Source organism: Achromobacter sp. JCM 18799 (assembly GCF_055395645.1).
Window position 1 is genome coordinate 5,991,529 of the sequence record NZ_AP043866.1, and the last position, 112,404, is coordinate 6,103,932.

General features: G+C 53.2%; 117 protein-coding genes, 1 pseudogene and 1 other annotated feature (2 of these 119 cut by a window edge). Of the genes and pseudogenes, 73 read left to right on the forward strand and 45 right to left on the reverse strand.

The window, feature by feature from the left end; translation table 11 throughout:
• Positions 1-930, reverse strand: partial view of a vWA domain-containing protein gene (locus ACZ5YA_RS28355; RefSeq protein ID WP_059373788.1) — the 5' portion only. It extends 243 nt beyond the left edge of the window; only the first 930 of its 1,173 coding nucleotides appear in the window; the start codon lies at positions 928-930; the stop codon falls past the left edge of the window.
• A gap of 41 nt (positions 931-971) precedes the next feature.
• Positions 972-1,853, reverse strand: coding sequence for an AAA family ATPase (locus tag ACZ5YA_RS28360; RefSeq protein WP_059373789.1), 882 nt, complete (start codon positions 1,851-1,853; stop codon positions 972-974).
• A 176-nt stretch (positions 1,854-2,029) separates the two neighbouring features.
• On the opposite strand from ACZ5YA_RS28360, the gene ACZ5YA_RS28365 reads away from it, so the two are divergent.
• Entirely contained in the window at positions 2,030-2,383 is a 354-nt protein-coding gene (locus ACZ5YA_RS28365) for a c-type cytochrome (RefSeq protein ID WP_013391872.1), read from the forward strand.
• Between the two features lie 12 nt (positions 2,384-2,395).
• Positions 2,396-2,758 (forward strand): c-type cytochrome, encoded by a 363-nt coding sequence (locus tag ACZ5YA_RS28370; protein WP_054450058.1) that lies wholly within the window; start codon positions 2,396-2,398, stop codon positions 2,756-2,758.
• A 150-nt stretch (positions 2,759-2,908) separates the two neighbouring features.
• Here ACZ5YA_RS28370 and ACZ5YA_RS28375 read toward each other — a convergent pair whose 3' ends face one another.
• Entirely contained in the window at positions 2,909-3,334 is a 426-nt protein-coding gene (locus ACZ5YA_RS28375; RefSeq protein WP_042796603.1) for a DUF1841 family protein, read from the reverse strand.
• Positions 3,335-3,537: 203 nt separating this feature from the next.
• Between ACZ5YA_RS28375 and icd the strand changes: the two genes are divergently transcribed.
• Both icd and ACZ5YA_RS28385 read left to right on the forward strand, forming a co-directional pair.
• Complete coding sequence (gene icd / locus ACZ5YA_RS28380; protein WP_054450062.1) at positions 3,538-4,794, forward strand: NADP-dependent isocitrate dehydrogenase; 1,257 nt, start codon at positions 3,538-3,540, stop codon at positions 4,792-4,794.
• Between the two features lie 211 nt (positions 4,795-5,005).
• Positions 5,006-6,547, forward strand: coding sequence for a methyl-accepting chemotaxis protein (locus ACZ5YA_RS28385; protein WP_464091500.1), 1,542 nt, complete (start codon positions 5,006-5,008; stop codon positions 6,545-6,547).
• On the opposite strand, the gene ACZ5YA_RS28390 is transcribed toward ACZ5YA_RS28385, so the two are convergent.
• The 9 genes from ACZ5YA_RS28390 to kdpF all read right to left on the reverse strand — a co-directional run bounded on the left by ACZ5YA_RS28390 (position 6,525) and on the right by kdpF (position 17,025).
• Positions 6,525-7,424, reverse strand: a complete 900-nt coding sequence (locus ACZ5YA_RS28390) for a 4-hydroxy-tetrahydrodipicolinate synthase family protein (protein ID WP_059373791.1) — start codon at positions 7,422-7,424, stop codon at positions 6,525-6,527. The genes ACZ5YA_RS28385 and ACZ5YA_RS28390 overlap by 23 nt on opposite strands.
• A 3-nt stretch (positions 7,425-7,427) precedes the next feature.
• Complete coding sequence (locus tag ACZ5YA_RS28395) at positions 7,428-7,751, reverse strand: hypothetical protein (RefSeq protein ID WP_251877679.1); 324 nt, start codon at positions 7,749-7,751, stop codon at positions 7,428-7,430.
• A 145-nt stretch (positions 7,752-7,896) separates the two neighbouring features.
• On the reverse strand, positions 7,897-8,673 hold the full coding sequence (locus ACZ5YA_RS28400) for a TorF family putative porin (RefSeq protein ID WP_118932858.1): 777 nt from the start codon (positions 8,671-8,673) through the stop codon (positions 7,897-7,899).
• 116 nt (positions 8,674-8,789) lie between these two features.
• Complete coding sequence (gene kdpE, locus ACZ5YA_RS28405; RefSeq protein ID WP_059373794.1) at positions 8,790-9,482, reverse strand: two-component system response regulator KdpE; 693 nt, start codon at positions 9,480-9,482, stop codon at positions 8,790-8,792.
• Positions 9,483-9,494: 12 nt separating this feature from the next.
• Positions 9,495-12,281, reverse strand: a complete 2,787-nt coding sequence (locus ACZ5YA_RS28410; RefSeq protein WP_059373795.1) for a sensor histidine kinase — start codon at positions 12,279-12,281, stop codon at positions 9,495-9,497.
• A gap of 51 nt (positions 12,282-12,332) precedes the next feature.
• Positions 12,333-12,941 (reverse strand): potassium-transporting ATPase subunit KdpC, encoded by a 609-nt coding sequence (kdpC, locus tag ACZ5YA_RS28415; RefSeq protein ID WP_059373796.1) that lies wholly within the window; start codon positions 12,939-12,941, stop codon positions 12,333-12,335.
• Positions 12,942-12,965: 24 nt separating this feature from the next.
• The gene (gene kdpB / locus ACZ5YA_RS28420) at positions 12,966-15,125 is read right to left on the reverse strand and encodes a potassium-transporting ATPase subunit KdpB (protein ID WP_464091501.1); all 2,160 of its coding nucleotides are present in this window, start codon (positions 15,123-15,125) and stop codon (positions 12,966-12,968) included.
• 8 nt (positions 15,126-15,133) lie between these two features.
• On the reverse strand, positions 15,134-16,936 hold the full coding sequence (gene kdpA / locus ACZ5YA_RS28425) for a potassium-transporting ATPase subunit KdpA (RefSeq protein WP_118931694.1): 1,803 nt from the start codon (positions 16,934-16,936) through the stop codon (positions 15,134-15,136).
• Positions 16,936-17,025, reverse strand: coding sequence for a K(+)-transporting ATPase subunit F (kdpF, locus tag ACZ5YA_RS28430; RefSeq protein WP_013391886.1), 90 nt, complete (start codon positions 17,023-17,025; stop codon positions 16,936-16,938). The genes kdpA and kdpF overlap by 1 nt, the downstream gene beginning before the upstream one ends.
• Before the next feature lie 731 nt (positions 17,026-17,756).
• Between kdpF and ACZ5YA_RS28435 the strand changes: the two genes are divergently transcribed.
• Both ACZ5YA_RS28435 and ACZ5YA_RS28440 read left to right on the forward strand, forming a co-directional pair.
• The gene (locus tag ACZ5YA_RS28435) at positions 17,757-18,035 is read left to right on the forward strand and encodes a DUF4212 domain-containing protein (RefSeq protein WP_059373799.1); all 279 of its coding nucleotides are present in this window, start codon (positions 17,757-17,759) and stop codon (positions 18,033-18,035) included.
• On the forward strand, positions 18,035-20,125 hold the full coding sequence (locus ACZ5YA_RS28440; protein ID WP_059373800.1) for a sodium:solute symporter family protein: 2,091 nt from the start codon (positions 18,035-18,037) through the stop codon (positions 20,123-20,125). The genes ACZ5YA_RS28435 and ACZ5YA_RS28440 overlap by 1 nt, the downstream gene beginning before the upstream one ends.
• On the opposite strand, the gene ACZ5YA_RS28445 is transcribed toward ACZ5YA_RS28440, so the two are convergent.
• From ACZ5YA_RS28445 to trxB, 5 genes are read right to left on the reverse strand one after another with little or no spacing between them, the layout of a single operon-like run.
• Positions 20,122-21,264: a hypothetical protein gene (locus ACZ5YA_RS28445; RefSeq protein WP_464091502.1), complete on the reverse strand. Its 1,143-nt coding sequence runs from the start codon at positions 21,262-21,264 to the stop codon at positions 20,122-20,124. The genes ACZ5YA_RS28440 and ACZ5YA_RS28445 overlap by 4 nt on opposite strands.
• On the reverse strand, positions 21,251-21,898 hold the full coding sequence (locus ACZ5YA_RS28450; RefSeq protein WP_280015008.1) for a hypothetical protein: 648 nt from the start codon (positions 21,896-21,898) through the stop codon (positions 21,251-21,253). The genes ACZ5YA_RS28445 and ACZ5YA_RS28450 overlap by 14 nt, the downstream gene beginning before the upstream one ends.
• On the reverse strand, positions 21,895-22,224 hold the full coding sequence (locus ACZ5YA_RS28455) for a DMT family transporter (RefSeq protein ID WP_054450090.1): 330 nt from the start codon (positions 22,222-22,224) through the stop codon (positions 21,895-21,897). Before ACZ5YA_RS28455 ends, ACZ5YA_RS28450 begins: the two co-directional genes overlap by 4 nt.
• On the reverse strand, positions 22,221-22,889 hold the full coding sequence (locus tag ACZ5YA_RS28460; RefSeq protein WP_464091503.1) for a Smr/MutS family protein: 669 nt from the start codon (positions 22,887-22,889) through the stop codon (positions 22,221-22,223). The genes ACZ5YA_RS28455 and ACZ5YA_RS28460 overlap by 4 nt, the downstream gene beginning before the upstream one ends.
• Positions 22,876-23,835: a thioredoxin-disulfide reductase gene (gene trxB, locus ACZ5YA_RS28465; RefSeq protein ID WP_059373804.1), complete on the reverse strand. Its 960-nt coding sequence runs from the start codon at positions 23,833-23,835 to the stop codon at positions 22,876-22,878. Before trxB ends, ACZ5YA_RS28460 begins: the two co-directional genes overlap by 14 nt.
• 42 nt (positions 23,836-23,877) lie before the next feature.
• Between trxB and ACZ5YA_RS28470 the strand changes: the two genes are divergently transcribed.
• Positions 23,878-26,262, forward strand: a complete 2,385-nt coding sequence (locus ACZ5YA_RS28470) for a DNA translocase FtsK (RefSeq protein WP_118931698.1) — start codon at positions 23,878-23,880, stop codon at positions 26,260-26,262.
• The gene (gene lolA, locus ACZ5YA_RS28475) at positions 26,262-26,885 is read left to right on the forward strand and encodes an outer membrane lipoprotein chaperone LolA (protein ID WP_059373806.1); all 624 of its coding nucleotides are present in this window, start codon (positions 26,262-26,264) and stop codon (positions 26,883-26,885) included. Before ACZ5YA_RS28470 ends, lolA begins: the two co-directional genes overlap by 1 nt.
• A 46-nt stretch (positions 26,886-26,931) precedes the next feature.
• On the opposite strand, the gene ACZ5YA_RS28480 is transcribed toward lolA, so the two are convergent.
• The 9 genes from ACZ5YA_RS28480 to ACZ5YA_RS28520 form a co-directional block, all read right to left on the reverse strand.
• Positions 26,932-27,345: a RidA family protein gene (locus tag ACZ5YA_RS28480; RefSeq protein ID WP_118931699.1), complete on the reverse strand. Its 414-nt coding sequence runs from the start codon at positions 27,343-27,345 to the stop codon at positions 26,932-26,934.
• 53 nt (positions 27,346-27,398) lie between these two features.
• Positions 27,399-28,853, reverse strand: a complete 1,455-nt coding sequence (locus tag ACZ5YA_RS28485) for an N-acyl-D-amino-acid deacylase family protein (RefSeq protein WP_118931700.1) — start codon at positions 28,851-28,853, stop codon at positions 27,399-27,401.
• 13 nt (positions 28,854-28,866) lie between these two features.
• Positions 28,867-29,739, reverse strand: coding sequence for a MurR/RpiR family transcriptional regulator (locus tag ACZ5YA_RS28490; RefSeq protein ID WP_054450103.1), 873 nt, complete (start codon positions 29,737-29,739; stop codon positions 28,867-28,869).
• Positions 29,740-29,775: 36 nt separating this feature from the next.
• A complete protein-coding gene (locus ACZ5YA_RS28495; RefSeq protein ID WP_059373809.1) occupies positions 29,776-30,777 on the reverse strand; it encodes an ABC transporter ATP-binding protein in 1,002 nt (333 codons plus the stop codon).
• Positions 30,774-31,781, reverse strand: coding sequence for an ABC transporter ATP-binding protein (locus tag ACZ5YA_RS28500; protein WP_059373810.1), 1,008 nt, complete (start codon positions 31,779-31,781; stop codon positions 30,774-30,776). Before ACZ5YA_RS28500 ends, ACZ5YA_RS28495 begins: the two co-directional genes overlap by 4 nt.
• A 2-nt stretch (positions 31,782-31,783) precedes the next feature.
• Positions 31,784-32,653 carry an ABC transporter permease gene (locus ACZ5YA_RS28505; RefSeq protein ID WP_059373811.1) on the reverse strand — a complete coding sequence of 290 codons (870 nt, stop codon included), beginning with the start codon at positions 32,651-32,653 and terminating at the stop codon, positions 31,784-31,786.
• A gap of 120 nt (positions 32,654-32,773) precedes the next feature.
• Complete coding sequence (locus ACZ5YA_RS28510; protein ID WP_059373812.1) at positions 32,774-33,715, reverse strand: ABC transporter permease; 942 nt, start codon at positions 33,713-33,715, stop codon at positions 32,774-32,776.
• 140 nt (positions 33,716-33,855) lie between these two features.
• Positions 33,856-35,412: an ABC transporter substrate-binding protein gene (locus ACZ5YA_RS28515; RefSeq protein ID WP_059373813.1), complete on the reverse strand. Its 1,557-nt coding sequence runs from the start codon at positions 35,410-35,412 to the stop codon at positions 33,856-33,858.
• 118 nt (positions 35,413-35,530) lie between these two features.
• Positions 35,531-36,802, reverse strand: coding sequence for an amino acid deaminase (locus ACZ5YA_RS28520; protein WP_251877662.1), 1,272 nt, complete (start codon positions 36,800-36,802; stop codon positions 35,531-35,533).
• Positions 36,803-36,953: 151 nt separating this feature from the next.
• On the opposite strand from ACZ5YA_RS28520, the gene ACZ5YA_RS28525 reads away from it, so the two are divergent.
• Together ACZ5YA_RS28525 and ACZ5YA_RS28530 are read left to right on the forward strand one after the other, a co-directional pair.
• Positions 36,954-37,745, forward strand: coding sequence for a deaminated glutathione amidase (locus tag ACZ5YA_RS28525; RefSeq protein ID WP_082400636.1), 792 nt, complete (start codon positions 36,954-36,956; stop codon positions 37,743-37,745).
• Between the two features lie 80 nt (positions 37,746-37,825).
• Positions 37,826-38,194: pseudogene (locus tag ACZ5YA_RS28530) on the forward strand (AAA family ATPase); the annotation flags it as partial.
• A 127-nt stretch (positions 38,195-38,321) separates the two neighbouring features.
• On the opposite strand, the gene ACZ5YA_RS28535 reads toward ACZ5YA_RS28530, so the two are convergent.
• From ACZ5YA_RS28535 to ACZ5YA_RS28550, 4 genes are read right to left on the reverse strand one after another with little or no spacing between them, the layout of a single operon-like run.
• Positions 38,322-38,780 carry a hypothetical protein gene (locus tag ACZ5YA_RS28535; protein ID WP_464091504.1) on the reverse strand — a complete coding sequence of 153 codons (459 nt, stop codon included), beginning with the start codon at positions 38,778-38,780 and terminating at the stop codon, positions 38,322-38,324.
• 24 nt (positions 38,781-38,804) lie between these two features.
• Positions 38,805-39,974: a GIY-YIG nuclease family protein gene (locus ACZ5YA_RS28540; RefSeq protein ID WP_464091505.1), complete on the reverse strand. Its 1,170-nt coding sequence runs from the start codon at positions 39,972-39,974 to the stop codon at positions 38,805-38,807.
• Positions 39,975-39,976: 2 nt separating this feature from the next.
• Entirely contained in the window at positions 39,977-41,920 is a 1,944-nt protein-coding gene (locus ACZ5YA_RS28545; RefSeq protein ID WP_464091506.1) for a DEAD/DEAH box helicase, read from the reverse strand.
• A complete protein-coding gene (locus ACZ5YA_RS28550) occupies positions 41,913-44,576 on the reverse strand; it encodes a class I SAM-dependent DNA methyltransferase (RefSeq protein ID WP_464091507.1) in 2,664 nt (887 codons plus the stop codon). Before ACZ5YA_RS28550 ends, ACZ5YA_RS28545 begins: the two co-directional genes overlap by 8 nt.
• A 391-nt stretch (positions 44,577-44,967) precedes the next feature.
• On the opposite strand from ACZ5YA_RS28550, the gene ACZ5YA_RS28555 reads away from it, so the two are divergent.
• The 14 genes from ACZ5YA_RS28555 (at position 44,968) to ACZ5YA_RS28620 (ending at position 54,541) form a co-directional block, all read left to right on the forward strand.
• Entirely contained in the window at positions 44,968-46,272 is a 1,305-nt protein-coding gene (locus tag ACZ5YA_RS28555) for a replication-associated recombination protein A (RefSeq protein WP_464091508.1), read from the forward strand.
• Positions 46,273-46,402: 130 nt separating this feature from the next.
• Entirely contained in the window at positions 46,403-47,191 is a 789-nt protein-coding gene (locus ACZ5YA_RS28560) for a hypothetical protein (RefSeq protein WP_464091509.1), read from the forward strand.
• Positions 47,192-47,497: 306 nt separating this feature from the next.
• Positions 47,498-48,118 (forward strand): hypothetical protein, encoded by a 621-nt coding sequence (locus tag ACZ5YA_RS28565; RefSeq protein ID WP_464091510.1) that lies wholly within the window; start codon positions 47,498-47,500, stop codon positions 48,116-48,118.
• Between the two features lie 66 nt (positions 48,119-48,184).
• Positions 48,185-48,457 (forward strand): hypothetical protein, encoded by a 273-nt coding sequence (locus ACZ5YA_RS28570; protein ID WP_464091511.1) that lies wholly within the window; start codon positions 48,185-48,187, stop codon positions 48,455-48,457.
• A gap of 117 nt (positions 48,458-48,574) precedes the next feature.
• Entirely contained in the window at positions 48,575-48,847 is a 273-nt protein-coding gene (locus ACZ5YA_RS28575; RefSeq protein WP_464091512.1) for a helix-turn-helix domain-containing protein, read from the forward strand.
• Positions 48,848-48,937: 90 nt separating this feature from the next.
• A complete protein-coding gene (locus ACZ5YA_RS28580) occupies positions 48,938-49,810 on the forward strand; it encodes a hypothetical protein (RefSeq protein ID WP_464091513.1) in 873 nt (290 codons plus the stop codon).
• A gap of 290 nt (positions 49,811-50,100) precedes the next feature.
• Complete coding sequence (locus tag ACZ5YA_RS28585; RefSeq protein WP_456136017.1) at positions 50,101-50,346, forward strand: hypothetical protein; 246 nt, start codon at positions 50,101-50,103, stop codon at positions 50,344-50,346.
• 29 nt (positions 50,347-50,375) lie between these two features.
• Complete coding sequence (locus tag ACZ5YA_RS28590; protein WP_287955843.1) at positions 50,376-50,534, forward strand: hypothetical protein; 159 nt, start codon at positions 50,376-50,378, stop codon at positions 50,532-50,534.
• Positions 50,535-50,592: 58 nt separating this feature from the next.
• Positions 50,593-51,174: a hypothetical protein gene (locus ACZ5YA_RS28595; protein ID WP_464091514.1), complete on the forward strand. Its 582-nt coding sequence runs from the start codon at positions 50,593-50,595 to the stop codon at positions 51,172-51,174.
• A gap of 95 nt (positions 51,175-51,269) precedes the next feature.
• Positions 51,270-51,695 (forward strand): hypothetical protein, encoded by a 426-nt coding sequence (locus ACZ5YA_RS28600; RefSeq protein WP_464091515.1) that lies wholly within the window; start codon positions 51,270-51,272, stop codon positions 51,693-51,695.
• Between the two features lie 98 nt (positions 51,696-51,793).
• Positions 51,794-52,153 (forward strand): hypothetical protein, encoded by a 360-nt coding sequence (locus ACZ5YA_RS28605; protein WP_464091516.1) that lies wholly within the window; start codon positions 51,794-51,796, stop codon positions 52,151-52,153.
• A gap of 8 nt (positions 52,154-52,161) precedes the next feature.
• Positions 52,162-52,539 carry a hypothetical protein gene (locus ACZ5YA_RS28610; protein WP_464091517.1) on the forward strand — a complete coding sequence of 126 codons (378 nt, stop codon included), beginning with the start codon at positions 52,162-52,164 and terminating at the stop codon, positions 52,537-52,539.
• A gap of 36 nt (positions 52,540-52,575) precedes the next feature.
• Positions 52,576-53,526 carry a pilin gene (locus ACZ5YA_RS28615; protein ID WP_082402891.1) on the forward strand — a complete coding sequence of 317 codons (951 nt, stop codon included), beginning with the start codon at positions 52,576-52,578 and terminating at the stop codon, positions 53,524-53,526.
• A gap of 169 nt (positions 53,527-53,695) precedes the next feature.
• Positions 53,696-54,541, forward strand: a complete 846-nt coding sequence (locus ACZ5YA_RS28620) for a pilin (RefSeq protein WP_464091518.1) — start codon at positions 53,696-53,698, stop codon at positions 54,539-54,541.
• Between the two features lie 99 nt (positions 54,542-54,640).
• On the opposite strand, the gene ACZ5YA_RS28625 is transcribed toward ACZ5YA_RS28620, so the two are convergent.
• Positions 54,641-55,321, reverse strand: a complete 681-nt coding sequence (locus ACZ5YA_RS28625; RefSeq protein WP_464091519.1) for a hypothetical protein — start codon at positions 55,319-55,321, stop codon at positions 54,641-54,643.
• Between the two features lie 178 nt (positions 55,322-55,499).
• Between ACZ5YA_RS28625 and ACZ5YA_RS28630 the strand changes: the two genes are divergently transcribed.
• The 4 genes from ACZ5YA_RS28630 (at position 55,500) to ACZ5YA_RS28645 (ending at position 58,181) form a co-directional block, all read left to right on the forward strand.
• A complete protein-coding gene (locus ACZ5YA_RS28630; RefSeq protein ID WP_464091520.1) occupies positions 55,500-56,027 on the forward strand; it encodes a hypothetical protein in 528 nt (175 codons plus the stop codon).
• 10 nt (positions 56,028-56,037) lie between these two features.
• Positions 56,038-56,439, forward strand: a complete 402-nt coding sequence (locus ACZ5YA_RS28635; protein WP_464091521.1) for a hypothetical protein — start codon at positions 56,038-56,040, stop codon at positions 56,437-56,439.
• 101 nt (positions 56,440-56,540) lie between these two features.
• Positions 56,541-57,440: a hypothetical protein gene (locus ACZ5YA_RS28640; RefSeq protein ID WP_464091522.1), complete on the forward strand. Its 900-nt coding sequence runs from the start codon at positions 56,541-56,543 to the stop codon at positions 57,438-57,440.
• A 69-nt stretch (positions 57,441-57,509) separates the two neighbouring features.
• Positions 57,510-58,181, forward strand: a complete 672-nt coding sequence (locus tag ACZ5YA_RS28645; protein ID WP_464091523.1) for a hypothetical protein — start codon at positions 57,510-57,512, stop codon at positions 58,179-58,181.
• Between the two features lie 73 nt (positions 58,182-58,254).
• Here the strand turns inward: ACZ5YA_RS28645 and ACZ5YA_RS28650 are convergent, their stop codons facing one another.
• Entirely contained in the window at positions 58,255-58,719 is a 465-nt protein-coding gene (locus ACZ5YA_RS28650; RefSeq protein WP_464091524.1) for a replication/maintenance protein RepL, read from the reverse strand.
• A 1,192-nt stretch (positions 58,720-59,911) separates the two neighbouring features.
• On the opposite strand from ACZ5YA_RS28650, the gene ACZ5YA_RS28655 reads away from it, so the two are divergent.
• The 10 genes from ACZ5YA_RS28655 to ACZ5YA_RS28700 all read left to right on the forward strand — a co-directional run bounded on the left by ACZ5YA_RS28655 (position 59,912) and on the right by ACZ5YA_RS28700 (position 67,455).
• Positions 59,912-61,750, forward strand: coding sequence for an AAA family ATPase (locus tag ACZ5YA_RS28655; protein ID WP_464091525.1), 1,839 nt, complete (start codon positions 59,912-59,914; stop codon positions 61,748-61,750).
• A gap of 115 nt (positions 61,751-61,865) precedes the next feature.
• Positions 61,866-62,534, forward strand: coding sequence for an ankyrin repeat domain-containing protein (locus tag ACZ5YA_RS28660; RefSeq protein ID WP_456136026.1), 669 nt, complete (start codon positions 61,866-61,868; stop codon positions 62,532-62,534).
• A 108-nt stretch (positions 62,535-62,642) separates the two neighbouring features.
• Positions 62,643-62,849 (forward strand): hypothetical protein, encoded by a 207-nt coding sequence (locus ACZ5YA_RS28665; protein WP_131728778.1) that lies wholly within the window; start codon positions 62,643-62,645, stop codon positions 62,847-62,849.
• 58 nt (positions 62,850-62,907) lie between these two features.
• Positions 62,908-63,195, forward strand: a complete 288-nt coding sequence (locus ACZ5YA_RS28670) for a hypothetical protein (protein WP_456136027.1) — start codon at positions 62,908-62,910, stop codon at positions 63,193-63,195.
• Between the two features lie 83 nt (positions 63,196-63,278).
• Positions 63,279-64,211 carry a helix-turn-helix domain-containing protein gene (locus ACZ5YA_RS28675; RefSeq protein WP_464091526.1) on the forward strand — a complete coding sequence of 311 codons (933 nt, stop codon included), beginning with the start codon at positions 63,279-63,281 and terminating at the stop codon, positions 64,209-64,211.
• A 158-nt stretch (positions 64,212-64,369) separates the two neighbouring features.
• Entirely contained in the window at positions 64,370-64,651 is a 282-nt protein-coding gene (locus ACZ5YA_RS28680; protein ID WP_043223638.1) for a type II toxin-antitoxin system Phd/YefM family antitoxin, read from the forward strand.
• Positions 64,648-64,974, forward strand: a complete 327-nt coding sequence (locus ACZ5YA_RS28685; RefSeq protein ID WP_464091527.1) for a type II toxin-antitoxin system RelE/ParE family toxin — start codon at positions 64,648-64,650, stop codon at positions 64,972-64,974. The genes ACZ5YA_RS28680 and ACZ5YA_RS28685 overlap by 4 nt, the downstream gene beginning before the upstream one ends.
• Before the next feature lie 13 nt (positions 64,975-64,987).
• A complete protein-coding gene (locus tag ACZ5YA_RS28690; protein ID WP_155272701.1) occupies positions 64,988-65,344 on the forward strand; it encodes a hypothetical protein in 357 nt (118 codons plus the stop codon).
• A gap of 70 nt (positions 65,345-65,414) precedes the next feature.
• On the forward strand, positions 65,415-66,233 hold the full coding sequence (locus ACZ5YA_RS28695; protein ID WP_464091528.1) for an AbiJ-NTD4 domain-containing protein: 819 nt from the start codon (positions 65,415-65,417) through the stop codon (positions 66,231-66,233).
• Positions 66,234-66,240: 7 nt separating this feature from the next.
• Positions 66,241-67,455: a HEPN/Toprim-associated domain-containing protein gene (locus tag ACZ5YA_RS28700; RefSeq protein ID WP_464091529.1), complete on the forward strand. Its 1,215-nt coding sequence runs from the start codon at positions 66,241-66,243 to the stop codon at positions 67,453-67,455.
• A 47-nt stretch (positions 67,456-67,502) separates the two neighbouring features.
• Here the strand turns inward: ACZ5YA_RS28700 and ACZ5YA_RS28705 are convergent, their stop codons facing one another.
• From ACZ5YA_RS28705 to ACZ5YA_RS28715, 3 genes are all read right to left on the reverse strand, one after another.
• The gene (locus ACZ5YA_RS28705; RefSeq protein ID WP_464091530.1) at positions 67,503-67,823 is read right to left on the reverse strand and encodes a hypothetical protein; all 321 of its coding nucleotides are present in this window, start codon (positions 67,821-67,823) and stop codon (positions 67,503-67,505) included.
• An 86-nt stretch (positions 67,824-67,909) separates the two neighbouring features.
• Positions 67,910-68,980, reverse strand: a complete 1,071-nt coding sequence (locus tag ACZ5YA_RS28710) for a PIN domain-containing protein (RefSeq protein WP_043223646.1) — start codon at positions 68,978-68,980, stop codon at positions 67,910-67,912.
• A gap of 4 nt (positions 68,981-68,984) precedes the next feature.
• Complete coding sequence (locus ACZ5YA_RS28715; RefSeq protein WP_464091531.1) at positions 68,985-69,803, reverse strand: GIY-YIG nuclease family protein; 819 nt, start codon at positions 69,801-69,803, stop codon at positions 68,985-68,987.
• A 138-nt stretch (positions 69,804-69,941) separates the two neighbouring features.
• On the opposite strand from ACZ5YA_RS28715, the gene ACZ5YA_RS28720 reads away from it, so the two are divergent.
• From ACZ5YA_RS28720 to ACZ5YA_RS28735, 4 genes are all read left to right on the forward strand, one after another.
• Positions 69,942-70,106, forward strand: a complete 165-nt coding sequence (locus ACZ5YA_RS28720; protein WP_165601354.1) for a hypothetical protein — start codon at positions 69,942-69,944, stop codon at positions 70,104-70,106.
• A 164-nt stretch (positions 70,107-70,270) separates the two neighbouring features.
• Positions 70,271-70,633, forward strand: a complete 363-nt coding sequence (locus ACZ5YA_RS28725) for a hypothetical protein (protein ID WP_131728774.1) — start codon at positions 70,271-70,273, stop codon at positions 70,631-70,633.
• On the forward strand, positions 70,620-70,892 hold the full coding sequence (locus ACZ5YA_RS28730; protein ID WP_464091532.1) for a hypothetical protein: 273 nt from the start codon (positions 70,620-70,622) through the stop codon (positions 70,890-70,892). Before ACZ5YA_RS28725 ends, ACZ5YA_RS28730 begins: the two co-directional genes overlap by 14 nt.
• 88 nt (positions 70,893-70,980) lie before the next feature.
• Positions 70,981-71,370, forward strand: a complete 390-nt coding sequence (locus tag ACZ5YA_RS28735; protein WP_464091533.1) for a hypothetical protein — start codon at positions 70,981-70,983, stop codon at positions 71,368-71,370.
• Positions 71,371-71,448: 78 nt separating this feature from the next.
• Here the strand turns inward: ACZ5YA_RS28735 and ACZ5YA_RS28740 are convergent, their stop codons facing one another.
• Positions 71,449-71,622 carry a hypothetical protein gene (locus ACZ5YA_RS28740; protein ID WP_165601353.1) on the reverse strand — a complete coding sequence of 58 codons (174 nt, stop codon included), beginning with the start codon at positions 71,620-71,622 and terminating at the stop codon, positions 71,449-71,451.
• Entirely contained in the window at positions 71,619-72,119 is a 501-nt protein-coding gene (locus ACZ5YA_RS28745; RefSeq protein ID WP_464091534.1) for a hypothetical protein, read from the reverse strand. The genes ACZ5YA_RS28740 and ACZ5YA_RS28745 overlap by 4 nt, the downstream gene beginning before the upstream one ends.
• Positions 72,120-72,307: 188 nt before the next feature.
• On the opposite strand from ACZ5YA_RS28745, the gene ACZ5YA_RS28750 reads away from it, so the two are divergent.
• Together ACZ5YA_RS28750 and ACZ5YA_RS28755 are read left to right on the forward strand one after the other, a co-directional pair.
• A complete protein-coding gene (locus ACZ5YA_RS28750) occupies positions 72,308-72,859 on the forward strand; it encodes a type 4 pilus major pilin (protein WP_464091535.1) in 552 nt (183 codons plus the stop codon).
• 42 nt (positions 72,860-72,901) lie between these two features.
• Positions 72,902-74,572, forward strand: coding sequence for a hypothetical protein (locus ACZ5YA_RS28755; protein ID WP_464091536.1), 1,671 nt, complete (start codon positions 72,902-72,904; stop codon positions 74,570-74,572).
• A 55-nt stretch (positions 74,573-74,627) separates the two neighbouring features.
• Here the strand turns inward: ACZ5YA_RS28755 and ACZ5YA_RS28760 are convergent, their stop codons facing one another.
• From ACZ5YA_RS28760 to ACZ5YA_RS28770, 3 genes are read right to left on the reverse strand one after another with little or no spacing between them, the layout of a single operon-like run.
• Positions 74,628-75,074 (reverse strand): DUF1934 domain-containing protein, encoded by a 447-nt coding sequence (locus tag ACZ5YA_RS28760; protein ID WP_043223652.1) that lies wholly within the window; start codon positions 75,072-75,074, stop codon positions 74,628-74,630.
• Between the two features lies 1 nt (position 75,075).
• On the reverse strand, positions 75,076-75,804 hold the full coding sequence (locus tag ACZ5YA_RS28765; RefSeq protein ID WP_043223654.1) for an endonuclease NucS domain-containing protein: 729 nt from the start codon (positions 75,802-75,804) through the stop codon (positions 75,076-75,078).
• 55 nt (positions 75,805-75,859) lie between these two features.
• Entirely contained in the window at positions 75,860-76,249 is a 390-nt protein-coding gene (locus ACZ5YA_RS28770) for a hypothetical protein (protein ID WP_464091537.1), read from the reverse strand.
• 109 nt (positions 76,250-76,358) lie between these two features.
• Here ACZ5YA_RS28770 and ACZ5YA_RS28775 point away from each other — a divergent pair, with 109 nt between their 5' ends.
• Together ACZ5YA_RS28775 and ACZ5YA_RS28780 are read left to right on the forward strand one after the other, a co-directional pair.
• Complete coding sequence (locus ACZ5YA_RS28775; RefSeq protein ID WP_464091538.1) at positions 76,359-77,006, forward strand: hypothetical protein; 648 nt, start codon at positions 76,359-76,361, stop codon at positions 77,004-77,006.
• Positions 77,007-77,101: 95 nt separating this feature from the next.
• The gene (locus ACZ5YA_RS28780; RefSeq protein WP_464091539.1) at positions 77,102-77,593 is read left to right on the forward strand and encodes an ankyrin repeat domain-containing protein; all 492 of its coding nucleotides are present in this window, start codon (positions 77,102-77,104) and stop codon (positions 77,591-77,593) included.
• Positions 77,594-77,757: 164 nt separating this feature from the next.
• On the opposite strand, the gene ACZ5YA_RS28785 is transcribed toward ACZ5YA_RS28780, so the two are convergent.
• On the reverse strand, positions 77,758-78,027 hold the full coding sequence (locus tag ACZ5YA_RS28785) for a hypothetical protein (RefSeq protein WP_464091540.1): 270 nt from the start codon (positions 78,025-78,027) through the stop codon (positions 77,758-77,760).
• A gap of 209 nt (positions 78,028-78,236) precedes the next feature.
• Here ACZ5YA_RS28785 and ACZ5YA_RS28790 point away from each other — a divergent pair, with 209 nt between their 5' ends.
• The 3 genes from ACZ5YA_RS28790 (at position 78,237) to ACZ5YA_RS28800 (ending at position 80,890) form a co-directional block, all read left to right on the forward strand.
• Positions 78,237-79,064, forward strand: a complete 828-nt coding sequence (locus ACZ5YA_RS28790; protein WP_464091541.1) for a hypothetical protein — start codon at positions 78,237-78,239, stop codon at positions 79,062-79,064.
• Positions 79,065-79,396: 332 nt separating this feature from the next.
• Positions 79,397-80,221, forward strand: a complete 825-nt coding sequence (locus ACZ5YA_RS28795; RefSeq protein ID WP_464091542.1) for a hypothetical protein — start codon at positions 79,397-79,399, stop codon at positions 80,219-80,221.
• A gap of 135 nt (positions 80,222-80,356) precedes the next feature.
• Positions 80,357-80,890, forward strand: coding sequence for a hypothetical protein (locus tag ACZ5YA_RS28800; protein ID WP_464091543.1), 534 nt, complete (start codon positions 80,357-80,359; stop codon positions 80,888-80,890).
• Positions 80,891-81,020: 130 nt separating this feature from the next.
• Here the strand turns inward: ACZ5YA_RS28800 and ACZ5YA_RS28805 are convergent, their stop codons facing one another.
• The gene (locus ACZ5YA_RS28805; protein ID WP_464091544.1) at positions 81,021-81,482 is read right to left on the reverse strand and encodes a hypothetical protein; all 462 of its coding nucleotides are present in this window, start codon (positions 81,480-81,482) and stop codon (positions 81,021-81,023) included.
• A gap of 61 nt (positions 81,483-81,543) precedes the next feature.
• Complete coding sequence (locus tag ACZ5YA_RS28810) at positions 81,544-82,248, reverse strand: hypothetical protein (protein WP_464091545.1); 705 nt, start codon at positions 82,246-82,248, stop codon at positions 81,544-81,546.
• A gap of 143 nt (positions 82,249-82,391) precedes the next feature.
• Here ACZ5YA_RS28810 and ACZ5YA_RS28815 point away from each other — a divergent pair.
• The 11 genes from ACZ5YA_RS28815 to ACZ5YA_RS28865 all read left to right on the forward strand — a co-directional run bounded on the left by ACZ5YA_RS28815 (position 82,392) and on the right by ACZ5YA_RS28865 (position 95,085).
• A protein-coding gene (locus ACZ5YA_RS28815) for an IS3 family transposase (protein WP_123786977.1) occupies positions 82,392-83,641 on the forward strand; the annotation gives its coding sequence in 2 pieces (ribosomal slippage) (positions 82,392-82,686 and positions 82,686-83,641; 1,251 coding nt in all).
• Positions 82,685-82,801: a sequence feature (AL1L pseudoknot), on the forward strand. It overlaps the preceding gene by 117 nt.
• A 309-nt stretch (positions 83,642-83,950) precedes the next feature.
• Positions 83,951-84,268, forward strand: a complete 318-nt coding sequence (locus tag ACZ5YA_RS28820) for a hypothetical protein (RefSeq protein WP_464091546.1) — start codon at positions 83,951-83,953, stop codon at positions 84,266-84,268.
• Between the two features lies 1 nt (position 84,269).
• Positions 84,270-87,689: a MobF family relaxase gene (gene mobF / locus ACZ5YA_RS28825; RefSeq protein ID WP_464091547.1), complete on the forward strand. Its 3,420-nt coding sequence runs from the start codon at positions 84,270-84,272 to the stop codon at positions 87,687-87,689.
• A 60-nt stretch (positions 87,690-87,749) separates the two neighbouring features.
• Positions 87,750-88,241 carry an ankyrin repeat domain-containing protein gene (locus tag ACZ5YA_RS28830; RefSeq protein ID WP_464091548.1) on the forward strand — a complete coding sequence of 164 codons (492 nt, stop codon included), beginning with the start codon at positions 87,750-87,752 and terminating at the stop codon, positions 88,239-88,241.
• Between the two features lie 283 nt (positions 88,242-88,524).
• Entirely contained in the window at positions 88,525-88,899 is a 375-nt protein-coding gene (locus ACZ5YA_RS28835; RefSeq protein ID WP_313657905.1) for a hypothetical protein, read from the forward strand.
• On the forward strand, positions 88,896-89,411 hold the full coding sequence (locus tag ACZ5YA_RS28840; protein ID WP_464091549.1) for a hypothetical protein: 516 nt from the start codon (positions 88,896-88,898) through the stop codon (positions 89,409-89,411). The genes ACZ5YA_RS28835 and ACZ5YA_RS28840 overlap by 4 nt, the downstream gene beginning before the upstream one ends.
• Positions 89,412-89,554: 143 nt before the next feature.
• Positions 89,555-89,776 (forward strand): hypothetical protein, encoded by a 222-nt coding sequence (locus tag ACZ5YA_RS28845; protein ID WP_464091550.1) that lies wholly within the window; start codon positions 89,555-89,557, stop codon positions 89,774-89,776.
• A 34-nt stretch (positions 89,777-89,810) separates the two neighbouring features.
• Positions 89,811-90,860, forward strand: coding sequence for a type IV secretion system DNA-binding domain-containing protein (locus tag ACZ5YA_RS28850; protein WP_464091551.1), 1,050 nt, complete (start codon positions 89,811-89,813; stop codon positions 90,858-90,860).
• Positions 90,861-90,913: 53 nt separating this feature from the next.
• A complete protein-coding gene (locus ACZ5YA_RS28855) occupies positions 90,914-91,993 on the forward strand; it encodes an IS630 family transposase (protein WP_005801445.1) in 1,080 nt (359 codons plus the stop codon).
• 40 nt (positions 91,994-92,033) lie between these two features.
• Positions 92,034-93,314 carry a type IV secretion system DNA-binding domain-containing protein gene (locus ACZ5YA_RS28860; protein ID WP_464092876.1) on the forward strand — a complete coding sequence of 427 codons (1,281 nt, stop codon included), beginning with the start codon at positions 92,034-92,036 and terminating at the stop codon, positions 93,312-93,314.
• A 73-nt stretch (positions 93,315-93,387) separates the two neighbouring features.
• Complete coding sequence (locus ACZ5YA_RS28865; RefSeq protein WP_464091552.1) at positions 93,388-95,085, forward strand: hypothetical protein; 1,698 nt, start codon at positions 93,388-93,390, stop codon at positions 95,083-95,085.
• A 27-nt stretch (positions 95,086-95,112) separates the two neighbouring features.
• On the opposite strand, the gene ACZ5YA_RS28870 is transcribed toward ACZ5YA_RS28865, so the two are convergent.
• On the reverse strand, positions 95,113-95,994 hold the full coding sequence (locus tag ACZ5YA_RS28870) for a hypothetical protein (protein WP_464091553.1): 882 nt from the start codon (positions 95,992-95,994) through the stop codon (positions 95,113-95,115).
• 131 nt (positions 95,995-96,125) lie between these two features.
• Here ACZ5YA_RS28870 and ACZ5YA_RS28875 point away from each other — a divergent pair, with 131 nt between their 5' ends.
• The 13 genes from ACZ5YA_RS28875 to ACZ5YA_RS28935 all read left to right on the forward strand — a co-directional run bounded on the left by ACZ5YA_RS28875 (position 96,126) and on the right by ACZ5YA_RS28935 (position 111,900).
• Positions 96,126-96,986 (forward strand): hypothetical protein, encoded by an 861-nt coding sequence (locus ACZ5YA_RS28875; protein ID WP_464091554.1) that lies wholly within the window; start codon positions 96,126-96,128, stop codon positions 96,984-96,986.
• Positions 96,986-100,426, forward strand: a complete 3,441-nt coding sequence (locus tag ACZ5YA_RS28880) for a TraM recognition domain-containing protein (protein WP_464091555.1) — start codon at positions 96,986-96,988, stop codon at positions 100,424-100,426. The genes ACZ5YA_RS28875 and ACZ5YA_RS28880 overlap by 1 nt, the downstream gene beginning before the upstream one ends.
• A gap of 111 nt (positions 100,427-100,537) precedes the next feature.
• Positions 100,538-103,258, forward strand: coding sequence for a DotA/TraY family protein (locus ACZ5YA_RS28885; RefSeq protein WP_464091556.1), 2,721 nt, complete (start codon positions 100,538-100,540; stop codon positions 103,256-103,258).
• A gap of 77 nt (positions 103,259-103,335) precedes the next feature.
• Positions 103,336-103,581, forward strand: coding sequence for a hypothetical protein (locus ACZ5YA_RS28890; RefSeq protein WP_054441465.1), 246 nt, complete (start codon positions 103,336-103,338; stop codon positions 103,579-103,581).
• A 148-nt stretch (positions 103,582-103,729) separates the two neighbouring features.
• On the forward strand, positions 103,730-104,131 hold the full coding sequence (locus ACZ5YA_RS28895; protein ID WP_464091557.1) for a hypothetical protein: 402 nt from the start codon (positions 103,730-103,732) through the stop codon (positions 104,129-104,131).
• 36 nt (positions 104,132-104,167) lie between these two features.
• Entirely contained in the window at positions 104,168-104,599 is a 432-nt protein-coding gene (locus tag ACZ5YA_RS28900; RefSeq protein WP_464091558.1) for a hypothetical protein, read from the forward strand.
• Positions 104,600-104,642: 43 nt separating this feature from the next.
• Positions 104,643-106,280, forward strand: coding sequence for a hypothetical protein (locus ACZ5YA_RS28905; RefSeq protein ID WP_464091559.1), 1,638 nt, complete (start codon positions 104,643-104,645; stop codon positions 106,278-106,280).
• A gap of 336 nt (positions 106,281-106,616) precedes the next feature.
• Positions 106,617-107,312, forward strand: a complete 696-nt coding sequence (locus ACZ5YA_RS28910) for an ankyrin repeat domain-containing protein (RefSeq protein WP_464091560.1) — start codon at positions 106,617-106,619, stop codon at positions 107,310-107,312.
• A gap of 123 nt (positions 107,313-107,435) precedes the next feature.
• A complete protein-coding gene (locus ACZ5YA_RS28915; RefSeq protein ID WP_464091561.1) occupies positions 107,436-108,158 on the forward strand; it encodes an ankyrin repeat domain-containing protein in 723 nt (240 codons plus the stop codon).
• Between the two features lie 120 nt (positions 108,159-108,278).
• On the forward strand, positions 108,279-108,908 hold the full coding sequence (locus ACZ5YA_RS28920; protein ID WP_464091562.1) for an ankyrin repeat domain-containing protein: 630 nt from the start codon (positions 108,279-108,281) through the stop codon (positions 108,906-108,908).
• A gap of 8 nt (positions 108,909-108,916) precedes the next feature.
• Positions 108,917-110,272 carry a hypothetical protein gene (locus ACZ5YA_RS28925; protein ID WP_464091563.1) on the forward strand — a complete coding sequence of 452 codons (1,356 nt, stop codon included), beginning with the start codon at positions 108,917-108,919 and terminating at the stop codon, positions 110,270-110,272.
• An 80-nt stretch (positions 110,273-110,352) separates the two neighbouring features.
• Positions 110,353-111,108, forward strand: a complete 756-nt coding sequence (locus ACZ5YA_RS28930) for a hypothetical protein (protein ID WP_464091564.1) — start codon at positions 110,353-110,355, stop codon at positions 111,106-111,108.
• Between the two features lie 129 nt (positions 111,109-111,237).
• Positions 111,238-111,900 carry an ankyrin repeat domain-containing protein gene (locus tag ACZ5YA_RS28935; RefSeq protein ID WP_464091565.1) on the forward strand — a complete coding sequence of 221 codons (663 nt, stop codon included), beginning with the start codon at positions 111,238-111,240 and terminating at the stop codon, positions 111,898-111,900.
• Between the two features lie 46 nt (positions 111,901-111,946).
• Here the strand turns inward: ACZ5YA_RS28935 and ACZ5YA_RS28940 are convergent, their stop codons facing one another.
• Positions 111,947-112,404 carry the 3' end of a zincin-like metallopeptidase domain-containing protein gene (locus ACZ5YA_RS28940; RefSeq protein WP_464091566.1) on the reverse strand. Its footprint extends 676 nt past the window's final position, so the window shows 458 of its 1,134 coding nt (coding positions 677-1,134); its start codon lies beyond the right edge, outside the window; the stop codon is at positions 111,947-111,949.

Genomic DNA, 112,404 nt, shown 5'->3' on the forward strand with positions numbered 1-112,404 from the left:
GGTGGCGTCGCCGACGATGATCAGGCGCCAATCCGGGTTGTACTTGCGCAGCACGTCCCAGGTGTCGAAGCGTTCATTCTGGCGCCGGCGGTTGCTTTGCCACAGGCTTTCGTACGGGCAGTTGTGGAAGTAGTAAACCTCCAGGTTGCGGAACTCGCTGCGCGCCGCCGAGAACAGTTCTTCGACGCGTCCGATGTGGTCGTCCATGCTGCCGCCCACGTCCAGCAGCATCAGCACCTTCACGGTGTTGTGGCGTTCGGGGACCATGCGCAGGTCCAGGTGCCCGGCATTGCGCGCGGTGCTGGCGATGGTGTCGTCCAGGTCCAGTTCCATCTCGGCGCCTTGCCTTGCGAAGCGCCGCAGGCGGCGCAGCGCCACCTTGAAGTTGCGCGTGCCCAGCTCGACCTGATCGTCGTAGTCCTTGAACTGGCGCATGTCCCAGACCTTGACCGCGCTGCGGTTGCCGGCCGAGTCGCCGCCCACGCGTATGCCCTCGGGGTGGTAGCCGCCATTGCCGAAGGGCGAGGTGCCGCCGGTGCCGATCCATTTGCTGCCGCCGGCATGGCGTTCCTTCTGTTCCTCCAGGCGCTCCTTGAAGAGCTCCATCAGCTTGTCCCAGCCGTGCTTTTCGATCGCGGCTTTTTCTTCCGGGCTCAGGCTTTTTTCGAACTGCTTGATGAGCCAGTCCAGCGGAATTTCCTTGCCTGGGGGCAGGGCGGCCGCGATGCCCTTGTAGTAGGCGCCGAAAGCCTTGTCGTAGCGGTCGTAGAGCGCCTCGTCCTTGACCAGCGTGGCGCGCGCCAGGAAGTAGAACTGGTCCAGCGTGGGCGCCATGAGATCCTGGCGCAAGGCGTCCACCAGGGTCAGGTATTCCTTGACCGAGACGGGCAGCTTGTGCGCCCGGAGATGGTAGAAGAAGTCGATCAGCATTTGCGGCTGCCGGTAGTTGCTGGCGGAACGTTGCTGGCGGATCAGCGGCGCTGGCCGCCGCGCGTCATGGCTGCCAGGCGTTCCAGCAGGTGCACGTCCTGTTCGTTCTTGAGCAGCGCGCCGGCCATCAGCGGCACGGCCGTGGCCGTGTGCGCGTCGATCTCGGCGGCGGTCGAGCCTTCGGCCAGCAGCAGGCGCAGCCAATCCAGCAGTTCGGATGTGGACGGCTTTTTCTTCAGGCCCGGCGCGTCGCGCAGCGAGAAGAAAGTATCCAGCGCCGCGCGCAGCACGTCCTGCTTCAGGTGCGGATAGTGCACGGCCACGATGTCGCGCATGGTCTCGCGGTCGGGGAAGCGGATGTAGTGGAAGAAGCAGCGGCGCAGGAAAGCGTCGGGCAGGTCCTTTTCGTTGTTGGACGTGATGATGACCAGCGGACGATGCCGCGCCGAGATGGTCTCGCGCGTTTCGTACACGTGGAATTCCATGCGGTCCAGTTCGCGCAGCAGGTCGTTGGGGAATTCGATGTCGGCCTTGTCGATCTCGTCGATCAGCAGGACCACCGGCTCGGCCGACTGGAAGGCCTGCCACAGCGTGCCTTGCACGATGTAGTTGCGGATGTCGCGGACCTTTTCGTCGCCCAGCTGCGAGTCGCGCAGGCGCGACACCGCGTCGTATTCATACAGGCCCTGGTGGGCCTTGGTGGTGGACTTGATGTGCCACTGCAGCAGCGGCCGCCCCAGCGCGCGCGCCACTTCCTCGGCCAGCATGGTCTTGCCGGTGCCGGGTTCGCCCTTGATCAGCAGCGGACGCTGCAAGGTGAGGGCGGCATTGACGGCGAGTTTCAGGTCATCGGTGGCGACATAGTTGTCGGTCCCGTCGAAGCGGTCTGGCGAGGCGGAAGTAGCGGACTGGGCTGCGGACATGGTCTGATGGCTTCTGAGATTTGACGGTGATCAATACCATGGTAAAGGTATTAATCCTGAGCAATTATCGTACAATCAGGCGGTTTTGCTTTGGGTTCGACCCGCAACGTGTTTGCCGAGGGCCTTTTCGTGTGAGCAGGCCCTAGTCCTTAGCCATACCAAGAAGAGCCATTCCAATGAAGTTGCGAACCTCTCTGAAGTACACGGTATCCGTGTTGGCCGCGATGGCATCCTGTGCGATCGCCGGCCAGTCTGTTGCTGCAGACGCAGCAGTGGTCGGTAATGTCCAGAACGCCCGCGACAAGGTTTCCATGTGCATCGGTTGCCACGGCATCGAAGGCTACAAGGCAACGTTTCCCGAGCTGTACCACGTGCCGATGATCGCTGGGCAGAACGCCAAGTACATCGAAACCGCCCTCAACGAGTACAAGAAAGGCGCGCGCAGCCATCCCACGATGGACGCCATTGCCGGCAGCCTGTCCGACCAGGACATCGCCGATCTGGCCGCGTACTACTCGAATCTCAAGTAAGGGGGCAAACACATGAATCGCTACATGCTTGCCCTTGCGGGCGCGACCCTGGCCATGACGGGCGTTGCCGCCCAGGCGCAGGACCTGGCGGCCGGCAAGGCCGTCTTCGACAAATTCAACTGCGCTTCCTGCCACGGCGCCGACGCCAAGACGGCCGTGGATCCGGCCTATCCGACGCTGGCCGGCCAGCACGCGGACTACCTGGTCCACGCCCTGAAGGCCTACAAGCGCGGCGCCTCCGGCAGCGCGGCCACGGCCAACGTGCGCAAGAACCCCATCATGGGCGCGTTCGCGACCCAGCTGTCCGACCAGGACATCTCCAATGTGGCGGCCTGGCTGTCGGCGCAGCCGAGCGACCTGGGCGTGCGCAGGTAAGCCGGCCGGAACCGTTCCGCAAACAAGAAAGCCCTCAGTCGAGGGCTTTTCTTTTTCCGCCGGGCCGTCCCAAGGAAAAAAAGCCCCCTCGGGGGGCAGCAAGCCGAAGGCGCAGCGTGGGGGCTTTTCTTTTGGACGCGGGGGCGGCGCTCAGCGGCTGGCGCGTTGGCGGATCAGGTCGATGTAGGTGTCGCTGTCCAGCGGGGTGCCCAGGCGCTGCGCTTCCCAGACGACCTGGCCCAGGCATTCCATGATTTCATGCGCGGCCTGGTGCGCGTCGCTGCGCGCCACCAGCTGCTGGTAGGCCTGCCGGATTCCCGGCGGATGGTCGATGGACAGTTGCTCTGCAATGGCCAGATGCATGGACAGGTGCAGAAAGGGATTGGTGCGGCCCTTTTCCACCGAGTATTCAGCCGTCATGGCCTCGGGGTTTTCGAGGTCGCCGTGGTACTCGGGATGTTCGATGATCCAGTCCAGCGCGATGGCCTCGAGCGGCGTCAGCACTTCGGAGGCGCGATGCTTGCGCCAGGTTTCGATAAAGAATTCGCGGACTTGGTCGCGTGAGGGATTGAACATCTGAAGGGGCTGAAAAGCGGGCTGGTGATGCATTATTTTACCGCCGCGTGCGGGCCGTCAGGCCTGCTGGCCTCTTTGCGATATAGAATTGGTTGCTATCGGCCATCCAGTGCGTGGTTCCTGAGGGCGATCTTCCCCGCTGGAACGGACGCTTCCCGATGCCGGCGCGTGCAGAAAAACCACTCGGAGCAAATGGAGCATTCATGTCCTACCAACATATCAAGGTTCCCGCTGGCGGCCAGAAGATCACGGTCAACGCCGATTTCTCGCTGAATGTGCCCGATCAGCCCATCGTCCCCTACATCGAAGGCGACGGCACGGGCGCTGACATCACCCCGGTGATGATCAAGGTCGTCGACGCGGCGGTGCAGAAGGCCTATGGCGGCAAGCGCAAGATCCACTGGATGGAAGTCTATGCCGGCGAAAAGGCCACCAAGGTCTACGGCCCGGACGTGTGGCTGCCTGACGAGACCCTGGACGTCGTCAAGGATTACGTGGTGTCCATCAAGGGCCCGCTGACCACGCCGGTGGGCGGCGGCATCCGTTCGCTGAACGTGGCCCTGCGCCAACAGCTGGACCTGTACGTCTGCTTGCGTCCGGTGGCGTACTTCAAGGGCGTGCCTTCGCCGGTGCGCGAACCCGAAAAGACCAACATGGTGATCTTCCGCGAGAACTCGGAAGACATCTACGCCGGCATCGAATACATGGCCGAAAGCGAACAGGCCAAGGAGCTGATCCAGTTCCTGCAGACCAAGCTCGGCGTGAAGAAGATCCGCTTCCCGAACACTTCGTCCATCGGCATCAAGCCGGTGTCGCGCGAAGGCACCGAGCGCCTGGTGCGCAAGGCCGCGCAGTACGTCATCGACAATGACCGTACGTCGCTGACCCTGGTGCACAAGGGCAACATCATGAAGTTCACGGAAGGCGGCTTCCGCGACTGGGGTTACGCGTTGCTGCAGAAGGAATTCGGCGCCACCCTCATCGACGGCGGCCCGTGGTGCAAGTTCAAGAACCCGAAGACGGGCCGCGAAGTCATCGTCAAGGACGTGATCGCTGACGCCTTCCTGCAGCAGATCCTGCTGCGTCCGGCCGAATACGACGTGATCGCCACCCTGAACCTGAACGGCGACTACATCTCGGACGCGCTGGCCGCGCAAGTGGGCGGCATCGGCATCGCCCCGGGCGCCAACCTGTCTGATTCGGTCGCCATGTTCGAAGCCACCCACGGCACCGCGCCCAAGTACGCGGGCAAGGACTACGTGAACCCCGGTTCCGAAATCCTGTCGGCCGAAATGATGCTGCGCCACATGGGCTGGACCGAAGCCGCGGACCTGATCATCTCCAGCATGGAAAAATCCATCCTGTCCAAGAAGGTCACGTACGACTTCGCGCGCCTGCTCGAAGGCGCGACCCAGGTGTCGTGCTCGGGCTTCGGCCAGGTGATGATCGAAAACATGTAATCGACAGCGCGGCTCAAAAGCCGCCACGACGAAAGAACGCAAGGCAAGCGCGCCTTGCGTTTTTTTTATGGGCCTTGCGTTAGATCAAGCGCCCCGCGCAGTCTTGGTGAAAACCCTGGTGCTGTCCCTTATTCTGACGGAACACATACATAAACCGTCACATTCTGCCTTGATTGGTTTCATTGGCCGGGTGAAGAAGGATGAGAGGACTATGAAGAATTCCAGCTTGCGCAGGGAACTGCTGTGGTTTGTGTTCGCAGTCGGCGCCGCCGTGCTGGCTTTGGGCTCCTGGGACGCCTGGGAGCGGCGCGCCGAGATGGTGGCCGAGCGCAAGACCGAGCTGCGCCACGTCCTCGATCTGGCCTCCAGCATCGTGCGCAACGGCAAGCAAAGCGTAGGCGAGGGCATGCCCCTGGACGAGGCCAAGCGCAATGTGGCGCGCCGGCTGGCGCAGCTGCGCTATGGCGAGGACGGCTACGTGGGCGCCTTCGGCGACGGCTACGACCTGCTGGTGCACCCCGATCCCAAGCTGGTCGGCACCAACGTCCGGGCCGTCAAGGACAGCGCCGGGCAGCCGATCTTCGAAAACCTCTATGCCCAGGGCAAGGCCGGCGGCGGCTATACGCGCTACCAGTTCCCGCGGCCGGGAACGGATCAGGCGCTGCCCAAGATCAGCTACGCCGCCTATGACGCCGATTGGGGCTGGTTGTTGTTCACGGGCTTGTACGTGGATGACGTCGACCAGGCGTTCCACGCCACCTTATGGCGCCAGGGCGGCGTGACGCTCGGCCTTCTGGTGGTGCTATTGGCGGCGGCGCTGCGCTTTTTCCGCAGGCACATCCTGAGTCCGCTGGACCAGGCGGTGGCGGTGTGCGAGCGCGTGGCCAACGGCGACCTGTCGGGCAGCGTGCCGCGCAATCAGCGCGGCGAGATCGGCCGCCTGTTCGACGCCTTGGCGCGGATGCAGCAACGCCTGGACGGGGCGGTGCGCAGCATCGTGCATTCCACGGCATCCATTGCCGCGGCCTCGCGGCAGATCGCGGCGGGCAGCATGGACCTGTCGGACCGCACCGAGAAGCAGGCCGCCGCGCTGGAGCAGACGGCCGCCAGCGTGGAGCAGATCACCGCGACCGCGCAGCAGAGCGCGCAACACGTGCGCGAGGTCAGCGCGCTGGCCGGCCAGGCAGCGCAACTGGCCCGGCAGGGCAGCGATGAAACGCAGCATGCCATCGACGCCATGCGCGAGATTTCGCATAGCTCGCAGCGCATCGACGAGATCATCCGGCTGATCGACGAGATCGCGTTCCAGACCAACATCCTGGCGCTGAACGCCGCAGTGGAAGCGGCGCGGGCCGGAGAACAGGGCCGGGGCTTTGCCGTAGTGGCGGGCGAGGTGCGCGCGCTGGCTCAGCGCTCGGCCACCGCCGCCAAGGAGATCAAGACGCTGATCGAAGCGTCGGCGGATTCGGTGGCACGTGGCAGCCAGCGCGTCGAGCAGGCCAGCGCGACGATGGGCAACGTGCTGGAATCGGCCGCCACCAGTGCGCCGCTGATGGGGGAGATCGCCACGGCCTCGGCCGAGCAGAGCGTGGGCATCGAACAGATCAACCAGGCCGTGACGCATCTGGACGGCGTGACGCAGCAGAACGCCGCGCTGGTGGAAGAGTTCGCCGCGTCGGCTGGCGCTCTGCGCGATCAGGCGGGCGAGCTGGCGAACGCGGTGTCCGTCTTCAAGCTGTCTGCAGCCGGCTAGGCGAGCCCTGCACCACGCTCATGGCCCGCTGCAGGCGCTGCCCGAGTTCACGGCTGGCGCTGGTCATGGGCATGCGCAACTCGTCGGTGATCAGGCCCTGCATCGAGAGGGCGCGCTTGATCGGCGCGGGATTGGGTTCGGCAAACAGCAGGCGGATCAGGCCGCGCAAGGGCTCAAAGAGTTCGCGCGCGGCCTCCGCGTGACCGTCGCGGGCCAATTGCATGACCTCGACATAGCGCTCGGGATAGATATGCGCGGCGGCGGGGATGGCGCCGAGGCCGCCGGCCAGGAAGTGGTCCAGCAGGGCCAGGTCCTCGCCGCATAGCGGGGTCAGCGTGCCGCGCCGGTTCAACGCCGCCAGCACCGCGGGATTGCATTCCTTGACAGCGCTGAAGTTGGGCAGCGCGGCCAGCGCCTCCATGGTTTCGACCGTCATGGTCACGCCAGTGCGCTTGGGGATGTTGTACAGGATGATGGGCCGCTGCGTGGCCCAGGCGATCTGGCGGTAGTGCCACAGTATGCCGGCCTGCGACGGGCCCAGGTAGTAGGGCGGCGGCACCAGGTAGCCGGCCGGCTGGTACTTGTCCAGGCGCCGGATCGCCGTCGCGACGCCGCGCGTGTCCACGCCGCCGGCGCCGAACACCAGCGGCAGCGCGTGCGGGTCGCTCGATACGGCTTCTATCATGTCGATCTTCTCCGGCACGCTCAGCAGATTGCCTTCGCCCGTGGAACCGAACAGCACCAGGCCCGCGATCCCGGCGTTGCGGTAGTAGCGGGCCAGCGCCTGTGCGGCGTCCAGGTCCACATAGCCGCCGCGCATCGGCGTGACCATGGGCAGCCAGATGCCTTCAAATGCGGTCTTGCGTGGCGCGTCCATGGCTTACTGCCCCATCATCGCGTACGCGGGAAGCACCGGGCCGAACTCGGCGCGGGGCAGGCCCGACATCACCGCGTGCATCAGCGCATCCAGTTGTTCGCGTTCGCATTGCAGTTGCAGCACGCTTTGCGCATGGGCATGGTCCACCGACAGCATGTAGACGCCGATGCGCTCGCCCAACGCGCGGTGCAGCGCCAGGCGCACGTTCAGCGCGTCCATCGTGTCTATCCTGATGGTCAGCGCGACCCGTTCGTTGCGGGCGTGCGTAGGCTGCGCGGGCAGGAAGTCGGGCATGGGGGCGTGGCAGGCTTGCAGTCGGGGGATCATGACGGGTAGCGGGGCCGGAGGCGCCGCTTGCGGCGTTCCGGGGATCCGGTTGGTTGATGACGGTTCCACTATAGGAAGCGCGCCGTAAATCCTGCCGATAAAAGCGGACGCGGCGCGTAAAAAACGCGTCAACGCCCGGGCGCTCTCAGAACGTCTTGGTCAGCGACAGCAGGCCCGTCGCGCGGCCCATGTCGCGGCCGCGCGTATTGGTGTAGACGGCGCGGTCGGCGTTGGTGTCCAGGTAGGCCAGCGACACCGACAGGCCTTGGCCGAAGTCCTTCGTCAGCCCCAGCTTCCAGTCCGTGTAGTTGCCGTTGTCGACGTTGCGCACCAGTTGCCGGCCCACGTGCGCGTTCACGGTCAGCCCCCAGACGCCGGTGTCGAAGTTGCCGGACAGGTCGAAGTATTGGCTGTGCTTGCTGTCGGCGAAGCCGAACAGGTTGGTCAGAGAAATGGAGTACTTGAACATCAGCGGCCCGTAGCCGATGCCGGCGTACAGCTCGGTGGTGTCCGGGCTGGTGTAGCCGGAGGGGTAGTCGCCAGGGTAGTAGTACTGCAGGACGCCCAGGTCGACGGGCACGTCCTGCGCGAGATTGCCCTTGTAGCCGCCGTAGAAGTCCATTTCGACGGGCGCGGACACCTCGCTATTGCTGTCGTTGAGCCAGCTGATGCTGGAGTTCCAGTTGCCCAGGTAAAAGCCGCTGGAGTGGGCCAGGTCGAATCCGCCCTGGATGGCGGGCTTGTTATTGCTTTGCATCAGGCCGCGGTAACGGTACTGGCTGGCCAGGGTGAGGTTGGCCGTCAGCGTGAAATCGGAAGCGGCGGGCGCTGCGTCGGCGGGCGCATCGGCGGCCAGCGCGTTGCCGGCTTGCGCGGCGGTCAGGGTCAGCAGCGCGAGCGCGGCCAAGGTGCGGCGGGGCATGAGGGGCTCCTAATGTTGGATCGGACCGCAACAATAGGAGGAACGGCATAAAGGCCGAGACAAGACTTGCGGGCTGCGCATAAACGCGGCGTCAATGCGCGCCCGCTACGCGCGCTTCAGCCGGCGAAGCGATAGCCCACGCCGATCTCGGTCAGCAGGTAGACGGGCTGGGCCGGGTCCGCTTCCAGCTTCTGGCGCAGGTGGCCCATGTAGATGCGCAGGTAGTGGTTGCTTTCCACGTGCGACGGTCCCCACACCTCGCGCAGCAGTTCGCGGTGCGTCATGACCTTGCCGCGATGCGCCAGCAGCGCCGCCAGCAGCCGGTATTCCATCGCGGTCAGGTGCACGTGTTGGCCGCCGCGTTCCACCACGCGCTTGGCGAAATCCACGCGCACGTCGCCGAAACTGATCTCGGAAGCATTGCCCGCGCCGCCCCTGGCGTGCCGCCGCAGCAGTACGCGCAGGCGCGCCAGCAATTCGCTGACGCCGAAAGGCTTGGTCAGGTAGTCGTCCGCGCCGGCGTCCAGCGCGGCGACTTTGTCGGCTTCGGCGCTGCGCGCGGACAGCACCAGCACCGGCACCTCGGTCCAGCCGCGCAGCTCGCGGATCAGGGTCATGCCGTCTTCGTCGGGCAGGCCCAGGTCCAGCACCACCGCGTCGGGCTGCCGGGTGCCGGCTTCGATCAGGCCGCGTTTGACGGTTTCGGCTTCGTGCACGACGCAGCCCTCGCTTTCCAGGGCCTGGCGCACGAAGCGCCGGATGTTGGCGTCGTCTTCAATGATCAGGACGGTAGGCTGGTAGTCGAACATGCGTTGCGGCGTTCAAGGGGTTTCGGATTGGATCGGGGGTGGCGCGCCCAGGGGCAGCGTGAAGACGAACTGGGCGCCGGATTCCTGGCCCGGCGCGTGTTCGACCCAGATTTTCCCATGGTGCGCGGCGATGATGGCCTCGCATACGGCCAGGCCCAGGCCGACGCCTGGCGTGGCGGACTCGCGGTCGCCGCGCGTGAATTTTTCGAAGATGCGGCGCTCCGCGCCCGGCGGCACGCCCGGGCCGTTGTCGCTGACTGCCACGCGCAGTTCGCCCTCGTGTACGTCCGCGTGCAGGCGCAGGGTGCTGCCGGCAGGCGTGTACTTGGCCGCGTTCTCCAGCAGATTGCACAGCACGCGCTCGATCAGCACGCCGTCGCATTCCACCAGCGGCAGCTGCGACAGGCTGTCCACGGTGACGCGGTGCGCGGCCAGCGGTTCGCGCATGGCGGCAAGCGAGGCGCCGACCAGCTCCTCGATGGATTGCCATTCCAGCCGCAGCGGCGTGTCGCGGTTCTGCAGCCGCGCCATGTCCAGCAGATTGACCACCAGCGCGTGCATGCGCTGGGCCTGGTCACGCATGGCGCGGACGGTGTCGTGGATGTCGGGCGGCAGCGTCGCCTGCTGGCGCATCAGCGTGTCCGTCATGCCGACCAGGCTGGTCAGCGGCGTGCGCAGATCGTGCGAGACGGCCGCCAGCAGCGAGTTGCGCAGCTTCTCGGATTCCATGCTGACCAGCGCCTGCTGCGCCACTTCCACGTAGTGCAGGCGTTCCAGCGCGATGGCGATCAGGGTGGCGTAGGCCTCGATCTGGCGGCGCGAGTCGGGATTCAGGAACAGGCTGCGGCGCGGGGCGGCCAGCGCCAGCACGCCGCGGGTGCGCATCGGCGCCTTCAGGGGCAGGTACAGCAGTTCGCTGTTGGACAGGGTGGAGGTGCCTGCGCCGGCGGGTTGTCCGTGGTCGTAGACCCATTGGGCCAGCGCGGATTCCAGCGGCGGCATGTCGTCCGCCGCGGGGGACGCCAGCTTCAGGCGGTCGTCCATGCCCAGGATGTACAGCGCGCAGCGCGAGCCGAAGGTGGCATGCACGAAGGCGCTGGCCAGGGTGACGATCTGCTCGGGCAGCAGCGCGGACGACAGTTCGCGCGCGAACTCGTAGAGGCTGCGGGCATCGGCCTCGCGCTTGACCGAGGCCTGCGCCTGCAAGCGCAGGCCGGCCGTCAGCTGGCCGATCAGCAGGCCCACCGACAGCAGCACGCCGAACGTCAGCAGGTACTGCACGTCCGATACGGCGAAGGACGCCAGCGGCTGCACGAAGAAGAAATCGAACAGCCCTACGCTGATGACCGAGGCCAGCGCCGCCGGTCCGCGCCCGTGACGCAGCGCCACGGCCACCACCGCCAGCAGGAACAGCATGACGATATTGGTCTGGTGCAGCGCCGGGAAGGCCAGCATGGACAGCGCGGTGGCGGCGGCGCAATAGCACAGCGCCCAGGCATAGCCCGCCAGCGGCCGGGCATTGCGCTCGTCGGCGGCCTGGCGCGTCCGCCGGCCCAGTGTGAGCGGGTCGCGTCCCGGCGCGGACGCGGCCGGCAGCGGCGGCGCGCCCAGGCGGATGATGTCGATTTCGGGGCAGCCCGCGGCCAGCATGTCGGCAAAGCTGTGGCGCCGCCATAGCCAGCCCGGCGAGATGGCCGCGGTCAACACGGCGGACAGCGACAGTCGCAGGCGCTGCAGGCCGCTGGCGCGGGTGCGGCCGATGATGGCCTTGGTGATGTTGTGGCGGCGCACGTAGCGCACCACGGCGTCGACCATGTCGCCGCCGGCCAGGGTTTCGCTGCGCGCGCCGAGTGAATCCGCCAGGGCCAGGCTGCGCTGGATGCGTTCCTGTTCGGCCTGGGGCGGCGGGGCCGCGCGCGGCGTGTCGATGGTGACCACGTGCAGATCGCATTCCAGCTGCTGGCTCAGGCGGTGCGCGCTGCGGATGACGTACTCGGCGTCCACGTCCGGACCGATGCAGGCGACCACCGCTTCGCGCGTACGCCACACGGGTTCGATGGCGCGGTCGCGGCGATAGGCCTGGACGTCGTCGTCGACGTGGTCGGCGGTGCGGCGCAGCGCCAGCTCGCGCAGCGCGATCAGGTTGCCCTTGCGAAAGAAATTGCGGCTGGCGTGGCGGGCCTGTTCCGGCAGATAGACCTTGCCTTCCTTCAGTCGGCGCAGCAGCTCGTCGGCCGACAGGTCCACCAGAATGACTTCATCGGCCGCGTCGAAGACCTCGTCGGGCACGGTCTCCCAGACGCGCACGCCGGTGATGCTGCCCACCGCTTCGTTCAGGCTGTCCAGATGCTGTACGTTCAGCGTGGTCCAGACGTCGATGCCGGCAGTCAGCAGTTCGTGGATGTCCTGCCAGCGCTTGGCATGGCGTGAACCTGGCGCGTTCGAGTGCGCCAGCTCGTCCACCAGTACCAGGTCGGGATGGCGGGCCAGCGTGCCGTCCAGGTCGAATTCCTTCAGCACGTGGCCGCGGTACGGCACGTCCTTGAGCGGCAGGACAGGCAGGCCTTCCAGCAGCGTGGCGGTTTCGCGCCGGCCGTGGGTCTCGACGATGCCGGCCAGCACGTCGGCGCCCTGGGCGGCCTGCGCGCGCGCCGCCACCAGCATGGCGTAGGTCTTGCCCACGCCGGCCGATGATCCGAAGTAGACGCGCAGCTTGCCGCGCACCGCCTGGCGCGCGGCGTCGTCCAGGGTCTTCAAGAGCGCGTCGGGGTCGGGACGCTCGCCAGCGATATCAGCCATGAACGCGCAGTAGGTGTGAGGGAACGGCTGGCAATACTATACGCCGCGGCATCAGCGCGCCGGACGCAATTGGTCCAGCGCCAGGTTCAGCGTCAGCACGTTGACCGCAGGGTCGCCCAGCACGCCCAGCCAGGGCTTTTCGGTATGGGCCTGGATCAGGGCATCGACCTGCGCTTGCGGCAGGCCGCGAGCGCGCGCCACGCGCGCTGCCTGGTAAGCCGCCGCGGCCGGGCTGATGTGCGGATCCAGGCCGCTGCCGGACGCGGTGACCAGGTCCACCGGCACCGGGACCGGGTTGTCCGGGTCGGCCGCCTTCAGGGCGGCGATGCGGGCCTGGATGGCATCGGCCAGCGCGGGATTGCGCGGTCCCAGGTTCGAGCCGCCGGAGCCGGCGCCGTTGTACGGCATGGGCGCGGTGGCCGACGGGCGGCCCCAGAAGTAGCCGGGCGAACTGAACGACTGGCCGATCAGCTCCGAGCCTACGACCTGGTCGCCTTGCTTGATCAGCGAGCCGGCTGCTTCGTGCGGAAAGACGGCTGCGGCGATGCCCGTGGTCAGGAAGGGATAGGCCAGGCCGGTCACCAGCGATAGCGCGGCGAAGACGACCAGCGCGGGGCGCAGGATGCCGCCTTGGCGCGGCAGGGTGGCGGAATTTTTCATGATGGGTTCCTTGCAGTTTGAGGCTCAGGCCCAGCCCAGGGCGGCCAGCACCATGTCGACCAGCTTGATGCCGGCAAACGGCACCAGCAGGCCGCCCAGGCCATAGATGAGCAGATTGCGGCGCAACAGCACGGCGGCGCCCAGCGCGCGATAGCGCACGCCCTTGAGCGCCAGCGGGATCAGCACCACGATGATCAGCGCATTGAAGATCACGGCCGACAGAATGGCCGAGGCCGGCGTGGCCAGGCCCATGATGTTCAGCACGTTCAATTGCGGATAGACGGTGGCGAAGGCGGCCGGAATGATGGCGAAATACTTGGCGACGTCGTTGGCCACGCTGAAGGTCGTCAGCGCGCCGCGGGTCATCAGCATCTGCTTGCCGATCTCGACGATCTCGATGAGCTTGGTGGGGTTGGAATCCAGGTCCACCATGTTGCCCGCCTCCTTGGCGGCCTGGGTGCCCGAATTCATCGCCACCGCGACGTCGGCCTGCGCCAGCGCGGGCGCATCGTTGGTGCCGTCGCCCGTCATCGCCACCAGCCGGCCTTCCGCCTGGTAGGCGCGGATCAGCTTGAGCTTGGCTTCGGGCGTGGCTTCGGCCAGGAAGTCGTCCACGCCGGCCTCGGCGGCGATGGACGCGGCCGTGAGCTTGTTGTCGCCGGTGATCATTACGGTCTTGATGCCCATGCGGCGCAATTCCGCGAAGCGCGACTGAATGTCGGGCTTGACGATGTCCTTCAGCTCGACCACGCCCAGCGCGCGGTTGCCGTCGCTGACCATCAGCGGCGTGCTGCCGCGGCGCGCCACGTCTTCGGCCAGGCGCAGCGCCTGCTCCGGCACCGTCGAGTCCTGCTCGGCCAGCCACGCCTGCACGGCGTCGACCGCGCCCTTGCGGATCATGCGGCCGTTCAGGTTCACGCCGCTCATGCGCGACTGCGCGGTGAAGGGCACGAATTCGGCGTGCGGGGTGGGGGCGGCGGGCGCGTGGATGGACTTGTCGGCCAGCGCCACGATGCTGCGTCCTTCCGGCGTTTCATCGGCCAGCGAGGCCAGGCGCGCGGCCTCGGCCAGTTCGCGCGGGGACACGCCGGGGGCAGGCAGAAAGGTCGAGGCCTGGCGGTTGCCGAAAGTGATGGTGCCGGTCTTGTCCAGCAGCAGCACGTCCACGTCGCCGGCGGCTTCGACGGCGCGGCCGGACGTCGCGATGACGTTGGCGCCCATCATGCGGCTCATGCCGGCCACGCCGATGGCCGACAGCAGGCCGCCGATGGTGGTGGGGATCAGGCAGACCAGCAGCGCGACCAGCACCGTGACTGTCACGACCGAACCGCCGCCGGCGGCGCTGACCGCATAGATCGAGAACGGCATCAGGGTCACGACCACCAGCAGGAAGACCACGGTCAGGCCCACCAGCAGGATGGTAAGGGCCAGCTCGTTGGGCGTCTTCTGGCGCTTGGCGCCTTCGACCATGGTGATCATGCGGTCCAGGAAGCTCTCGCCGGGATCGGCGGCGATGCGCACGAAGATCCAGTCCGACAGCACGCGGGTGCCGCCGGTAACGGACGAGAAGTCGCCGCCGGATTCGCGGATCACGGGCGCGGATTCGCCGGTGATGGCGCTTTCGTCCACAGATGCCACGCCGGCGATGACCTGGCCGTCGCCAGGGATGATGTCCCCCGCTTCGACCAGCACCACGTCGCCCCGGCGCAGCAGGCCCGAGGGTTGGCTGACGGCCTGGCTGCGCCAGGCGCCGGGTTGCGCCGTGCTGGCGTCGGCATCGCGAAAGCCCTTCAGGAGCCGGGCGTCGATGGTGGTGCGCAGGCCGCGCAGGGTGGCCGCCTGCTGCTTGCCGCGGCCTTCGGCCAGGGCTTCGGCGAAGTTCGCGAACAGCACGGTGAACCACAGCCACACGGCGATCGCCAGGATGAAGCCGGCGGGCGCTTCGGCCTGGCCGCGCAGGGCCATGACCCACAGCACCGTGGTCAGGATGCTGCCGACGTAGACGACGAACATCACGGGGTTCTTCAGCTGCGCGGCAGGCGAGAGCTTGCGCAGGCTGTCCAGCACCGCAGGGCCGACCAGGGCGCGCGACCACATGCCGAACTGGCGTTCATGCGCGGCGTGCGATGCGGCGCGGGCGGCACCGCCTCCGGCGCCGGTAGTAGAGGTTTCAATCTTGGCCATTTTCATTCCTAGCCTTTCACTTGCAGATGTTCTGCGACAGGACCCAATGCCAGCGCGGGCACATACGTCAAAGCGCCCACCAGCAGTACCGCGCCGATCAGCAGCACCACGAACAGCGGGCCGGTGGTGGGCATGCTGCCGGGGCCGGCGGGCAGGCGGCGCTTGGCGGCCAGCGAGCCGGCCATCGCCAGGATGGCGACGATGATGGCGAAGCGGCCAAACCACATGGCGATGCCCAGCAGCACGTTGTAGAAGGGCGTGTTGGCGGACAGCCCGGCGAAGGCGCTGCCGTTGTTGTTGGCGGCCGACGTCAGGCCATAGAGGATTTCGGAGAAACCGTGGATGCCTGGATTGAGCACACCAGCCTGGCCGGCCGGCACCGAGACCGCCAGCGCCGTGCCGACCAGCACCAGCAGCGGGGTCGCCAGGATGACGATGGAGACCATCTTCATGTCATAGGCTTCGATCTTCTTGCCCAGGTATTCCGGGGTGCGGCCTATCATCAGCCCGGCAATGAAGACGCCCAGGATGGCAAAGGCCAGCATGCCGTACAGGCCCGAACCCACGCCGCCGAAGACCACCTCGCCCAATTGCATCAACAGCATCGGCGTCAGGCCGCCCATGGCGTTGAGCGAATCGTGCATGCCGTTGACCGCGCCGCAGGACGCTGCCGTGGTGACGGTGGCGAACAGCGAGGTGGCGGCGATGCCGAAGCGGGTTTCCTTGCCTTCCATGTTGCCGCCCGGCGAGAACGCGCTGAGCGCGCTGTCGGCGCCGGCCTGGGCCGCCATGGGATTGGGCTGCTGTTCGAAGTAGGCGGCGGACAGGGCGAACACCGCGAACAGCACGGTCATGGCCGCCAGGATTGCGATGCCCTGGCGCCGGCTGCCCACCATCTCGCCGAACGAAAAGCACAGCGCGGCGGGAATCGCCAGGATGGCCAGCATCTCCAGGAAGTTGGCCAGCGGCGTGGGGTTCTCAAACGGATGCGCGGAGTTGGCGTTGAAGAAGCCGCCGCCGTTGGTGCCCAGCAGCTTGATCGATTCCTGCGAAGCGACCGGACCCATCGCCAGGGTCTGGGTCTTGCTGACGGCGGGATCGGTCACTGCCTGTCCCTGGGCGTCCAGCACGGGCTGGCCCTGCGCGTCTACGCGAGGCTGGTCGTAGTGCACGGCTTCGACCGTCTGGACTTCCTGGTAGGGGCTGAAATTCTGGATCACGCCCTGGCTGACGAGCGCCAGCGCCAGGACCAGGGACAGCGGCAGCAGCACGTACAGCGTGCTGCGCACCATGTCGGTCCAGAAGTTGCCCACGGTGGCCGAGCAATGGCGCGACAGGCCGCGGATCAGCGCGAACAGCACGGCGATGCCGGTGGCGGCCGAGACGAAGTTCTGCACCGTCAGCGCCAGCATCTGCGTCAGGTAGCTCATCGTCGATTCGCCGCCATAGCCTTGCCAGTTGGTATTGGCCACGAAGCTGATGGCGGTGTTCAGGGCCGAGTCCGGCGACACCGCACCCATGCCGGCAGGATTGAGCGGCAGCACGCCCTGCAGGCGCTGCAGGGCGTAGACGGCCGCGATGCCGATGATGTTGAAGGTCAGCACCGCCACGGCGTAGCGCTTCCAGCCCATCTCGGCCTGCGGGTCTATGCCCGCCAGCCGGTAGATGCCGCGCTCGATGGGGCGGCCCCAGGCGGTCAGCCGGGACTGCCCGTTTTCCATGGCGATACGGATGTAGCGCCCGAGCAGGGGCGCGATCGCGAGCAGGACTGCCAGGTATACGACCAGCAATCCGACGAATTCGGCGGTCATCAGAATTTCTCCGGTTTGAACAGCGCGACCAGCAGGTACACGAACAACAGGGCGGCCGTCAGGCCGCTCAGCCAATAGAGCCAGTTCATAGCTGCTCTCCCGCAGACAAGGTTTCGCAGAACCGCAGCAGGGCGAAGGTCAGCCCCGCCATGACGGCAAAGATGGCGATATACAAGGCATCCACGTTTTTCCTCCCGGGAGCGGCGCTCCCTTCGAACGACGGGCCTGCACGGCAAATAGGGATGCGCGCCGGGCAGGCGTAGTGACCAATCAGGACACCGGCAGGTTACGGAGCGGGGGGTAAAAACGGGGTATACGTTTGGGAGGGGGGTGTAAATGAAACGTAAATGGGGCCAGGTTCTCGCAGCCGCCCGAAGGCGGGCATGGCGCGCGCACGGTCGCGGGCCCAAGCTGGAGCTGCCAAGCGGCGGGAAGCGGGGGCCGGGCAGGCGGGGTCAGGAATGGCCGCAAGACGGCCGAAAAATCCCAATATTTAGAACCCGAAACCCACATTGCACCAATATGGTGCGGGAAATATGTAAATGAATGCTCCTTCTTAGGGCATTCCCCTAGTGTGACAATCCCGCATCTGGTGCAGAATCTCTTCCCATGCAGGTGAGGAGACAAAGCCCTGCATGGGCAAATACCGGCGGCACCGGTACATAAAAAAAGTAAAGCAGTACCCAAAAAAAGCAAAACGCACAACGGCTGGCACCAGGTAGTGCCAGCCGTTGTCGCATAAAAAGCCGGCATTTCAAGCGCAAAGGCTTTTCAAGCGCCGCGTTTCGCGATAATCAGACAGGGTTCGCTCATCCCAGCTATGTCGGAATCGCGCCTTTCATCCTCGACACCCGCCACGACTCCCTATTGGCGCCGCAACTTGTGGCTGATCCTGGTGTTGCTCGTCGTATGGGCCGCACTGACCTTCATTCCCGCTTTTTTTGCCCGCAGCCTGAATTTCGATTTCATCGGCTGGCCGTTCGCGTTCTGGATGGCCGCCTATGGCGCGCCGCTGGCCTACCTGGTCATCATCGGCATCTACGCCCGGATCATGAATCGCGCCGATGAGCGCTCCGAAGATGTGGGAGGGCACCGCTGATGCCGTTTTTCAGCGGAGACACGCCCCAGCAATTCAGAGTCCGGTTGCGCCGCATCTACGTGCTGTACACGGCGGGATTCGCGTTGATGATCCTGTTGATGGCGCTGGCCGAGATCCTGGGCATGCCGCGCAACTGGATCGGCTATGTGTTCCTGCTGGTCACGGTCAGCCTGTACGCCGGCATCGGCATCGTCTGCCGGACCTCGGATCAGGTGGAGTACTACGTGGCGGGCCGGCGGGTGCCCGCGATCTACAACGGCATGGCCACGGCCGCCGACTGGATGTCGGTGGCCTCCTTCATCGGCGTGGCCGGCACGCTCTACCTGACGGGCTATGGCGGGCTGGCCTACATCATGGGCTGGACCGGCGGCTATGTGCTGGTGGCGATGCTGCTGGCGCCTTATCTGCGCCGCTTCGGCCAATACACCATTCCCGACTTCATGGGCGCGCGCTATGGCGGCAATATGCCGCGCCTGGCGGGCGTGGCCTGCGCCATACTCTGTTCCTTCACCTACCTGGTGGCGCAGATCTACGGCGTGGGCATCATCACCACGCGCATGACCGGCATCTCCTTCGAGCTCGGCATCTTCGTGGCGCTGGGCGGCATGCTGGTCTGTTCGTTCCTGGGCGGCATGCGCGCAGTCACCTGGACGCAGGTGGGGCAGTACATCATCCTGGTCATCGCCTATCTGGTGCCAGTGGTCTGGCTGTCCATCAAGCACACCAATATGCCCGTGCCGCAGCTGTCGGCCGGCGTGGTGCTGCAGCAGGTGACCGAAAAAGAGGTCTACCTGCAGAACGACCCGTCCGAAATCGAGGTGCGCAGGCTGTGGCAGGAGCGCGCCGACGAAATGGGCCGCCGGATGGCGGCATTGCCCGAATCCTGGACGCTGGAAAAGGACAAGCTGCGCAGCCGGCTGGCGCAGTTGACTGCAAACGATGCGCCCATGGTCGAGATCCGCTCGGCAGAGCGCGAGCTGGCGGGCTATCCCGCCGGCGTGGAAGAGGCGCGTATCGCCTGGGCGCAGGCCAAGGCCGCGTTCGAGGCGCGAGCGGCGCCGGCCACGCCGCATGCGGAACCGTTTCCGTCCAAGGATCCAGAAGAGCAGCGCAACATGCGCGTCAATTTCCTGGCGCTGGTGCTTTGCCTGATGCTGGGCACTGCGGGCATGCCGCACATCCTGATGCGTTCATACACGACGCCCTCGGTCATCGAGGCGCGCAAATCGGTGTGCTGGTCGCTGCTGTTCATCCTGCTGCTGTATTTCATGGCGCCGGCGCTGGCGCTGCTGGTGAAGTACGAGGTCTATACCCAGGTGGTGGGGTCCAGCTTTCTCAGCCTGCCCAACTGGGTGCATGCCTGGAGCGCCGTCGACAGCAATCTGCTGGACGTGACCGACGTCAACCGCGACGGCATCGTGCAGTTGAGCGAGATCAGCATGGGCGCCGACGTGGTGGTGCTGGCCATGCCGGAAATCGGCGGACTGCCCTACGTGATATCGGCCCTGGTGGCGGCGGGCGGGCTGGCCGCGGCGCTGTCCACCGCCGACGGCCTGTTGCTGACCCTGTCCAACTCCCTGTCGCACGACATGTGGTATCGCATGGTGTCGCCGCGCATGTCGGCGGCGCGCCGCGTGATGGTGTCCAAGATTCTGCTGCTGCTGGTGGCCTTCGGCGCCGCCTGGGTGGCGGCGCGCAAGCCCGCGGACATTCTCTTCATGGTGTCGGCCGCGTTTTCCTTTGCGGCGTCATCCTTTTTCCCGGCGTTGGTCATGGGCGTGTTCTGGCGCCGCGCCAACAAATGGGGCGCGACGCTGGGCATGGCGGCCGGGCTGGCGGCGACGTTCGCCTACATGACGCACACGCATCCCTGGTTGCGCGAATGGGTGCTGGGCATTTCGCGCACCCAGCCCGTGGACCTGTGGTGGGGCATCCAGCCGATCGCGGCGGGCGTGTTCGGCGCGCCGGTGGCTTTCCTGACGATCATCGTGGTGTCGCTGCTGACGCCGCCGCCGGACCGCGCCACGCTGGCGCTGGTGGACTACCTGCGCCATCCGGGCGCGCCCAAGCCGCAGGGCGAACGCGGCTAAGGCGTTCCGCAGGCGTTGGCGTTCCGGTTTTCCGGATCGATGCAGGAAGCCCATGCCGCCGCGGGCATGGCTTGCAGCAAGGTATAGGTCTGGCCGGGCGCCCATAGCCATTGCACGCCGCCCGGCGTCTTGCCGGCCGCTTCCCAGATTCGCTTGCGTTGCGCGGCGGTCATGATGAATCGCCGCTGGTCGCCGCTGTTGCCTTGCGCCAATATCTGCGAGGGATCCCGCTTGGCGGCATAGATGCTGGCAACCCCCTCGGCCGTCTTCTTGGGCTGCACGATGGCCCAGTCGTAGTTGTACGAGTCCAGCTCAGGCGCTTCCCAGGCGGGGCCGGGCAGCACCAGGGAGGCGTAGGGATCCGCGCTTGCGCGGTAGGGCAGTCCCAGAACGGCAGGTCCGTCCGCCCACGCCGTCCGCTGGCGCAAGTAGCGCTGCGCCCTGCGGCCCTGAGCGTCATGCGTCACGACTTCGAACGCATCTTCGGATTTGTCTTGATAGGAAATCGTGCGCAACAGCCGGCCCGCGGCGTCATGCACGTAGCGGGTCATGGGCCGGGAAGGCGCCGCGCAATCGTTGGCGCCCAGCTCGGCCAGCCAACCGTGGGTGTCGTAGCGCAGGCAATAGCGCGCCGGCCGGTTGCGGCGGCCGTCCCAGGCGCGCGAGCGTTCCTCGTAGCCAGTCAACCGACCGGCGGCGTCATAGTAGAAGCGCGTTTCGGCGTCTGGCGGGGGCAGCGCGGCCTTGCCCGACGCGCGGGCTTCGTGCACGGCGCCGGCGCTGTAACGGGCGATGCCGCACAAATGTTGGCGGCCGTCGGGGGCGCTTTCCCAGCGCAGCATGGTGACGCCGATGCGGGCGTCCGGCGCGGCGGCGTAGACGGACCAGTCCACCCGTTCTGCCCATATGGTGGCCAAGGCGCGCTCGCCGGCGTCGATGGCGACGCCAGGCAACCATGAGCGGATGCGCGAGCCGTCCAGCGCCAGCAAGGTATTGGTGTCGTCCAGGGAAATGTCCATTACCCCGGTGTGGCGCTGCGCGGACGCGGCCAGCGGTTCGCAGATCGCACTGGCCAGCCCCGGTGCAAGGGAAAGCGCGGTCAGCGCAAGCAGACGTCGTGCGGAATCAGAGTGCCGCATTGTGCAGGTAGGCGATCAGCCCCCAGAGTTCGCTGCTGATCCCGCCCAGGCGCAAGGCGTCATCGCGCGTGTCCATCAGCAGGAAGGGGTAGGCGTTGCGTTCCAGCTTGCCTGGAGGCGGCAGTCTGTAGGGCGTGAAGTGTTCGCCCGACAGCAGGTAGGTATTGGTCATGTCGCCGACATCCACATGCAGGTACCAGACGGTCAGGTCCGCGACGTTCAGGGCCGCATCCGTTTCCGGATACAAGCCGCCCTGGCCGGCCGGGATGGCGCTGTCCAGCACGGCCATGAGCACGGCGCGCGGGCCGGATTTCGGAAAGTAGGCGCCTTCACTGCCACGCTGCGTGAACGCTTGGCGGATGAACCCCGCGCCGCGCGAGCCGGGCACCACCGTGCGGGCGAACATCGCTTCCAGCTGGGCTTGCGACAAGGGGCCGGGCATGGCGGACAACTGGTCCAGGTCCTGCTTGAAAGCGCTCAGCCAGGTCCGGTAGCGCGCGAGCTCGGCCGCGCGGTTGAACTCCTGGGCCAGGGCTTGGCCGGTCGGCAGCAGGCCCAGGCAGCCCAGGCACAGCCAGGCCGCCAGCCAGCGGCGGATCCGGGTACTCGCCGTTGACCCGTCGCGGGGCTTCAATGCGAAACGGATTTCGAGAAGACGTTCATCACCACCACGCCGGCGATGATGAGGCCGATGCCGATGAGCGCCGGCGTGTCCAGGTGCTGTTTGAACAGCACCGCGCCGACGATGGAAATCAGCACGATGCCCACGCCGGACCAGATGGCGTAGGCGATGCCCACCGGGATCTCGCGCAGCGTCAGCGACAGGAAATAGAACGAAATCAGGTAGCCGAACACCGTCACGATGGACGGCGCCAGGCGGGTGAAGCCTTCGGACCCCTTGAGCGCGCTGGTGGCGAAGATCTCGGCGATGATGGCTATGCCCAGGTAGAGCCACTTCATTTGCGTGTTCCCTCGGATTGCCGCAGCAGCACCAGCAGGGCGCCCGCGCCGCCTTCGCGCTCGGGTGCTTCGGAAAACGCCAGGACTTCGCTCTTCTGCACCAGCCAGGTGCGGGCCTTGTCCTTGAGCACCGGCTCCAGCCCCTGCGAGCCATAGCCCTTGCCGTGGACGATGCGCACGCAGCGGATGCCGTGCTCCTGGCATTCGTCCAGGAACGACAGCAGGGCGTGGCGGGCCTGTTCCACCCGCAGGCCATGCAGGTCCAGTTCGGCGCCGGCGCGCCATTGGCCGCGGCGCAGGTTGCGCGCGGTGTCGGGCGCGGCGTCGCTGCGCACGAAGGCGGTGCCGCCTTCGGACAGCAGATGCGTGATTTCGCCGCCGTCGGAGACGCCGGCATCGGCGCGCGAGGGGGTTTCGCCCAGCGCGTTGGCGCGGCGCAGCGCGGGCGCGGGCTGCGCCACGGGCTTGTGCTCCACCCGGGCGGCCTGCTTGATCGGCGTGACTGACTGCATGGTGCGCTTGAACGCCGCCATGTCGTCAACGGGGGCGGTATCCGGTTTTTTCAGCACCGCCACCCGCTGGGCCAGGGCGGCGCGTTCGCGCTCGGCCTGCAGGTCTTTCTTCAGGCGTTTCAGGTCGGCCAGGCCGACCTTACTGCCCCGCATTCTCCAGCCACCGTTGTGCGTCCAGCGCGGCCATGCAGCCGGTGCCGGCGCTGGTGATGGCCTGGCGGTAGACGTGGTCCTGCACGTCGCCGGCGGCGAATACGCCGGGGACCGAGGTCATCGTGGCCATGCCGGACAGGCCGCTCTTGGTGACGATGTAGCCGTCCTTCATTTCCAGCTGGCCCTGGAAGATTTCGGTGTTGGGCTGGTGGCCGATGGCGATGAACGCGCCGGTGGCCGCCATGTCCTCGGTGACGCCGGTGTCGACGTGGCGCACGCGCACGCCGGTGACGCCGCTGTCGTCGCCCAGCACTTCTTCCAGCGTATGGAACAGCTTGAGTTCCATGTTGCCGTTCTCGACCTTGCTCATGAGCTTGTCGACCAGGATGGGCTCGGCGCGGAACTTGTCGCGGCGGTGGATCAGGGTGACCTTGCGGCAGATGTTCGACAGGTACAGCGCTTCTTCCACGGCGGTATTGCCGCCGCCGACCACGACCACGTCCTGGTTGCGGTAGAAGAAGCCGTCGCAGGTGGCGCAGCCGGACACGCCGCGGCCCATGAAGGTCTCTTCAGACGGCAGGCCGAGGTACTTGGCCGAGGCGCCGGTGGCGATGATGAGCGCGTCGCAGGTGTAGATCTTGCCGGTGTCGCCCGTGAGGGTGAACGGGCGCTTGGACACATCGACCTTGGCAATGTGGTCGAAGATCATTTCGGTGTTGAAACGTTCGGCGTGCTTCTGGAAGCGCTGCATCAGGTCCGGACCCTGCACGCCCTCCGCGTCCGCCGGCCAGTTGTCGACGTCCGTGGTGGTCATGAGCTGGCCGCCTTGGGCCAGACCTGTAACAAGAACAGGGCTCAGATTGGCGCGTGCCGCATAGACGGCCGCCGTGTAACCGGCAGGGCCGGAACCGAGTATCAAAACTTTAGCGTGCTTGGGCGTGGACATGGGCGGGTATCTTTAGGTTAACGCCCAATTATAATGAGCCGCATGCCGCGTATCTCGACTGCTTCTCCGCGCGCCTCGCGCAACACCCGTAACGGGCCTTCCCCCCTGCAGACGCGCTTGTCCGCGTTGCTGCGCGAAGCCCGCTGGATCCTCTTCGCCGCCCTGGCGGCCTGGCTGACGCTGGTGCTGGCCACCTGGAACGCGGCCGACCCTGGCTGGTCGCATTCCGTCCCCGCCGGCGCCATCCACAACAAGGGCGGGACCCTGGGCGCCTATCTGGCGGACATCCTGCTCTATCTGTTCGGCTTTTCCGCCTGGTGGTGGGTGATACTGCTGCTGCACCGGGTGCGCGCGGGCTACCGCCGCCTGGCCAGCCATCTTCGCGTTACCAATAGTAAGCAGCCGGAAGTGTTGCCCCGTGTCCACTGGGAAGAGGGCATCGGTTTCTTCCTGTTGCTGGTGGGGTCGCTGGGCATGGAAGCCCTGCGCCTGGCCAGCCGCGGCACGCATCTGCCCGGCGCCTCCGAGAACACCAGCGGCGCGGGCGGCGTGATCGGCCAGACGCTGGCCGACCTGATCGGCCGCAGCATCGGCTTCACCGGCAGCACGCTGGCTTTCCTGGTCATGCTGGCCATCGGCCTGAGCCTGTTCTTCTCGTTTTCCTGGCTGTCCATCGCCGAACGCGTGGGCTCGTGGCTGGAAGGCCTGGTGCGCCGCGTGCGCGATTCCTACGCCGCCCGCGAAGACCGCAAGGTCGGCGAGGTCGCCAAGGCCGTGCGCACCGAACAGGTCGTGGCCAAGCAGGAAAAGCTGGTCCACGAGCAGCCGGTGCGGATCGAACCCGCGATTACCGTGGTACCCAAGTCCGAACGGGTCGAAAAGGAAAAGCAGCAATCGCTGTTCTTCGCGCCCTCGGGCGGCGCCGAAGGCGACCTGCCGGCGATCAGCCTGCTGGATCCGCCCCTGACCAACCAGGAAACGGTGTCGGCCGAAACCATCGAATTCACCTCGCGCCTGATCGAAAAGAAGCTGGCCGACTTCGGCGTGTCGGTCACCGTGGTGGCGGCGCAGGCCGGCCCGGTCATTACGCGCTACGAGATCGAGCCCGCCACGGGCGTGAAGGGCAGCCAGATCGTCAACCTGGCCAAGGACCTGGCGCGCGCGCTCAGCCTGGTCAGCATCCGGGTGGTGGAAACCATTCCGGGCAAGAACCTGATGGGCCTGGAATTGCCCAACCCGCGCCGCCAGATGGTGCGCCTGTCCGAGATCCTGGGCTCGCAAACCTATCACGCCAGCCATTCCGTCGTGACGATGGCGCTGGGCAAGGACATCGCCGGCAATCCGGTGGTGGCCGACCTGGCCAAGATGCCCCACCTGCTGGTGGCGGGCACCACCGGTTCGGGCAAGTCCGTGGGGATCAACGCCATGATCCTGTCGCTGCTGTACAAGGCGGACGCGTCCCACACCCGGCTGATCCTGATCGATCCGAAGATGCTCGAAATGAGCGTCTACGAAGGCATTCCGCACCTGCTGGCGCCGGTGGTCACGGACATGCGCCAGGCCTCCAACGCGCTGAACTGGTGCGTGGGCGAAATGGAAAAACGCTACCGCCTGATGAGCAAGATGGGCGTGCGCAACCTGGCGGGCTACAACACCAAGATCCGCGACGCCATCAAGCGCGAGGAACCCATTCCGAATCCGTTCTCGCTGACCCCGGACGCGCCGGAGCCGCTGTCGCCGCTGCCCACCATCGTGGTGGTCATCGACGAACTTGCCGACCTGATGATGGTGGTGGGCAAGAAGATCGAAGAGCTGATCGCCCGCCTGGCACAGAAGGCGCGCGCCGCCGGCATCCACCTCATCCTGGCCACGCAGCGTCCCAGCGTGGACGTCATCACCGGCCTGATCAAGGCCAACATCCCGACGCGCATCGCCTTCCAGGTGTCGTCCAAGATCGACTCGCGCACCATTTTGGATCAGATGGGTGCCGAAACCCTGCTGGGCCAGGGCGACATGCTTTACATGCCGCCAGGCACCGGCCTGCCGGTGCGTGTGCACGGCGCGTTCTGCAGCGATGACGAAGTGCATCGCGTGGTGGAAAGCCTCAAGGCGCAGGGCGAACCCAACTACATCGAAGGCTTGCTCGAAGGCGGCCTGGATGGGGACGCGGGCGAAGGCGCCAGCAGCGTCACCGGCATCGGCGGCGACGCCGAATCCGACCCGATGTACGACCAGGCTTGCGAGGTGGTGCTCAAGCACCGCCGCGCGTCCATCTCGCTGGTGCAGCGCCACCTGCGCATTGGTTACAACCGTGCGGCCCGGTTACTGGAGCAGATGGAGCAATCGGGTATGGTGTCGGCGATGCAGTCCAATGGCAACCGCGAGATCCTTGTTCCCGCGGCCGCTGCCGCCCGAGAGGAAGCTTGATGAAGATGTTCCGTCGACTGGCCGCCGTGGCGGCCCTGAGCCTGGCGCCCGCCATGGTGTTCGCCGCCAGCGCGCAGGAGCAGCTGCGCGCTTTCGTGGCTACCGTGACCGCGGCCACGGGCTCGTTTTCGCAATACACGGTGAACAACCAGGGCCGCACGCAGCCCGCCCAGACCGGCGTGTTCTCGTTCCAGCGTCCCGGCAAGTTCAAGTGGGCGGTGCAGAAGCCTTATGAACAGTTGGTGGTGTCGGACGGCCGCCAGGTGTTCCAGTTCGATCCGGACCTGGCCCAGGTGACCGAGCGCAAGGTCGATGCCGCCATCGGCACCTCGCCCGCCGCCATCCTGTTCGGCTCGGGTTCGCTGGAGCAGTCGTTCGACGTTTCGGCCCTGCCGTCCAAGGACGGGATCGATTGGCTGCGCGCCAAGCCGCGCACCGCCGATGCGGGCTTTTCGCGCGTGGACATCGGTATGAAGGACAATCTGCCGGTGCGCGTGGAGCTGCTGGATTCGTTTGGACAAACCACCCGCGTGGACCTGTCCGGCATTGCCGCCAACCCGCAGTTGCCGGCCAAGGAATTCCAGTTCGTCGCGCCGAAGGGTGTGGATGTAGTGAAGATGTGATGGAAAAAGCCTGGCAACGCCAGGCTTTTTCTTATGTGGCGTCCGCTTAAGGACGTTTGTACGCGATGCAGTCGACCTCGACTTTTGCGTCCACCACCAACGACGACTGCACGCAGGCACGGGCCGGCGGATTCTCGCCGAAGTATTCCTTGAACACCTTGTTGAACGACGCGAAATCGCGCGCGTCGTCCAGCCATACGCCGCAACGCACGACGTGTTCGGGGCCGTAGCCGGCTTCCTTCAGGATGGCGAGCACCTGCTGGATGGCCTTGTGCGACTGGGTCACGATGCCGCCTTCGACGACTTCGCCGTTGTCCATCGGCACCTGGCCGGACACGTGCAGCCAGCCATCGGCCGCGACCGCGCGGGCGAAGGGCATATGCGAGCCGCCCTGGCCCGTACCGCCGGCGACGCCGTAGCGGGTGATGCCGTTGCTGTCGGCGGTGGGAGCATTGCTCATGGTTCTCTCCTTGAAATGAATGGCCGGTTTTGCGCCGGGTTTTCGCCCGTTGCTTACTGGAAGTTCTTGCGCAGGTCGCCGCTGCGCGGCAGCCAGCGGCCGGCGCGGTCGCCGGTGGCCTCGCCCTGGCGGTAGGACAGCGCGCCATTGACCCAGACCGCCTCGATGCCGGCGGCGGTCTGCACCGGCGCGGCGAAGGTGGCGCGGTCGATGACCGTGGCCGGATCGAACAGCACCAGGTCCGCGTGGTAGCCCTCGCGCACCAGGCCGCGCTCGGCCAGGCCGAAGCGGGCGGCGGACAGGCCCGTCATCTTGTGCACGGCCTCGGTCAGCGGGAACAGCCCCACATCGCGGCTGTAGTGGCCCAGCACGCGCGGGAACGCGCCCCAGAGCCGCGGGTGCGGCATGGGGTCGTTGGGCAGGCCGTCGGAACCCACCATGGTGAGCCGGTGCGACAGCACGCGGCGCACGTCGTCTTCATGCATGTTGTGGTACACGGCGCCGGCTGGCTGCAGGCGCGCGGCCGCTTCCAGCAAAGTCACGCCCCAGTCGGCGGCGATGTCGGCCAGCTTGCGGCGGGCCTGCTCCGGATGCGGCACGGACCAGGTGATGTCGATGTCGAACTCGTCCGTGACCTGCTTCAGGTCCAGGGTCGACGAACTGGCGGAATAGGGATAGCAGTCGCAACCCACGTGCTGCAGGCGGCCGGCGGTTTCCAGCGCTGACAGCACTTCTTTCGTGCGGCCCCAGTTGCCGGCGCCGGCGCATTTCAGGTGCGACACCACCACCGGCACGCGGGCATGCTGGCCGATGTCGAAGGCTTCCTGCATGGCCTCCAGGATGGCGGCGAACTCGGAGCGCAGGTGGGTGGTGTAGAGCGCGCCGAATTCATCCAGCGCCTCGGCCAGCAGCTTGACCTCTTCGGTGTCCGCGTCGAAGGCGGAGGCATAGGCCAGGCCGGTGCTCAGGCCGATGGCGCCATGGGCCAGCGCGTCGCGCAGCTGCTCGCGCATGGCCAGCACTTCCTCGCGCGTGGCGGCGCGGTCCAGTCGGTCCATGTGGTTGCTGCGCAGCGCGGTATGGCCGACCAGCGCTGCCACGTTCACGGCGGGCCGCGCGGCTTCGATGGCGCGGGTGTAGTCCGCGAAGGTGGGGTAGCTGAAGTCGGCGCGGGCGCCCAGCAGGTTCATCGGGTCCGGCGGCTCGCCGCGCAGGGCCACGGGCGAGGCGCTGATGCCGCAATTGCCCACCACCACGGTGGTCACGCCCTGGGAGAGCTTGGGCAGCATGTCTGGCGTGCGGATGACGTTGGTGTCGTCATGGGTGTGCACGTCGATGAAACCCGGGGCCAGCGCCAGGCGGGTGCCATCGATGATCTGGCGCGCCGCCGCGCCCGGCAGGTCGCCGATGGCGGCGATGCGGCCGTCGGCCAGCGCCACGCTGGCGCGGTAGGCGGGTTCGCCGGTGCCGTCCAGGACCAGCACATTGCCTATGAGGGTGTCGTACATCTTGTGTTCCAGTTCAATCGCCCAGCGGCAGGCGGTTCGGGCCGCCGCGGTGTTCGTCCAGCGCCAGCTTGATGCGGCGCAGGCGCTCCCGGTTTTCTTCCTGGTTCAGCATGGCCAGTTCGGTCGAGAGCAGGTCTATGGCCAGCATCATCGCGTAGCGCGATGCCGAGGGCTTGTAGATGAAGTCGGTTTCGTCGGTGCGGATGGGCAGCACCACGTCGGCCAGTTCGGCCAGGGCGGAGGTCGCGTCGGTGATGGCGACGATGCGCGCCTGGTACTGCTTGACGATGCGGGCCGCGCCCACGATTTCCGGCGTGAGGCCCGAGGCCGACAGGATCAGCACCGCGTCGCGCTCGTCCAGGGTGGCCGCGACCATGCGCAGCAGCACCGCGTCGCTGTACACGGCGATGGGGTAGCCCAGGCGCACCAGGCGCGACTGCACTTCCTGCGCCAGCACGGCCGACGCGCCGCCCATGCCGAAGACGTAGATCATGCGCGCGCCGTCGACGATGCCGGCGGCCGCTTCGAACAGCTGCTCGGTGAAGTTGGGCAGGTGGGCGCGCAGCGTGCTTTCGATGTCGGCGTAGATGCGGGCGTAGAAGGTGCTTTCCTCGGTCGGCGCGCTGGGATCGAGGAAGCGGCTGCCCACCGTGCTGGCCTGGGCCAGCTTGAGCTTCAGGTCGCGGGTGTCGTCGCAGCCGACCGTGCGCGCGAAGCGCGAGATGGTGGCGATGCTGACGCCGGCCTTGGCCGCCAGCTGGTCGACGGTGGCGCTGGCGCCCCAGATGATGTCGTCCAGGATGGCGTCGGCGACCTTGCGTTCGGTCACGCTCAGCGAGTCCCGCCGACTGCGTATCTGGAAGACGATGTCGCGGATGATGTTCATGTGGGCTTCCTGGGTCTGTTCTGGACTGGGCGGCGATCAGGCGGCCAGCTCGGCGTCGCCGATGCGCGAACACGCCACATAGTGGCCCGGGCCGACGTTGGCGGCCTGCGCCTCGGTGGTCGCGCAGCTTTCGATGGCGTAGGGGCAGCGGGTGCGGAACACGCAGCCGGAAGGCGGATTGACCGGGCTGGGGATGTCGCCCTTCAACAGGATACGCGAGCGCGGCGCGCGCGGGTCCGGCACCGGCGCGGCGGAGAGCAGCGCGCGGGTATAGGGATGACGCGGACGCGCGTAGACCTCGCTGGTCGGGCCGCGTTCCATGACGCGGCCCAGGTACATCACCACGACCTCGTCGCACAGGTAGTCCACCACCGCCAGGTCGTGGGCCACGAACAGCATGGTCAGGCCCAGGTCGCGCTGCAGGTCCTGCAGCAGGTTCAGCACCTGCGCCTGCACCGACACGTCCAGCGCGGACACCGGCTCGTCGGCCACGATGAAATCGGGCTCGACCGCCAGCGCGCGGGCGATGCCGATGCGCTGGCGCTGGCCGCCGGAGAACTCGTGCGGATAGCGGCGGCTGTGGTCCGCGTTCAGGCCCACGCGTTCCAGCAGCTCGCCGATGCGGGCCATGCGGCGGTTCTGGGCGAGCTGGTGGGTGTCCAGCGCCTCGCCCAGGATCTCGGCCACCGTCATGCGGGGGTTGAGGCTGGCGTAGGGGTCCTGGAACACGATCTGCATGCGGCGGCGCCAGGGCAGCATCTGCTTTTCGGACAGCTTGGTGATGTCCTGGCCGTCGAACAGGATGCGGCCGGCGGTGGGCGCGAACAGCCGCAGCAGGGCGCGGCCGGTGGTGGTCTTGCCGGAGCCGGATTCACCGACCAGGCCGACGATGGTGTTGCGCGGCACGTCGAAGCTGACGCCGTCCACGGCCTTCACCATCGGGGCGTTGCGCGCCTGCGAAGTGGGGAAGTGGACCTTCAGGTCCTGGATCCGCACCAGCGGCTCTTCGGCGCGGATGGGAATGGGGCTACTCGTCATATCGGATTCACCTTGATGCAGCGCGCGCGGTGGTCGGTCTGCACCGGCAGGAGTTCGGGCACGGCGGCGCGGCAGTCGTCGGCGGCCAGGGGGCAGCGCGGCGCGAAAGTACAGCCGGCCGGCAGCGACAGCACGCTGGGCACGTTGCCCGGAATGGCGCGCAGCCGTTCGCCGGAGGCCAGCAGGGCGGCCGTGGGGATGCAGGACAGCAGGCCGCGGGTGTAGGGGTGCGTGGGCTTTTCGAACAGGTCGTAGACGCCGGCGTCCTCGACCACGCGGCCCGCGTACATGACCGCCACGCGATGCGCGATCTCGGCCACCACGCCCAGGTTGTGCGTGATGAACAGGATGCTCATGTTCATCTCGGCTTGCAGCCGCCGCAACAGGTCCAGGATCTGCGCCTGCACGGTCACGTCCAGCGCGGTGGTGGGCTCGTCGGCGATCAGCACGGCGGGGTTGCAGGCCAGGGCCAGCGCGATCATCACGCGCTGGCGCATGCCGCCCGACATCTGGTGCGGGTACTCGTTGATGCGCCGCTCGGCCGCCGGGATCTCCACGCGCTCCAGCATTTCACGGGCGCGCCGCATGGCCGCGTCGTGGGAGCCGCCCTCGTGCTGCAGCACGGCTTCGGCGATCTGGTCGCCCACCGTGTACAGCGGATTCAGGCTGGTCATGGGCTCCTGGAAGATCATGGCGATTTCGGCGCCGCGGATCTTGCGCAGGGTGGCGGGCGCGGCCTGGGCCAGGTCGTGCTGGACGCCTTGGCGGTCGCGGAACAGGATCTTGCCGGCCTCGATGCGGCCCGCCGGCTTGGGCAGCAGGCCCATGATGGACAGGCTGGTCACGGACTTGCCGGAGCCGGACTCGCCGACGATGGCCAGCGTTTCGCCGCGGGCCAGATCGAAGGTCACGCCGTCCACGGATTTGGCGATGCCGTCGCGGCTGTGGAACCAGGTCTTCAACCCTTCCACGGAAAGCACGACGTCTCGGGTGCTTGCGGTCATGATTACAGCTCCTTGCGCAGGCGCGGATCGAGGACGTCGCGCAGGCCGTCGCCGACCAGTTGCAGCGACAGCACGGACAGGACGATGGCGATGCCGGGGAAGATCATGATCCAGTCGGCCGAGCCCATGTACTGCTGGCCGGCGTTGATCATGGTGCCCCAGGTGGGGATGTCGGGCGACACGCCCACGCCCAGGAACGACAGGCCGGCTTCGGCCAGGATCGCGTAGGCGAAGATGAACGTGCCCTGCACCAGGATGGGCGACACCAGGTTGCGCAGCACGTGCACGGTGACGATGCGCCAGGTGGGCACGCCCAGCGCGCGGGCGGCTTCGACGAAGGGCAGTTCGCGGATCACCAGGGTCGAGGCGCGCACGATGCGCGCCAGGCGAGGCGTGTAGACGATGCCCAGCGCGATCACCACGTTGACCAGCGACGGGCCCAGCGCGGCCACCAGCGAGATCGCCAGCAGGATGTCGGGAAAGGCCATCATGGCGTCGATCAAGCGCGACACGAACTTGTCCGCCGTGCGGAAGAAGCCCGCGATCAGACCCAGCGCGATGCCCAGGATGCTGGACACGATCACCACGGAAAAGCCCACCATCAGCGACAGGCGGCCGCCGTGGATGACGCGGCTGAACACGTCGCGGCCGAAGTCATCGGTGCCGAACCAGTGCGCGGCGCCCGGCGCCTTCAGCCGGTTCATGATGGACAGCTTGAACGGATCGTAGGGGCTGATCCAGGGCGCCAGCAGCGCGGCCAGGACCAGCACGACGATCACGATCAGGCTGATCAGCACGGTCTTGCGCGACACCAGCAGGCGCAGCACCTGCCAGCGGTCGGTTCCGGAATTCACGGTAGTCCCGGTTGTCATTTCAATTGCTCCACTTGCGGTGCATCGAATCGGGGCCGCGCGGAGCCGGCTTTGCCGGGCCGCAGGCGGCGCCCCCTTGAGGGGGAAGCGCCACAGGCGCTTCGGGGGTGGGCTTAATCATCAATAACGAACCCGGGGGTCGACCAGCAGGTACAGCAGATCGATGATGAGATTGATCAGGACATAGATGGCCGCGATGATCAGCAGCGCGCCCTGGATGACGGGGTAGTCGCGGCGCAGCACGGCCGACACCACCAGGCTGCCCACGCCGGGCAGGCCGAACACGGTTTCGGTCACGACCGCGCCGCTGATCAGCAGCGCGGTGGTCAGGCCCAGCACCGTCAGGATGGGGATCAGCGCATTGCGCACGGCGTGCTTCAGGATCACCTTGCTTTCCGGCAGGCCCTTGGCGCGCGCGGTGCGCACATAGTCGTCGCGCAGCACGTCCAGCATGCTGGCGCGGATGAAGCGCGTGATCAGCGCCGAGTTCACCAGGCCCAGCACCACGGCGGGCAGGATCAGGTGCGACAGGCGGGTCATGAGGGAGGCGTCGGGGCCGCCATAGCCGGCCACGGGCAGCCATCCCAGCTTGACCGAGAACACCTGCATCAGCAGCAGCCCCAGCCAGAAGCTGGGCACGCTGGAGGTGAACATCGAGAACGACAGCACCGACTGGTCCAGCGTGGTGCCGCGCTTGACCGCGGACAGGATCCCCACCGGCAGCGCGATGGCGCTGGCGATCAGCAGCGACATGAGCGTCAGCAGGATGGTGGGTTCGGCGCGGTCGGCCAAGGCCGACAGCACCGGCTTGTTCATGAAGATGGATTGGCCGAGGTCGCCCTGGGCCAGCTTGCCCAGCCACGACACATACTGCACGGCCATCGGCTGGTCCAGCCCGAGCTGGGTGCGCAGGGCGGCGATGTCCTGCTGGCTGGCCTGCGGACCCAGCATCACGGCGGCGGGGTCGCCCGGCGTGACGCGGATGATCACGAAGACGATGGTCGCGACGATGAACATCACGGCCACCAGCCCGACCAGCCGGTTTAAGAGATAACGCAACACGATGGATGTCCTAAAAAAGCGTCGTATCGTGGGGAGAGGCGGCGCGCTTGTTGGAAGGGCGCGCTCTGCGGGTCATGCGTTGATGCGTGAAGCGCGGCAGGAGGTCTTGTGTGGCGCCTTTGTCCTGCCGCGCTACGCCATTACTTGGACTTCCAGGCGTTCCAGAAGTAGGGCCACGGCACGGCCTTGGTGCCTTGCAGCGACGGCGAGCGGGCGGCCTGGGCGTTGAAGTCGCCGACCTTGATGAAGGGCACTTCGTCGTAGACGGCCTGCTGCACGTCAGCCCAGCGCTTGATGCGTTCTTCCTGGTTGCCAGCCTGGTTGAAGGCGTCCAGCGCCTGGTTGCGGCGCGGGGTGTCCCACCAGCCCGGCGCGTCCTTGGACGGGAAGTCGATCAGGGCAGGCTCCGGCAGGAAGGGGCTGTGCGTAATGAAGATGTCCCACAGCGCCGGGTCCTGGCGGCGCTGCGTCAGCGTGGCCCAGTCCACCACCTGCATGTCCACGGTGAAGCCCGCGGCCTTCAGGTATTCGGCGGCCACCAGGGCCATCTTGTAGTGGAACTCGTACTGCTGGCTGGTCAGGATGCGGATCTTGCGGTCCTGCACGTTGGCGCCATCCACCAGCTTCTTGGCGCCGGCGGCGTCGCCCTTGTTGTAGACCTTGCCGCCCAGGGACGTGGCCCAGGGATAGCCCTCGGGATACAGGTCGCCGTTGAGCTTGTAGAAGTTCTTGTCGCCGAAGGCGGCGTACAGCATGTCTTCTTCGTTCAGCGCCAGCTGCACGGCCTGGCGGACGGCCAGGTTCGACATGATGCCCTGCTTGGTGTTGAGCACCAGGCGAGGCCAGCCGAAGGGCTTGAGCATGACGGGGTCGGAGCGGCCGTTCTTGAGCTTGGGCAGCGATTCCACCGGCAGCGAGTCGACGTAGTCGAACTGGCCGGCCACCGCGCTTTCGACGCGGGTGTTGGCGTTGCTGACCGGCACGAAGCGGATCTCGTCCAGGTACTGCTTGCGAGCGCCGCCGAAGCCGTCGGGCTCGCCTTCGCGCTGCTTGTAGCCTTCGAAGCGGACCAGCTGGATGTACTGGTCAGGCACGCGCGCCTTCAGCTGGTAGGGGCCGGTGCCGACGAATTCGGTCAGGGCCGGAGCGATCTTGCCTTTGGGCATGATGACGGCGGCGCTGTTGTTCATGGCCAGCAGCGCAGTCAGGGGCGCATAGGGCTGCTTGAGCGTGATGCGGATGGTGTTGGCGTCCGGCGCTTCGATGCCGGTGATGATCTTGGCGGCCATCTTGCCGCGCGTGGCGGTCTCGGTCCAGCGCTTGAGCGAGGCCAGCACGTCCGACGAGTCCATCTTGGAGCCGTCGTGGAAGGTGATGCCCTGGCGCAGCGGGATCGTGTAGGTCAGCCCGTCGGCCGAGACTTCCGGCAGCTTGTCGGCCAACAGCGGGGTCAGGTTCCACTTGCCGTCGAAGGTGTACAGCGTTTCGAAGAAGTGCTGGGTCAGGATGCCCACCAGGTCGGCCGTGCTGGTCATCGGATCCAGCGTGGGCGGCTCGCCTATGGTGGCAACCGAGATCGTGCCTCCCTTGATCGGCGTGGCACAGAGGGCGGGGGTCGACAATGCGGTCAAGCCAATTGCGCCGGCCAGCAGCAGGCTATTGAGCCCACCGCCTCGCCGGGAGGTACGGAAGTTCATGATTCTCTCTCCAGAGGGTCAAAAACGGGTTTTGCTTGTAGTAATTAGAGGTTTGCGCCGGAATCCCGCGATTCCTCCTGCCCGCCGGGTACCGGCGCGGTGCGGCGGACAGGGCCGTTCAGAAGAAGGTTTCGGCCACGTCGGTGACGCGGTATTGCTCGTCCACCAGCAGCACTTGACGCCACTTGTCGAAGGTCAGGCAGGGGTGGGAGATATCGAAGGCGATCATGTCGCCGACCTGGATGTCGTCGCCTTCGCCGATCTGCATGAAGGCGTGCTGGTCCATCATCGCGCTCAGCTTCCAGTGGGCAGGAGCCTGGCCCGGCGCGGCGTCGCGGCCGGGGCGGTACAGCGCGGCGGGCGTGGGCAGGCCGGCGTCGAAGGCGGCGTCGCGCTTGCCCATGGCGACGATGGCGCGGCCCGGTTCGGGCAGCGACTGCACGTAGGCCCAGACCTGCAAGGCCGGCTGCAGGCCGGGTTCCATCTTTTGCGCGACCGGATTGTGGGCGTTGATGCGCTCGGCGGCCGAGCGGTAGATGCCGACGTCGTGCGACAGGTAGCAGCCGGGGCGCAGCACGATTTCCAGCGGCGCGCCAATGTCCAGCTGCGAGAATTCCTCGGCCACCACGTCGAACCAGGCGGAGCCGGCGCCGGAGATCAGCGCCGGGCCGTTCTTGCGCAGGCGGCCGGCGGCGGCCAGGCCGCGCAGGGCGTCGGCGGCGCGGCGCAGGAAGGCGCGGATGGCGCTTTCTTCCTGCAGCACGCCTTCGTAGACTTCGATGCCGGCCAGGGCCAGGCCGGGCCATTTGCCGATTTCGTCGACCAGCGCCTGCAACTGGGCGTCGTCGCGCACGCCGGTGCGGCCGCCCTGGGGACCCAGTTCGATCAGCACCGGCAGGGTCAGGCCCTGTTCGCCGAAATAGGCGCCCAGCTGCGCCGCGTTGGCGGGAGAGTCCACGATGCAGAAAAAGGTGAAGGCCGGGTCGCGCAGCAGGCGCGCGATGATGGCCATGTTGGCGCGGCCCACCAACTGGTTGGCCATCAGTATCCGGCGTACGCCATGCTGGTAGGCGGCCCGGACCTGCGGCGCGGTCGCCAGCGTGATGCCCCAGGCGCCGCCCGCGATCTGGCGTTGGAACAGCGCCGGGCTCATGGTGGTCTTGCCGTGGGGCGCCAGCTTGACCTTGTACGCTTCCATGAAGCGCTGCATCCATTGCAGGTTGTGGCGCACGCGGGCTTCGTACAGCACCGCCACGGGCAGGCTGACGTCCTCATTGAGCAGGTTCCAGTTCAGCGCCGCCACGCCGGCGGTGGTACAGGATTCCGGAAAGGCGCCCAGGCCTTTGCCGTTCATGTCCAGGGGGGCTGCGGGGAAGGAGGAGTTCGTCATGGGGCGCCTGCTATGGAAAATATTTACGTCAAACCTGGTTTTTTTCATTATCCTGAAAAGAATTTACAAGCGGGAGTTAGGAGTTTCCCGTAGTCGGCGCTGGCCGGCGGTTGGCGCGACAATAGGAAAACCTCCGACACAAGGAAGCGTCATGCTGAAAGTTGCTTTGGGCCAGTTCGCCGTCAGCCGCGTCTGGGAAGAAAACGCCCAGGTCTGCATCGACCTGATGGAACGCGCCCGCGCCGGCGGCGCCGGCCTGCTGGTCTTGCCCGAAGGCATCCTGGCCCGCGACATCACCGATCCGCAGATCGTCCTGAAGGCCGCCCAGCCGCTGGACGGCCCCTTCATGAGCCGCCTGCTGGAAGCCAGCCGCGGTTCGCAACTGGCGACCATGATGTGCGTGCACGTGCCGACCGGGGAAGGGCGGGTCTGGAACACGCTGGTGACGCTGCAAGATGGCAAGATCCTGTCGCAATACCGCAAGCTGCACCTGTACGACGCCTTCAACATGAAGGAATCCACCAACGTCACGCCCGGCGTCGACATCCCGCCGCTGCTGGACATCGGCGGCCTGCGCGTGGGCCTCATGACCTGTTACGACGTGCGCTTCCCCGAACTGGCGCGGCGCCTGGCGCTGGACGGCGCGGACCTGCTGGTGCTGCCGGCCGCCTGGGTGCGCGGTCCGTTGAAGGAAATGCACTGGGAAGTGCTGGTCACGGCGCGCGCGCTGGAGAACACCTGCTATGTGGCGGCCACGGGCGAATGCGGCGAACGCAACATCGGCTGCAGCATGGTGGTGGATCCGCTGGGCGTGGTGACGGCGCGGGCGGGCGAAGCCCCGGCGCTGGTGTTCGCCGATATCGACCCCGAACGCCTGGCGCATGCCCGCAAGGTATTGCCGGTGCTGGCGAACCGGCGCTTCGCGCCGCCGGGACTGGCCTAGGGCCGTGTGGGGGGAGGCAGGCCCGCGCCATGGTGTAATGCTGGCTTGAATTACTTGCTGTCTCCCCTCATCTTCTGCCAATGAGCAACGATCTCTTCGCGGCCGATCCTGCGCATCGGCCCTATGTGCCCCTGGCCGAGCGGCTGCGTCCGCGGACGCTGTCCGACGTGGTCGGGCAGTCGCATCTGCTGGGGCCGGACAAGCCCCTGCGCGTCGCCTTTGACTCGGGCCGGCCGCATTCCATGATCTTCTGGGGGCCGCCAGGCGTGGGCAAGACCACGCTGGCGCGCCTGATGGCGGACGGCTTCGACGCGCAGTTCATCGCCATCTCGGCGGTGCTGGGCGGGGTCAAGGACATCCGCGATGCCGTCACGGTGGCGCAGGTGGCGCAGGGCCAGGGACGCCGCACCATCCTCTTCGTCGACGAGGTGCACCGCTTCAACAAGGCAGTCAACCAGTATTAATATCAAGGGCTTACGAAGTCATTTGTGCAATTTCTTGTGCCTCACACAAGGATTTTGAGCCGAGACGGTGGTTGTCTTGAAATGACTTCGTTCAGTGCGAGTCGATCACCATTCACCGTCTTTTGCCCGTGCCGTATCCACCTGGCATCAGGAATCTTGAGTCCATCACGTCCTCGCTCTTAGTCCGTGTCAAAGGCTTCGCCGCCTTTCTCGGAGCGACATTTTTTGTAGGTTTAGCCACTTGCAGAAGCTTCTTTTTCTCTGCTTTTGCCACCTCCGCTGGACTTGCTTTTTTTAGTCTGCGCGGTGATGTAGGTGTGATAATGAAGCTGAGTTTCTGGCGGAGGGTCGCAATGAAGGCGTTGCTATATATCGATCCCTCAACTAGGCCGAATATGCTGTTGAGAAAGCCGAAGTCGCCGTGCTTTTGTGCGTGTTCAGTAGCCATCTGCACGACATGTTCATAGAGGCCAGATTGACAAAGCTTCTTTAAATCAATGAAAGCACGGACCCTGCTGTCCGTAATTGCAGTTAGAAACTTGCGAAGTTCCGCTGCTTTCGTCTCGTCCATGGCAATCTCCGACACAGCAAGGCTCTATCGCTCTTCTATGCTTTGTAATTCTGCGTTGTATTTATAGTTGACGATATCGCCACTTATCAGCATGTTGGCTGCTGCTTCGATGATGTGTAGTGGGGCAATGAACCACTCCCGTGGTGTAAACCGCTTGCCATCTTTATCGAAAACATCCACTGCGAGACATGACGATCCGAAGAAGGTGTGAAGTAGGAGTTCGAACTTTTGTGGATTGAGGTTGTAGCATTCAAAGGCACAAACCACCTTGACAGGGGCCATTAGGTACGTTGGCTCCATAGCCGCATTTTTTATGCGTTCGTGTACCGGAACCGTTGAGTAGCCAATCTTGAACAGGTTTTTCGTACCCGCAATTTCGGGATTCTTGCTCAAGGACTGAAGCACATAGAGGTAGCCTGATTTCTCATCGTTTGCTTGAATCAGCTCCAGTGCTTCGAGGGCTTTCTCTGTGGGGTCTAAAATCCGGCGACCTGTTTCATCTTTATAAAGCTCCGTCGCAAGTGAGCGAAGCAGCATGTTCGATTCGGTGCCGTTCTCAAAGATGCAGCGAAGTCTTGCATTGACCTTACCGTTCTTCAGTTCCTTTTCACCGACTTCTGCAACATAAGCCGTAATGCCGTTCAGGATAAAGAAGTGACCTGGCTGAATCTGCTGTTCACCAGTGAAGCCACGTGCTTCACGGACACCAGATGCAAGCTCGGCATGACACTGTTTGAACAAGGGCTCGAACTGATCAAAATCAGGGCATCGCTTGCGCTGGGCGATCTTATCGGGCATCTCCTTTGAAGTTGCTGGGACATGCTTAAGATCGAAGATGCTAGCAACTTCGTTATCAAGTAGACCAAGTGAATCGTCTTCGAAGATGTCAGCTACAGATTTGATGGGCTTCGCGGGTTCTACGAAGGTGAGTAGTTTGTACTCATCGACGTCTTGTAGTGCCTCGCATTTTTCCTTACTTGCACGAAGCCCTTTGAGTCTATTGAATAGCTGAAACTCAAGGATGTTGGAAGGATTAGACTCTGGCTCTTTACCATGCTGGCGGTAAAAATCGTTGATTTGCTGGAACGAGGACAACAATCGCTCATCCACACCGACAGCGGAACGCTTGGGCTTCACATTGAGTAAGCCCATGTCATCGTCTTGTAGAATTCTTAAAAGGTCATGCTTCTCCAAGGCTAGACTCCTTGTTGGCGGCGCTGCGCTTTCAAATAAACAAGTGCTTCAGCCATACGGCGCTCTAGAGGATCAAGCGAAACGATATTCGGTTCTCTACCTTGGGTCTGTACGAACTCCTTAATCTTTGGCCACAAAACGATAGCTTCGTCGTCTGTCATCTGGACGCGTGTCGCTTCAATGACATCTTGGATGACCTTGAACACCTTCGTGGTGAGGGACTTCGACAGAATTTCAAATGCTTTCTGAAAGGGGTTGACGCGGTCGATCAGATCAATGTGCAAGTCGTCGATGTTGATGAACTTGCCCGCCATGCGAACAAAGCGCTTGTCACCTTCCTGCTTGATTTCGCCGTTCTTGATGACCGAATCCACAACCACATGCTGACGGACTTCTTCCACTTCCTGGTCGCTGAGTTCTGGGTATTTGATCTTAATGATCTTGGGAATCATAACCTTGTTGATCACTTCGGGATCAACATTGCCTGGTAGAGCTTTCACCAGTCTGTCGTCCGAGAGGATAGCTGCCTTGAGATCGTTCAGGTCTAAATCAATAATGTCCTTCACTCGCTTTGAAGACGGTTCTTTGAGGCCACGAACCTTGATCTCGGTGTCGGTGCTCTTGTCTTCGTCATCTTTCTTTGCTCTAAATTTAAAGCTGGGTGCTAGCACTTGCTCCATGAGCAAGGAGCAAGTGATCGCCTTGAGCATGTTATTGACGGACAGCTTCACTAAGTCGTCACCCGCATCAGGCTGAGCGATAAGGTTAGTAAATTGAGCATGGCTCTTGTTACTGCTGTCGCGAGTGCAGCGGCCAATGATCTGAATGACTTCAGTAAGTGATCCGCGATAGCCGACCGTCAACGCGTGCTCGCAGAACTGCCAGTCAAAGCCTTCTTTCGCCATCCCCAGAGCGATGATGAGATCCATATCTTCTGGCTTCTCGATACGGCGAAGGTATTCAACAATACGTTCCCGGGCTTTGGGCTCATCATGCACCAGATCCGCTACCTTAAGATCCTTTCCGTCTCCATGCCGCTTGACGTGAATGACCCCAGTGTCAGGGTCGCGGTGCGTGACTGTGCCAATGTAGTCCAAGATGCGATCCACTTCGTCATGCTTGTCTTTGGTGGACTCGCCGGACTGTACGCTGGGTATATGCAGAATGGTCTTTTGATCGGTGTTCAACACGCCCTCAATTCCACTCGGAGTGTCCGCGTCAGGGCGCTTGGTGTAGTTGCCACGGTAGAAGTGATAGCCAATGCCCAACGACTTCAGGAAGGTGTAGCCGTTTAGCTGCTCGTAGTAGTTGTATGTGACCTTGGTGAATTGCGCCTCGTCTTCGGGTAGGAGAACGGGCACGTTATCGCCCCGAAAGTACGAACCCGTCATCGCCACAATGTGGGCATCGGACTTTGCCATGATAGATCGCAACAGCTCTCCGAGGCGGCTTTCGCCATCGGCGGATACATGATGGAACTCGTCAATAGCCAAAAGCACGTTGTCGAAGGCTGACTCTTCCAACGCCTCAAAAGCAAAGCGAAGCGTGGCATGTGTGCAAATCAATATTTTGTCGGGCCCGTTGATGAAATCCACAAAAGCTCGGACCTTGCTGGAATCACCCCCAGGTGTGCAGAGATTGTTCTTAGGCTCTACGGTCCAGTCAGCGAAGAAGCCAAGTTTGCTCAGGGCAACCGTGTCGAAGGAACCGCCGATTGAACGCTCGGGTACGGCGATGATGGCCTTGGTTAGTCCCTGGTTAATCAGCTTGTCTAAAGCGATAAACATAAGGGCACGGGACTTGCCAGAGGCGGGCGGTGCTTTCAGAAGAAGGTACTGAGCATTGCGAGCTTCAAAAGCGCGCTCTTGCATCTCGCGCATGCCATGCTTGTTGGTGTTGGTGCTTTGGCCAGTCTGAGCGTAGGTAACTTCAACAATGTTAGGCATTATGGGTTCTCGTCATCTTTTCGTAGAGCTTGAATAGATAGGCCAGCAAATCATCATCATTCCTGAATTCCGTCCTGTCGTAGCATGCTAGAACGGCTAGGTCTAGTTGTCTGTGCGCCTCAAGAAGATCACGCGGCATTTTCTCCGGGTCATACAAATCCGATATTTTTTGCTCTGGATAGCCTTCGCGCTTTGCGAGAACCTCAAATACACAACTCCTAATCTGCTCCTTTTTCTTCTCGGAGATGTCTGGAATAGGGAAATTGTTGTAGCAAAGAAGATTCGAATACCTGATGCGGCTTTCCAAGCATCCGCCTACAGCTTTGGTCCAGAGCATGTGTGCCCTGGATGAGATGATCCCAAATATGTAAGGATCAGCGTCATATAGAATTTGCGCCGAGTGCGTTGTTAGATACTCAGCATCAAAAAAACCAAGCTGAAGATAGTCGCGCTTTTCGGAAGATGTGCATGGCAGCAAAATGAAAGAGCTTTGAGCCCTGTGGCGATACCTGAATTGATGTGATCTAGCGACTAAAGAGCTCGCAACCTGCCCTCCGTTTTCGCGGAACTCCTTGACGGCATCGATGCGCTTTTTTATGGGAGAAATTGCTAGGGCTTCTTTGAGCTCAGCATCCTCTATCCATAAACACCATCTTTCTTGACCTTTCAGGAACTCATTTCCCCCAATTAAGGGGCGAATGAATTTTTCACTTCGGCCATCCTCAGCCAGCAGGTGATCGCGTTCTCCGGGGGTCAAGATCAGAAAGCCACCTTCGATAGGTTGATTTCCGTAGGCCATTTCAGGTATTTTGGATAGAGGTTTTGTCCTCTTGTACACATAGATGTTTTTGGTGTCAGTGAGGTATGGGGAGATGTTCGACACCTGTTGAGCGAAATCACCGCTATAGAGCATCCTTTTCTCGGTTGTGCTCTTTGCTAGACCTACCACGACACACGTCACGCCTGCCTTGTTTTTCGCATTGTTTGACCATTTGAATGAAGTATGGGCAAAGTTTATACACACATTCATTTCTTCTAGGATATGGGGCCACAACAATGCGACTTGTTCGCCTTGCGTAATGGAGTTTGTGCTGACAAACGCAACGGCTTTAGAACCAGCTTCTACAAATTGCGCACCTTTATAAAACCATGTCGCGATATAGTCGAGGCTATTGGCCCCTTCCAGATGTCCCAATACTGCCTGCATTTCTGCTTTTTGTGTCGGGTCTTGAGTCCTCGCGCCAAGGTAAGGAGGATTTCCTAGAGTGTAGACCTCCGAATTATTGGTGGGCGGGCAGAACTTCTCCCACTCCACTTCATTGGAGCTTCTGCATATGATATGTCCGCTACTCTTTAGAGGTAGAGCAGGGGGGGTATGTCCGAATGTGGCCTTGAACTTTAGATTCATTTGATGCTCTGCCAACCACATGGACAGTATGGCAATCTCATGGGCAAAGTCGTCCAGTTCGATGCCATAAAACTGCGATAGCTTAATTCGTGATAGTGGAATCAGGTTGTGCTTCGAAATTTTTTGAAGACGCTTAAAGATGTCTATTTCAAGTTTTCGAAGTTCTTTATAGGCAATAATCAGAAAGTTGCCCGAGCCGCATGCGGGGTCAAAAATTTTCAGGTGTTCAAGCCGCAGCAGCAATTGTTCGAGCTTGGGTACACTATCCGCATGCTTATGGTATTCCCCCTTCAACTCATTCAGGAACAGGGGGTCAATCACCTTCATGATGTTGGGCGCCGACGTGTAGTGCATGCCCATATTGCCGCGTTGGCTGGGATCAACTACCGCCTGAATCATCGACCCGAAAATATCGGGATTTATTTCGGACCAGTTCAGCTCTGAGCCACATTCGATCAGAATTGCTCGCGACTTCTTGTTGAACTTTGGAATGGGTAGTTTGTCAGCGAACAAGCCACCATTTACGTACGGAAAGTCAGCGAGATACGCAGGCGTTTTGGACCTGCCCTCTCGGTTCATCACGTCGAAAACCAGGCCCAGATACTCGCCAAGATCATTTCCGTCAATGGCCGTGTGTGAGGCTATGTGATTGGTGAACAACTTGCTTTCAAATATCCCCGTGTCTTCCGCGAAGAAGCAAAAAAGAATCCTTGAAAGAAAGACATTTTGCCAATGAATTTCTTGTGCCGTGTTGGCTGGGTTCGACTCTCTAAGCAAATCGAACAACTTTGCCATTTTTTCTGCGGCCTTGACGTCGGCCATGTTTTCCGCCCTAGCTTGAGTTTTCTCGAGCCCCGCCCACGGAAGGAAAAAGTCAAATTTTTTATCGAGCTCTGCTAAAGGCGTATCTAGAGTGTCTTCTTCTTTTGTATCGATTGCTACGAGGTCGGATGAATTTATAGCAATAATGAAACGAGGCTGATGCCTTGCGGCAGCTTCGCTATGCTTCATCTCATCAATCACCGAAAGGAGCTGATTGCTAACGGTCTTCTTGAAGTAGACTTGCTTCTTCCAGAGGATTTCTCCGGCTGTTCGCGATAGGTTGTAGCTACCCTTTCCCTCCATCTTCAGTCGCGTGATCGACGCTTTAGGCTTTCCATAGCATTCCAAAAGACTGAATAGGAACTCCGTATGATCTATATTTTCGGAGAGGACTTTTATTTTCTCTGCAATTTGGCCGATGTTCATACGAAGTAGCTATAGCTGCTAAAATTTGAGATGGTGCGGATGAGGTAGTGCGGTCGCAGGTCGGTGACCTCGCGCGAGACTTTAGCGACTTCATTGGCATTGCTCATCCGAGGGAATCGACATGCGCACCTAAATTCCAATCATCCTCTTCGGCGCGTCTACGCTCGGGGAAAGGTCAAGAAATGAAACTCTTGGTGACTATCGGTGTTTGGTCCATTCTAAGCGATACTCACACTGCGAGCTAGGACCTAGTTCCCGGGCTCTAGCTCGTTGGGGTCGCTAGGATCTGCGGTTCGTCGCTGGAAGTGCTCGCCGTTTTCCTTGCCGTCCAAATTTGGGGCCGCTGAGTGGGACGGTTTCGTGCGCGCTGTTGAAATATTGAATCGAATCCATGTCAGATCTCTTCGCCACCAAGGCACCCCAACCACTTGCGGAAGCACTCAGGCCCGCAACCTTGAAGGAGGTTATTGGGCAGTCTCATCTGCTGGGTGAAGGTAAGCCGTTGCGCCTTGCTTTTGATTCTGGCAGACCTCACTCTATGATCTTGTGGGGGCCGCCTGGTGTGGGTAAAACGACCCTTGCGAGATTGACGGCAAATGCTTTTGATTGTGAGTTCATAGCCCTGTCTGCTGTGTTTTCTGGTGTCAAAGACATCAGGGACGCGATGGAGCAGGCAAAGCGAAACCAAGCCAATAGCAAGCGCACTATCCTTTTTATCGATGAAATCCATAGGTTCAATAAAGCGCAACAGGATGCTCTGTTGCCTTATGCGGAATCAGGACTGGTGACGTTCATCGGAGCCACTACCGAAAACCCATCTTTTGAGGTTAATTCGGCTCTTTTGTCTCGCTCACAAGTCTATGTGTTGAAGTCGTTGAGTGAGGATGAACTTAAAGAGCTTTTCGAACGAGCAAAGGAGAAAGTATTCCCTGAGCTTGACTTCGATGAGCTAGCTCTCAATACCCTCATTGGTTATGCCGATGGTGATGCCCGTAGATTTCTAAATCTGTTGGAGCAAACTAAGGCTGCTGCTGAAGTTTCCAATGTTGACACCGTCACTGCAGATTTTGTATCCAATGCCCTAACTTTGAACTCTCGCAGGTTCGATAAAGGTGGAGACAATTTCTATGATCAGATAAGTGCCCTTCACAAATCTGTGCGAGGTTCTAATCCTGATGCTGCCCTTTATTGGTTTACTCGCATGTTAGATGGTGGAGCAGATCCAAAATATTTATCCCGCCGAATTGTCCGCATGGCATGGGAAGATATTGGACTTGCAGATCCCCGAGCTCTTCAGATAGCAAACGATGCCGCTTCAACATTTGAGCGATTGGGTAGCCCTGAAGGTGAGTTGGCGCTCGGTCAGGCGGTTATCTATCTTTCTATCGCGGCGAAGTCCAATGCGGGCTACAACGCTTTCAATGCTGCCAAGGCATTTGTTAGACAAGATAAGAGTCGGGAAGTACCTGTCCACCTTCGCAATGCTCCAACCAAGCTGATGAAGGAATTGGGGCATGGTCATGCTTACCGATATGCCCATGATGAGCCACATGGATACGCGGCAGGCGAGACATACTTTCCTGATGGTCTGAGACATCAATATTGGTATGTTCCGGTGCCAAGAGGACTGGAAGTGAAGATTGCTGAGAAACTGGCATTCTTGAGAAAGCTCGATGATGAGGCAGAGGGCAAATAGCAACCAATGGGTAGGCAGTGCGAGGCGAGGTTTCGCCTCTTTCCCGATGAAATAACGTAAAGCTCATTGGCCTCAGTGGTTACTTCCCGTATCATCGGCGCACCTTCACGAGCCGATCAACGGTCACGACATGCGCATTCTTCTAGTCGCCGCATTGCTGCTTGCCATCCCCACAAGCGGTATCTCCCTTGTTGTCTATGCTGCTATTTACTTCGGTAAGGCTTACTTCGAAGGCAAAGCGACCAGGCACGAAGAGAACAAAGCGGCATCCTTCAACCAATTGGACAAAGAAGGTCCTAAGTCCTTGCCCTCCTGGGCAACAGTTGGGGTGAGGCGAGAGCAGTTCTTTGAGGCTGTGGGAATGGCTATCCAAGCAAGGCGAATCCCTGAAGCCTATCTCATGGTGATGCTCAACACCCGCGAGACTTTAGAGATGCTCCTTGGGTATGCTGCAGAGATGGAGAGCCGTGGCGCCACCTTCCTTGAGCAACAAGAGGGAGTGTGCGATCTGATTGGAAAGATGTGGGCTAGGCTTGATCCCGTTCACAAGCAGAAGGCTCAAGCTGCCAATTTTTCTCAAGAGCAGTATCGCTCTCTCCACACTCCCCAAGATCCTGCCAAAAGACTGCCCATCAACAAACCGTCTGCGAACCCGCCTAAGGTCACTCAGATGATTGAATGGGCGATTGAGACACTGGCGAAAGAGCCATCCATCATGGGTACCGCGTATAAGGAGATTTCCTACGATGCCGTGGTTGCCTACATCAACGAAAAGAAGTGTACGGTTGTCAACACGATCCAGCGGCCCGATGCCGATTGGATAGAGTTCCTGACCTCAGTGAAGGCGAAGAACTACAAGGTGACATTGGGGATTGCCCAAGATGGCACGGGATCTGTGCTGACATCCCATCCTGTCTAATAGGGTAAAAAAGCGGGTTTGGCATGAGAGAGGGGAGGTTTCCCCTCTTTTTTCGTTCATAGATAAGGTAAAGATGGAACTTGCTGACCTTTAAGATGTCCTTGATACGTTTCTTCAATAGCTATCTTTTGATCTATTGAAAAGTATTTGCATCTATCTTTAAGAAAGGTGCGTGTTCTTGTTGATCTATCCTGTAGCTTCTATATAATTACTACATCAACAAACAAACACAAACCTCTTTCACGGTGTAGTTTGTTGAAAGCTTCAAACCTCTCAACAGACACCCGAACCTTCAAGGAAAACACCATGACGCAGATGACCGCCGACCAGCAAACCCGCTATGATGACCTCGTGAGCCGTTATGTCGACCTGGACGACAAAGAAAAGGCCGAACTGGATGGTTTGGTCAAGACCGTCAAGGAAGCCAAGGCCAAACGCAAGACGGCCATCGAAGACATCCAGAAGAAGCTGAAGGCTGTTGAACCCGCTTTCACCCTGCAAGAACTCTTCGGTGACGAGCTGAAAGCGATTCTCAAGGCTGAAGGTTACGGTGCTGTTTCCACTCCCCGTGCTACCAAGACGGCTGCTGGTGGCGAAAGCGGCACCCGCAACGTGGACAAGCCGATCAAGTCGCTCGACGGTTCCCAAAAGAGTGTGTGGCTTGCCCACCCGCCCAAGTTCCTCGAAGCTGAAGGCTGCTTCACTACCTTCAAGCAAGGCAAGAGTGTCGATGCTTGGCTCGTTGATGCTAGCGATGACGACAAGAAGGCCAACTTCCTTCGCAAGCTGGCCAAGGCAACGGGTCAACAGCCCAACAAGACCCAACTCGGCAAAGTGTCCGAAGACGTCTTCGGCGGTAAGACTTCCATCAAGGATGATGCCGCAAAGCAAGCTGCCAAGGCGGATGCCAAAGCCGCTGCTGCCTAATCTTCAGCACTCCACCCCGAAGCCCTCCACGGAGGGCTTTTTTGTACCCTAAAGAAATACAACACCATGAAATTAGGACAAATCGGAGCTACTGCGACACTCGTAAGACACTGCGAAAAGCACGAGATCGATCTCAGTGCTTATCTCGCAATGTACGAGGCGAACGATTGGGGGATTCTCGAAGAGGAGGACTGCCATTCAAACAATATGGAAATGTTCGCTTTGGAGGGGCATGTCCTTGGGAAATACACCCTCACCACGGGAGAGGACATCTACATAGAGACGACTTGGAATGAAGAGGAAAGGCATACCATCGTCTGCTTTACTGAAGAGCGATAGATTCTCACCAGTGAACCAATCCTGCAATAAAAAAAGCACCCCGTAGGGTGCTTTCTCTTTGGCTGATTCAATATCCGAGTAGGTAAAGCGATAGCTCAGCGCAGAACTGAAGCCAATTTGACCCAAGAGCAGGTTGCTGAGAAGTTAGGGATAGGCCCCGAGGCTGTGTCTCGTATGGAGAGGGGAACGGTCATGCCCACCGTTGCCCGCCTGGTCAGACTGGCCGAAATCCTAAGCTGTGGAGCAGATGACTTACTGATGGATGGAAGTAATAGAGCAAGCGATCAAGCAAAACTCATCGCTCAGCTTCTGGAAGACCTCACACAGAACGACAGAGATCTACTTTTGGACCTTTTGCGAAAGATGAGTTCCCGACTTAAGCAGTCATGAATATAAGCCCTCCTTGTGGGGGCTTTTTTAATGGTCCTTGACATTGGGCGATTTTCTCCTATAACTAAACCATAAAAACAAGGAGACAATATGGAATTATTCAGTTATGGAAAAATGGATGCGGTGTTTGACACATTCAATTTCTGCCCCGAGCGAGTCAAACACCTTGACGGTCTTTTCGTCACGGATAAGAAACTAGGTATCCGCTACAGGGCATTCAGGCACAAGAATTCGCACCGCTGGGGAGACAACAACAACGAGCGTATGAGCATGTGTGTGGACACCAATCTCTCACCCGCATTTTTCTTCCAGTATGTTGATAATCAAACAGCGCAGTCGCTTACCGTGATGCTCAAAGAGGTGGAACAGCCAAGATACGGCAAAACAACCTTGAGAATGCCCATGCAGTATGTTGATAGTGAGCAAAGACTGTTCCAAAAAGACAGCTTGCTCGTAATAGAAACATTGCCAGGCACGGTAGCCAAACGAATCGCCTTCTACAAGCAGAAATTTGATGCTGAGTGCCAAGAATTGTTGTCGGAGTTTCTGGAAACAGGGTTTCGTGTGAACCAGAACGATGTAGTAAACAATATGGCTAGCTACATCCACCGCTGGCATCTAACACACCAAGTCAGCCTATACGACCCTAACCCTGCAGCTCAAATCAATGAGGTGCTAGCAGTCTTCTCCGTGTTAAACGAAGTCCAGTATTACAGTTTGCAGGCTGGTAATCCCTGTGTATGGAATGAGCCATTCTCTAACATGAGAAGAGACATGGATAAGTTGGTTCCCGCATGGCTACCACTTGATCAAACAGATGCTTTAGACCGAATTCTCTACTTTAAGAAGAGCGAACCTAAGCTATGGGAAAAGCTGCTAGACGGCGCAAGAAATACTCATCATGGTTCACCCTGTTTGAATCTGGAAAAGCTACAGGAAGGATTGGTAAATCTACCCATCTGAAGCACTCAAGCGCCGTGAAGGCTTCTTTCTCCGAAAGCAACTCCTAGCAGGGGCTTTCCTACGGACACCAGACTACGAACTTAAAGCGTAGCTCATCGTCCCAAAGGGACAACCCCGTAAGGGGCTCATTCCAACCCTAAGCCGCCACGGCGTTTGAGTGGGTATAGAACAAGAATAAAATCTCTCCTGCTTTCGTCTCCACTCATCTTGAGTGTATTCCGTCTGTCCTATTATCTCTTGATTTCTACGAATTCTCTTCTATAACAAGTATAGACAGACAAGGAATGCCAATGAAAAGAGAACTTAAAGAAAGATGCAGAGAAGCTGAAAGTCGAATTGAAGAACAGATTTTCAAAAAATGGGATTTACAAGCCTATCAGCCATCTACATCCGATCAGGCACGGATTGTTGCTTCCCAGCTCGAAGAGATTGAAGACAACATAAGCAGAATTCTCGATGAACTGTATTCCGAATTTGAGAAGTATCACTTCTCTCTCGACAGATTCGGAAAGATTCATTGCGAGAAGATTTTCTAAGCACATAACAACAAAATAAGGAGAACAATATGCTTACCGCTTTACTACTAGCCAAATTTGCTACAGCAGCACCTACATTGATAAAAGTTGCTGAGCTTGTGAATCAGCCAACTATTCCAACACCCACGGAGCCAGCGCCTCAGCCTGCACCTGTAAATATGATTCCGAAATTTCCAAAACCATATTGAATGTTGACAAGTTGCTGTCTTGCTGTATCTCTATTAGAGAATAAAGGAGACAACAACAATGAAAAACATCCTCTACGGAGTCATAGATAAGCTGCTTGGGACTACCAAGCAAACCCTCAGTGTGGAGTTCGTTCCATACACCATGCATTACCTAAATGTAAGAGCAGTCATGAGCCGCTCCCAATGGAACATGTTCTGCACTGCTACCCACCGTCGCAATCATGGCCGCTGCTGTGAATGTAGCTCGTCCAAGAATCTTGAATGCCACGAGCAGTGGAGCTACGAGTTAGATACCAATCCCAAGCCCTCGGGAGTTCAGGGGACTATGCGCCTGGTCAGACTCCTATCGCTCTGCCACAAGTGCCATATGGGGAAGCATCCCTCTGTTGCCATGAGATCGGGGGAATGGGGATCGGTCAAAGACCACCTCAAGCGAGTCCATAATCTCAACTCGCTTCAACTCTTGTGGATTCTTCATAAAGCTAAAGTGAAGGTGAAAGCACAGAGCCGCTTTGACTACCGCCTAGACTTTACTGTTCTCAACGATGACAGAGCTTACAACCAAGCTCGCACGGCATTCGGGCGCAACTTCACCAAGCACGAGAGGCAGTATTGCAAGCCTCAGAAAGAGAGCGAATAGCCGTCTGTCAGTCCTTGCCGCCGTCCATACAAATACTCTTGCCTTTTACGAATCTTCTTCTATGTTAGAGAGTGGAGAACTAACAGGAGAACTTTATGAAGGCAAACAAACAACAAGCATTGGACAACAGAAACAAGGCAAAGAATATTAGCGAGTCACTGACAGGTGCAGGAGACATCGCCACAATCACAAAGATAGCAATCGAGACGGGCATTAGCCCTCAGACTCTCTACGAGTATGACTTCTTGCGCCATCTCGTCAGGAACAATTCAAATCCTTGCGAGAACGAGAATTTCAAAAGACTCAGTGCTGATTACGATCTCGATATCGTCATTCACAATAAGAGAGGTAGAAAGGCGTTTGTCCAGCTATCAGACAAGGACGGCACTGTCAGAGCCAGAGCACCCTTTGATACCGGAGGCTGCACAAAACAGGTAATCTTAGACAAGATGCCCTATGCCTCAATTCACACTAGCTTGAACCGAGCTCTACACAATCTGGCAAGAGAGTTCTTGAAATAACAAAGCCCCCTAGTGGGGCTTTAATTTTTACGGGCCATTGACAAACTCTCTTTGCGCTGTATATCTATGAAGGTAACAACAATAACAAGGAGAAGACCATGAAGTTAATTGCGACATTGATGTTGTCCGCTTGTGCGATATCAGCGGCAAATGCCTGCGAGATTGAACCTCGCCTAAAGAAGTGTATGGAAGTTGGAAAGTGGGCAGATGCCCAAATTGAAGTTCAGATGGAAGGAACCAAGCCCTCTGATTTCAACTACACCACCAAATTTAAGAGCTATCTCGTCATCAGCTACACGGGAAAGTTTGATAGTGCCAAGACGGGGCAGCTCAAGATAACTCGCCCTGATGGCACCGTGGAGCAGCGCCCTATGGCTATAAAAGCCACTGAGTATGACGATGGCTATAAGGCTGTAGACGGCATCAAGTCAATCCTTTCTGAAGTCGTGAAGAAGTGAGGAGGACTATGACTAGAAAAACTCAAATAGAAGAGAGGCTAGCCGTCCTTTCAGGACTCGATACGGCAAATATGACTTTGACTGAGATCTACGAGAGCTTCCCATGCGAAATTAAAAAAGAAACGTTAAGACGTTTCTTGTGGAAGCACCGCATTCCGTATGTCGTATTTCAGCCCAAGCAAAGTGTGAGTGCCAAATCCTTACTCGATATATATAAGAGACTTAAGCGCGAGGGAGGTTTCAGCTATGAAAAGCTGGGCAAGGCTCTTGGTGTATCAAGGCAGCGAGCTCACATGATAGCTATCCGTCATGGTATGAGTCAGCAGTTTTCAAAGGCAAATTGTTCACAATCGCTATTGACAAAAACGGATTGGCAGCTAGATTAAAAGCAGGTTCAACAAAAACAACAATAAGGAGAAAGCATGAACTACAACAATAAAAACAATGGCTTTACGATCATTGAACTCATGATCGCAGTGGCTATCACAGGAGTGCTTGGCGCCGTGGCAATTCCTGCATACCAAGATTACACAATTCGTGCTCAGATATCAGAGGGTATCGTGTTGGCTGAAGGGGCAAAGCCAATGATCACTGAATATCACGCAACACACGGGGAGTACCCCACCAACAGCGAAGCCGTGGGCTACTCGGGAGCTACAGGTAACTATGTAGCTGCGGTGGAGGTTCATTCTGACGGGAATATCGTCGCCACAATGGGCAACCAGGCGAGTTTAAAGATTCAGGGTAAGAGAGTTGTTCTTACCCCAAGTCTAAATGGCGGCAGCGAGATAACCTTGTCCAGTGCTTCTACTATCGTAGAGCGAATCTTGGGTATTGGATCAGCATATGCGGCTGATCCCTCAGGCTGGTCCTGCTACTCAGATGTGGATTCCAAGTATTTGCCTAAGACATGCGAGCATAGAACAATTAGTAATGGCATTGATGATAGTGAACCGAACCCATCTACCCCATATGATTTGGATAGTGGATCATACAGGTACGACCAATACAAATTCTCAGAGAAGGGTGGAGTGCTTTTGGTGGGTGGAACCTTTAGATTCCTTTTGGATCAAGATGGGGATATTAAGACATATAGAGTTGATAAGAATGATCCTGCTTTAGACGGTTATCCAGAAGACTTCTCTAATAGTAGTTATTTCGTAGATTCAAAAACTGGATTGGTCGCTGACTATAATCCTGACTTCGGAGACAAGACTATGGGATTCTTTGGAGTGAATGATGAGGAGTATTATGTGGTATTTGGTGACTCTAACAGTTATCAAATAAAATCTTACAATGGAGCTTCAATTGATAGGCAACTCAATGCTACTGAGATAGAAATGGCGAAGAAGGCCGGGTATCTTCTTGATTGATATGTTTTGTTTGTCATGTAAAAAGCCCCTCGTTTGAGGGGCTTTTGTTTGGTTTGGTTGCGTTATTCACTCTCTCCAATTTGTAAGATCTTTCCAGGTGCTATTGACAAAAGCCGATTAGTAGCTAGATTAAAAGAAGGTTCAACAAAAACAACAATAAGGAGAAAGCATGAACTACAACAATAAAGACAAGAAAGGATTCACACTCATCGAGCTAATGATTGCTGTAGCAATCGTCGGTGTTTTAGGAGCGGTTGCCGTTCCTGCCTACCAAGATTATTCCATCCGTGCTCAGATATCTGAAGGTATCTTATTGGCTGAAGGCGCAAAGCCAATGATTACGGAATACCACGCTACCCACGGTGAATACCCAACCAACAGCGCAGCCGTGGGCTACTCGGGAGCTACGGGGACTTACGTCAGTAGTGTCTCCATCCAACAGGATGGACACATCGTAGCGACGATGGGCAATGAAGCTAATTCAAAACTCCAAGGCAAGAAAGTAATCCTAACCCCCGCGATAAATGGCGGCACTGAGATCATCCTATCTGACGCGACTTTCCTAGACAAGATTCTAGGCATTGGGTCTGCGTATGCTGCTGACCCTACGGGTTGGTCATGCTACTCAGATGTAGAGCCTAAATATTTGCCTAAGTCCTGCGAGCATAGAACTATCTCAGGTTCAAATGGCGGCACAGATCCCACCGAAGATTATGATCTTTGGGGTGGGAGTGGTCAGTTCGATTTCAAGATAGAAGACGATAAACCATATCGTGTGAAGGACTTCAACATGATGTCATTGGCTAGCGGCGGAAGCGTGTTGGATGTATCTGCACTTGCGAATGGCGATTTGAGCAAAGTGACATTTGAAAGATCAGGCTCAGACACTCTCTTAAAAATTGACGGAATCACTTCCACCATCACTCTAGAGAATATCGACTTGTCTCAAGCTGATGCATTAAATAGTGAGCAAATGAAGATGTGGTTGCTCCAACGAGGAAAACTAAGAGTTTGATAGAAAAAAAGCCCCTCGTTTGAGGGGCTTCTTCTTACAACAACAAGGATACGACTACACAACACCTTTCAATATAGTGAGAATTTGCCGAATGTCAACTTAATGCCGCAAGAACTCTTGAACCAGAAAGCGCGAAAGGTCAGATCCCACTACCTCAATATCATTCTCTAACCCGAAATCCACATGGCACATCAGTAAGTGTTTCATGATGGCAAAGGCATAGCTATTGTCGTTCGCTCGTGCCAGGTTCACAGCCGCACACAGCACCAGCACATGCTTGAGCTCAACCCCTTGTTTCTCTTCATAGGACTCCCTCAGTAGCCTCCTGCCATCTTGAGTCTTCAGATACCGCTCTAACCAGGTCTGATAGCGACGTGGAGCCGAGGGCAGAGCAGAGAGCTCAGGAAAGCCCTCAGGACGCACCTGCAGCGTCTCAAACGACTTTGGCAAGAAGAGGGTGAGCAGACCTACCACCCGCTGATGAAAGTCCCAATCCTCTTGCTGGAAGGCTTCATCTGTGAAGTCGTAGAACACACCCTTGGACTTCTTCACATCCCCTGACAGAACCGCCCACAGAGGCAACCCTTCCGGTCCCTCATAGAAGTTCTTGGCGCTGCCCGAGATGACCGATTCCACCAGGTCGACAGTCTTATTGAGTGGTGTGGTCTGTCCGTGGAAATAGTCTAGCCATTTGAGTGCTGCAAGTGAGGCTAGGCGGCTTGATGGCTTGCCACACTCCTCAATGAATTGGTCTGGTCTGCCGAAACCTGCAGCAAACATCAACTCTCGTGACCAATAGCGAGTGCGCATGCGTAGAAGTGGCTTTAACCAATTACCGTGGCTCATGCTTGTCAAGGAATCTAGGAAAAGTCCAGATTCTACACGCTCGCTTCATTAAAAGATATTTGTGCCGTGAAGGTTCAGAATTCACTCCATCACATTAACAAAAGGAGTGATTATGAAAGTGTCTTACTTAAACAGCATTGAAGAAGCAGGCTTAGATGAGCAAAGTTTAATTGTCGTTTGTTCTTTGGTCTCCGCAATTAGGCGTGCCGCAGCAGCCAAGATCTTTCCTGATCATGAGCAAGCTTATGCCATCGCGGTAACGAATGAGGGAATGAGCATCATTGACCTTGCGAACGCCAATAACAGCGAAACGGCTGCTGAGATTATTCGCCAAACCTGCAAAGAGATCTCGGCAAAGACTGTGATACTAGTTTCCGAGGCATGGAAATTGGAAGCTCCGCACGAGATTGGCAAGTACAGTGATATCTCCAAGCATCCCAAAGCTAAAGAGGTCATCCATATCTCTATTGAGACTGCTACGAATACTGTGATGGGCACGGCTACCATCAAGAAGAAGAAAATTGGAGTCAAGAAACCCACCGGAGAGCTTGGACAATTTGAGTGGTTGGTATGCGATTTGATGAAGCGCGACCAAGCGGTCTTTGCCGAACTTCTCCCTAAGCAAAATAACTTATTCTAAGGGGAAAACAATGAAAATTGATACCGTAAAACTTGAGTGTATGCTTAACCACTTTCTTGCTGCCGTAAAGGAGGTGTATGGCGGCAGCTCTGCTCATATTCTCAACGCACTAGACCTTATCTCCACGGACCCCAAAAGGGCAGAGGAATCCCCCAAGATTTCACGAGTAATGAGTTCTCTAATCCCTACCGCCAAGACTTGCCCTCAAAAGGAGTTCATTCGTCTGGCAGACAAGGTGATTGAAGTCTTTGAGAAAGTGGCGATGGAAGGCCATATTGAACAACTTGAGAAGTTCGAAGTCATTCCCGTTGGCGCCGAAACCTATATCGTCCGAGAACACCTTTTAATGACCGAGGATGAGTTCAATGATATCTTCGCAGGAATTCAATTCGGTGTTGCTGAGCAAACATAAACAAAGCCCCCTTGGTGGGGCTTTAATTATTACGGGGTATTGACAACCTTGGTTTTTGCCCTATATTGGTAATGTATATAACAATAACAAGGAGAATATACATGCCAAAAAAAGAACAATCCTCTCAAAGCGATGTGAAGAGAATTCGTAGCGACAAGAGAACTCACTTTATGACTCCCAATCGCTACGGCGATGTGGGAAAGACCACCGAGCTCTTACGACTTTTGAATTCTCTCCACTATGCAGGTAAGCATCCTGCACTAATCAGCGCAGATCCCACCAGCAAAGTTCTCTATAACGTCTATGCTTCACGAGATGAACACGGACAGGTAAAATCTGACCAGGTGTTAGGTCAAGGTGTCGTTGAAGTGGACATCGAAGCCCGTCAAGGCCAGTTAGCTGACTATTTGTTCAAGCATGACGGCGACACCTTGACAGATTTTAAAGGTGGTGTTTTTGATGCTTTCATATCCGAGTACAACGGCATAGAGCCATTCTTCTCTGAGTTTGAAGATGACAGATTTGTCTTCTTAACTCCAATTAGTAATATCGAAAAAGCTTTCGACCACCTAGAGCATGAGTTCAACCAGATAGCCCTTGCGGACACAACTGCAGAAGTTCATTTGGTTCACATCTTGAGCCTTGGAAAGATCGGGAACCAGCAAAAGCTTGCCGCTGTCAATGCGAAGTATGAAGAGTTTATGCGAACTCACAATTACAACGATTTGACGATGAAGTCGCATGCTAATGTCGTGGTTCACAAAGTAATCTTCAGAACATCATGGCAGACTAAGGATGCCGAAATCTTCTTCTCTTCAAACAAGATTAGAGAAGCGGCATTGACCGAGCAGAGCAACAACAGAATTCTTGCTCGCCAATTCTTGAATGAAGGGGACAAGTTTTGGATAAACACCCTTTTCACACCAGAAGATGTGCAACAACTCGCGGAATTACCTAAGTGGGACAAGCCAAGCGAGAAATGGGGCAAGATCATTGCCTGAAGTCTGCTCTTCCCATATGATCCATTAGCCCGCTACAGAGCGGGCTTTTCCTTGACTACCAGGCACGCCATGATGAACGACGATTACACCAAGGGCTACTACCATGCCTTTGAGCTCTTCGATGAAATCGCCCGCACCAGCACGGAAATCATCGAGAAGGACATAGGCAGGAACGATGTCGATCCGCGATTTGCGACCTACGATGAAGCCTACACTCGTCTGAGCTACCCCATTGTGGTCATCAGCTCTGCCCATGTCCTAAAGTCAAAGCTTCTGAATTTCCTCTACCTTCATGCCAATACCAAAGGTGGTGAGCATGTGGCGAACATTGCTGTACAAAAGCTCTTGGGATTCGGTGATGCTCGTTCAGCATCTTCCTTTGTGAATCTCTATCGAGCGAATGGCTACAGCCCCAATGCGGGAAAGATCCTGAGCGAAGCCACGAACAGCTTCAATGAGTTTTTCGTGGAAGATTCAGCAGATGAGATCGCGCGGCGCCTATCCGTCATTAAGCGGCTTGGAATCCGCCTAGATGCCGCTTTCTTGGACATAGACGGGGTAGGACACAGCCTAGCTACCAAACTCGCCTCTTACCTCGTGGAAGACGAGGAAGAAGAACAAAAGTATTGGAGGGCATTGGATGTGTTCGCCAAGGCGAATGTGCCCTTACAGACGGGCAAGACAACTGCTTTGGAACAGGAAAACGATATCTTCCTCAGATACATCGGGCAGGACGAGTAATAAGGAGCCCCGAAAGGGGCTTTTTTATTGTCTGATTAAACCTTCATCACCCATGATAGGCTAGCCTATCAAATTAATGCGTTGTTCTAATAGTTTTGCAGAAGGTCTTGCTGATGGTCTTCTCTTGCTCGCTGTCACTGATAAGAACGTTGGCAGAAAACTTGGCGTACTTTTTCTTGTTCGCATGACTTGACCAAACTATCTTCGCATTGATATGAAGAATGACCGTGTTTCCCGTCCTAGAAGTATCGATTATCGCTTTTTCTTTTAAGTATTTAATGCTTCTACAGACGGTTGCGCGAGAATGACCTAACAACTCTGCCAAAGTTTCTCTTGATGCGACCAAGCTGTTGGCTCCATCCATATTCTCAATCAACAAAAGCAATAGTTGTTGAGCCTTGGGATTTTCATTCGCAATCATTCTAAGTGCGGGCATTTGATCTCGAAATAGCATGACGAAGTTATGATTCTCTGGAAGAACCTTCTCGGTTTTAACTTCTCCCGTTGTGGTATCAATGATTTGTTGTTTTAATGACATAATATTCTCCTTGTGTTTGATATGGGTGTAATCTATTTTGATAAACGTTTTGACACTGGCGAGTATCAATAGTGCTACAACCCATATCAATAAAACATAGAGGAAAAATTTGTTTTGTCAATAGTTAAATGATAAAAACTTCTAGGTGCTCTTCAATTCAGCAAGCTGGGCAATTTAAATTTGAATTTGAGGTTTTATAGTATCTTAACTGTTGCGACTCGCTTCTAAAAAAAGTCAAGGAATATCACGGTCTTCAGAGGGGCCTCTTTCTGTATCTATAACAACCAGCATCGCTGGTCATCTAATTATCATTTCTTTTCAATCTAAGTTCTTGACCCTCACGGGCATCTCCCTCTCATTTCCTGAAAAGAATTCAAACTAACAGGACGAGGGTGCCAACGGCACATCATCAATACATGACTATGAGGTGGGCATGTTGAATGATGGGAGCGCAGGGCATCAAAATGCCCCATAACGCGCGATAGAACTGTGAGGAGGGGGTAGACACCACTCCCCTAAAGAAATGGCCCTGACGGGCTTATTTTCCTGCTTTAAAGTCATCTATTCGCGTTGCTACCCACTCAATCGCCGTGGCGGCTCTTTTCTCCGAAGGCAACCCCCGCAGGGGCTCTCCCTATGGGAGTTCAGCTAAGGTCAGACTTTTGGCTCATGTCTACAACCAGGCGCAGCTATCGTCCCATCGGGACACCCCGTAAGGGGCTCATTCCAAAAACCAGCCCCACGGCGATTGAGTGTATGAAAGACTGGTAAATATTCTTTCTTCACACCGTCTATCTAGAATTCTGCCGTTTATCGGCTTATCTCTTGTCTTTTACGAATACTAAGCTATAACTATAGTATGGACACCAAGGAGAACAATGATGAACAACTCAGAACTAACAATCAGCAGAAGAGCCGAAAATATTGAGGCAGTAAAAAGCCTATACGGATTCACAGTTGACGGACTCGAAGAGTTCTTAACTGATTCAGAAATCTACGAAACGCTCCAAACACAAATTCAGCACTTCACTAAATTCGTTCAAGAGTCCTTAGCGATTCACTAACCCAATTTCTTTCCTTCATCCCGCCAACGAGCGGGATTTTTTTTATCTCTATATCCTGCCTCTCGTCTCATTGCCTCTTGCTTTCTATGAATATTTTTGTATGTTGAAAATAGAAATAGGAGGCAGTAATGAATAATGAAAATCCAGTTTACAAGAATATAGAGACAATCATTTCGCATGTGCGAATAAACATGCATACGGGGGATTCTTGGGAAGAATCCCTTCAAAAGGTACTAAAGGACTATGGAGACATTCAACAGTTGATGCAGCCGGGTGGCATACCAGAAGTAGAACTGGCTGCTGTATTAGAAGATTCAGAAGTGGAGCAGCTTGGACAGTCTGAGGTTGGCATGGAAAAGACCTTTTCAGACTTCGAAGATTATGATGAATGTGAGGAGTCCGACCTTACTGAAGGCTGGCAGGAGCTGCAAGCGATTCTGGACTCTGACCCTGAAGAAGAAGAGGTTGAAGTCGTTGAAGAAAAAAAGAAGCTAACACCTGATGAAGTGAGGGACGAAATTTTGAGTGAGGTTCATGCGTTGCCTGAGAATTTAACGGACGACGAAATTCAAAAATATAGGGCTTTGTACGCTAAGGCGACGGTGGAAGATGGGGGATTCTTTAATCTCTATCTCTATCTGAAAGTAGAGTCTCTCGCCTTTGAATTTGATCTGGAACCCATAGATAGAATATCTATCGATTGGCTTGTAAAGACTTTTTTTACCAGACGAGACTTTCATCCAAATATCAGAAAGCGAATAGAGGGCTACTTCACTGATATTGGGCCGCAACCTCTTCCACGGTCGAATCCGAACTTTGCGCAGACTCTCGCACGAGGGTTTGGCAAAAGTCGATGGAAGGCAGAGGAATTTCATAATATCTGCGAGCAAAATTCAAAATTAAAACAGTGCGTTTATGCATGGTGCTTTGAATCATACAAGGCTGTACTTAGTGGAATTCCTTATACCGAAGCGGAGATTAGTAATCCCACAGAGTTTTCTGAGGACATCATTGAATGGTTCGATTGGAAAGAATTCAAAGCATCCATAGAGAGGCAACCTGAAAGGCGAAACGAGGACAAGTATTCTGAGCAGCTATTTGAAAAGCTACGAACTACCCGTTACAAGGCGACAATCAATCTAGATGGGGTTGATGAAAAGCTCACTGGCTTGCTAGAGCGATTTCCAAACTTTAAGGATGTGATTTCATTCATAAGAACCCAGGTTCGATTGTCAGCGGTAAGAGGTAGCTTCCGTATATCGCCAATCCTCTTGGAAGGACCAGCAGGCATTGGGAAAACCCAATTTGCTACAGAGTTGGCGCAGGCGCTAGGCAGCACATTAACTCATGTAGATATCTCCACAACAACCGAATCATGGGTGCTTTCAGGACTTAGGAATTCATGGGGGGGAGCCAGAGCGGGCAAGGTGGCTGAAGCTCTAATAGCCAGTCCAAACTTAAGCCCTGTCATCTTGCTAGATGAGTTGGATAAAGTCACAAGACCCGATATTGATCCTCGTAGAGCTCTATACCAACTTCTAGAAGAGAATACCTCATCCACCTTTTTGGACGAGTTTCTTGATTTCCAGATCAATGCTAGCCAAGTCGTATTCATCGCCTCCGCGAACAGCCTAGCTGGCATCACACAGCCATTGCTCACACGATTCAAGGTGTTCGAACTACAAGAGCCAACACCTGAAGAAAGAAGAATGATCATCGGCAACATCTACAAATCAATCGCTAAGTCTGCATCCGTTTTTGAAACAGCCATTCCCGAGGATGTTCTTGAATCACTTCTACCTTACAGCTTTAGAGAGGCTAAGAATCTGATATCTGAGGCAGTTGGGAAGGTGGTGATGAAATACAGCATTGATGAGCTCAAGAACATGAAGCATCAAGCTTTTCTGAAGCTAGAGGTCTCTGATTTGCCTCTTCCAAGGCAGGAACGAAGATCCATTGGATTTTGAAGATGACTTCTGATGCTCAAAACTTAAAGCCCTCCTAGTGAGGGTTTTTCTTTTATCTGGGTATTGCTTTTCTTGAAATCTCAATTATATGTATAGCATATATACGGGGATTTTTATGAGTAAACTGAATGAGCAATTAATGGATGCGGCAAGAGTGGGGAATTTGGAGGAAGTGAAGCGACTGGTTCAACAGGGGGCTGATCTTCATGCCGATAATGAAGAGGCTCTCAGATGGGCTGCCTCTAATGGACATTTTGAAGTGGTGAAGTTTCTGGTTGAACAGGGTGCTGACATTACTGCTAAGGATGGTGTTCTAATTGCGGCCGCTGTGGCGGGACACCTAGAAGTCGTCAAGTTGCTGTTTGAGTACGGGGCTGATATTCACGCGGATGATAATTATGCTCTCAGATGGGCTTCTAACAACGGACACCTAGAAATCATCAAATTTCTGGTGGAGAAAGGCGCTGATATTCATGCTTGCGATGAATGTTCTCTACAATGGGCTGCTATGGAAGGAAAAATCGATGTGGTTAAATTTCTTGTCGGAGAAGGAGCTGATATTCATGCTGGTAATGAAGAGGCTCTCAAATTGGCTGCCTCCAAGGGACACTTAGAGATTGTCGATTTTCTTGTGGAGAAGGGCACACCAATCGCCGTTGCTAAAGAGCATGGCACGGAGGCCGTCAAAGACCTCTGTAAAGCATATGAGCTTCGAAAGATGCTAGACAATAAACTTCACCAAGACACTTCAACAAAGACCAAACCTAACAAGTTGAAGATATGAATAAAGCCCTCTCGTGAGGGCTTTATCGCTATAAATCACCTTCTATCTTTCATCTCTTGATTTTTATGAATGTTCTCGTATAACTATAGAAACAACTAGGAGAACAACATGATGATAAGACCAGGTTTATCAATGAAAGAATTAGAGATTGTGCGCGATGCATTAGCAACAGCCTACAACATCAGTCCGCATGTGAGCTTTGCCACTGCTATAGATGAGGTTCAGCGCGTGATTTCAAGATCTGAGCCATATCCTTTTGAACAAGATCCATCAAATTATCAGTTCGACACTGAAGACGACGGCTACTGCGACTAAAGAAATACGATGGGCTTGCCCACCTCACGGGCTATAAAAAAAATACAAGGAGACAACAATGAAAAACATCACGTTAGATCACTGCCAGCTCATTAAACGAGTTCTAGGCCGTGAGGCACCAGTCCAAAGAGTGGACTGTAAATTAAACAAAGAGTGGGATGCAGAAATGCAGAACACTGAGTTCGCAGGTGAACTCATAATAAAAAATTGGGGTGGATCAGTCATATTGACTATCCGATTCCAACGAGGAGGACTCGTGAGTTTCCTTCCTCAACAAAGTAGCAGAAAGCTTGCAGCACCGATTATTAATTATCTGATGTGCGAGGAATTCACTGAAGCCGTTTAACTGCGGGAATAGCCATACATCGGCTATCTCTTGCTTTTTAGGAGGGGTGATTTATAAGGGTAGTGCAACATAAGGAGAATAATATGCACATGTTTGAAAATAAAGAATTGAAATTAGTTAATGGCAAGCAGCAATCTGCATTGCTTGATGGAGAGCTTTACGAGTCAGTAGGGCTAGCCATTGAGCTGATAAAAAGCGAGGATAAGAAGGTAAATATTCCAGCTATCAGTGAAATAACAGGAATTGGAAGGCAAAAGCTATACCGTGATCAAAGAGTAAGAGCCTTGCTTGGGACTCAATCGAAGTCTCATGTAAGAAAGATAGATATTGGTGTGATTAATGGAAAAATACTTTCTAGAAGAAGGGAGACTCTAGGTTTTAGTCAAAGAGATTTGGCAAAGAAAATAGGCGAGGGGCAAAGTTATGTTTCTATAGCCGAAAACCAAGGGTTGATTGGCAAAGATAAATTGAAGAAACTGTGTGATATTTTGGGTCTTGATAGCACAAAATTTGAGGAGCCAGGTGTTTCGCCATGCGATAAACTTGAGCTTGAGCCAACACTTTCATCTTATTTGAAATTCATCTGTGAGAACTATTTCTTAAAGCCAGAGTCCGTGGCGGTGAACCAGCATGAAATGAGTTCAGAAGTTGAGCCTTTCGATCCTCTTCTATACAGACAAGCAGTTAATTTACTTGTCAAAGATAAAGTTCTTGTTGCGCATGCTGTTCTAGCCGATCACTACTATCAACAAGAATTAAATTCCTTGGTAAGTCAGCCCTCATCCTCAGATGGCTCACAAGAAATCCCTCAACCTGAGGAAGACGAACAAGATAAGTTCTTAGTGATTGTGAGCGGTTCTAGTGAACTTCATGCCGTCAAGGATGCGGCGGCAGCACAAGCATTGATAAAGAAATTGGTTTCTACCAATGGATTTGATATGAGCAAATCATTTCACGTGTATAAGCTAGTTTCAGTGGCATCGGCTGAAGTGAGGATTGTCTCCACAGACTGTTAATTGCCCTGAGAGCTTTAACTAATAGAACCCCTACAACCTGGTCCGCAGCGGTAGGGGTTTCCCCCCTTTTTGAAGGCAACAGAATAATCAAAACGCCTGGGCTAAGGACCGAATTTAGACTATAATTAGTCCTATCAATCCCTGAGGGAGATGCCCCGATGAAATACTCCACCCAAGTCAAGCCCATCAGCTACCTCAAGAGCCATGCTGCCGAGATCGTCAAAGACATCTCTGAGAGCCGTGAGCCGATGCTGATCACTCAAAATGGCGAAGCCAAGCTCGTTGTCATGGATGTTGTGAGCTACGAGGAGCAAGAGCAAACCATTGCTCTCTTGCAGCTACTGGCACACGGACGCCGTGAGATCGAAGAGGGGCGAGTTGTTCCCGCAGCCGATGTCTTCGCTCAGATCGAGGCAATGGACAAGGAAGATGCCCAATGAGCCACAAGGTTGTCTTTCTCCAATCGGCTGTTGATGATCTCCATGAGATTCGCCGCTACATCAGAAAGCACTTCTCACAGGCTGTTTGGCTGGATTCCTATGCCAAGATCAAGAAGGCAATCCTGCACCTTGAGCAGTTTCCTCACGCTGGACATGCACCCTCTGAGTTGCCCGCGACTCACTTCCTTGAAATCATCGCAGTAAAGAACCGTGTCATCTATGAAGTAGTGGGCGATACGGTCTATATCCATATCATCTGCGACAGCCGACAAGACTTCAAAACCAAGCTGTCTCGCAGACCTGTGCGCACCCTAAAAATCTAATATGGAGCGAATCTTGAAGAACACCCAACATGCATGTGCTTTGGCAGCGGTATTGCTGCTTTATTCGGTCACAGCGAGTGCAGATGCCCCCAAGCTCAAGCCTGCAGACTGCGAAGCAGTTAGAGGGTTTTCCCAAGATCTCATGATGGGAAGACAGTCGGGATTCAAGATGGAAGGGATGATGAAAGGCATTCCTGCTGGCGAGCAACACAATCCGATGCGGCAGATGGTGAAAGAAGCATACGAGGAGCCACAGTACAAAACTCGGGCAGACCAAGAACGTGCAGCCCTCAGCTTCTCTTATACTCAGTATGCGAGGTGCATACAGCGAGTGGTCGAACAGATCGAAGTTCCAAAAGCGAGCAAATAACTCATGCCCCAAGCCCCTCAGTGGGGTTTTTTTTCGGCTAAGGTTCTTATCCATCGACAGGAACAAGAAAATGAACAACCGAGAACGTTTCTCCCGCCGCTTTGGGCATCAAGATCAAGAGGCTCCTATCACGGTGCGAGAGGATGCCCCTGACAATTTTCGTGCGGCACTCGTCCAAATCGCATATGCCAATGGGTACACCCCCAAGCCACTGAGAGATGTTGTGTGTCGGGTCCTGAAAGTGCGTCCTGACCGTTCAAACTGGTCTGAGTGGCCCAATATCGAGCAAGAGGTCCAGCACCTGGTCGACAACTGCCCTTGGTTTCGTGTCTATGACATCGTAGAGGAACTTGCAGATACCTACGACGACTACCAGCGGCCGTATCAGCCCTTTGAGCAAGACATCAATGAGACTTTGATCGAGCAGGGTATTGGCTGGAAGCTCGAAGGCAAGAGAATCGTATTTCGGGGTCCTGAAAGCTTAGATACCCTGTTGCGAGTAGCCGTGAAAACGGAAGTCAATGCGGGTCATAACACTGCCGCTAATGAGCTTCACGAGGCTATCAATGATATGTCGCGGCGCCCACAGCCTGACCCGACTGGTGCCATCCAACATTCCATAGCTTCGCTTGAGTGTGTCGCTCGTGATGTTTCAGGCAGCAAGGAGACTTTGGGTAAATGGCTACAGAAGAACCGCGATGCTTTCCCTAGACCGCTAGGCGAATACGTGGAAAAAATTTGGGGTTTCGCATCCGAACATGGCCGTCATCTTGTTGAAGCAGGAGAGGCATCTATGGATGAGGCTGAGCTCGTCCTTGGATTAAGCGCAACTCTCGGGAGTTATCTGTCCAAGAAAGGCAAGTCTTTCAATACCAGCAACAGTTTCTAGGATCGCTATGTCCAGCTATGCATCCGTGACTATTGACGGTATGACCGTCTTTGATACACAGAACTACTATCACGAATGGTATTTTCGGCGTGCTGACCGTGTATTGCTGGATGTCAATGCGAAAGAGCATTACGACGATCCCAATTGGGATCCCCATGAGGTGAAGCGCCTATATCAATATCGAACTACGGCAAAGATTTTGCGCAGGCGCCTTGAACTCGCGGGCTTTCATTGGGCAGCACTTCAGCAGGAATTCAATCTTCAGAAAAAGCAATTGCTCGAAGACGTCGACGGAATGATATCTATTGATCCCGGTGGACGAGCAGAGAAATACAAACCAATTATTGAAGCATCTCGTTTGGAAGATTGGGTTGACCGAATTGCCATCATCAAGAAAGACGGATTGAGAGCTTCCGCCTACGGAATTGATGTCAAGGATTACGATGATCTGCTTTTGGACTTTATGCTCAAGACAGATATTGTTTACTCCAACAATCCAGGTGCTGGGGATTTCGGTTTGCCTTGTCAGTCTTTAGAGGCGAATGCGGTTGCATTGCTAAGCATCTGCGCTGATGATGCCCCTTGCATATTGGATATCACTGATCTCGTAGAAAGTGGTTGGACTGACAGTTTTGAGGACTTGGTTGAATACAATCAAGAATCGACTACTTTCTATCAAATATTCAAGAAATCGCTGCAGGACAGTGAATCCTTGATTCAGCTTGATCCTGAAAACAAGACTTTGCTTAAGCTTCTGTATGCTAGTGTCATTACGGCAATGGAAACTTATCTCTCGGACACCATCAAGAAGCAAATCCTAAATAGAGAAGCTTTGAGGCGGCGCTTTGTTAGAAGCCATCCATCTTTCTCCAAGAACATCAAGTTATCAGAAATCTATGAAAAGCTTGGCACTCTCGAAGATGAAATCATTGCCGAGATAGACAAGATAAGCTTTCACAACATGGAGAAAACTCCTGCTCTGTTCAAAGCTGTTCTCGATACCAACTTCCCATCAGAAAACATGGGGCAGCTCATCCAAGCAGTGGATATCCGCCATGACATCGTTCATCGCAATGGCAAGAACACCAAAGGCAAAATGACCGAGATAGTCAAAGGCGATGTGCTTGAGTTGCTGGACCTGGTAGATAGCACCGTCAGATTTCTAGATACGCAAATCAAGGATGGCCTGCTTGATGATGATGCGCAAGAAAGTGAGGGGTAAATCTCATCCTGAAGCCAAAAAAAAGCCCCGCAAGGGGCTTTCTTCATTTACCTACCGTTTACTGCTTGGCGAAGCTGCTCACGGCTGCTATCCCTAGCATCCATAAGTTCCATGTTTCGCGGAAGATGTTCAGGCTTCAGACCACTTTTCTCGATGTCCGCCTTGTGCTCTTCTTGGAATGACCACCATTCGTCATATTTTCCAAGAAAAACTTCAAGTAGTTTGCCAACTTCAGGATATGTGGCCGTAATGGCATCGTACTGCTCTGCCGTATACAAGAAATCCCAGTCAGGGATGTCGAGCTTTCTGGCAACGGCAGCAATGACTTGCGCCTTATACCAATCCACCATTGATTGATTCATTTGCATATTATTGTTCTCATTGAGATTTATACTGGCGAAATTACCAGCCTGACTATCCTATCACCGGATTTGCCCGACTGTCGAAATTCAAATCAGCGTCCATCCCAATCGGGGTGTTCTTCTACCGAAACCTCGACCCCACGATGAAGATCCTTGATGTTGATATCGGTATCACCCATTTCGAACTTGCCATCGATAACTTCAAAGTAGAGCGACATCTCCACACTGAACTTCATCTTTAGGATCTCTTCACGAGTCACGTCGTCAAAGGTGTAAGTATGTCCACTCTCTTTGTCATAACTCCCGTTGGCAAGATCTGGTCCTAAGACTTCAACTCGGTTCTTGACTGTCACGTCAAAAGTTACCTCACAACCCTCATCATCAATGCCAACAATGTTTGGTTCAATAGGACCTACTTCTATCACCTCATGCCCAATAACCTCAGCATCTTCCCAAGTTGAGCTATTGTAGAAGTCAGCATCATTGATAATCTGCTTTATCTGCTCTTTCAATTCAGCATCGTGTTCTACGAAATAATCCTTGATGAATTTTGCCCTCTCAGGTTCATGGCTGTTGAGAACATCTAGAACTTTCTCTAATGCATCAACCTGAATGAAGCCTTTGTTCTCTTCGCAAAACCGAATCAGATCTCCATCTTCCGATACAACATAGACCTCTTCCTTCTCGATGTGATCCCGCACTGCCAACAGAGAAAAGGCATCAGGAAACTCAGCCTTTTTCTTCCCCTCTCCAAAAGGACCACGTCGATTGAAGTAGAGTTCGAAGACTTCTTCTGTACTCACCTTGGATACATCCAAGATTGTTGTCCTTGAATCCTCTAGGAAGTCTTCAAATGCCGTTTGCGCGCCAGCATGCACGGTATCTTTGTCAAAATGAGCAAAGAACCCCTTTATCACTTCATCCGTAGAAGTCTCAAGTATCTTGGCCTTTCTTCTGAATTGAGTAATGCTCCCTAGGCCATCATCGATAGCGACTTGAATCTTTTCTTTTACCTCTCGCAAGGTAATGGAACTCATGAGGTGGATAAGCTCTTCCTCTTCGCAAGCTTTGGAAAACGCTTTCAGAATTTTGGATTCAAAGTCAAGATTCGCTTTGACGAAAGATTGGGTGTCGATAAAGACAAACTTGGTTCTAAGTGCCATGGGTTTAATTCCTGTTGTATCCGTTATTACGGGTCATCAATACCGTCTTCCAATGCTCCTCACGAGCTAGGATCTCTTCTTTCGTTGAGTGGATGTCAGCTATCTCAAGCAACGAGAACCTTAAATCCGCTTGCCGTTTCAGAGAATCGATTCCGAGCTCCTCTCTCAGTGCCACATTCCCCCCGTGGCCATTCTTCGCATAGACGCACCATCGACCCCAAATGCCCTCAACCCCATCGGCTTTGCCGACATAGAGCTTGTGAGTCTTCCTGTCTGATATGAGATAGATCCCCTTCACATTGGACAGAGCCGTGCGCCAGGTCGGAATGTTGTCTCTTACGATGATGTCTAGTTGCCCCTTGGGCACATCCACGAGCTTGTAGCCCGGAAAGTCTGCGATGCTGAGTCTACGGGGCAGGATATGACTCACCACCAAGCCAGGTGCCAAGGTTTCCCCGAGCAAGTAGCTGTTGCGCTGGGTATAAGGACTAGTGGCATACAGCCGTCCCACGAATTCTTCGCACGATCGGACCCGCTCTAGGTCATACATGAAGTGTTGCTCAGGCTCTTTCTTCAACACACAGCCCTTCACCCGGAACAACCCCACGAAGAGCCATGAGGTAGTGGTTCCAGCCTGTACGAATGACATCACAAATTCTCGTTTGAAGTTGCGAGAACCTTGCCAAGATTGCCATCCGTCAAATTGACCCTCAATAAAAACATCTAGGGGATGCTCATGCTGGTTGTATCTGGCGAAGTGGATCTTGCAGTTCTGAGGTTTCAAAGAAGGCTCTTGAAGCTGCAACAGGTCAAAGACTTTCATGTGTGAGCTCATGGGAAAGTTGCGCGAGTTTACACCGCTTATCCATCAAAGTGCTGCCTGTCTTAATATCGTCTCCTATCTCTTGCTTTCTATGGAAGCGGTTATATATTGTATATATACACACAACAAGGAGATTTTATGACAACAGTAAAGAACAAATTCAATGTAAGAAACGTAGCGAAGATAGTTATTCCATTCGCTATAGCACAAGCTTTGATAATGAGCTATTGGCATTTCAATGCCGAAGCAAAGATGAAGAAAGCGGAGGAATTAGCTCAGTTAAGGACACCTATCAAGAAATGATTTTCTCTCGTTTCCCTCCCTAGGAAACAAAGAAGGACTCCATCAGGAGTCTTTTCTTTTTGGTCTTTCTCGCCAGTTGTCTTTCAAACTCTCCTTTTGTCTCTATGCCTCTTGCCTTCTATGGGAAACCTGATAGATCTATTCCGTAGATTAGGAGAATATAAATGCACAGAGAAGACGATAGAGAGTTTGACTTTAGCAAGAGAATTCCAGCGCTAACTGAAACCCGTGGCGAGGCATTCTTGAGGTCATGTTCGAATGCCAAAGAGGAAGTTCAGTGTTTTTTGTATATTTTGGGTGAGGCTCTGTCTGAGAGCGGTCTAATAATAAGATCATTTCTGGCTACCGTAGCCGTTTGCGCAGTAGCTATGCTAGGCCAATGGTCAGTTGGTGTGATCGAGGAAGTGCAGTTAAAGGCACACCAACCTTCACCAAAATACACTGTAGAAGATGTCTTAGGACTTACCAACAGATTTACCGTTGAATATGCGCTAGGAATGGAGGAACTCAAGCATGATGAAAAATGATGCCTGTAGCGAAGTTTTTGACTTCAAAAAGCCTAAGCATCAGCCAGTTGTCCTAGGTGAGGACGTGATTTCCAATCTGCGCTTTGGGCTAATGATGCTGGCTTTTAGTCTTCTGATTGTAGGTTGCCTAATAGCCTATACAACGGTTGAACTTCACAGTAAAGCCGTAATTGCCCAGCAGCGATTCGTAGATAAGGTAAAGCTTGACCATCCCGAGATAGCGCGCCAAGTGGAGAATAATATTTCATCTAACCAGTAGTCTATGATGTCTGCCTTTCTTCTGTGTTCTCTTGCTTTCTATGAAAAACTCGATATAAGAATGATATGGAAACCAACAGGAGAAAAAAATGACATTCCAAGAAAAAGTAGGGACTCAGATAAACATCATAAGAAGATTGTCGAATAGCAACTACGATGCATTTATAGAGTCATTCGGTGAGGGCGATTTCTGGCACATTGCTGCAAAGAGAGTTGCGAGCGTATGGAGATCAGATGATCCTCATGGAATAGTGGAAAAGGCATTCTATCCTTGTCCAACTCATGAGTCTGTCTTAAACATCATTCAAGGCAAGCTTGATGCCTTGCTAGCTGAGCCAAAGCCCATTCTTGGAAGGGAGGGGTTGTTCGATGACTCAGTTCAAAGACCCGAAGAATTATCAAGCCATGAATATGACCATACCGAAACTACTGAGTCTATTTCCAAGAAATATGAACAAGCAAAAACAAGACACGGTTGAGCATTGGGAGGGGAGGTTTCCCCTCTTCGCTTTCCGAATAATGGACAACAAAAAGCCCTCACTTGGAGGGCTTCTTCTTTAGGTGTTGGAGTCAATCCAGATCCTTACCGCCTCTTCACATGCTTCATCGAACTTCATTTGAGCATCTGGTGAAAAGTCGCCTGACCGGATTTCAGGGAAACGACTTGCGATGATCGCCCAAAATTCCTCTTGAGCCTTTTCAATCGCAGCCGCGATTCGTTCATTGGTCATTTCAAGCCCTTTGCGGTGGGCAACACGGCTTCATTGATCGCATCGTTCAGGAAGATATAGGTCGGATACTTGTCCGAGATGAGCTTGCGGTTCTCAGGGGTGTCCTGCATCTTGAAGACGGTGTAGCTCTGCTGAATGCCGTTTTCATCTTGATCGATGTTTTCAGGATCAAGACACAGCAGCTTCGTTTTCGCAGTCGTCTTCATCCGCTTGATGGATTCATAGTAATTGACCATCGTGGAGACGAAAGTGCAATCCCGTTCATACTTTTGGTCGGGATATTTTTCCGTTGCTACCCGCAGCAGTTCTTGATAGTCCGCATTGTCTTTGATGCGAAACATCACGGCTCCACCATCGCCATAGTCGGCAGCTTCACCGATCTTCTTGCCGTTGCGAAGAACGATGCATTCAAAGCCCGAGCCTTCATGCCCACGGGTCTTCTTCACACCAGCTACCGAGAACTCACCGCCAAACTTCATCATCTGTTCAATCATCATCTCACCTATATAAGAGTGGTTAAGGTGATGAAAGAATAGCGTACTGCTTTCAATAAAGGTCGACGGTATTGATTGATTGTTGGTACCTCTTCGACAAACCCCATTTGCACTTCTTATTGTCAACGCATTGACAATTTTCATTTCTTTAATATAGTTATCTGCATAACATATAACTACAGAGAGATGATATGAATAAAAAGAACAAGGGGTACACCCTCACAGAATTGCTAATAGTGGTCGGCTCCATGACCGTTATTGCCATCACGGTATTTCAGCTTTATCAAACCGTCATGAACTCCTACCGGGTCGCAGAAGAAGCGCGCCGACTCAACAGAGTTCAACAATTAATTTTAGACACTGCAGGAGTAGTGGGTAGCTACGAAAACCTCACCACTGCTGATGTCATTAATTTGTCTAGAAGTGGGACGAATAGGCCAGCCGCTTTGGAGCCTCAGCAGTTCGACCCTTCAAATCCGAACCGAATCCTCAATGTTTGGAAGTTTGATGTCCGCATAGGACCTACTTCAAATGGAAGAGGGTTCATCTTGACTGAAGAAGGTGTGCCACCCGAGGCATGCTCTTCTTTCGTTCCAAAACTACAAAACACGACAGATCAAATTGATGTCAATGGCATCGTTGTTAAGCCAATGGGAGCAAACATTGATGTCGCAGCAATGTCTATGGCTTGCGGCAGCTCACAATTTAACAAGATAGATTTCCACATCTATAAGGGGTATTAAATCGCGGTAAATCAACAGTCACAATAACAAGGAGAAATGACTATGACTATGAAAAGGAAGTTCAATGTAAGTTTAATCGCTTTATCTTTAGCAGCAGCATTCCCAGCATTCGCGGGACCAAACCAAGGCACAGGAAACGATCTCTGCCCGGTGGGAACACCTGACACTATCTATGGGGATACAAACACCTGTAATGCCAGCAACCCAGCAGATCAGCCTTCCATCGTTTTCGGGAACAATAACCGCTTAGGTGGCACTGGAGGATTGGGCATCGCCTTACCCTCAAACTTTGTCTTTGGGGACTACAACCGAGCCGACAGCGGGATCGCAATGGGCATAATGAACCAGGTCAGTAACCAAGGCTTGGCTATCGGATATGGGAACGTCTATGGCGGGACATATGGCGCCAGGTCCAACGGTGGGATAGCCATCATGAGCGGCAGCAACCGTGTAGCTCAACAAGGCGAGATCTACATGGGCTATGTGGACAATGCCTACTTGCCCTATGCCATGCCATCCACGTTCTCAGGCATCGCCTTAACCTCACAAGGCGCCTATATCAATGGTGGCGGGGTTCAGATGAACCTTACCCCTACAGGCACCAACGGTGCTGGCGTGACGGCCGCGGTCCTTAATCTTCAACAAGGGCAGGGCATCACCAGAGTCACTGGCGTAGCAGATCCCCAAGGCGACACAGACGCAGCCAACAAACGCTATGTCGACCAGGTAGCAGGAGGAGGGGCAGCAGATCCATTGGCGCTTAAATACAGCGATGCGACACGAGGCACAGTGACTCTCTCCAACACCCAAGTCAAAGGGGCGAGAGATGCCACTGACGACACAGATCTTGCTACTTGGGGTCAAACCAAAGGATATGCCCAAACCTACACCGATGGGCAAATCACGAGTGTGCGCAACTATGCTGACGGCATCACAAATACTGCCTATCAGAACTCTCGCAACTACACCGATAGTGTCGCTGTCAACACCTACAACCAGTCCAGAACCTACACTGACAATGCGATAGCGAATCTACCACCCGCCACAGGTGGCATCACCCAGGCCCAGCTAGATTCAGCGGTCAATAACGCAATCACTGTCTCTCAGAACTACACGAACACGAGCTCAGCGACCACATTGACTAATGCGAATGCCTACACTGACTATGCGATTTCAAATCTGCCTCCTGCAACGGGTGGAGGTGTCAGTCAAGGGTATGTTGATGCTGGTGACGCTGCTACATTGGCCGCAAGCACTGCCTACACCGACACCAAGAGCCAACAAGCAAAGGATCAGGCAGTAGCAGAGAGCAAGACCTACACTGACCAAGTAGGCGCCAGCACTCTTCAAGCTGCGAATCAATTCACCACAGACGAGATAGCAAAGCTCAATCTCAACGGAGCTTCAGAAAACTATGTCCGTAGTGAAGTTGACCGTGGAGTGAAGCAGTCCAAGGACTACACCGATCAGAAGTTCAAGGAAGCCAAGAAATACAGCTACAGTGCCGCAGCACTTGGCATGGCTTCTTCTTCAGTTGTCTTCAATCCATTGGCAGCACGCCAATTCGGTATGGCAGCATCTACCGTCAATGGAAGACAAGCCATCGCTGCAGGTGCGGCATGGCAAGTAGGTAAGAGCAGCATCATCAATGTGAAGGCAGGCTTTGCGCCTGGTATGGGCGGCGCAGCCGTAGGTTTCACCTCAGCGTTCTAATTTCCGTAGCACACATGAAAAAGCCCCTATGCGGGGCTTCTTTCGTTCTGGTGGCTCATGGTGTGTAGTTGTATTTGCAAGAGGTGAATACATCAGTGAAGACCCCTCCTGCCAACCCGTCTGGTCTGATGTCAACACGAGTTGCCGTGAACGACACTTCCACATCAGGTAACTTCGTGTCGATAGGTTTGCCACTGCCTACTATGAAGAGGAAAAGTTGCGGGTTGTCCCTGAACTTGTAGGCGAATCTAAACTTGGTGATGTAAGAGCCGACACGCTCAATCTCACTCTTCTCTGGATTAATTTCAATGGTCATCTCTTGCCCGAGATCGACCTCGGAGTAGATCAGCAAGTTCTTGTCTTTCTTGTAGATGAGGCGGCCAGGACCCGCAACTTTATTGCCTTTGCCGTCAAAACGCATGGCGCAGCGCACATCGTAGGTCTGAGCATGAACGGATTGAAATCCAAGGACAAGTGCCAAGCCAACGAACAGTCTCTTCACATCATGCCTCATCGGTGAATTTGAATTCGATGGAATATTTCTTGAGAGTGAGGGTAGGGACCACCTTCGCAGCCGCTCTCGCTCTTTTATCAAAGTCATGTGCCACAAGGATACCGCGCACCTGTCTGCCTTCTTCCTCAGCTTGAATGTCACCCATGTAGCCGAGTATCTGACCAATCGCCCGACTGTCTGCCGTGCCGGCCTTGAGTTCGACCACCACGAGGCTTGTCTCGTCTTCGCATGTGATGTCTATCAGTCCTGAGCTCACAGCCCGCTCAGCACCGTCATCCACGATTCGCAGTTTGGGATCGAGCGATGTGATGCTCTTGCGAAGGGTAGCCTGCATGTCTCGTTCAAGTGAGAACCGCTGAACCTTCATGTCATCCAGAGCTTGCGGAATTTCATCGGCATCAGCCGTCTCATGACTTGCCGTTTCGTCAGGCGCTTCACTCAGAAATTTGGTGTAGCGAACTACCGCATTCTTGTAGGACTGCAAGTTGTTGCGGATATTGCCGTCGATCTTGAGCTTGGAAGGATTCGGCTTGTTGGATCGCTCATCGCTTGTGGAATATTCCAAGCTTGCCACGACATCCTTGAGTGTGCCGTTTCTGAAGTGGTCATCGAGATCACCATATGCCTCTTCAACCCGCTTCACACGATGAAGCTGAGCCGTCTGAGTGCCAGCAGCATATTTACGATCTTCTAGCCAAGCCGCATAGTTGCTTCTCATAGCATCCTCAAAAGACGAAAAAAAGGATGGGCAGAGCCATCCTCTTCAATACCGATTAGACCAGCTTGCGTTTGCCGCTTTCCACGAACTTCCATTCACCCAGGCCAGCGGGGCGCAAAGGCACATGAGGATCATCAACGATGTTCTTCTTCTGTTGCTCCACCTCAGCTTTATAGACCTTACGGCTAATCGTCTCAGGGGTTTGGATCGTATTGCCAAAGCGGCGCAATGCCAACAAATCGGCTTGCTTATCGGTATCCAAAGATTCCACGAAGTCTTGAAGGGCTTTACCCTCAGGCGACTTATCAAGAAGCTCGTCTATCAGTTCTTGATTGTGATCGACAGGTCCATCATCATCGTCATCTTTCTGGCGAGCCCTCTCATAAGCCATGGAGAGCTTGATGTATTGGTTGTATTCGGATTGAGTGAGAAACAGCAAAGACATGGCAGTACCTTTCACATTCAGAGCAACCCGCTATTGTACCCGAAACAGACCTTTACAAACGGATTTTTTCTCCTATATTGAATACATATAACCAATACAGGAGAAAAGCATGGATATAGATACGCAAGATAAGATTGTTCTAACCAACAAAGATCTCGGAGCCATTTCCGTGTATCTTAATTTTTACGAGTCAGGATGGGACTACATCCCAGAGGCACACCACAACAAAATTGGTGATGAGATAGTTAAGTATGCCGTAGAGCACTATGCGATAGAGAAAGACCAGCTTGTAGCTCAGATTAAAAGTGAGCTAGGGGCTAGTGAAGAAAAGGCTCACATTGCTGGAAAGTCCGACACTGAGATTGTGGAGTTCGCTCTTCACGGTTCAATACATCTAAGCGGTGACTATTTTGAGCTACAGACAGAAAGCGGCAACAAGAAGATGTACCTCAACACAGATCATCCAAACAAGGCAGAGAAATTATTCGTAGAACCACTTGTTGACTATTTAAGTAAGCATGAACCTGGAATGTTCCAAAAGCCTGAGAGTGTTGTATTGCTTATGAGGCACTTAAGAACCGACCCCAAGGGCATAGATGCCGTTCTTTCTCATGTGTCAGAGGAAATCAAGAGCCATGAAAAGGTTCAACAATTCGCAAAGGATGTTGGAGTGACTATCCCTTTTAAGCCAAAGGTGGAGTCTATAGAGAGACACACACAGAAGACAGCCCTAGGTGCAAAACCTAAAGTTCGATAAAAATTGCCCTCCTAGTGAGGGCTTTTTCATTGTCTATGAGGTATTGCTTTTACTGAAATCTCAGTTATATATAAAACATATACACGGAGGCATGAATGGGAAAATTACAAGAACAGCTAATAGATGCGGTGGTAGTCGGAAACTTGGAAGGGGTGAAACGGCTTGTTGATAAAGGTGCTGACATTCATGCTGACGATGAAGATGCTCTCCACCAGGCTGCTGGCAACGGTCACTTAGAAGTGGTTGAGTTTCTAGTCTCCGCAGGCGCCGATATTCATTTCCTCAGAGATTGTATTTTGAGATGGGCTGCTGGCAACGGGCAATTGGATGTTGTCAAACATCTAGTAGAGCAAGGTGCTGATATCCATGCGGATGATGACTTGGCTCTACGATGGGCTGCGGAAGAAGGTTATATCGAAATAGTCCAATTCCTTGTCGAAAGAGGTTGCCCAATCGACATTGCCAAAGAATATGGAACAGATGCAGTTCAGGACTTCTGCAAAACTCATGAATTGCAAAAGATGCTAGACAATAAACTTGAACAATCTGCCAAAATAAAGGTCAATAAAACCAAGTTGAAAATTTGAACATAGCCCTCCTCGTGAGGGCTTTTTTCGCGTTGCTACTCACTCAAGCGCCGTTAGGCTTCTTTCTCCGAAGGCAACCCCCGCAGGGGCTCTCCCTATGGGAGGTCTGCTAATGAGAAGATGTTTTCCCACAAAATAAAGAACCCTCACTAGGAGGGCTCATACTAGAAGCTATTCATGACGGACTGTAGTTGTCTCTTGTAGCTTTGGTGAACGATGTTCTTGCCAACTTCTAGTTGTCTTATTCCGAAGTTCACCATGTCTCTTATTTTTCTCTCGGCATTTGGAACAACTGGAAAATTAAATAGATAGGCACCAGATTCTTTGTGCACCTCGAATTCTCCATCTTCCATGGTGATGATTACTTTGTGTTCATCATCGAGTGAGCGATTTACAAATTCATTAATTGCTTTGATGTCTAGTGTTGTTTTCATGGTGTTCTCCTTTTGTCTTCCATGATCTAGTTATAAGCGATATTTCATAGAAAGCAAGAGAAGTTAAGATGGTGGGTAGTGATTGATGATAAATGGCTAGTTAATTGTTTTGTGAGCCATTCGTCCATTAGTTTACCTTCTGTCGCCATATCTCTTGTCTTTTATGAATACTAAGATATAACTATGGTATAGATACCAAGGAGACAAGCATGAGCACAACAATACTTCAATCATTCAAAATATTCAAAATCACCGATGGGGAGAATTCTTTCTACATCGAAGGTTCAGTAAGCGAGTCTAGTAACTGCTCACCAAAATACTATGACACCATCTGTTTTAATGCGGCAGCCAATGATGCCGAGACACTAAGCCTCCATGCGATCAACCATGCCCGTTCAATAATTGATGGAAGCACTAGGCTAAAAAGTGGAAATGGAATCTCTATTGAAGATGACGTTCACACCATCATAAGACGCTATAGAAGAAATATTAAGCTCGCCAAGACGGTAGTAGTGAAGAAAATCGTCCAGCAAGACAAGTGTATTTTTGTAGAGCCAATCGTTGACGATGAAGATCAATTCGCCTTGGCCGCACCAGGTTTTTTTTATACGTATGGGGGCATTCGGGTTCTTACACGAGATGAAGTGGAAGACAACCGTTTAATAGATGGCTTCCTAAATAGTCGCATGACTGTGGAGGATGCTCTCAAGCTAGTAGGCGTAGATATAGACGGAACTTTCATTTCATCCACAAAAATATGCGAATCCGATAGCGATAAAGACATTGCGGTGATACTCGAAGCTACGGATGAATTCTATCTTCCTCGAATGATTGAGGCATGGTCAAAGGTTAAGAGCGAAGAAGAGATCTTGAATCTCATGTCAGATGAAAAGCTCGATGGACTATCAAAATATTGTTCCTATTCCAAGAGTTGTCAGTCCATCAAGCATAAAAGAGAAATTACAAGAAACGCTGCCAAGTTGAATATCGTTCTTGCTAAAAAAACTGACCAGCCATCCAAAGTGATGAAGATATAAGTGAAGCCCTCTAAGTGAGGGCTTTTATCTGTCAACACCTACTCACTCAATCGCCGTTAGGCTCTTCTTTAGAGCAACCTCCTGCGGAGTTCCCTAGGGGTCCAGCTAAGGTCAGGACTTTGGCTCATGTCTACCACTAGGCGCAGCTATCGTCCGTAGGACAAAGCCGACAGGCGCACTCCTAAAACCCAAGCCCACGGCGATTGAGTCTAAAGAGGGGTGATCAAACAATTACCTCTTATCTTAATCTCTACCTCCTGTCTCGTTATCTCTTGTGTTTTATGAATATTGATCTATAACTAAAGTATGGAATATAAAAAAAGGAGACAGCCATGAGTTACGGAAAAAACACAATAGCCTTATTGAATATAAACGGCGATGGGAAATTCAATTACTTGGACGAATACTCAGTAGATATAATATGGAAAGATGTTTTGGATAGTGAGTATTCTCTTGGTGATTATGAGAATAAGCTGGATGCATTAGAGATCGATGAAGAAGAGTTTAGGGTTGCAGTCGTCAATTGCCTCATCAGAAACATGATCGAATGCGGGCATGTCATTGACGGCGAGGATGCTTTAGAAATCGCCAAGGAGGCTGTGGCTGAATACTACGACTATCAGGAATTACTTGATGAGGGAGTCTGGAATGTGGGTGTGGGGGTTGATGCATCTATAGACGAATTTGATAACATAGATGCCAACAGCATGAACTATGATGACTTTGAGTGGGATGAATGTGCACTTCTCGAAAGTCTCGAAAACAACTATCCAAACTCCTCAAATTATCGCTATATTCCGCTTAACGCCCGACTTGATGATGGCGTGACTACCATATGGCTAAATGCTTTAGTAGATAGCGAGGAGCTTCAGAAGCTCTTGTTTCAAGCAGAACTAGTCGTGTTAAATCGCTTTAGAGATGCTGAGCCTGCTCAAGAACAGATTGAGTCTTCGCGCGACGATTCATGGAAGAGCAACGAAGACGCTGTTTATTTCTTTGAAAAAATCAAAGAAAGAAATATGAGTATCAAGAGCCGTATTGATACATTGTTGAGTGCATTACCTTCCGAAGGCGATATAAAAAGCTTTAATGAGCTTGTTGATGTGGCAGGGAAGCTCTCTCACATCAAGAAGGTAATAGAGCAAATAACATTATGATTTTCTAACTAGTCCTCCAAGTGAGGGCTTTATTTTGTCCGTTTATCTTAATGTACACCCTTTATCTCTTCATCTCTTGCTTTTTATGAATATCCCTCTATAACTATATTATGGAATATAAAAAAGGAGATAGCCATGACAGACCCAAAAAATACAAACTACGCTAAAATCAAAGTATTGGGATTTGATATCGAGTTAAAAAACGGTCACTCTGGTTTTGCTAGAGCATATCTAATGAAGTCAGGAAAGCGAACAGGTCAATTCGCGGATTTCAGGGACAACATCGACATTTCCGACCAGGTAGAGGAGCTCCACCAGGCACAGCTATCTGCCAAAGCCTCTGACGACTGGACTAAGCGCTCAAGCGATGCTACGGCTCTCTACGAGCGATTTAAACAGGGGGAGGCAGATGAGATGGCAGTGAAGGTAAAAGCGTCTGAAGCCGCCGCATCCCTCGCCCTACAGCTCTTCCTTTCCAAGAATCTTCCCACCGACAGCCAGCCTATGAAGATGCCTCAGGAGTTTGCCGGTAAGAAGGAATTGGAGGATGGTTTCAAGATGGGCTTCGAAGATGCTTTCCACAATCTATATACAGATGGGAAACAAAAGCTCACCTATGCTGATCTTGATGCTAACAATAAGAAGAAATATCTAGGGCTCAGTAGGTAAAAAAAGAAAGCCCCTCATTTGAGGAGCCTTCAGACCCAAAGATATTAGATAAAAACCTGGGAGTTAAATGATCTAATAATAGTAATTTATATCAATATTGGAGTTTGTCAAGAGGTCTAATGATAAAAATTTACTTGCTCAGTAAATCTCTTGCTTGCTCTCTCACTTGATCAGCCAATAAGTCTGTCTTCGTCTTACCATTGACCTTTATTAATGGGGCTATAACCTTCTGCCCTTTACCTGTGACCACATACTCACAAATACTCATGCCTCTCACCGGGGTTCCAAAAGCATTGGGGGCATCAAACTCTACCGTTGCTTGGAGCAATAGGGGATTGTTCTTTCCACTCTTCAAAGCATCTATTTGAGTTTTGTACAGCTTAGAAGTCGCTTCCTTTCCAATGTATTGAGTGTAAGCCTCATAAGTCAATTCACGAGTCACATACTCTACATTGATCTGTTTGTAGCCAGAGGGGGAACGCAAAGTGTCCTTGATGGCACTTTCACAACCTGCCAAGAAATCAGACTTGTTGCTGTCGCATCCCGTAAGAGCGACAAGCATCATCGCAGTCACACCAGCTATTCTAAACATAAAGCCCACTCCCTTTTTATAGTGAAGTGAGCATACCCTTGCCGCACACAGTTATCAAGTCTTACGACACATCTTTGTAGTGTTCGAAGATTCCTTGACTTAAAAGCTTGTTCTTTAACACTCTTATTGAGTGCGGAATTCTTTCCTCTGACCACTTAATAGGAGACTTTGAAGTATTCCAAAAATCAACTCCCAATGCCTGATGTTTCTTCTCTCTGTACTCCTTCAATAAGAGACTCAAGAAGAATTCATCCTTGCCATTCCAAGGGGCAAAGCTTCCATTTGCATCTTCTTTGATGATTCTTTGGATGCTATCGGGGAAGAATTCTTTCTCGGGTGCGGGCGCGGAGTAACGGGTACTCACTGCGTTAGGGCTCGATTTGGGGGGAGATAAATCACCAGGTATAGAATGAAGAACACTTCTACTTTTTAGACGAGTAAAAGCATCATCCTGCTTACGAGAGCCGAGTTCCTTTTTTATACCTCTCTCAGCTCTGACTTTCTTCAAATAGTCCGCAATCTGTATATCAGACAAAGGCTTGCCTGAGCGACTCATCACGCCATCAGCTTGAGCTAATTTTCTTATGTTCCCATAAGCTGTATCCGAGAACTCTAACCTTAATTTTTCACAACCCTTGTATAAGTCAATCAATCTCTGCAGCTTATCAAATCGTTTTCTAAACCATCCAATATTTGATGTGTGAGTCAAAGCAATTGACTCTCTTTCACTAACAATTGAATCAAATAAGTCATCAAATCCGTTCATGCATAGTCCCCCAGTTATTTTTGTTGTATCAATAGTCAGTTATAGCCCAATAGCAGCATATGTCAACCCCAAGTAACCACAATTGATGTACAGAAGATAGCTGAATCGCCCCGGGTTTTGCGGAGGCTCCTACTCTTGAGAGAATGCGAGCCATGAGCAAAAACAACGCGAACAAGTTTTCCCCTGAAGTGCGCGAGCGCGCGGTGCGCTTGGTGCAGGAGTCGCGCAGCGAGTACCCGTCGCTGTGGGTGGCGGTCGAGTCCATCGCGCCCAAGATCGGCTGCTCGGCGCAGACGCTGCTGACCTGGGTCAAGCGCCACGAAGTCGACAGCGGACAGCGCGAAGGCGTCACCACCAGCGAGCGAGAACGCATCAAGGAGTTGGAGCGGGAGAACCGAGAGCTGCGCCGCGCCAACGACATCCTGCGCACCGCCAGCGCTTTTTTCGCGCAGGCGGAGCTCGACCGCAAACTGAAGTCGTAAACACCTACATCGACCGGCACCGGGAGGTTTACGGGGTCGAGCCGATCTGCAAGGTGTTGCAGGTTGCCTCGTCGGCCTATCGGCGCCATGCCGCGCGGCTGCGCGATCCGGCGCGGCGCAGCGACCGTGCGCGGCGTGACGAACAGCTCATGCCGCACGTCCAGCGAGTCTGGCAAGAGAACCATCGCGTCTACGGCGCCGACAAGGTCTGGCGGCAGTTGAATCGCGAAGGCGTGATGGTGGCCCGTTGTACGGTCGAACGACTGATGCGCGCTCAGGGCCTGCAAGGCGTGCGGCGCGGCAAGCGGCAGCGAACGACCATCACTGATGATGCGGCCAGCCATCCAATGGATCGGGTCAACCGGCAGTTCCGGGCCGAGCGGCCGAACCAGTTATGGGTCTCGGACTTTACTTACGTCTCGACCTGGCAGGGCTGGCTGTACGTGGCTTTCGTCATCGACGTCTACGCCCGGCGCATTGTCGGCTGGCGCGTGAGCAAATCCATGACGACGGACTTCGTGCTTGATGCGCTGGAGCAGGCCCTATACGCCCGCCAGCCTGGCAACGATGGTTCTCTGACCCATCACTCCGATAGGGGATCGCAGTACGTTAGCATCCGCTATAGCGAACGCCTGGCCGAAGCGGGCATCGAGCCGTCCGTGGGCAGCCGTGGTGACAGTTACGACAACGCCCTGGCCGAGACCATTAACGGCTTGTACAAGGCTGAACTGATTCACCGCCGCGCACCCTGGAAAACCAGGGAATCTGTCGAGCTGGCAACGCTGGAATGGGTCGCCTGGTTCAACCATAAGCGCCTGCACTCATCCATCGGCTATATCCCGCCGGCCGAGGCTGAGGCAAACTACTACAACCTACTCGGCACATCCGCCGGTGAGGCTGTTTTACTTTAACCAAACAGCCTCCGCGAAAACCGGGGCGATTCAAGCCAAATCATACATAAGAAGTAGCCAGCTAATACCCATGCGATGCCAGGAAGACCCCAATGACACCCATGTTGATTTTTATTTGTGATGTAGTAACCATTGAAGAACCTATCGCAGTTAACTGGGGGTACGGATTTCAAGTTCAAAAAAACCTTCAAGACCGTTGATAAACCTAGCCCTAATCAATAATTCTTAATTCAAGAAATAAAAACCCAGATCGGATCTTGATTTTTCTCCAATTTCTACTATATCTATTACAAGAACAAGGAGAAATTGATGGCACAAGACAATAAGAAAACAGGTAGGCAGCATGAACGAAGAGTGACACTTCCACTCTTTGCTGAAGAGAATGCGATATTGGATAGATTAAAGTCAAAAGAAGACATTAAAGCTGACACCGACAGTCTGCGCTTCGCTCTTCACTTTTACGACAAATATAGACCCATGATTGAAGTGCTGGCCTCATTTGAGAAAGCCATGCACGCAATGAAAGAAGAGCTAACCAATGAGATGAAGAATATCTCTTGGAGACAAAATGCCAATTTTGAGATTTCTGAGCAGGTTCTAGAAGCCGTCAAGAAGCAGGGGAAATAAGATGGCATATTTCACATCCCCTCAAGTGGTCAAGAACGAGGAAAAATACAAAGACTATCTCGGCGGTGCAGCTCGTTACTACACAATGGCTATGAGAGCCGAAATCAAAAAGCAATTTCCTGAATTAGATGCTGATAAAGTAGATCTTAATGATCCAAGGTTCAGAGACATTGCCAAGCAGGTAATCTGTCCTATTAGGGTGTCAGGTGACTTGTCCCGCTCATTGGGCTTAGACAAGGTAATCGTGGACGAGAAGTTGCTCAGTCATCTATTCAATGGTCATTGTCCCACTGATGTTGTTCCTGAAGACTCACATCTAAGAAGCTATGCCACTACACCCCATGAAAAGATTGGGTCTGTGATTCCATTGAATAACAATAAGGCGACTTTGAAGGATGGTGAGTATGTCTATGACGGCAAGAGACGCATGTCCACCGAATTGCTCTTCACCTTGGGCAAAGCTGAGTCTGTGTATTTCTGTGCCTTAGCTACCAGAGATCCATCTGTATTGAATAAGCTTGCTGACATTCATCATCAAGTTATGGAGCGAGTCGTCCTTCCTCTAATAACTGAGTTGGCAGTGGCGCGAGTCCAGGACCAGAATAACGAAACAAAAGAACAGAACGGCTACGAGGTTGCTTGTGTTGATGTGATGCACATTGAATCTCGCAGTGTCGAGCCACACATTCACTTTCACAGCCAATTATTAAATTCGCTCATGGCAAAGGATGGGAGACTTTTCTCGCTAGAGGCAGCAGATATCTACGATTGGAAAGGCATGATAGACATGCAGTACCAAGCTGCGATGAAAGAAGCTCTTGAAGATGAGTTCGGAGTCACATACAAGAAAGTGTTTGTGAAGAGAGACGAGATAAACGAGCATCTCAAAGATCATGAGAAAGCAGTTGCTTCCTATGACCTAACTTCTGACCTGGTGCCTGATGAAGTGGTGGACTACTTTTCATCTCGCACCAAAGAGATCGAGAAGGAGCTTGAGGAAAAAGGACTTGCAAGCACACCTGAAGCACGGGCTGTGGCTCAGAAGAGCACCAGGTCAGACAAGCAGGAACTCTCCCCATCGGAGATGCTCGCTCAGTGGACCAAGGATTTCGCGGCTCTAGGATACAGTGCCACACCACCAGCGGCGCCGATCGAACCCAAGAAGCAGTTCATCCCCATAGCAGACGAGCAGCTCTCTATCACTTTCCAGCGCAAACACCACGAGCAACATGCTGCAAGAGCCATAGCGGCATCTGTAGAGAGCTACAGCGATGGCGAAGGGCAGTACGAGTCTCGAATCGCCAAGAAGGTCCAGAAGCTACTTTTGTCAGATGAGCAGATCACCCGCAACTTTGCTGAGCGCATCGGGCAGGTAGATTTCAAGCTCCATCAGATGCAAGCCTTCATTGGCAAGATGGCTCTGGACACATGCGATGGTGCGACGGCATTGGAAGAGGCACAGCGCATCTCCGAGGAACAGTGCCACCTCTACCTCGATCCCAAGTCCAAGCACTACAGCGAGATCAAAGACTACATTGCTGGCCGTATCACAGACCCAATGGCATTGGAGCAAGCTGAGATCCTCTTTCGCAGAAATGCCCGCTTCATCACTAAGCCTGTCATCGAAGCTGATAAGCGCATCCACGAGGGGTGCATGGCAAGAGTGGGCGACACACGATTTCAGATAGACAAGCGACACGTCGTGTCTGAAATCATGGCATACGAGAAGGAGAAAGGATTCCAGCTCTCTGCTGACCAATCAAAGATGGTCTATGCCGCTTTCTCTGAACCTGGTGCAGTCATCAACACGGCCGGGATGGCTGGTGCTGGCAAATCGACTGCTGCAGAAGTCATCGTGCGAATCCTCAGGAAACAGGGTTTCGAGGTCATTGGCACATCCATTTCAGCCGAGGCAACGAAAGGGCTTGCCAAATCAGCCGGGCTAAAAAAGGGCGAGTTTTTCAATTCGGCTGAGCTCAACGCGAGATTGGATAGTGGCAAGCTCAAGCTCACTGACAAAACAGTAGTTCTCTTTGATGAAGCGGGCATGGCTGACATCTTCACTTTAGATAGGCTCTTTACCCACATTCATAAAGCGGGTGCCAAGGTCAACCTCATTGGAGAAAAAGAACAAGCTCAACCTATAGGGCCGGGCAATATGTTCAAGCACTTGAATGAGAACTTCATCACTGTGCCTCTAACTTCCATTAATAGACAGAACACAGTTGAAAAGCGCGAAAATGTGAAGTTGTGGCAAGCAGGACAAGCACAAGAAGCAATGGAGCAGTTTGAGCAATGGGGATGGCTATCAGAAGCTGCTACTAATAAAGCCGCATGGGAGGAGGTTGCTACTCGCTTTGTGGAAGACAGCAGACCTGATACACAGAAGATCATCATGGCGGACACAAACGCCGACAATGATGCTATCAACAGACTCATCAAAAAGAAGTTGCAAGAAAGTGGTGTGCTAGATCCCAATGCGCCGTTTGTAGCTATTAAATGTGCCGATGGAGTAGAAAGAGAGTTTGGTGTTGGGGATAGAGTTACTTTCTTCAAAAAGTCATCTACAGCCAATGCAGTATCAACGAATGGGCAGAAGGATACAGTTAATAATTCACAGACAGGACGAGTTCACGGATTCAGAAAGAACAGACTTACTGGTGGAGTTGCTGCGATATGTCTTGAGCTTGATGAAATTGATCCCGCTACCAAGAAAAATAGACTTGTCTATATCGATGTGAAGACGCAGCCGAAATTTAGATTCGGGTGGAGTGGGACAGTCTATAAGGCACAAGGTGCGAGTGTTCCACGAACTTTTAGGGTTCTCACGTCAAACAGTCAGCCAAGTGCTTTCATGGAGTATGTTGCCTCGTCTCGCTATAAAGACGAACACACAATCGTTCTATCGAAAGAGTTCCAAGACAAGATCTACAAGAAGGTCTATGACTTAGATGTATCAGACAATCAATCTGATCGTCTTGAGTGGCTTCAAAAGCACAAGAAAGTAGAGGTGCCATCATGGGCTTACGAGTCGTTTGGACAGGCTGAAACATTTCTTAGTGGTCATGTGGAGCATTTCCCTGAGGTCAAAACTCCCATTACAGAGAAGTATGCTGATTTGATTAAAAAGCTCAGTGAACAGCCGTTCAAGAAGAATGTGGCTGATTTCGAAGAAGTGCAAGACGGGCTATCTTTCTACAGAAAGATCATGCAAAAGCGCACATTGGGACTTGCTCAGTTCAGAGAGAACAGACCAGCTCTCAAGCCCGTTGCTAAGCCCAGCCAGGTCAAGAATTGGAGAGATATCCCTACAATGGCTGACATACCGAAAGCTCGTCTCACTAGAAAAGACCAAGCTCAACAGACGAAGGCTGCTGTCATCCAGAAGAAAAAGCTGAAAAGAACTGCCCTTTCAATTTGATAACGCTATTGATTTTTTCGAAACTTCAGTTATATGTAAGGCATATACACGGAGGCATGAATGGGGAAATTACAAGAACAGCTAATAGATGCGGTGGTAGTCGGAAACTTGGAAGGGGTAAAACGGCTTGTTGATAGAGGTGCCGATATTCATGCTGGTGATAATAGTGCTCTTAGATGGGCTGCTGGACAAGGACATTTAGATATTGTGGAATTTCTTGTCGGAAAAGGTGCCAATATTCCTGCTCAAGATGAGCATGCTCTCAGATGGGCTGCTAACAACGGACACTTAGAGGTTGTCAAGTATCTAGTGGAGCAAGGTGCTGATATCCATGCTTTAGAGAATAGATCTCTGCGATGGGCTGCGGAAGAAGGACAAATAGAAGTAGTCCAATTCCTTGTCGAAAGAGGTTGCCCAATCGACATTGCCAAAGAATATGGAACAGATGCTGTTCAGGACTTCTGCAAAGCTTATGAGCTACAGAAGATGCTAGACAATAAACTTGAAAAATCTGCCAAAATAAAGGTCAATAAAACCAAGTTGAAAATTTGAACATAGCCCTCCTCGTGAGGGATTTTTATTGTCCTTACCCGCTCACTCAATCGCCGTTAGGCTCTTCTTAAGAGCAACCTCCTGCGGAGTTCCCTATGGGAGTCCAGTTAAGGTCAGGACTTTGGCTCATGTCTACGACCAGGCGCAGCTATCGTCCGTAGGACAAAGCCGACAGGCGCACTCCCAAAAGCCCAAGCCCTCATTAGAGGGCTATTTTTATTTGACAAACGAAAATTCTCCACTATAAGTAGTTATATATCAAACATATAACATAGGAGACAAAATGGACGATATAAATAAGCATTCTCTATCCAACCCGACAAAGTTGTTGGAAAGAATTGCCAATCTCACATATGTCAGCCCAACTATAGAATCCATTGAGTTCTATAGCGCTCAATATGAAAAGGAGGGGAAGCCTTCCCCTTATCCAGAATTACCTCATGAGGATTTTGTCTGCCGAAGATGCCCATTGTCCTTATGGAGTTCTACGGGACCTCGCACTAAAGATTCCAGCCAAAAGCACATTTCTTGTTTTTGCCCCGTCCAGCACGTCGAAACATACTCAACTGCGAATCCAGATGACCGCCATATTTGTGATGGTCCAATCATCGAGGCAATCAAAGCGCAGGAGAAACTTGAAGGGGGGAATGAAGAATGAATGAGATAGATAAACTAGATCGCCAAGCAAGAACTGACCTTATGAACATGGCGGTGACAGATGTAAAAAATCCAAAATTTAACAAGGATCACTGCTACAACAACGCATGTCTGTTGATCGAGAAGGGACTGCATCCGAGATATTTGTTCACTCATATTGCTGAGAGCATTCAAGAAGCAAGATGGGCAAAATTGAGTGCCTCAATGATTGAGAACAGCCGTATATCCGCAATCCTAGATACCTATGCTGAGATACAAAAGACATTGCTACCACACACATCTCTATCTGATGGCTCAATTACATTCTTCAAAAACTCAAGATTGGATGTTGTGGCTGCATTTGTAGATCATCACAATCCACACCCAGAGAGCAACACAGTTCAGGCGATGAGGCATGCAGGGATTGATAGAGAAGAGGTGAAGGAATTCGCTGAGGCGTATCTATTGAAAAAGAAGATAGAAGAGACACTCTCATCTAAGACAACCAAGCCTAAAAAGGTGGCGAAGATTTGACAAACAACGAACATCAGCTATATATGCAATACCGATTATTCAACAAGTCAATCATCCGTCTTTAAAATTACGCATGCTATTGACATAAATTCTACATATGGGATATTGAAGTATATAGCGATCAAAAAACTAAGGAGATTCAAATGAAATATAGGTTAAATGAACATGTAGAAGAATTTATTGACAGTGACGCAGAGTTAACGGCTCACTGGGATGTGCCTCTATCAAGATACAAAAATGAGGATGACGATATTGAGGATTCGGACAACAACTACGGCAAGGCTGTGGTGTTAATGGGCGGATTCTTTTTGGCTAGTGTCATCTTTCTAGTTTACGCGGTTGCTAAGCATTCTTTCCTAATTTGACATTTCTGCTTTGCCTTTAAATGAGGTGAGGTGTATGTCAATTCTAGAGAAACAACAAGTTGTATGGCGTAGTCGCTACAACAAAAGCCCGTTACTGGGCAACAAACTTATCAACTACTACGAGGATGTATTTTTTGCATTCTTGTTTTGGTTTTTCATAGCATTCGTAGTCTCTGCCATTGTTCTGTGGCAAATCAACCTAAAGCAGTTTCCTATACCTCCTGCACCTGGATTTCAGGGTGAGTGGACTGTCTTTCATCATCTACTCGCCTTAGCCCAAGTCTTTCTCAACAAGATTCCCTATTGGCATCCATTCCAAACCGATGCGATAGCTTATCTCAACATGACAGGCTGGCTTGCTAATAATGGGATTCTTCATATCCTCACATGGCGCATCAATGCCGCTCTATTTCTTGGCTTCGTTGTAGGGGTTTGGCAAGCAGTCAATAAGACGGAGAAACCTGTCCCATTTGAGCAGACTGCGAACAAGCGTGGTATGGAAATAATCCTTCCTGATCGGGCTCCTCAAGAGTTCTCGAAGGAAACCTTTGAAGAGGTCAAGAAGTCAGGGAAGTTCTGTGAACTCGCACAGGATACTTTCCTCACATTTTCCCGATTTAGAACTCACCACATCGGCTTTGGTGCTTCAGGAACAGGGAAGTCGCAATTCTTAAATTCCCTAATTCGTAGAGCAATAGAACTTGGACTCAAGCTTGTAATCTTGGACCCTAAGTACGAGTTCACACAAGCCTATTACGATCCCAACAATCCTGCCCATGCCATTCTTGACCCCACAGACAGCAGAAGCCATGTATGGGATTTCAAAAAAGATCTCAATACCCTTTCAATTCAAAGACGGTTTGCCAACTCCTATATTCCACCTGGTGAGGGTGATGCGGCTATGTGGAGTAATGCAGCAAGACTTCAGTTCGTGGGCTACTCACAATACCTAGATGCTAACTTTGACGATTACACACCCAAAGACATAGCTGACTTACTGCGCTTTGCAACGACAGAACAATCGCTCTATATCTTTAGGAATTACTTCCCTGATGCTCTAGTGTGGTGTCTCAAAAATAGATAGAACTATTTTGACCGGTGTTGGTCGAATCAGCTTCCTTATAGGAGACTACGCTGATGGCCCACCCTGGACGCCCCGCCACGAAGCTGCAGATCACCGATGCCGAGCGCGCAGAGCTGCATGCGCGACTGCGCGTACGCAAAGCGCCCGAGGACGAGAAGCTGCGCATGCGAATCGTGCTGGGCTGCGCAGATGGGGAGTCGGGCACCATGATTGCCCAACGCTTGGGCACGACGGTGCAAACTGTCTCCAAGTGGCGGCGGCGCTACCGGGCGTATCGTCTGGCGGGTTTGACCGATGCCCCGCGCGCTGGCCGCCCGCGCAGTGTGGGCGACGAGCAGGTTCAGCTCATTGTGGACAAGGTTCGCCAGAGCAAGCCTGACAACGCCACGCACTGGAGCGTGCGCCAGATGAGTCGGCACGCTGGCGTATCGCCCGCGACGGTGCAGCGCATCTGGCATGCCTTTGGGCTGAAGCCGCACCTGCAAGAAACCTTCAAGCTATCGACGGATCCCCATTTCGTGGACAAGGTACGGGATGTGGTGGGGCTGTATATGGCACCACCCGATCGCGCCTTGGTGCTGTGCGTGGACGAGAAGAGCCAGATCCAGGCTCTGGATCGCACCCAACCAGGGTTACCACTGACGTTTGGCAAACCCAGCACGCGCACGCACGATTACAAGCGCCATGGCACAACGTCGCTGTTTGCAGCGCTGGATGTGGCCACTGGCAAAGTCATAGGACAGCTCAAGCGCCGTCACCGCAGTGTGGAATTCCTGCAGTTCCTCAAAGCCATCGATGCAGCGGTGCCTGGCGAACAAGACATCCACCTGATCATGGACAACTACGGCACGCACAAGACGCAGGCAGTGCGGGCCTGGCTAGCAGCCCATCCTCGCTACCACGTTCACTTCACGCCCACCTCAGCGTCCTGGCTCAATCTGGTCGAGCGTTTCTTTAGCCAGATCAGCGAGCAGTGGATCAAGCGCAGCGCCCACACCAGCGTTGCTCAGCTGGAGCAATCCATACGGGAATACATTGATCGTCACAACGAGGATCCCAAGCCGTTCGTGTGGCATAAAAGTGCGGACACCATCTTGGCATCTGTGGCGCGGGCAGCGAGTACCATTATTTGATGATTACTTTTGAGACACCACACTAGACACCTTAGGGCAAATAGAAGAGGAGCAAACTAAACCTGAGCAAAACGTCACAAGCTTCGGTGTTCGCCTTAACTTAAAAGGCTACATAGACGGATTGCTAGATCTAGCTAGATATTGGCATGATGAGAATCAGAAGAAGATATCTCTTCGTGATTTTATGGTGAATCCTGACTCTGAGATTCGGGTTTTATTCATCAAGCCCAATGATTCAGAAAGGCTCATGAGCTCAGGGATCATCCGTTCTGCTTTGAACTACATGATTTCGCTTCTCGATACCCCAGCAATCACGGACTCTAGCGATGTTCGTGGAGCATTCATTCTGGATGAGTTCCAAGCACCCGGAAAGCTCGTCACGGAAGATGGCAAGCCCACCATTGACAAGCTGCTAGATAGGGGACGATCCAAGGGATTTGCCGCCTGTATCTTCGCCCAGGACGCTACTCAGCTCTATGGTGAATACTCTGAGAACGATGTGAAGAAGTGGCGTCAAGTCGCATCAGGATTTGTGCTCACAGGAACTGCACCTGGTGACACCGCTGATATGGTCAGCAACATGATCGGCAAACGCTTTTTTGACAAACTCCACCGCACCTTCGGGTACACAGAGCAAGGCAAGCCCCGTATTGGCGATGCATCCGTTCAGCAGCACGACGAGCAGGCAATCCTACCTACTGAGCTCTCTGCCTACCTCACCCCAAAAGACGGCCATATCCACTACATCTACCTAGCTCGTGGTCTAAAAAATGCCTACATCTTCAAAAAGGCAATCGAACCTATTCCGCAAATTGAACCTGCCTGGATGCCCCAAGAAGAGAAGCCAGGTTTCAATATTAAGGAAAGCAGAGTGATGGCTTTCTTAAAAGAGGAAATCGAATCCAAGTCCAAGGCAAAGAAAGCTGAAGCAAGCAAGGATGCAAAAGAAATCGGAGAAATTCTAGGTGACATACCAGAGGGTGAAGACTTTGTTGAACTTGAGGACTTGCATGGTGAGGAAGTTCGCTTCCCCGCTTACAACCCCTTGCCCGTAGATTCCGACCTATTAACTCAATATGAATCTGCTTTCGGCAAAGTGTTCACTCATGACCAAGCCCAAGAAGTTTCTACCTACCTGGTTGCTCTTGTTGGAAATTTGGAGTCCACCTTTACATACAAAGATGTTGGCTCAATCTATGCGAGGATTAGAGATCATAATATTAATGTTGAGAAGAGCCTTGTAGACAGACTCAAGATCATGGCAAAGCGAGACAACGAATACATCGCTCTACTGCGAGCAATGAATATCTCGCTACCTTAATTCTATGCCTCTTTACAAATCCTAAATTCCTCCTATATTGATTACATATAACTGATATGAACAAGGAGGGGTTATGGACTATTTGATTGAAATGGAGCTGGTGGAGAAAAAGTCAGACCAGCAAATAAGGGAAGAAATACAACAGGGAACCTACAGAGGAGACTCACACCGTTATCAGATAAAAATCAAGAATGCTGAAACACAGAAGTATGTCGGCATCAATCCTGATTTCACTAGCAATCAGATGAATGAAAAGGACATCTCTGTGATGCTCTCCAAGATCATCGAGAGAAGAGGTGTTTATGGTGATGAGCCCAACAGGGCAAGAGTGAAGCTCGTGGATGTGAGTGAGAAAGCTTTTCCCGTGATTGCTGCCACCTTTGACTTTAAACTAGCCCACACACTAAGCCGTGGTTTAGCAGATGAGAGGGTTCCCCTCCAATCTCAGCAAAACAATGTGGAATCTCCTGACAGCTACTACCGTCAGCTTCTAGGGTTGCCCACCCAGCACGCACCAGTCGTTGAGCCTCCTGATGCTTACTATCGTCAGATGCTTGGAGAGTTGAAACTACCTTCCCCAATTGTAGAGCCCGCCAAGCGCGATGAAGTGCGCCAGGCAGTGGCCGAGCAGATCCACACCATGAGGGTTCAGGGCAGACAGCCCGAGGCAGTCAGACTCGATACCCAGGCCGTCATCAAAGCCAACGATGAGCTTGGCCGCGGTCCAATGGCGAAGTTTGACCAGGTAGCGAAGAAGCTACCCATTGCCCACCGTATTGACCCTGCTGAGCTACCAGCGAACTTCCATGAGCGCAGAGCACGAGTGGAGCGTTTCCGTGCCAAGAAAGAGGCGAAGATCGCCACACAGGACAGATTGAAAGACCTAATGGGCTACGAAGGTGATGTGTATCTGAAGGAGGTTCACAAAGCGGCTCTTGAGCTCCATACCCCAGCGCTAAATGTCCACATCGCGGCTCAGCGCCTTGCCACACTATCTACTGCCGAATCCTTCAGTCACCTTCTCGCTCTGAACATGGAGAACAAACCCTCAATCGCTCTCCATCCTGAGAAGGGAACGATGAACATTGTGGAGCAGATTTACACAGCGGTTGAAGGCTACGACATCTCTCCTCGTCTCAAGCAAACGATGCAAGAGCGCGGGCAAGAGGTCAACGAATTCAGAATGCCTCGTGACTTCTTTCATAACACCAAGAACGAAGAAACGATGTATGCCTTTGGCCGTGATGCCACGATGACCGTAGGACACTATAGAAACAAATTCTACGAGATGACCAACGGAGACATGCGCGACTCTATCGTTGAATCTGAGATCTGGAAGGCAAATAACTTATCCAGAGGTGCCATGGAGCGAGCACACAGGGCAGAAATTAAGTCTGCTACCGATGAGCAGCTACCCCTAATCCGAGCTCAGCATCGTCTAGAAAACCAACTCTATGACTTCTATGAGAGCGAATGGGTCAACATCAAAAACGGAGGTCTATCCGCCCAAGGCAAGCAGATGAGTGACAGAACCCAAGAGCTATACCGTGAGTTCCAAAAGCTTAACTTCGTAAACGCACCCGCTCTTCAAAAGACAAAGAGCACTCAGAAAGCAGAGCAGTTTGTTCCAACTGCGGCAGCAATGGAAGTGATCTCATCTATGACCAAGAAACCCGTTCAAGCTCTACCTGAGAAAGTGGTTCCTCAGCACAGTGAAGAAAAGACAAAAGCCAAGAATAACATTTTGACCTTGCGACAGAAATCCAAATAAGCAAATGCCCTCTTCGGAGGGCATTTTTCAAACTAGACCATAGTGCTTCATAGCTGCCCATCCCAGCATTAACAATCCACCGCCCATGGCAACACCCGTGACAGTGATGAAAAATCTCACCTTAAGACTTTCCCTTTGCTCGTTGAGCAATTTGGTCACTGCTGAAAGAAGATTCTCCTGTGCCTTCTTCTGCTCTGATTTAATGGGTGCAAAGATGTTGTTTCGTAGAGTTAGGTTGTGATGCTCCACCATCTTCTTGAATTCGGCATCTACTTTTGAAATGTCCAGCCCTTTCAATTCTAGTTCTTTACTGTAGGCAGCGGTTCTCTGTTTATTTGCTTCAGCGGCCTCAGTCTCAGCACGCTCTATATCTCTTGTGATGCGGGAGCTTAGCTTTTCGAGCTTCTTTATGTGCTGCTCCATCCTTGCATCTAGCTCCACTCCTAAGGTCTTACTCAACCTGGTGTGATAGTGATTGTCTATCCTTTCCATCATGTCAGCATAAGAGCGAGCTCTCATCAGAACTCCATACTGCAACATGAACAGTTGTTCCAATGGAGCATTGCCGTAAATGCTACGGCTTTTTAGCTGCTTTCTGATATTGCTCGCTTCTTCAACTGTCAATGAGTCAAGAAAGTCTTCTATATCTGTCCACTTTGGAACTTGTTCGATATAGGCACTTCTACTTTCTTTCATGTCTTTGATGATGTCGCTTACTACATCCTCTTTTGTCTCAGGAATCATCTCCTGAGTAATTGATGGCGCAGGCTTTTCTATACCAGTATCAACCAACGATTGCGGCATTGGTGGAATTACAGGTTCAGGAAAGATAGGTTCTGGCTCAACTACGACCTCATTCTCTCCAAATATATCCAGTATTTCTCGTAGTTCCTCTTCAATTTGCTCCATGTTTTTGACCTTTTCTTGTTGTTATATGTATTGAATATATTTGCTATTTCAATAAAGTCAAGAAAAATACCAATGGCTATTGACAAAATTAGTTTATGACTTATACATAAAGCATATAACAGAGGATCGCAATGACAGAAAAAGAAGAAAAGAAGAAGGCTCTCACCACATATGCGGGTGTGATAGTGGATCAGGATGCCGATCTATTCAATGCCGCAACGATAGCAGAGCAAAAGTTCTATGAAGAGTTGAAGAAGACGAGCGAACACAAAGCATCGTGTTTTCTTCAAATGCCTAAGCAAGACAGGGCTGAATTGATGAGCGGGAAGCTAAGTGAAGCTGACGCTGAAGAGCGCTTCAAGTATGCAAGCACAAAAGCTCTCATTTACACAAATGATGGCTACATCATCACCGAGAAGATGCGTGCTGCCCACAAGAAAATAAATGGAGTGCTTGCGGTGGTGCTTGGCGCTGCAGTCATTTGTCTAGGGATGGATATCTACTTCAATACCATAGCAAAGAACACTCAACTGCATCTTGAATCTGCTGGGGTGCGATACGAACTTGATCCGGCAGCGATGAATCAAATAAACCATAGAAGAGAGAATGTGGATGACACATCTCGCATGCTAACGGCTCAACAATACATCCAGCATCTCATGAAACCCAACTTTCAGTGCCACGAACTCAAGACTTTGAAAGATAGTTTTTATGAGCCTGCTGATGGACTTCCCAAGTGCCGCCAGGTCGGAGATGCGACATTTGTGGTGGGATATGCGAAGAACCCCACATTTCCTCAGCCCGTGATGAATGTGATTAAAGACGGACAGATCTACAACTTGGACTTGTCAGTATCTGGCTTTTCTACCGTTCAATACACATTGCCCGTGGTGAGATTTGAGATGATTCCTCAAAGATTCGCAGAGGCATTTCCCGATATGGTGAGAAGTGCAGCTCAAGATGTAGTGACAAGACGCAAAGAAAAGAACTAATGGAAAAATTACAAGGAGACGATATGAGTAAGATAAATGATATTTGGGACATTATGCTTTGGATTGGGCAGTATGTCCTTTATGGGGGATTGGTGGTTTGGGTAAGTCTTTTATTTGTTGGAGTGTTTCTAGCAGGATACCTCAACTTTGTGAAAGCCGAGGGTGAAGAGGTCAAAGACAAGATATCTATATTAAGAAAGAAGATTGTGCCATCTCTCGGACTATTCGAAGGTTTCGGCAAGTTGGTGGACAAGTTCTTGGAGATTTCTCTCAAGACTGTATCTAAGACATGGATGTCCATCATTCCTGACTCTTTGATTGAGAGCATATTTAGAGTAAGACCTTCATTCTCTGCAAGACTTGCGAGAGCAAAGCAACTCTACCCTCGTGTATCCGAGAACGAATTCTTTTGGGCGCGTTTAAGAGCAACTGATTTTAGAGAGATAAGCCCTGTCGTTCATGGGCTTTGGTGGAACAACAAACCAGTAGAAGAGCATGTGTCCTTCTTATTGCCAGCAAAAGCTTTCTACAACTCAGTTAAATTGGGAATGTTGGCAGGCTTGCTCGTCTTTATAGCTCTCGCTTTTATCTACAAGCCACAGTGGTACTTTGGGTTTCAAACTAACTACACAGCGAGTATGGAAGTAAACAAGATAGCTGATGCCATTAAAAACGACATAAGCATTGTTCCTGCTTTCAACAAAGACTATTGGGATGAGGCTGATTTCAAAAGTGCTAGGGAAGCGGCTATCCAGGAAGCTCCTAAATATGCGGCTCATGTAGTTAGCGGAGCACAAGGCTACAACTACCAACCTTGGGGCTTTATCTTCAAAAATGGGCTTCTCTTAGACTTGTTCATGGGATTGGCTGTTGCCATAGCAGCGACTCGCATCCTTTATTTCCGTAGCTACAAACTTCTTCAATTGCCCGTAGTTAAAAACAACCACGAAATCTTCGTGCATGAGAAGACGGCAAGTGAAGTCGCAGACTACAAGCGAACAGTTGCCGCAGCAAACAAGAGAGCTACAGGCTTTGATAAGAACATGCCTCTTGTGGTTCTTGGGCAATCAACGGGTGGATTGGAAGAAAGTGGTGTTTTAGGGGCAAAAAGAAAGGCGCAGAAGTTCCTATATAGCATCTCTGATATGTCCCAAAACACTTTGGTCACTGGTTCAACTGGGAGTAACAAGACTCGTGCGGTAGCCAAACCAGTTGCTGAGGCTGTTCTTACCCTAAAAAGCATCAACTATGCAGCAGAACAGAAGTACGAAGAATTATTTGATTTAAGAACAAACACACTAACTCAGAAGGCAATTGATTCAGGCTATCTAGACAGATTCATTCCGATAGAACAGCCTAAGTTTGCCATTGGAATGGCATTGCATGACTTAAAGGCACAGATTCATCATGATATGAGAGATATCATCAACAAGCTGTACCTTAACGACGCTGTGAGAATTATTGGGGCTGAGAGCGGACAATTGGGCATAGACCTTCTTGCAACATTGGGTCCCACAAAGCTCGTGCAGGTTTTTGAGTCAATCGGCTCTCAACTTGGTGGGGAGAAAGGCAGAGACTTTTGGGTTGGAAGCGCGTTAATCGTAATTAAGAATTTTGCGAAGGTTATCTATGTGTTCGCTAGAACCACTTACGCAAAAGAGTTAATGAGAAAGAATAGATACAAGGCATGGTCATTGAAATTCTTGGCAGCATTGATTCAACATGATGCGAATGGAGATCTGTTGGCGCTCATGGTGAAGGCCATTTACGACGACATGAACAATTGTCCTGAGCGTATTGCCGATTTGATGTCTGATGATGTTGTTAATGCTATTTCCTATCTCTACACGAAGTGGGCAGACATGCCAGAGGAAACAAAGGGCGGCATCATTACCAATATCACATTCATCATGGATAGCTACTCAGGCAATTCTCTCGATCCATTCTTAGAAGGTGTTGGAGAGAACATGGTAAGCATAGAAGAGATATGGACAAAGATCGTGGCTGTTGATTTGCCATCCGATAAGTATGGTGTCACTGGAAAGGTAATCCAGTTGTTCATAAAAACACTTCAGTTTGAAACTGCTGTTGGCAGACAGATGTTCCATGCTAGAAGAATTACCGAGATTTCTGAGCGCTTCCGTAAAGAGTATCCTGATTTACTTGTGTTGGAACCATCCATCGAAACTCTAGCACCTGCTCTCTATAGTGCTGATGAGAGTAAGGAGGCACACCAAGATTACTTAGAGATTTGTGCTGGTATTCAAGAAGAGAACAACGAGGTTTGGACGATTGGAAGCTATGCCACGAGATTAAGAGAGATCTGTGCATCAATGCCCGACATTTCAAAAGTGGAAGAGGACTTGATGAGCTCAGGAAACCATGAACAAGCAGCCAAAGCAGAACAGGCATTGAAACTTGCTGCCCGCGTCAAGGAATTAGAGCCACGCTTTGCGAAGTCTATGGTGGGAATTATCGATGGGCTAGATACGAAGGTCTTTGAAGCCAAGATCTCCGATTCCGCAGAAGAGAAGGCTAAGAAACGCAGTAATCTCCATCTTTACTATCAGTTCTTGGATTCTCTAACGAGAGTGACAAGAGAGAGAATGGTGTTCTTGGCAGACGAATATCAGGGATTAATCACTGTCGATAAAACAGGTGTTTGTCTCACTGACTTCAATACTCCAAATATCTCTCGTTCAACCGGCTTGATTTTATTCATCATCACACAGAGCTACATTGCTTTTGAGCAAGTAATCGGCAAGGAGGCAACTCACAACTTCATCGCTCAGATGAGAAACAGAGTCTATCTCGCAAGTGAGGATGCTTCTACCCGTGACGATGTTGTCAAATTAGTTGGCAAGGCATACATTTTTGAGCATGCGCTAAAGGGAAAACCTCTTCTTGCTAACGGAAAGCCTACTGGAATTCCTATCTACGCTAACCTTAATGCGCTTATCAGTTCAGAGAAAGTAGTCAATGCCTCTCACGGGCAGGCTCATTCCACTGTGTATCCATATTCTTATGACATCTTGACGGATGGAAATCCTATTGAGGTGGACATATCTAAGCTTGTTGGATCTGGTCTATTTACTGGAACATTCTCTAAGAAAGAGCTTGGATTTGATGTGCCAGACATGATCGATCACTTCTTCAATCCTGCATCAATCGAAGAGGTAGAAAAGAAGGGCTCAGCTTCCCAAGGTGTTCAATCTAACTTGAAAGAAGTCAAGATTCAGATCAACAAGGCAAGGGTTGAGGCTGCTGATAAATACAATCAATTTATCAAGGATGCCTACAACAAGGGAAATCCTGCTGTGACTGAAGAGGCTTTCATGAAACAGTCAAACATTCATGCTGTAGTCGTAGTTCAAAGAGCGGGGATGATGGTGGTTGATCACATCATCATAGCGAAAGAGGAAGACTATGTTGCCGCATAAAAGTAGCCCCGCAAGGGGCTTTTTTATTGGGTGTGCTTTTTATCTCTTGTTGACTAATTAATTAATGACGCTACATATATATGTTGACTACAACAATAAAAAGAGGTCGGCATGTATCGTATTCTTCTATTCCTTTCTATATTCCTTGGTTTCGTGGCTGATGCTTCTGCAAAGAACATCTTTGAACCCCTACCCGACAGTAAGGCCATGTGGCTACTGTCATCTTTGTTTGGTGGACTGCTTACTGACGGTGGCGCAGATCCGTTGTTATCCGTTTTCAAAGTCTTCAATGGGGCAATGCTTTGTGTTGGTGGAGTTCTCTTCGCCTATACGATTCTCGCGGGAACGGTGGGCACGGCTCACGATGGAGAGATGCTCTCCAAAAAGTTCTCGTCAGTATGGGTGCCAATTCGCTATTCCCTAGGCACAGCCATGCTCCTACCCGTGGTGGGAGGTGGGTATTGTGTTGCTCAGGCCGTAGTGCTGTGGATAGCCGTTCAAGGTGTGGGGTTGGCTGACATATCTTGGAAGACTGCTGTCGACCATACCCCTGAGATAGTGGCGGCAGCTCCATCCAGGCCGCCCGCTTCAGATCTCGCATACAAGACCTATGAAAGCTTGATGTGCATGCAGATGCTCGCTATGGCAAAGACTGAGCCTTGGGCTGAGACATTGGGAATGGACCAAGCTACTCTTGCACAATCCGAGACGAAAGGCACATTCGGCACTACATACGAGTTCGGTGTCACCAATGGCATCAACGGACTCGCAAAAAACCAGTGCGGGACAGTCACGGTAAAGAACTGGTCTATACCAACAAGTGCCAGCTCTAGTGGACCTGGAAACAGCATCTTAGAACTCAAACTTGCCACGGACAGGATGGAGGTCATTAATGCGAACAACAAGAAAGCTCTCAATGCCTTCTTCGTGAAGATGTCCACACTCACTTCGAAAGACCTTACCGCTATTTATGAAGGCAAGCCGCTTGTTGGATTACCTCAGGTTAAAGCTCTATCCAACGAGTATGAGGAGGAAGTAAGAAAGGGAGTTGCTGAATTGATCTTAGAATCCAAGAAGAATTCAAACTTCAAAAAAGCGGCTGGCCGAGATGGTTTTGTATTGGCAGGAACATTCTTCAACAAGTTTCTGTCTTTCAATGATTTGGTTCAGCGAAGCCTAGCAGATGTTCCCGAGGCGACTGGTCCTAATCTCGTCAAGATCGGCTTGCTTAGTGATAGGTGGAGTTTGGTTCTATCTAAAGTTCAAGAAGCCTATCAGTCCTATGCTGATGCGAGAGTAGTGACTTTTGGTATTGGGCAGATGTCTGGTGGCTCAGAGAAGACCTGGTGGGAATCTGTCAAAGAAACCGTCATGGCAGCCTTTGACCCACGAATTCTTGCTAAGAAGGTTTTCACAAGCACCGCTGGTTTCGTGCTTCAAGATGGCGAGAACGTCGTCTCTGCATCTCAGAGAATGGGAAACTGGATCATGGGTGCCGCCTCTTTTGTTTTCGGTGGCTTGATCCTTGCCAATGTCTCTATTGGTGCGCATCCCGGTATTTCCGCAACTATCACAGCGATGATTTATCTGTTCATCGGACCCATGTTGTTAGTTGGAGCATTGCTCAGCTATGTGATACCTAATATTCCGGGCTTCATCTATTTCATGGCTGTGCTCGGATGGCTAGTAGCGGTAGTCAGTGCCATCGTTGCGGCGCCTCTTTGGGCAGTAGTTCACTTAACCCCTGAGGGTCATGATGTCGTAGGGAGTGGGAAAGCTGGCTACATGCTTATCCTATCTCTCTTATTGCGGCCGGTGCTTATGGTGTTTGGGATGCTATCGGGCATCATCATCACAAGCACGATGGGAACTTTCCTAAATTACATTTTTGCGGATATGTTCGCCGTCAGTCAGTCGGATAGTGGCATCTTCTTGATGATCATAGGACAATACATCGTTGCCCCAATTCTCTACATGTGTTTCGCACTCATCATCATTAGAAAGAGCTTTTCTCTCATCTATGACTTACCCGATACCTTGTTGAAATGGATTGGAGGAGGCGAGAGCTTTGGTCACTTCGCAAGCGAGGCAGGGTCAGAGAGAAACTTTGCTGCTGTCGGTATGAGTATGAACACTGCAGGAGCAGCCGTAGCCGACAAGAAACGCGGTGCACCTGGTCTGAATTCCCAAGGTGGTGCCAACGGCCGTGGCGACAGCCGCAGTCTTCATCGCTCCATTAGTGGGCTTGCTCGTATGGCGGGTGCTGAAGCAGCAGGAGGATCTTCCTCTGAGCAGTCAGATTCTCAGTCTCAAGCTCCAACATCCTTTAGCCAGGCGCAGGCCAAGGCTCAGGAAGAGAAGACAGCAAACCAGCTTCAGGAGGCTGTGGGAACGGTCAGCAGCTTTGGAGCAAACGAGCAGGACTTCCTTGACCGTATTGAATCCACCAAGGAGAAGCATCCTGAGCTCTCTGTGGGCGATGCCATCAACAGAACACTTCACACGGCGGTGAGTCAGAAATTTGGCTCTGGTGTTGGAAGTGCGACGATGAAGATGGGAGGAGGCTACTCAGGGGAAGCCTACAAAAACGCTGTGGGCATGTTCCAAGCCAAGTATGAAGATCTTGAGATGAAGGGCTTATCTACCAATCAAATCCGAGGCAGCTTTACTGATGTCGTTGCCAATGCGAAGAATGAATACAAAATTCATTCAGCCGAGGCGAAGCAAAATGGCGTTTCACCTTCCAAGAACTTTGGTGAATTTATCAAAGAAGGCTTGGCAAATATTAGAGTGAGAGGAGAAGATGATGACGACATCAGCCGACATATCTAAGAACTGTCATAAAAATCAGTTGACATTTCGTACAAAATATTGCAGGATCGTACAGTAACCGATAAAAGGAGAAGAACATGAAGGTTGTGCCCGTAGTCAATTTGAATATCCCTGTGCCTGGTATGCGCCCACAAACCTTGGGTCGGTTCCTCGCACTCGCTGCATTTGCTGTCGTGTCGTTTACCTTCGGCGTAACTACGGGTGGACTCTTCATGGAGAACGCTCCTGATATGCCGCGCTATGTTCCCTTCATCACTCTTGCTATTGCCGTGGCAAGTGGTGTTGGTATGTTGAAGGTAGCGAAGGATCTGATATACAAATAATAAGCTGTAATCCCTCCAAGTCTAAGCCCTCCTCGTGAGGGTTTTTTTTCGTCTATTGAAATTTAATTCTTAACAAAGGGTATTGACAATCTTCGATTATCAACTATACCTAGTTATATATTAGGCATATAGCTATAAAGGAGATTGCATGAGCGAAAACAATTTATCGTATCAAGAACGAAGAGATAGAGCAATAGATAGTCAGCTTGATAGATTAGAGCAAGACATTTCTCGTCAGGCAGAGAAGAATATTCAGAAGTCCAAGGACCAAGGAAGACCTGTCATTGAGCCGTTAGTCGTTGAGGCAATGGAAAGACTCTATAAAAACATCTTTCTTCCTGCTATTCAGAAAGCAGGCGGCTCAGAGGAAAAGATCGGCTCGTTCTTAGATAGTGCACAGTCAATTGGTGGAACTAGGCAAGTAAAAGAATCAAAACTTCCACCGTATACCCCCGACTTGGAAGATGCTGCACCTTCCAATGTGTTGTTAGATGCCGCTAATAGAGCTAGATACAAGCAGAAAAGACAAGAAGACTCATTTGATGAATGAGCCCAACCCCAACAATAATAACAAGGAGAAGAATAAATGGGTGGAGAACGTACAACTTTAAAAGGCATGATTAATAATGAGCACTTGCCTTATACCTCGCTACTTGACTTTTTGATTCCGCATGCTGGATTTAAGTATGCATGGCGAACTATTTGTATAGGAAGCTGGCTCGGAGGAGGCTTCATGGCGAAGTCGGGAGGAGCGCTCATTAATATCATCATCAGTATTCTTTTGTTCTTTATTGTCTACATCCCCGTCTATCCCGGATTCTTCTTCGTTTCCTTCTTCGTTGCAAGTGTCATTAGACTTGTGCGAGGAACGGGGGGTAAGAGTGGCATGAAGATGAGCCTGGCTTACATCATTTCCTATATCCTAATTTTTAGGTTTATCTACGTTCCATTTGTTCTAAATAGCATAGTCGGATATGTGGATTGGGGTGATGTGATGAGATACTTTAAGATCTATTGATGTGAATGTATAAAAACAAGTTCAACTACAACAAGGAGAAAATATGAACGAGAACAAAAGCGATAGTCCAACAACCGGGACTGATAAGAAGAAAATATTGGTGATGGGAGTGCTCGCCGTTGCAGTGATAGGGGCGATAGCAAGTAACTTCACTGGATCACCAAAAGAGGCAGTGAAAGATTATGCGTTGGATACTGCTAAATCAGCAGGCAAAAAGCTTGTTGAAAAAGGTGTCGAGTATGGCAAAGAGAAGATTGCGGAGAAGTTTGAGGAAAGGCAAAAGCAGCCTGTGCCTGTAGCCGTCGTTCCACAACCCCAAGCCCGTGAGCAAGCTGTTGCTCCTGTAGTGACGAACATAGGGAATCCAGCCCCTACGGTGGCGCCTGAGCCTGTGGTACAGCAAAGCGGCAATGCTCTTAAGAGTGTGGTGAGCGACAAATACATCTCGGTAGACAACCTACCAATTCTTTCTGAGCAGGCTGACAAGATGCTCATGAATGCCACTATGGCGGGAGACTTCGACAGAGTTAAATATCTCGTTGATTCTGGTGTATCGCTAGAGTTCAGTGATGACGCTCTTTGCTATGTGAACTATGACGGCACCGAGGGCACCTTCCTAACTCACAATGAGAAGATGCCTTTAACGATGCCTGAAGCAAGACAATTATTAGGGCGTTATAGTCCATACAAGAGAGTCGAATTGACAACCACTTGCTCAAAAACACTCTTATTGGCAGCAGCATCAAAGTTAGACAGAGAAATAAGCACAGAGGAATTCGGCTACTTCAATCCTGCTTTGCGTGAGGGGGATAAGGTACGAGAATCTCAATACGATGCTTTGAAGGCACAGGAACAAGCAAGAGAGGATATCTATCGATTCTTGCTATCAAAAACCCCTGAGAAGGACTACTACCAGCTTCCAGTGGTCTTCCTTAATTCGCGTGTTCCACTTTCAATAAGAAAGGATGCATTGGAAAAATACATTGCTCATCCTAAAGTCGCGCTAAATGAGAAGACCCAGCCCTTCTACAAAGCGAAAGGAGAGGCAATGGACTTCTTTCTAGAAAACTATCCCACTAACAAGCAATACATGGCTCTAGTTTCATATCACACCAATCCTTGGTTTTCATACTTCTATGTTCTTACGGGAAGATTGGTGAATTACGCTAGTGCTTATGAAACCGCCCGTGAATCTAAGTTGGGCATGATAAAAACAGAAAGCCAGTTCAAGCCTGAGCTATTAAAACTAGATTTGCCTGAGCTCACTGTAGCATCAATGATGGAAGGGCAAGTTTCCTATGAAGAGAGTACAAACTCTGCTCTATGGTACTACGGTGCGGGATTAGGTCTTAGGTTTGTTGCTCAAGATGATTTTAGACCCATGCACGAAATCAACAGTGAAGTCGCTTTGATTCATGCAATTGTTGAGAGTGGAAAAGTGAACTTGAATGCTCAAGATCAATTGGGAAATTCTTTCCTTCATCACTTAAGCTTTGACTACAGCAACCGTGCAAGACCGCTTGCCGTGGTCACTCGCTATCTATTGAACAAGGGTGTCAATGATAAGTTGTTAAATAAAGATGGCGATACGGCATTCATGATTGCTCAAAAGAACTCCTTGCAAAATGGAGGGGGATGGGGTGAGTTATCCAAGGCTTACACTGATCTCAATTACAACTGATTGGTGGAACTACTAAGAGCCTTCAGAGATGAAGGCTTTTTCTTCGCCCTGTATCACTCAATCGCCGTGGGGCTCTTCTTAAGAGCAACCTCCTGCGGAGCTCCCTACGGGTCCAGCCAGGTCATAGCATTTTGTTCAGTTTTTCCCATCTAAGCGCAGCTTGTCGTCCGTAGGACAAAGCCGACAGGCACACCTTCAAAAAGAGCCACACGGCGACTGAGTGCTTAGAAGGGACAACACTTTCCGTCTTATTGGTTGCCATATCAACCTGAGCCTCTTGCCTTTTATGAATTTTCCTCTATAAGTAGTAGATAAATATGGGGGAATATTATGTTTATGAAAGAGTTGGATAAAAGACTAATCGAGGCAGCAACGGTAGGAGATCTACCAGAAATCAGGAGTCTGATTGAGCGCGGGGCTGATATTCATGTCGATGAAGGGAAACCTTTCGGAGTTGCCGCTGAACATGGCCGCTTGGAAGTGGTCAAGTATTTAGCTTCCCAAGGCGCTCACATCAATACTCGTAGCGACCTTGAAGACCGTAGGGATAGAGCTCTCCTAATGGCCTCAGGAAATGGGCACTTAGAAGTGGCTGAGTTTCTAGTCTCTGCAGGTGCCGATATTCATTTCCTCAGAGATTGTATTTTGAGATGGGCTGCTGGCAACGGGCAATTGGAAGTGGTTAAATTTCTAATAGATAAGGGTGCTGATATTCATGCTACTGGTCCTAGAGGCGACACTCTTAAGGAGGCTGCTGAAAATGGGCATCTGAAAGTTGTCAGGTATCTTGTAGAAAAAGGTGCCAATATCCATGCCTTCGATAATAGGGCTCTTTTATATGCTGCTGACAACGGGCATATAGATGTTGTCGAACTTTTGCTTGAGAACGGTGCGCCGATTGAAGTTGCTAAAGGACATGGCACGGATGCCGTCAAAGACTTCTGTAAAGTCTTCGAAATAAAACAAATGCTCGATGCCAAGATACAGCAATCCGCTTCAACAAAGCCGAAATCAGCAAGATTGAAGATATGAATGAGCCCTCCTCGTGAGGGCTTTCTTTTATCCATCCGAATTCCTTGCCGAATATCTCCTATCTCTTGCTTTCTTTGAATATTTTCATATAACTAGGGCATGAAGAATAAACAGGAGGGTTCTATGATTGACTATGAAGGGATGATTAATAATGTTATACAATGGGATCTTGATAGGAGTCTTATTCGCGCTATCGAAGCGAAGGACGTTCTCGCGGTTGAGAAGTCGATTGGCGATGGTGCTAACATCCATGCGAAAGATGAAGCGGCTCTACGATTGGCGGCACGAAATGGACATATTGATATCGTCAAATTTCTTGTTGCTCATGGTGCTGACATTCATGCCGACGATGATGATGCTCTTAGAGTTGCGGCGGAATTTGGCCAACTAGATATTGTCAGATATCTAGTCGACCAAGGTGCGGATGTTCATGCTAGAGATGACTTTGCTCTACGATGGGCTGCATCAAAAGGACATCTTGATATCGTCAAATTTCTTGTCAGAAAAGGCGCTGATATTCATGCTGAAGGTGAGAATGGAGATATTCCCTGTGCTTTCTCGCGTGCGGCCGAGAGAGGACATTTAGATATTGTTATATACCTATTTGAGCAAGGTTTTGATATCAGATTCCAAAAGTATGAAGCCCTCGAATTTGCGGCATCTTGGGGACGTTTAGAAATTGTCAAATTCTTGTTGGAAAAAGGTGCGCCAATTGAAGTTGCTAAAGAGAATGGCACAGATGCCGTCAAAGATTTCTGCAAAGCATACGAACTAAGAAGTACGCTAGGTCAAAAACTCGGATCTCATACCCCTAGTAAATCTAAGTCGCCCAGGCTAAAGATATGAATGAAGCCCTCCTCGTGAGGGCTTTCTTTTATCCTCGATCTCTACCGTCTATCTTCTTGTCTCTTGCTTTTTACGAGTATTCATCTATAACTAAAGTATGAAATAAAACAGGAGAAAGAAATGGGATTGCTTAATGCGTTATTGTTGATATTTATTCCCGTTGGCATATCTGCATCGTTATTGGGATTGCTTAATGCGTTGTTGTTGATTTTGGCTTTAGTGCCTGTGTTCTTGGTGTTTCGGAAGCTGATTGCTGTGGTGTTGGCGCTGTCGATATACTTTGAGCAAAGAGAAAGAGCTCAGGAGAAAATAAAAGAGACGCAAGAAATTTCCCCTCAAGATGAATTGAACGAGAAATTAATAGATGCGGTAGAGCTTGAAAACTTAGATGAAGTAAAAAAACTCTTGAAAGCTGGGGCTAGTTTTCATTACGACGATAGTAGGGCTTTTAGATGTGCCGCTAATTGTGCTGCTAATAATGGGCGATTGGGGATTTTCAAGTTTTTTATTGGGCGGGGTGCTGATATTCATGCGAACGATGATGAAGCTCTTATAAATGCTGCATGGTGGGGGAATGTTGAGATGGTCGAATATCTGCTCAGGAAAGGTGCGCCAATTGAGGCGGCCAAAGAAAATGGAACACAAGAAGTCCAAGACTTCTGCAAAGCATATGAACTAAAAGGTATGCTAGTTCAAAAACCCAAATCCCATGCTCCTGACAAATCTAAGGCAGCGAAATTAAAGATATGAGGTGAGTGATGAAGAAAACAACAACAATAACCATCGCTCTAACTCTTGCCTACGTTGTCTGCGAACTTATCTACAACCTTGGACTTGTAGACTTTCTCTCAAGCAAGAATACAGAAATCAGCGTCTTCAACCGACTGGAGTTCTTTGGCAAGTCACTTTCCGCCATTGGGATCAGCCTTTTTCTAATGAAGGTTCTACCTACGAAAAGGACTATCCATCGACTCGCCGCATTCACAGCTCTCGTTCCAATCGTCTTCATCGTTGAATCTGCGGCTTTCGACCATCTGATTGATTCCTTAGCCCCAGAGAAGAAGGCACAAGCCTATGCCCTTGGTGTCTACAGAAACGCAGTCCTCAACGGTCACATCCTAAGTCCCGTATCCAGCCCCCTTGAGCTCGCTACCATAGGCTTGAGTTCCAAATTGGACAGTGACCAGGTGCGCAGCCAGGTCAGCGACTTTCTACAGGCAAAGTTCGACTCTGATGCCATCGGCAGCTTCTACGGCCAGTATCGTGAGATGTCCTCCAAGCTCGATGCCGTCTATGCGAGCTATGCCATCGAATCCAAACGATGGAACGGCTACAAGGGCAAGATGAAGGAGAAGGTGGACCAAGAATTCATCAAGAAAGCCGGTGTGCCTCAGGGACTGAGCCGCGACGAGTTCATGGCCGCGATAGGTGCGTCATCTCCCGCTTTGAAGCAGTTTCGCGCCACTGAAATCATTCCTGCAATCCCCAAATTTGGAATTGCCGCTGTGAAGGGAGCAGATATCCCATTTGGGCTCAGTGAAGGCGACTTCAGAGCATTATTTGAGCAGCACAGCGCTACTATCCGAGAGAAGAGCAGTATCAGTGCCGCCAATGTGGAGAGCCTTCCACATGCCCGCGAGCTCATCGCCTCCATCTACATCCCGCCCCTTGCTATCGGCTTGAGTCTGCTATCCATCCTACTCAACCTCTCTACGGTGCTTTCAGCAGTCCATAGGGGCTTGGTAGCGATTCCAGTAGGGATAGTGGCATTTTCCCTCTATACGAGCAGCATGAACCCCCTAGGCGCCGTTATGACCGTGGAGAGCCAGCTACTCAGAGTCGCTAAGCCAATCACTGCCATCATTCACCAGGTAGCCATCAACGATGAGAACCCCAATGAGGCGGACATCATCCGAATCAAGAAACCTGAACCCGTGGATATGAGCGACTTGGAGAGCAAGCTCAGCGACTTGAAGCAGTCCGTTGAAGTGGAAGCAGCAGGCAAAACCGATGAACAAATCACGGCCGATCCTGACCGCCTCAAGAACGAGCAGGGCTACTACGGTGAGATCCGAGGAAAGATAAACCCATATACGGGTAAACCTTACAAATGAACCTATATGCGATGCCTATAGCCTCTATTGACGCATGAAGGTTGCGCCATATAAATAGATCATTATCTATGGAGGCTGTCATGGCACAAATCAATTTCGGAGGCAAAGGCGGGGTAATCGTTCACGACGATTTACAGAATGGGAGAGTGCTGGTGGAAGTATCAAGATTCCATCAGCAAGTTCAAAGACAATTCAAAGGAAGAACCGCCACAGGTTTTTACTCTTCCTACGAAAACAATCCACCCTTTGAACCACAAGATAACAATGTGATGCTGGCTATTCCTGCTGAAAATATTCAGTCAGAAGACCAGATCAAAGAGTTCAATAGAAGAGTGAGCGGAGCGGCTCGCATTCATCAAAAGATAGCGCAGGACTTCCAAGACATTCATGATGTTGTTCGCTTTGACCACACTGTTGATGATAGAAAAATCATCTCTCGTTATGGTCAGGACAAAGCTAAAGATGCTGACGGAAATACCTATCTTAAAAGCTGGGCTTACGGTGAGGTTATAGGCAGAAATGAAAGCTATGTCGCCTTCGCTTCAGGTGAGAATAATGATGCTAGATTCATCCGCATCCTACCCATCGAGAAGTTCATATCTCGTGAGGATGACAAGGACAACTTGAACAACATCTTGAATAAGCGTCTTGCGCAGGGTTCTTACAAGAAGCTCACATGGAACGACGATAAGAGCATCACAGTTGAAGATGCTCAAAAAGTGGTTAGAAGCACTCAAAGAGACGAGCAAAAGGAAGTTGCCACCGAGCAAGCAGAAGCCACACCCAAACCATCTAGATCTAGAGCTAAGCCCAAAGAAACACAGCTTGCAGCTTAAAGCCTGCCATTCCCAAAAGCCCGTCTATCGGGCTTTTTCCTTTTTGTCGCTCACAAGCCTTCTACCCTTTACAAATCTGATTTTTCTTGTATATGTATTATATGGTTTACATATAACAAGGAGAGAGCCATGCAAGCGATAAGAAAAACAGACGATGTATTAGTGGATATCGTAAATACCATTGGGAGACTGAAAGAAGAGGCTCCCAAACGCGAATACTACTTGATGAACACCAAACCGTTTTCACACAAAGAAACCATCTATGTGATGAATGCGATAGACAACAATGACACTCAGCAATTGCAGAATCTAGCGAGTTCTGGTGTTGATCTCACCAGGTCCTGCGGCATTGCTTTGAGCTATGCAGTTTCTAAAGGGAGCAACGATTGCGTTTCTTACCTTATTCACAAAGTAGGTATCAATCCTCACGTGGATAACGATTCCGCCATGCTAATGGCAGCGGCAACCAATAATGCCAAAGCTGTTGGGATAATGCTTGATTCAGCCAACTTCAATGACTACTCATTGGCAAAGGCTCTTGACATGGCCGTTCAATCGAAAGCGGAAGACGCGACAGATGTACTGCTTGCTACATATCAGTTCACCTCTAAGCAGCTTCTACGCCTTACCGAGGAGGCTATTAAGATGGGATTGGAGCGTATGGCAAAGAATCTATCTACCGCAACTTACACTGCCATAATCTCGCAGAATAGAACGGAAAGGCAGGCAAAGGATGAGAGCTATAGGTTATCAAAAGAGAATGAAAAGCGCGGTGTATTCATTAGGGTTTGATCTTCCAGTAAGCATATGAAAATGCCCTCTTAATGAGGGCATCTTTTTACATCGCTAAAGCAATCTTTCTATTTTTGAATTCCTTCGTAATTGCTTCTTCGCGCTTTTCTATAGCCTTCTGCTGTTCCTTGTCTTCTTTCTCGTCAAGGTGCTCTTCTTCCTCAAGAAACTTCATCGCTATCATCTGCTTCTCTACAAACTGAAATCCTTTGTGAGCTTCAAATAGGGCAGGAAAGAGAAACTCTTTCAATCCTTTCGGATCTGTGGTCAGCACTTCGATCCAATTATTCAAATAGGCTGTATGGTTGTCATGGGTGCGAGGGTCATAACCATGCCCCGTTTTCATTCCAACCATCATTGAGAAAGTCTCAGCGACAAGCTCTTCAAAAGCATATCCCCGAGTTCCAAAGGAATGAGATTGATCGCGGTTGAGCCTACTTTTATGGCCCGTAGCATGGCCCATTTCATGGGCTTTCGTCCTAGCGAATAGTGCCGCACTTTCAA

Bases quoted from the DNA above. Each gene is read 5' to 3' on its own strand.
- ACZ5YA_RS28360 (WP_059373789.1), bottom strand. From the start codon at position 1,853: ATGTCCGCAGCCCAGTCCGCTACTTCCGCCTCGCCAGACCGCTTCGAC.
- ACZ5YA_RS28365 (WP_013391872.1), top strand. From the start codon at position 2,030: ATGAAGTTGCGAACCTCTCTGAAGTACACGGTATCCGTGTTGGCCGCG.
- ACZ5YA_RS28370 (WP_054450058.1), top strand. From the start codon at position 2,396: ATGAATCGCTACATGCTTGCCCTTGCGGGCGCGACCCTGGCCATGACG.
- ACZ5YA_RS28375 (WP_042796603.1), bottom strand. From the start codon at position 3,334: ATGTTCAATCCCTCACGCGACCAAGTCCGCGAATTCTTTATCGAAACC.
- icd (WP_054450062.1), top strand. From the start codon at position 3,538: ATGTCCTACCAACATATCAAGGTTCCCGCTGGCGGCCAGAAGATCACG.
- ACZ5YA_RS28385 (WP_464091500.1), top strand. From the start codon at position 5,006: ATGAAGAATTCCAGCTTGCGCAGGGAACTGCTGTGGTTTGTGTTCGCA.
- ACZ5YA_RS28390 (WP_059373791.1), bottom strand. From the start codon at position 7,424: ATGGACGCGCCACGCAAGACCGCATTTGAAGGCATCTGGCTGCCCATG.
- ACZ5YA_RS28395 (WP_251877679.1), bottom strand. From the start codon at position 7,751: ATGATCCCCCGACTGCAAGCCTGCCACGCCCCCATGCCCGACTTCCTG.
- ACZ5YA_RS28400 (WP_118932858.1), bottom strand. From the start codon at position 8,673: ATGCCCCGCCGCACCTTGGCCGCGCTCGCGCTGCTGACCCTGACCGCC.
- kdpE (WP_059373794.1), bottom strand. From the start codon at position 9,482: ATGTTCGACTACCAGCCTACCGTCCTGATCATTGAAGACGACGCCAAC.
- ACZ5YA_RS28410 (WP_059373795.1), bottom strand. From the start codon at position 12,281: ATGGCTGATATCGCTGGCGAGCGTCCCGACCCCGACGCGCTCTTGAAG.
- kdpC (WP_059373796.1), bottom strand. From the start codon at position 12,941: ATGAAAAATTCCGCCACCCTGCCGCGCCAAGGCGGCATCCTGCGCCCC.
- kdpB (WP_464091501.1), bottom strand. From the start codon at position 15,125: ATGGCCAAGATTGAAACCTCTACTACCGGCGCCGGAGGCGGTGCCGCC.
- kdpA (WP_118931694.1), bottom strand. From the start codon at position 16,936: ATGACCGCCGAATTCGTCGGATTGCTGGTCGTATACCTGGCAGTCCTG.
- kdpF (WP_013391886.1), bottom strand. From the start codon at position 17,025: ATGAACTGGCTCTATTGGCTGAGCGGCCTGACGGCCGCCCTGTTGTTC.
- ACZ5YA_RS28435 (WP_059373799.1), top strand. From the start codon at position 17,757: ATGTCGGAATCGCGCCTTTCATCCTCGACACCCGCCACGACTCCCTAT.
- ACZ5YA_RS28440 (WP_059373800.1), top strand. From the start codon at position 18,035: ATGCCGTTTTTCAGCGGAGACACGCCCCAGCAATTCAGAGTCCGGTTG.
- ACZ5YA_RS28445 (WP_464091502.1), bottom strand. From the start codon at position 21,264: ATGCGGCACTCTGATTCCGCACGACGTCTGCTTGCGCTGACCGCGCTT.
- ACZ5YA_RS28455 (WP_054450090.1), bottom strand. From the start codon at position 22,224: ATGAAGTGGCTCTACCTGGGCATAGCCATCATCGCCGAGATCTTCGCC.
- ACZ5YA_RS28460 (WP_464091503.1), bottom strand. From the start codon at position 22,889: ATGCGGGGCAGTAAGGTCGGCCTGGCCGACCTGAAACGCCTGAAGAAA.
- trxB (WP_059373804.1), bottom strand. From the start codon at position 23,835: ATGTCCACGCCCAAGCACGCTAAAGTTTTGATACTCGGTTCCGGCCCT.
- ACZ5YA_RS28470 (WP_118931698.1), top strand. From the start codon at position 23,878: ATGCCGCGTATCTCGACTGCTTCTCCGCGCGCCTCGCGCAACACCCGT.
- lolA (WP_059373806.1), top strand. From the start codon at position 26,262: ATGAAGATGTTCCGTCGACTGGCCGCCGTGGCGGCCCTGAGCCTGGCG.
- ACZ5YA_RS28480 (WP_118931699.1), bottom strand. From the start codon at position 27,345: ATGAGCAATGCTCCCACCGCCGACAGCAACGGCATCACCCGCTACGGC.
- ACZ5YA_RS28485 (WP_118931700.1), bottom strand. From the start codon at position 28,853: ATGTACGACACCCTCATAGGCAATGTGCTGGTCCTGGACGGCACCGGC.
- ACZ5YA_RS28490 (WP_054450103.1), bottom strand. From the start codon at position 29,739: ATGAACATCATCCGCGACATCGTCTTCCAGATACGCAGTCGGCGGGAC.
- ACZ5YA_RS28495 (WP_059373809.1), bottom strand. From the start codon at position 30,777: ATGACGAGTAGCCCCATTCCCATCCGCGCCGAAGAGCCGCTGGTGCGG.
- ACZ5YA_RS28500 (WP_059373810.1), bottom strand. From the start codon at position 31,781: ATGACCGCAAGCACCCGAGACGTCGTGCTTTCCGTGGAAGGGTTGAAG.
- ACZ5YA_RS28505 (WP_059373811.1), bottom strand. From the start codon at position 32,653: ATGACAACCGGGACTACCGTGAATTCCGGAACCGACCGCTGGCAGGTG.
- ACZ5YA_RS28515 (WP_059373813.1), bottom strand. From the start codon at position 35,412: ATGAACTTCCGTACCTCCCGGCGAGGCGGTGGGCTCAATAGCCTGCTG.
- ACZ5YA_RS28520 (WP_251877662.1), bottom strand. From the start codon at position 36,802: ATGACGAACTCCTCCTTCCCCGCAGCCCCCCTGGACATGAACGGCAAA.
- ACZ5YA_RS28525 (WP_082400636.1), top strand. From the start codon at position 36,954: ATGCTGAAAGTTGCTTTGGGCCAGTTCGCCGTCAGCCGCGTCTGGGAA.
- ACZ5YA_RS28535 (WP_464091504.1), bottom strand. From the start codon at position 38,780: ATGGACGAGACGAAAGCAGCGGAACTTCGCAAGTTTCTAACTGCAATT.
- ACZ5YA_RS28545 (WP_464091506.1), bottom strand. From the start codon at position 41,920: ATGCCTAACATTGTTGAAGTTACCTACGCTCAGACTGGCCAAAGCACC.
- ACZ5YA_RS28550 (WP_464091507.1), bottom strand. From the start codon at position 44,576: ATGAACATCGGCCAAATTGCAGAGAAAATAAAAGTCCTCTCCGAAAAT.
- ACZ5YA_RS28555 (WP_464091508.1), top strand. From the start codon at position 44,968: ATGTCAGATCTCTTCGCCACCAAGGCACCCCAACCACTTGCGGAAGCA.
- ACZ5YA_RS28560 (WP_464091509.1), top strand. From the start codon at position 46,403: ATGCGCATTCTTCTAGTCGCCGCATTGCTGCTTGCCATCCCCACAAGC.
- ACZ5YA_RS28565 (WP_464091510.1), top strand. From the start codon at position 47,498: ATGACGCAGATGACCGCCGACCAGCAAACCCGCTATGATGACCTCGTG.
- ACZ5YA_RS28570 (WP_464091511.1), top strand. From the start codon at position 48,185: ATGAAATTAGGACAAATCGGAGCTACTGCGACACTCGTAAGACACTGC.
- ACZ5YA_RS28580 (WP_464091513.1), top strand. From the start codon at position 48,938: ATGGAATTATTCAGTTATGGAAAAATGGATGCGGTGTTTGACACATTC.
- ACZ5YA_RS28585 (WP_456136017.1), top strand. From the start codon at position 50,101: ATGAAAAGAGAACTTAAAGAAAGATGCAGAGAAGCTGAAAGTCGAATT.
- ACZ5YA_RS28590 (WP_287955843.1), top strand. From the start codon at position 50,376: ATGCTTACCGCTTTACTACTAGCCAAATTTGCTACAGCAGCACCTACA.
- ACZ5YA_RS28595 (WP_464091514.1), top strand. From the start codon at position 50,593: ATGAAAAACATCCTCTACGGAGTCATAGATAAGCTGCTTGGGACTACC.
- ACZ5YA_RS28600 (WP_464091515.1), top strand. From the start codon at position 51,270: ATGAAGGCAAACAAACAACAAGCATTGGACAACAGAAACAAGGCAAAG.
- ACZ5YA_RS28605 (WP_464091516.1), top strand. From the start codon at position 51,794: ATGAAGTTAATTGCGACATTGATGTTGTCCGCTTGTGCGATATCAGCG.
- ACZ5YA_RS28610 (WP_464091517.1), top strand. From the start codon at position 52,162: ATGACTAGAAAAACTCAAATAGAAGAGAGGCTAGCCGTCCTTTCAGGA.
- ACZ5YA_RS28615 (WP_082402891.1), top strand. From the start codon at position 52,576: ATGAACTACAACAATAAAAACAATGGCTTTACGATCATTGAACTCATG.
- ACZ5YA_RS28620 (WP_464091518.1), top strand. From the start codon at position 53,696: ATGAACTACAACAATAAAGACAAGAAAGGATTCACACTCATCGAGCTA.
- ACZ5YA_RS28625 (WP_464091519.1), bottom strand. From the start codon at position 55,321: ATGTTTGCTGCAGGTTTCGGCAGACCAGACCAATTCATTGAGGAGTGT.
- ACZ5YA_RS28630 (WP_464091520.1), top strand. From the start codon at position 55,500: ATGAAAGTGTCTTACTTAAACAGCATTGAAGAAGCAGGCTTAGATGAG.
- ACZ5YA_RS28635 (WP_464091521.1), top strand. From the start codon at position 56,038: ATGAAAATTGATACCGTAAAACTTGAGTGTATGCTTAACCACTTTCTT.
- ACZ5YA_RS28640 (WP_464091522.1), top strand. From the start codon at position 56,541: ATGCCAAAAAAAGAACAATCCTCTCAAAGCGATGTGAAGAGAATTCGT.
- ACZ5YA_RS28645 (WP_464091523.1), top strand. From the start codon at position 57,510: ATGATGAACGACGATTACACCAAGGGCTACTACCATGCCTTTGAGCTC.
- ACZ5YA_RS28650 (WP_464091524.1), bottom strand. From the start codon at position 58,719: ATGTCATTAAAACAACAAATCATTGATACCACAACGGGAGAAGTTAAA.
- ACZ5YA_RS28655 (WP_464091525.1), top strand. From the start codon at position 59,912: ATGAATAATGAAAATCCAGTTTACAAGAATATAGAGACAATCATTTCG.
- ACZ5YA_RS28660 (WP_456136026.1), top strand. From the start codon at position 61,866: ATGAGTAAACTGAATGAGCAATTAATGGATGCGGCAAGAGTGGGGAAT.
- ACZ5YA_RS28665 (WP_131728778.1), top strand. From the start codon at position 62,643: ATGATGATAAGACCAGGTTTATCAATGAAAGAATTAGAGATTGTGCGC.
- ACZ5YA_RS28670 (WP_456136027.1), top strand. From the start codon at position 62,908: ATGAAAAACATCACGTTAGATCACTGCCAGCTCATTAAACGAGTTCTA.
- ACZ5YA_RS28675 (WP_464091526.1), top strand. From the start codon at position 63,279: ATGCACATGTTTGAAAATAAAGAATTGAAATTAGTTAATGGCAAGCAG.
- ACZ5YA_RS28680 (WP_043223638.1), top strand. From the start codon at position 64,370: ATGAAATACTCCACCCAAGTCAAGCCCATCAGCTACCTCAAGAGCCAT.
- ACZ5YA_RS28685 (WP_464091527.1), top strand. From the start codon at position 64,648: ATGAGCCACAAGGTTGTCTTTCTCCAATCGGCTGTTGATGATCTCCAT.
- ACZ5YA_RS28695 (WP_464091528.1), top strand. From the start codon at position 65,415: ATGAACAACCGAGAACGTTTCTCCCGCCGCTTTGGGCATCAAGATCAA.
- ACZ5YA_RS28700 (WP_464091529.1), top strand. From the start codon at position 66,241: ATGTCCAGCTATGCATCCGTGACTATTGACGGTATGACCGTCTTTGAT.
- ACZ5YA_RS28705 (WP_464091530.1), bottom strand. From the start codon at position 67,823: ATGCAAATGAATCAATCAATGGTGGATTGGTATAAGGCGCAAGTCATT.
- ACZ5YA_RS28710 (WP_043223646.1), bottom strand. From the start codon at position 68,980: ATGGCACTTAGAACCAAGTTTGTCTTTATCGACACCCAATCTTTCGTC.
- ACZ5YA_RS28715 (WP_464091531.1), bottom strand. From the start codon at position 69,803: ATGAAAGTCTTTGACCTGTTGCAGCTTCAAGAGCCTTCTTTGAAACCT.
- ACZ5YA_RS28720 (WP_165601354.1), top strand. From the start codon at position 69,942: ATGACAACAGTAAAGAACAAATTCAATGTAAGAAACGTAGCGAAGATA.
- ACZ5YA_RS28725 (WP_131728774.1), top strand. From the start codon at position 70,271: ATGCACAGAGAAGACGATAGAGAGTTTGACTTTAGCAAGAGAATTCCA.
- ACZ5YA_RS28730 (WP_464091532.1), top strand. From the start codon at position 70,620: ATGATGAAAAATGATGCCTGTAGCGAAGTTTTTGACTTCAAAAAGCCT.
- ACZ5YA_RS28735 (WP_464091533.1), top strand. From the start codon at position 70,981: ATGACATTCCAAGAAAAAGTAGGGACTCAGATAAACATCATAAGAAGA.
- ACZ5YA_RS28740 (WP_165601353.1), bottom strand. From the start codon at position 71,622: ATGACCAATGAACGAATCGCGGCTGCGATTGAAAAGGCTCAAGAGGAA.
- ACZ5YA_RS28745 (WP_464091534.1), bottom strand. From the start codon at position 72,119: ATGATGATTGAACAGATGATGAAGTTTGGCGGTGAGTTCTCGGTAGCT.
- ACZ5YA_RS28750 (WP_464091535.1), top strand. From the start codon at position 72,308: ATGAATAAAAAGAACAAGGGGTACACCCTCACAGAATTGCTAATAGTG.
- ACZ5YA_RS28755 (WP_464091536.1), top strand. From the start codon at position 72,902: ATGACTATGAAAAGGAAGTTCAATGTAAGTTTAATCGCTTTATCTTTA.
- ACZ5YA_RS28765 (WP_043223654.1), bottom strand. From the start codon at position 75,804: ATGAGAAGCAACTATGCGGCTTGGCTAGAAGATCGTAAATATGCTGCT.
- ACZ5YA_RS28770 (WP_464091537.1), bottom strand. From the start codon at position 76,249: ATGTCTTTGCTGTTTCTCACTCAATCCGAATACAACCAATACATCAAG.
- ACZ5YA_RS28775 (WP_464091538.1), top strand. From the start codon at position 76,359: ATGGATATAGATACGCAAGATAAGATTGTTCTAACCAACAAAGATCTC.
- ACZ5YA_RS28780 (WP_464091539.1), top strand. From the start codon at position 77,102: ATGGGAAAATTACAAGAACAGCTAATAGATGCGGTGGTAGTCGGAAAC.
- ACZ5YA_RS28785 (WP_464091540.1), bottom strand. From the start codon at position 78,027: ATGAAAACAACACTAGACATCAAAGCAATTAATGAATTTGTAAATCGC.
- ACZ5YA_RS28790 (WP_464091541.1), top strand. From the start codon at position 78,237: ATGAGCACAACAATACTTCAATCATTCAAAATATTCAAAATCACCGAT.
- ACZ5YA_RS28795 (WP_464091542.1), top strand. From the start codon at position 79,397: ATGAGTTACGGAAAAAACACAATAGCCTTATTGAATATAAACGGCGAT.
- ACZ5YA_RS28800 (WP_464091543.1), top strand. From the start codon at position 80,357: ATGACAGACCCAAAAAATACAAACTACGCTAAAATCAAAGTATTGGGA.
- ACZ5YA_RS28805 (WP_464091544.1), bottom strand. From the start codon at position 81,482: ATGTTTAGAATAGCTGGTGTGACTGCGATGATGCTTGTCGCTCTTACG.
- ACZ5YA_RS28810 (WP_464091545.1), bottom strand. From the start codon at position 82,248: ATGAACGGATTTGATGACTTATTTGATTCAATTGTTAGTGAAAGAGAG.
- ACZ5YA_RS28820 (WP_464091546.1), top strand. From the start codon at position 83,951: ATGGCACAAGACAATAAGAAAACAGGTAGGCAGCATGAACGAAGAGTG.
- mobF (WP_464091547.1), top strand. From the start codon at position 84,270: ATGGCATATTTCACATCCCCTCAAGTGGTCAAGAACGAGGAAAAATAC.
- ACZ5YA_RS28830 (WP_464091548.1), top strand. From the start codon at position 87,750: ATGGGGAAATTACAAGAACAGCTAATAGATGCGGTGGTAGTCGGAAAC.
- ACZ5YA_RS28835 (WP_313657905.1), top strand. From the start codon at position 88,525: ATGGACGATATAAATAAGCATTCTCTATCCAACCCGACAAAGTTGTTG.
- ACZ5YA_RS28840 (WP_464091549.1), top strand. From the start codon at position 88,896: ATGAATGAGATAGATAAACTAGATCGCCAAGCAAGAACTGACCTTATG.
- ACZ5YA_RS28845 (WP_464091550.1), top strand. From the start codon at position 89,555: ATGAAATATAGGTTAAATGAACATGTAGAAGAATTTATTGACAGTGAC.
- ACZ5YA_RS28850 (WP_464091551.1), top strand. From the start codon at position 89,811: ATGTCAATTCTAGAGAAACAACAAGTTGTATGGCGTAGTCGCTACAAC.
- ACZ5YA_RS28855 (WP_005801445.1), top strand. From the start codon at position 90,914: ATGGCCCACCCTGGACGCCCCGCCACGAAGCTGCAGATCACCGATGCC.
- ACZ5YA_RS28865 (WP_464091552.1), top strand. From the start codon at position 93,388: ATGGACTATTTGATTGAAATGGAGCTGGTGGAGAAAAAGTCAGACCAG.
- ACZ5YA_RS28870 (WP_464091553.1), bottom strand. From the start codon at position 95,994: ATGGAGCAAATTGAAGAGGAACTACGAGAAATACTGGATATATTTGGA.
- ACZ5YA_RS28875 (WP_464091554.1), top strand. From the start codon at position 96,126: ATGACAGAAAAAGAAGAAAAGAAGAAGGCTCTCACCACATATGCGGGT.
- ACZ5YA_RS28880 (WP_464091555.1), top strand. From the start codon at position 96,986: ATGGAAAAATTACAAGGAGACGATATGAGTAAGATAAATGATATTTGG.
- ACZ5YA_RS28885 (WP_464091556.1), top strand. From the start codon at position 100,538: ATGTATCGTATTCTTCTATTCCTTTCTATATTCCTTGGTTTCGTGGCT.
- ACZ5YA_RS28890 (WP_054441465.1), top strand. From the start codon at position 103,336: ATGAAGGTTGTGCCCGTAGTCAATTTGAATATCCCTGTGCCTGGTATG.
- ACZ5YA_RS28895 (WP_464091557.1), top strand. From the start codon at position 103,730: ATGAGCGAAAACAATTTATCGTATCAAGAACGAAGAGATAGAGCAATA.
- ACZ5YA_RS28900 (WP_464091558.1), top strand. From the start codon at position 104,168: ATGGGTGGAGAACGTACAACTTTAAAAGGCATGATTAATAATGAGCAC.
- ACZ5YA_RS28905 (WP_464091559.1), top strand. From the start codon at position 104,643: ATGAACGAGAACAAAAGCGATAGTCCAACAACCGGGACTGATAAGAAG.
- ACZ5YA_RS28910 (WP_464091560.1), top strand. From the start codon at position 106,617: ATGAAAGAGTTGGATAAAAGACTAATCGAGGCAGCAACGGTAGGAGAT.
- ACZ5YA_RS28915 (WP_464091561.1), top strand. From the start codon at position 107,436: ATGATTGACTATGAAGGGATGATTAATAATGTTATACAATGGGATCTT.
- ACZ5YA_RS28920 (WP_464091562.1), top strand. From the start codon at position 108,279: ATGGGATTGCTTAATGCGTTATTGTTGATATTTATTCCCGTTGGCATA.
- ACZ5YA_RS28925 (WP_464091563.1), top strand. From the start codon at position 108,917: ATGAAGAAAACAACAACAATAACCATCGCTCTAACTCTTGCCTACGTT.
- ACZ5YA_RS28930 (WP_464091564.1), top strand. From the start codon at position 110,353: ATGGCACAAATCAATTTCGGAGGCAAAGGCGGGGTAATCGTTCACGAC.
- ACZ5YA_RS28935 (WP_464091565.1), top strand. From the start codon at position 111,238: ATGCAAGCGATAAGAAAAACAGACGATGTATTAGTGGATATCGTAAAT.